The organism is Paenibacillus sp. GM1FR (assembly GCF_002803315.1).
GTDB lineage: Bacteria > Bacillota > Bacilli > Paenibacillales > Paenibacillaceae > Paenibacillus > Paenibacillus amylolyticus.
The window spans coordinates 865,071-980,413 of record NZ_MKZL01000011.1 but is presented as its reverse complement, the minus strand read 5'-3'; the positions used below and the strand labels follow the sequence as shown (position 1 = coordinate 980,413).

The 115,343-nt window shown below is 44.5% G+C and carries 105 protein-coding genes, 1 riboswitch and 1 other annotated feature (2 of these 107 cut by a window edge); of the genes, 23 read left to right on the top strand and 82 right to left on the bottom strand.

Annotated elements, in window-relative coordinates; all coding sequences use genetic code 11:
* Nucleotides 1-718, top strand: partial view of a glucose-1-phosphate adenylyltransferase gene (locus PAEAM_RS10130; RefSeq protein ID WP_100527400.1) — the 3' portion only. The gene continues 509 nt to the left of window position 1, outside the view; 718 of the gene's 1,227 nt are visible here — the last part of the coding sequence; its start codon lies beyond the left edge, outside the window; its stop codon occupies nt 716-718.
* A 130-nt stretch (nt 719-848) separates the two neighbouring features.
* On the opposite strand, the gene PAEAM_RS10125 is transcribed toward PAEAM_RS10130, so the two are convergent.
* The 5 genes from PAEAM_RS10125 to PAEAM_RS10105 all read right to left on the bottom strand — a co-directional run bounded on the left by PAEAM_RS10125 (nt 849) and on the right by PAEAM_RS10105 (nt 6,386).
* The gene (locus PAEAM_RS10125) at nt 849-2,357 is read right to left on the bottom strand and encodes a sensor histidine kinase (RefSeq protein WP_100527399.1); all 1,509 of its coding nucleotides are present in this window, start codon (nt 2,355-2,357) and stop codon (nt 849-851) included.
* Complete coding sequence (locus tag PAEAM_RS10120) at nt 2,354-3,052, bottom strand: response regulator transcription factor (protein ID WP_017688086.1); 699 nt, start codon at nt 3,050-3,052, stop codon at nt 2,354-2,356. Before PAEAM_RS10120 ends, PAEAM_RS10125 begins: the two co-directional genes overlap by 4 nt.
* On the bottom strand, nt 3,045-4,382 hold the full coding sequence (locus PAEAM_RS10115; RefSeq protein ID WP_165789870.1) for a hypothetical protein: 1,338 nt from the start codon (nt 4,380-4,382) through the stop codon (nt 3,045-3,047). Before PAEAM_RS10115 ends, PAEAM_RS10120 begins: the two co-directional genes overlap by 8 nt.
* A gap of 4 nt (nt 4,383-4,386) precedes the next feature.
* Complete coding sequence (locus tag PAEAM_RS10110) at nt 4,387-5,112, bottom strand: phosphonate ABC transporter ATP-binding protein (RefSeq protein WP_036613671.1); 726 nt, start codon at nt 5,110-5,112, stop codon at nt 4,387-4,389.
* An 83-nt stretch (nt 5,113-5,195) separates the two neighbouring features.
* Nucleotides 5,196-6,386 carry an MFS transporter gene (locus tag PAEAM_RS10105; RefSeq protein WP_100527398.1) on the bottom strand — a complete coding sequence of 397 codons (1,191 nt, stop codon included), beginning with the start codon at nt 6,384-6,386 and terminating at the stop codon, nt 5,196-5,198.
* Between the two features lie 380 nt (nt 6,387-6,766).
* Between PAEAM_RS10105 and PAEAM_RS10100 the strand changes: the two genes are divergently transcribed.
* Together PAEAM_RS10100 and PAEAM_RS10095 are read left to right on the top strand one after the other, a co-directional pair.
* Nucleotides 6,767-7,687 carry an ArsR/SmtB family transcription factor gene (locus PAEAM_RS10100; protein ID WP_036613670.1) on the top strand — a complete coding sequence of 307 codons (921 nt, stop codon included), beginning with the start codon at nt 6,767-6,769 and terminating at the stop codon, nt 7,685-7,687.
* 49 nt (nt 7,688-7,736) lie between these two features.
* Nucleotides 7,737-8,501 carry an HAD family hydrolase gene (locus PAEAM_RS10095; RefSeq protein ID WP_036613669.1) on the top strand — a complete coding sequence of 255 codons (765 nt, stop codon included), beginning with the start codon at nt 7,737-7,739 and terminating at the stop codon, nt 8,499-8,501.
* 35 nt (nt 8,502-8,536) lie between these two features.
* Here PAEAM_RS10095 and PAEAM_RS10090 read toward each other — a convergent pair whose 3' ends face one another.
* The 9 genes from PAEAM_RS10090 to pdhA form a co-directional block, all read right to left on the bottom strand.
* Complete coding sequence (locus PAEAM_RS10090) at nt 8,537-10,876, bottom strand: type IA DNA topoisomerase (protein ID WP_100527397.1); 2,340 nt, start codon at nt 10,874-10,876, stop codon at nt 8,537-8,539.
* Nucleotides 10,877-11,001: 125 nt separating this feature from the next.
* Nucleotides 11,002-11,493 (bottom strand): ferric iron uptake transcriptional regulator, encoded by a 492-nt coding sequence (gene fur / locus PAEAM_RS10085; RefSeq protein WP_036613667.1) that lies wholly within the window; start codon nt 11,491-11,493, stop codon nt 11,002-11,004.
* A 231-nt stretch (nt 11,494-11,724) separates the two neighbouring features.
* Nucleotides 11,725-13,212 carry a glutamate synthase subunit beta gene (locus tag PAEAM_RS10080; RefSeq protein ID WP_036673826.1) on the bottom strand — a complete coding sequence of 496 codons (1,488 nt, stop codon included), beginning with the start codon at nt 13,210-13,212 and terminating at the stop codon, nt 11,725-11,727.
* A gap of 616 nt (nt 13,213-13,828) precedes the next feature.
* Nucleotides 13,829-14,317, bottom strand: coding sequence for a dihydrofolate reductase (locus PAEAM_RS10075; RefSeq protein ID WP_100527396.1), 489 nt, complete (start codon nt 14,315-14,317; stop codon nt 13,829-13,831).
* A 50-nt stretch (nt 14,318-14,367) separates the two neighbouring features.
* On the bottom strand, nt 14,368-15,162 hold the full coding sequence (gene thyA / locus PAEAM_RS10070; protein WP_100527395.1) for a thymidylate synthase: 795 nt from the start codon (nt 15,160-15,162) through the stop codon (nt 14,368-14,370).
* A 477-nt stretch (nt 15,163-15,639) separates the two neighbouring features.
* Nucleotides 15,640-17,055 carry a dihydrolipoyl dehydrogenase gene (lpdA, locus tag PAEAM_RS10065; protein ID WP_036613658.1) on the bottom strand — a complete coding sequence of 472 codons (1,416 nt, stop codon included), beginning with the start codon at nt 17,053-17,055 and terminating at the stop codon, nt 15,640-15,642.
* A gap of 3 nt (nt 17,056-17,058) precedes the next feature.
* A complete protein-coding gene (locus PAEAM_RS10060) occupies nt 17,059-18,378 on the bottom strand; it encodes a dihydrolipoamide acetyltransferase family protein (RefSeq protein WP_047843378.1) in 1,320 nt (439 codons plus the stop codon).
* Nucleotides 18,379-18,554: 176 nt separating this feature from the next.
* Nucleotides 18,555-19,532 (bottom strand): alpha-ketoacid dehydrogenase subunit beta, encoded by a 978-nt coding sequence (locus PAEAM_RS10055; protein ID WP_100527394.1) that lies wholly within the window; start codon nt 19,530-19,532, stop codon nt 18,555-18,557.
* Nucleotides 19,533-19,633: 101 nt separating this feature from the next.
* A complete protein-coding gene (gene pdhA / locus PAEAM_RS10050) occupies nt 19,634-20,701 on the bottom strand; it encodes a pyruvate dehydrogenase (acetyl-transferring) E1 component subunit alpha (protein WP_017688072.1) in 1,068 nt (355 codons plus the stop codon).
* Between the two features lie 256 nt (nt 20,702-20,957).
* On the opposite strand from pdhA, the gene PAEAM_RS10045 reads away from it, so the two are divergent.
* The gene (locus PAEAM_RS10045; protein ID WP_100527393.1) at nt 20,958-21,692 is read left to right on the top strand and encodes an alpha/beta hydrolase; all 735 of its coding nucleotides are present in this window, start codon (nt 20,958-20,960) and stop codon (nt 21,690-21,692) included.
* Between the two features lie 165 nt (nt 21,693-21,857).
* On the opposite strand, the gene PAEAM_RS10040 is transcribed toward PAEAM_RS10045, so the two are convergent.
* On the bottom strand, nt 21,858-22,328 hold the full coding sequence (locus PAEAM_RS10040) for a low molecular weight protein-tyrosine-phosphatase (RefSeq protein ID WP_100527392.1): 471 nt from the start codon (nt 22,326-22,328) through the stop codon (nt 21,858-21,860).
* Between the two features lies 1 nt (nt 22,329).
* Complete coding sequence (locus PAEAM_RS10035) at nt 22,330-23,031, bottom strand: trimeric intracellular cation channel family protein (RefSeq protein ID WP_100527391.1); 702 nt, start codon at nt 23,029-23,031, stop codon at nt 22,330-22,332.
* Nucleotides 23,032-23,213: 182 nt separating this feature from the next.
* On the opposite strand from PAEAM_RS10035, the gene PAEAM_RS10030 reads away from it, so the two are divergent.
* Both PAEAM_RS10030 and PAEAM_RS10025 read left to right on the top strand, forming a co-directional pair.
* The gene (locus PAEAM_RS10030) at nt 23,214-23,855 is read left to right on the top strand and encodes a thiamine diphosphokinase (protein WP_100527390.1); all 642 of its coding nucleotides are present in this window, start codon (nt 23,214-23,216) and stop codon (nt 23,853-23,855) included.
* A 296-nt stretch (nt 23,856-24,151) separates the two neighbouring features.
* Nucleotides 24,152-24,652, top strand: coding sequence for a C40 family peptidase (locus PAEAM_RS10025; protein ID WP_091029367.1), 501 nt, complete (start codon nt 24,152-24,154; stop codon nt 24,650-24,652).
* A 110-nt stretch (nt 24,653-24,762) separates the two neighbouring features.
* On the opposite strand, the gene PAEAM_RS10020 is transcribed toward PAEAM_RS10025, so the two are convergent.
* The 26 genes from PAEAM_RS10020 to metH form a co-directional block, all read right to left on the bottom strand.
* Nucleotides 24,763-25,467 (bottom strand): response regulator transcription factor, encoded by a 705-nt coding sequence (locus tag PAEAM_RS10020; RefSeq protein ID WP_051449965.1) that lies wholly within the window; start codon nt 25,465-25,467, stop codon nt 24,763-24,765.
* A gap of 119 nt (nt 25,468-25,586) precedes the next feature.
* Nucleotides 25,587-26,636 (bottom strand): ThiF family adenylyltransferase, encoded by a 1,050-nt coding sequence (locus tag PAEAM_RS10015; protein WP_100527389.1) that lies wholly within the window; start codon nt 26,634-26,636, stop codon nt 25,587-25,589.
* Nucleotides 26,633-27,400, bottom strand: a complete 768-nt coding sequence (locus PAEAM_RS10010; protein ID WP_100527660.1) for a thiazole synthase — start codon at nt 27,398-27,400, stop codon at nt 26,633-26,635. Before PAEAM_RS10010 ends, PAEAM_RS10015 begins: the two co-directional genes overlap by 4 nt.
* A gap of 2 nt (nt 27,401-27,402) precedes the next feature.
* Entirely contained in the window at nt 27,403-27,606 is a 204-nt protein-coding gene (gene thiS / locus PAEAM_RS10005; protein ID WP_036613636.1) for a sulfur carrier protein ThiS, read from the bottom strand.
* Nucleotides 27,603-28,769: a glycine oxidase ThiO gene (gene thiO / locus PAEAM_RS10000; protein WP_165789869.1), complete on the bottom strand. Its 1,167-nt coding sequence runs from the start codon at nt 28,767-28,769 to the stop codon at nt 27,603-27,605. Before thiO ends, thiS begins: the two co-directional genes overlap by 4 nt.
* A gap of 17 nt (nt 28,770-28,786) precedes the next feature.
* Nucleotides 28,787-29,449 carry a thiamine phosphate synthase gene (locus PAEAM_RS09995; protein WP_133120426.1) on the bottom strand — a complete coding sequence of 221 codons (663 nt, stop codon included), beginning with the start codon at nt 29,447-29,449 and terminating at the stop codon, nt 28,787-28,789.
* A 226-nt stretch (nt 29,450-29,675) separates the two neighbouring features.
* Nucleotides 29,676-29,785, bottom strand: a riboswitch (TPP riboswitch).
* A 74-nt stretch (nt 29,786-29,859) separates the two neighbouring features.
* Nucleotides 29,860-31,410 (bottom strand): ABC-F family ATP-binding cassette domain-containing protein, encoded by a 1,551-nt coding sequence (locus PAEAM_RS09990; protein ID WP_100527386.1) that lies wholly within the window; start codon nt 31,408-31,410, stop codon nt 29,860-29,862.
* A 138-nt stretch (nt 31,411-31,548) separates the two neighbouring features.
* Nucleotides 31,549-32,532 carry a hypothetical protein gene (locus PAEAM_RS09985; protein ID WP_100527385.1) on the bottom strand — a complete coding sequence of 328 codons (984 nt, stop codon included), beginning with the start codon at nt 32,530-32,532 and terminating at the stop codon, nt 31,549-31,551.
* Complete coding sequence (locus PAEAM_RS09980) at nt 32,519-33,070, bottom strand: hypothetical protein (protein ID WP_100527384.1); 552 nt, start codon at nt 33,068-33,070, stop codon at nt 32,519-32,521. Before PAEAM_RS09980 ends, PAEAM_RS09985 begins: the two co-directional genes overlap by 14 nt.
* The gene (locus PAEAM_RS09975) at nt 33,067-33,465 is read right to left on the bottom strand and encodes a hypothetical protein (RefSeq protein WP_047843388.1); all 399 of its coding nucleotides are present in this window, start codon (nt 33,463-33,465) and stop codon (nt 33,067-33,069) included. Before PAEAM_RS09975 ends, PAEAM_RS09980 begins: the two co-directional genes overlap by 4 nt.
* A gap of 16 nt (nt 33,466-33,481) precedes the next feature.
* Nucleotides 33,482-33,967 (bottom strand): hypothetical protein, encoded by a 486-nt coding sequence (locus PAEAM_RS09970; RefSeq protein ID WP_036673846.1) that lies wholly within the window; start codon nt 33,965-33,967, stop codon nt 33,482-33,484.
* Nucleotides 33,968-34,029: 62 nt separating this feature from the next.
* Nucleotides 34,030-36,096 (bottom strand): hypothetical protein, encoded by a 2,067-nt coding sequence (locus PAEAM_RS09965; RefSeq protein ID WP_100527383.1) that lies wholly within the window; start codon nt 36,094-36,096, stop codon nt 34,030-34,032.
* On the bottom strand, nt 36,086-37,912 hold the full coding sequence (locus tag PAEAM_RS09960; protein WP_100527382.1) for an ATPase, T2SS/T4P/T4SS family: 1,827 nt from the start codon (nt 37,910-37,912) through the stop codon (nt 36,086-36,088). The genes PAEAM_RS09965 and PAEAM_RS09960 overlap by 11 nt, the downstream gene beginning before the upstream one ends.
* 7 nt (nt 37,913-37,919) lie before the next feature.
* Nucleotides 37,920-38,750: a CpaE/TadZ family protein gene (locus tag PAEAM_RS09955; RefSeq protein ID WP_100527381.1), complete on the bottom strand. Its 831-nt coding sequence runs from the start codon at nt 38,748-38,750 to the stop codon at nt 37,920-37,922.
* Nucleotides 38,747-39,460: a hypothetical protein gene (locus tag PAEAM_RS09950; protein WP_017688052.1), complete on the bottom strand. Its 714-nt coding sequence runs from the start codon at nt 39,458-39,460 to the stop codon at nt 38,747-38,749. The genes PAEAM_RS09955 and PAEAM_RS09950 overlap by 4 nt, the downstream gene beginning before the upstream one ends.
* Before the next feature lie 75 nt (nt 39,461-39,535).
* On the bottom strand, nt 39,536-40,555 hold the full coding sequence (locus tag PAEAM_RS09945; protein ID WP_100527380.1) for an SAF domain-containing protein: 1,020 nt from the start codon (nt 40,553-40,555) through the stop codon (nt 39,536-39,538).
* Between the two features lie 24 nt (nt 40,556-40,579).
* On the bottom strand, nt 40,580-42,058 hold the full coding sequence (locus PAEAM_RS09940; RefSeq protein WP_100527379.1) for a serine/threonine protein kinase: 1,479 nt from the start codon (nt 42,056-42,058) through the stop codon (nt 40,580-40,582).
* A 227-nt stretch (nt 42,059-42,285) separates the two neighbouring features.
* On the bottom strand, nt 42,286-43,335 hold the full coding sequence (locus tag PAEAM_RS09935) for an SAM-dependent methyltransferase (protein WP_100527378.1): 1,050 nt from the start codon (nt 43,333-43,335) through the stop codon (nt 42,286-42,288).
* Between the two features lie 6 nt (nt 43,336-43,341).
* On the bottom strand, nt 43,342-44,121 hold the full coding sequence (locus PAEAM_RS09930; RefSeq protein WP_481856108.1) for an ABC transporter ATP-binding protein: 780 nt from the start codon (nt 44,119-44,121) through the stop codon (nt 43,342-43,344).
* Nucleotides 44,118-44,435, bottom strand: a complete 318-nt coding sequence (locus tag PAEAM_RS09925; protein WP_100527377.1) for a thioredoxin family protein — start codon at nt 44,433-44,435, stop codon at nt 44,118-44,120. Before PAEAM_RS09925 ends, PAEAM_RS09930 begins: the two co-directional genes overlap by 4 nt.
* Nucleotides 44,435-44,773: a cyclic-phosphate processing receiver domain-containing protein gene (locus PAEAM_RS09920; RefSeq protein ID WP_017688046.1), complete on the bottom strand. Its 339-nt coding sequence runs from the start codon at nt 44,771-44,773 to the stop codon at nt 44,435-44,437. Before PAEAM_RS09920 ends, PAEAM_RS09925 begins: the two co-directional genes overlap by 1 nt.
* 19 nt (nt 44,774-44,792) lie before the next feature.
* Nucleotides 44,793-45,641 carry a deoxyribonuclease IV gene (locus PAEAM_RS09915; RefSeq protein WP_100527376.1) on the bottom strand — a complete coding sequence of 283 codons (849 nt, stop codon included), beginning with the start codon at nt 45,639-45,641 and terminating at the stop codon, nt 44,793-44,795.
* A complete protein-coding gene (locus PAEAM_RS09910) occupies nt 45,631-46,452 on the bottom strand; it encodes an Fpg/Nei family DNA glycosylase (protein WP_100527375.1) in 822 nt (273 codons plus the stop codon). The genes PAEAM_RS09915 and PAEAM_RS09910 overlap by 11 nt, the downstream gene beginning before the upstream one ends.
* A gap of 6 nt (nt 46,453-46,458) precedes the next feature.
* Nucleotides 46,459-47,295: a TIGR01457 family HAD-type hydrolase gene (locus PAEAM_RS09905; RefSeq protein ID WP_100527374.1), complete on the bottom strand. Its 837-nt coding sequence runs from the start codon at nt 47,293-47,295 to the stop codon at nt 46,459-46,461.
* 331 nt (nt 47,296-47,626) lie between these two features.
* Nucleotides 47,627-48,565 (bottom strand): ribonuclease Z, encoded by a 939-nt coding sequence (gene rnz, locus PAEAM_RS09900; protein WP_100527373.1) that lies wholly within the window; start codon nt 48,563-48,565, stop codon nt 47,627-47,629.
* Nucleotides 48,566-48,642: 77 nt separating this feature from the next.
* Nucleotides 48,643-52,083, bottom strand: coding sequence for a methionine synthase (gene metH, locus PAEAM_RS09895; RefSeq protein WP_100527372.1), 3,441 nt, complete (start codon nt 52,081-52,083; stop codon nt 48,643-48,645).
* Between the two features lie 179 nt (nt 52,084-52,262).
* Here metH and PAEAM_RS09890 point away from each other — a divergent pair, with 179 nt between their 5' ends.
* Nucleotides 52,263-52,808, top strand: coding sequence for a cupin domain-containing protein (locus PAEAM_RS09890; RefSeq protein WP_047843398.1), 546 nt, complete (start codon nt 52,263-52,265; stop codon nt 52,806-52,808).
* 95 nt (nt 52,809-52,903) lie between these two features.
* Here the strand turns inward: PAEAM_RS09890 and PAEAM_RS09885 are convergent, their stop codons facing one another.
* From PAEAM_RS09885 to PAEAM_RS09850, 8 genes are all read right to left on the bottom strand, one after another.
* Complete coding sequence (locus PAEAM_RS09885) at nt 52,904-53,578, bottom strand: GntR family transcriptional regulator (protein WP_100527371.1); 675 nt, start codon at nt 53,576-53,578, stop codon at nt 52,904-52,906.
* A gap of 102 nt (nt 53,579-53,680) precedes the next feature.
* On the bottom strand, nt 53,681-55,315 hold the full coding sequence (locus tag PAEAM_RS09880; RefSeq protein WP_076328521.1) for an ABC transporter substrate-binding protein: 1,635 nt from the start codon (nt 55,313-55,315) through the stop codon (nt 53,681-53,683).
* A gap of 136 nt (nt 55,316-55,451) precedes the next feature.
* Complete coding sequence (locus PAEAM_RS09875; RefSeq protein WP_036613592.1) at nt 55,452-56,324, bottom strand: carbohydrate ABC transporter permease; 873 nt, start codon at nt 56,322-56,324, stop codon at nt 55,452-55,454.
* 12 nt (nt 56,325-56,336) lie between these two features.
* Entirely contained in the window at nt 56,337-57,266 is a 930-nt protein-coding gene (locus PAEAM_RS09870) for an ABC transporter permease (protein WP_481856110.1), read from the bottom strand.
* A gap of 588 nt (nt 57,267-57,854) precedes the next feature.
* A complete protein-coding gene (locus tag PAEAM_RS09865) occupies nt 57,855-58,646 on the bottom strand; it encodes an HAD family hydrolase (RefSeq protein ID WP_076210090.1) in 792 nt (263 codons plus the stop codon).
* A 28-nt stretch (nt 58,647-58,674) separates the two neighbouring features.
* Nucleotides 58,675-59,184 carry a hypothetical protein gene (locus PAEAM_RS09860; RefSeq protein ID WP_091020707.1) on the bottom strand — a complete coding sequence of 170 codons (510 nt, stop codon included), beginning with the start codon at nt 59,182-59,184 and terminating at the stop codon, nt 58,675-58,677.
* A gap of 125 nt (nt 59,185-59,309) precedes the next feature.
* Complete coding sequence (locus PAEAM_RS09855) at nt 59,310-59,519, bottom strand: DUF896 domain-containing protein (RefSeq protein ID WP_017688036.1); 210 nt, start codon at nt 59,517-59,519, stop codon at nt 59,310-59,312.
* 95 nt (nt 59,520-59,614) lie between these two features.
* Nucleotides 59,615-59,992 carry a LysM peptidoglycan-binding domain-containing protein gene (locus PAEAM_RS09850; RefSeq protein ID WP_076328519.1) on the bottom strand — a complete coding sequence of 126 codons (378 nt, stop codon included), beginning with the start codon at nt 59,990-59,992 and terminating at the stop codon, nt 59,615-59,617.
* A 296-nt stretch (nt 59,993-60,288) separates the two neighbouring features.
* Here PAEAM_RS09850 and lexA point away from each other — a divergent pair, with 296 nt between their 5' ends.
* On the top strand, nt 60,289-60,915 hold the full coding sequence (gene lexA / locus PAEAM_RS09845) for a transcriptional repressor LexA (RefSeq protein WP_017688034.1): 627 nt from the start codon (nt 60,289-60,291) through the stop codon (nt 60,913-60,915).
* A gap of 105 nt (nt 60,916-61,020) precedes the next feature.
* On the opposite strand, the gene PAEAM_RS09840 is transcribed toward lexA, so the two are convergent.
* Nucleotides 61,021-62,322 carry an aldehyde dehydrogenase gene (locus PAEAM_RS09840; protein WP_100527369.1) on the bottom strand — a complete coding sequence of 434 codons (1,302 nt, stop codon included), beginning with the start codon at nt 62,320-62,322 and terminating at the stop codon, nt 61,021-61,023.
* 804 nt (nt 62,323-63,126) lie between these two features.
* On the opposite strand from PAEAM_RS09840, the gene PAEAM_RS09835 reads away from it, so the two are divergent.
* Nucleotides 63,127-63,471, top strand: coding sequence for a hypothetical protein (locus tag PAEAM_RS09835; protein WP_100527368.1), 345 nt, complete (start codon nt 63,127-63,129; stop codon nt 63,469-63,471).
* Nucleotides 63,472-64,572: 1,101 nt separating this feature from the next.
* Entirely contained in the window at nt 64,573-64,725 is a 153-nt protein-coding gene (locus tag PAEAM_RS32605; RefSeq protein WP_347707859.1) for a site-specific integrase, read from the top strand.
* A gap of 1,042 nt (nt 64,726-65,767) precedes the next feature.
* On the opposite strand, the gene PAEAM_RS09825 is transcribed toward PAEAM_RS32605, so the two are convergent.
* The 3 genes from PAEAM_RS09825 to PAEAM_RS32600 form a co-directional block, all read right to left on the bottom strand.
* Entirely contained in the window at nt 65,768-66,001 is a 234-nt protein-coding gene (locus tag PAEAM_RS09825; RefSeq protein WP_165789868.1) for a hypothetical protein, read from the bottom strand.
* Between the two features lie 978 nt (nt 66,002-66,979).
* Complete coding sequence (locus PAEAM_RS09815; protein WP_100527366.1) at nt 66,980-67,999, bottom strand: phosphotransferase enzyme family protein; 1,020 nt, start codon at nt 67,997-67,999, stop codon at nt 66,980-66,982.
* A 306-nt stretch (nt 68,000-68,305) separates the two neighbouring features.
* Nucleotides 68,306-68,428 carry a hypothetical protein gene (locus PAEAM_RS32600; RefSeq protein ID WP_305955652.1) on the bottom strand — a complete coding sequence of 41 codons (123 nt, stop codon included), beginning with the start codon at nt 68,426-68,428 and terminating at the stop codon, nt 68,306-68,308.
* 920 nt (nt 68,429-69,348) lie between these two features.
* On the opposite strand from PAEAM_RS32600, the gene PAEAM_RS09805 reads away from it, so the two are divergent.
* Entirely contained in the window at nt 69,349-70,485 is a 1,137-nt protein-coding gene (locus PAEAM_RS09805) for a site-specific integrase (protein WP_100527365.1), read from the top strand.
* A gap of 105 nt (nt 70,486-70,590) precedes the next feature.
* On the opposite strand, the gene glnA is transcribed toward PAEAM_RS09805, so the two are convergent.
* From glnA to PAEAM_RS09710, 19 genes are all read right to left on the bottom strand, one after another.
* The gene (gene glnA / locus PAEAM_RS09800; protein ID WP_036613569.1) at nt 70,591-71,919 is read right to left on the bottom strand and encodes a type I glutamate--ammonia ligase; all 1,329 of its coding nucleotides are present in this window, start codon (nt 71,917-71,919) and stop codon (nt 70,591-70,593) included.
* A 129-nt stretch (nt 71,920-72,048) separates the two neighbouring features.
* Entirely contained in the window at nt 72,049-72,462 is a 414-nt protein-coding gene (locus PAEAM_RS09795; protein WP_017687924.1) for a MerR family transcriptional regulator, read from the bottom strand.
* 82 nt (nt 72,463-72,544) lie between these two features.
* Nucleotides 72,545-73,798 (bottom strand): methionine gamma-lyase family protein, encoded by a 1,254-nt coding sequence (locus PAEAM_RS09790; RefSeq protein WP_100527364.1) that lies wholly within the window; start codon nt 73,796-73,798, stop codon nt 72,545-72,547.
* A gap of 82 nt (nt 73,799-73,880) precedes the next feature.
* Complete coding sequence (gene hflX / locus PAEAM_RS09785; RefSeq protein WP_076317601.1) at nt 73,881-75,167, bottom strand: GTPase HflX; 1,287 nt, start codon at nt 75,165-75,167, stop codon at nt 73,881-73,883.
* Nucleotides 75,168-75,291: 124 nt separating this feature from the next.
* Entirely contained in the window at nt 75,292-76,263 is a 972-nt protein-coding gene (locus PAEAM_RS09780; RefSeq protein WP_062834999.1) for an AAA family ATPase, read from the bottom strand.
* A gap of 110 nt (nt 76,264-76,373) precedes the next feature.
* On the bottom strand, nt 76,374-76,937 hold the full coding sequence (locus PAEAM_RS09775) for a ribonuclease FAU-1 family protein (protein WP_036672757.1): 564 nt from the start codon (nt 76,935-76,937) through the stop codon (nt 76,374-76,376).
* 301 nt (nt 76,938-77,238) lie between these two features.
* Nucleotides 77,239-79,899 carry a PBP1A family penicillin-binding protein gene (locus PAEAM_RS09770; RefSeq protein WP_100527363.1) on the bottom strand — a complete coding sequence of 887 codons (2,661 nt, stop codon included), beginning with the start codon at nt 79,897-79,899 and terminating at the stop codon, nt 77,239-77,241.
* A 170-nt stretch (nt 79,900-80,069) separates the two neighbouring features.
* Complete coding sequence (gene hfq, locus PAEAM_RS09765; protein ID WP_017687918.1) at nt 80,070-80,312, bottom strand: RNA chaperone Hfq; 243 nt, start codon at nt 80,310-80,312, stop codon at nt 80,070-80,072.
* A gap of 373 nt (nt 80,313-80,685) precedes the next feature.
* A complete protein-coding gene (gene miaA / locus PAEAM_RS09760) occupies nt 80,686-81,642 on the bottom strand; it encodes a tRNA (adenosine(37)-N6)-dimethylallyltransferase MiaA (RefSeq protein WP_243391292.1) in 957 nt (318 codons plus the stop codon).
* Nucleotides 81,623-82,408, bottom strand: coding sequence for a class I SAM-dependent methyltransferase (locus tag PAEAM_RS09755; protein ID WP_100527362.1), 786 nt, complete (start codon nt 82,406-82,408; stop codon nt 81,623-81,625). The genes miaA and PAEAM_RS09755 overlap by 20 nt, the downstream gene beginning before the upstream one ends.
* Nucleotides 82,409-82,425: 17 nt before the next feature.
* The gene (gene mutL / locus PAEAM_RS09750; protein ID WP_100527361.1) at nt 82,426-84,654 is read right to left on the bottom strand and encodes a DNA mismatch repair endonuclease MutL; all 2,229 of its coding nucleotides are present in this window, start codon (nt 84,652-84,654) and stop codon (nt 82,426-82,428) included.
* Between the two features lie 21 nt (nt 84,655-84,675).
* The gene (gene mutS / locus PAEAM_RS09745; RefSeq protein ID WP_100527360.1) at nt 84,676-87,477 is read right to left on the bottom strand and encodes a DNA mismatch repair protein MutS; all 2,802 of its coding nucleotides are present in this window, start codon (nt 87,475-87,477) and stop codon (nt 84,676-84,678) included.
* Between the two features lie 207 nt (nt 87,478-87,684).
* Complete coding sequence (locus tag PAEAM_RS09740; protein ID WP_243391291.1) at nt 87,685-88,935, bottom strand: putative amidoligase domain-containing protein; 1,251 nt, start codon at nt 88,933-88,935, stop codon at nt 87,685-87,687.
* 202 nt (nt 88,936-89,137) lie between these two features.
* A complete protein-coding gene (locus tag PAEAM_RS09735) occupies nt 89,138-89,698 on the bottom strand; it encodes an outer spore coat protein CotE (RefSeq protein WP_017687912.1) in 561 nt (186 codons plus the stop codon).
* 75 nt (nt 89,699-89,773) lie between these two features.
* Complete coding sequence (locus tag PAEAM_RS09730) at nt 89,774-90,751, bottom strand: aromatic acid exporter family protein (RefSeq protein ID WP_036613548.1); 978 nt, start codon at nt 90,749-90,751, stop codon at nt 89,774-89,776.
* A gap of 348 nt (nt 90,752-91,099) precedes the next feature.
* A complete protein-coding gene (locus PAEAM_RS09725; protein ID WP_370511416.1) occupies nt 91,100-91,891 on the bottom strand; it encodes an ABC transporter permease in 792 nt (263 codons plus the stop codon).
* A 38-nt stretch (nt 91,892-91,929) separates the two neighbouring features.
* Nucleotides 91,930-92,724 (bottom strand): ABC transporter ATP-binding protein, encoded by a 795-nt coding sequence (locus PAEAM_RS09720; RefSeq protein ID WP_100527359.1) that lies wholly within the window; start codon nt 92,722-92,724, stop codon nt 91,930-91,932.
* A 29-nt stretch (nt 92,725-92,753) separates the two neighbouring features.
* On the bottom strand, nt 92,754-93,758 hold the full coding sequence (locus PAEAM_RS09715) for an ABC transporter substrate-binding protein (RefSeq protein ID WP_100527358.1): 1,005 nt from the start codon (nt 93,756-93,758) through the stop codon (nt 92,754-92,756).
* Between the two features lie 159 nt (nt 93,759-93,917).
* Nucleotides 93,918-95,432 (bottom strand): carboxypeptidase M32, encoded by a 1,515-nt coding sequence (locus tag PAEAM_RS09710; RefSeq protein WP_100527357.1) that lies wholly within the window; start codon nt 95,430-95,432, stop codon nt 93,918-93,920.
* Nucleotides 95,433-95,782: 350 nt separating this feature from the next.
* Between PAEAM_RS09710 and PAEAM_RS09705 the strand changes: the two genes are divergently transcribed.
* The 4 genes from PAEAM_RS09705 (at nt 95,783) to PAEAM_RS09690 (ending at nt 97,978) form a co-directional block, all read left to right on the top strand.
* The gene (locus PAEAM_RS09705) at nt 95,783-96,358 is read left to right on the top strand and encodes a beta-class carbonic anhydrase (RefSeq protein WP_100527356.1); all 576 of its coding nucleotides are present in this window, start codon (nt 95,783-95,785) and stop codon (nt 96,356-96,358) included.
* Between the two features lie 173 nt (nt 96,359-96,531).
* Nucleotides 96,532-97,098, top strand: a complete 567-nt coding sequence (locus PAEAM_RS09700) for a PadR family transcriptional regulator (protein WP_036613540.1) — start codon at nt 96,532-96,534, stop codon at nt 97,096-97,098.
* Nucleotides 97,099-97,196: 98 nt separating this feature from the next.
* Nucleotides 97,197-97,694: a hypothetical protein gene (locus PAEAM_RS09695; RefSeq protein WP_036613538.1), complete on the top strand. Its 498-nt coding sequence runs from the start codon at nt 97,197-97,199 to the stop codon at nt 97,692-97,694.
* A gap of 5 nt (nt 97,695-97,699) precedes the next feature.
* On the top strand, nt 97,700-97,978 hold the full coding sequence (locus tag PAEAM_RS09690) for a YxcD family protein (protein ID WP_017687903.1): 279 nt from the start codon (nt 97,700-97,702) through the stop codon (nt 97,976-97,978).
* 154 nt (nt 97,979-98,132) lie between these two features.
* On the opposite strand, the gene tyrS is transcribed toward PAEAM_RS09690, so the two are convergent.
* From tyrS to PAEAM_RS09650, 8 genes are all read right to left on the bottom strand, one after another.
* A complete protein-coding gene (gene tyrS, locus PAEAM_RS09685) occupies nt 98,133-99,395 on the bottom strand; it encodes a tyrosine--tRNA ligase (RefSeq protein ID WP_100527656.1) in 1,263 nt (420 codons plus the stop codon).
* Nucleotides 99,396-99,514: 119 nt separating this feature from the next.
* Nucleotides 99,515-99,742: a binding site (T-box leader), on the bottom strand.
* Nucleotides 99,743-99,840: 98 nt separating this feature from the next.
* Nucleotides 99,841-100,290 carry a DMP19 family protein gene (locus PAEAM_RS09680; protein ID WP_100527355.1) on the bottom strand — a complete coding sequence of 150 codons (450 nt, stop codon included), beginning with the start codon at nt 100,288-100,290 and terminating at the stop codon, nt 99,841-99,843.
* Between the two features lie 20 nt (nt 100,291-100,310).
* A complete protein-coding gene (locus PAEAM_RS09675) occupies nt 100,311-100,754 on the bottom strand; it encodes an Imm63 family immunity protein (protein WP_100527354.1) in 444 nt (147 codons plus the stop codon).
* 95 nt (nt 100,755-100,849) lie between these two features.
* Entirely contained in the window at nt 100,850-102,319 is a 1,470-nt protein-coding gene (locus PAEAM_RS09670; protein WP_100527353.1) for a protein adenylyltransferase SelO, read from the bottom strand.
* A gap of 317 nt (nt 102,320-102,636) precedes the next feature.
* Entirely contained in the window at nt 102,637-103,953 is a 1,317-nt protein-coding gene (locus PAEAM_RS09665) for a nucleobase:cation symporter-2 family protein (protein WP_100527352.1), read from the bottom strand.
* Nucleotides 103,954-104,266: 313 nt separating this feature from the next.
* A complete protein-coding gene (locus tag PAEAM_RS09660) occupies nt 104,267-105,046 on the bottom strand; it encodes an NRDE family protein (RefSeq protein ID WP_100527351.1) in 780 nt (259 codons plus the stop codon).
* Between the two features lie 46 nt (nt 105,047-105,092).
* A complete protein-coding gene (locus PAEAM_RS09655) occupies nt 105,093-105,392 on the bottom strand; it encodes a Dabb family protein (protein ID WP_036672774.1) in 300 nt (99 codons plus the stop codon).
* Nucleotides 105,393-105,445: 53 nt separating this feature from the next.
* Nucleotides 105,446-106,027: a TetR/AcrR family transcriptional regulator gene (locus tag PAEAM_RS09650; RefSeq protein ID WP_036613529.1), complete on the bottom strand. Its 582-nt coding sequence runs from the start codon at nt 106,025-106,027 to the stop codon at nt 105,446-105,448.
* Between the two features lie 223 nt (nt 106,028-106,250).
* Between PAEAM_RS09650 and PAEAM_RS09645 the strand changes: the two genes are divergently transcribed.
* From PAEAM_RS09645 to PAEAM_RS09635, 3 genes are all read left to right on the top strand, one after another.
* Nucleotides 106,251-107,366, top strand: coding sequence for an NADH:flavin oxidoreductase (locus PAEAM_RS09645; RefSeq protein WP_100527350.1), 1,116 nt, complete (start codon nt 106,251-106,253; stop codon nt 107,364-107,366).
* A 226-nt stretch (nt 107,367-107,592) separates the two neighbouring features.
* Entirely contained in the window at nt 107,593-108,444 is an 852-nt protein-coding gene (locus tag PAEAM_RS09640) for an AraC family ligand binding domain-containing protein (RefSeq protein WP_100527349.1), read from the top strand.
* A complete protein-coding gene (locus PAEAM_RS09635) occupies nt 108,441-109,379 on the top strand; it encodes a DMT family transporter (protein WP_100527348.1) in 939 nt (312 codons plus the stop codon). The genes PAEAM_RS09640 and PAEAM_RS09635 overlap by 4 nt, the downstream gene beginning before the upstream one ends.
* A 71-nt stretch (nt 109,380-109,450) precedes the next feature.
* On the opposite strand, the gene PAEAM_RS09630 is transcribed toward PAEAM_RS09635, so the two are convergent.
* Entirely contained in the window at nt 109,451-110,152 is a 702-nt protein-coding gene (locus PAEAM_RS09630; RefSeq protein ID WP_100527347.1) for a pseudouridine synthase, read from the bottom strand.
* A gap of 204 nt (nt 110,153-110,356) precedes the next feature.
* Here PAEAM_RS09630 and PAEAM_RS09625 point away from each other — a divergent pair, with 204 nt between their 5' ends.
* The 5 genes from PAEAM_RS09625 to PAEAM_RS09605 all read left to right on the top strand — a co-directional run.
* Nucleotides 110,357-110,989: a DUF1963 domain-containing protein gene (locus PAEAM_RS09625; RefSeq protein ID WP_100527346.1), complete on the top strand. Its 633-nt coding sequence runs from the start codon at nt 110,357-110,359 to the stop codon at nt 110,987-110,989.
* A 343-nt stretch (nt 110,990-111,332) separates the two neighbouring features.
* On the top strand, nt 111,333-112,541 hold the full coding sequence (locus PAEAM_RS09620) for an MFS transporter (RefSeq protein ID WP_100527345.1): 1,209 nt from the start codon (nt 111,333-111,335) through the stop codon (nt 112,539-112,541).
* Between the two features lie 90 nt (nt 112,542-112,631).
* Entirely contained in the window at nt 112,632-113,870 is a 1,239-nt protein-coding gene (locus PAEAM_RS09615; protein ID WP_100527344.1) for an aspartate aminotransferase family protein, read from the top strand.
* A gap of 274 nt (nt 113,871-114,144) precedes the next feature.
* Nucleotides 114,145-115,194: a zinc-dependent alcohol dehydrogenase gene (locus tag PAEAM_RS09610; RefSeq protein WP_100527343.1), complete on the top strand. Its 1,050-nt coding sequence runs from the start codon at nt 114,145-114,147 to the stop codon at nt 115,192-115,194.
* Nucleotides 115,195-115,265: 71 nt separating this feature from the next.
* On the top strand, nt 115,266-115,343 hold the 5' end (the start) of the coding sequence (locus tag PAEAM_RS09605) for an HAD family hydrolase (protein WP_100527342.1). 660 nt of this gene lie beyond the right edge of the window; the window shows 78 of its 738 coding nt (coding positions 1-78); the start codon lies at nt 115,266-115,268; its stop codon lies beyond the right edge, outside the window.

Genomic DNA, 115,343 nt, shown 5'->3' with positions numbered 1-115,343 from the left:
TGATTTGCGTGTAACCGAGTTTGCCGAGAAACCGGCTGAACCAAAAAGTAATCTGGCTTCAATGGGCATTTACATGTTCAAATGGGATTATCTGAAACGCCATCTCTTGCAAGATGCCGCTAACCCTGAATCCAGCCATGACTTCGGTAAAGATGTTATTCCTCAAATGTTGAACGAAAATAATCCCCTCTTTGTCTATAATTTTAATGGTTATTGGAAAGACGTAGGTACGGTTAAGAGCCTTTGGGATGCACATATGGATCTGTTACACAACGAGGAAGACTGGAGTCTGCAAAAAGAAAACTGGCCGATGTTTACTCGCGACTGGCGCTCCAAGCCAAGTGCTTACAAAGCAAGACATACAAAGATCGAACATGTTACTTCCATGATTCACGACTCTTGTGCAATCGAAGGTCGTTCAGAACGTTCCGTTATCTTCTGCGGTGCAGAAGTGGGTAAAGGCTCTGAGGTTAAAGACAGTGTTGTTATGCCTAACGCACGCATAGGCCGTGGGGTTCACATCGAACGCGCCATCATCGGTGAAGGTGCAATAATCAAGGACGGTGCAATCGTTAAAGGTACGGCGGATGAAATTGTGGTCGTTGGACCTAACGAGATCGTCTCTGCCAAACCGGCTGTCCGTACGCAACCTGTTCGTATGTTGAAAGAAGTATATGAAAAAAGTGGGCGCCTGCGCACTGGCGAACTTTCTTCATAATGAAGTAAACATAATATGTAAAAGGCGAGCCTCAGATGGCTCGCCTTTTTTTGGTGTTGATGTTGATATGGATATTATAAAGCGTACATGCTCGATCATCAGGTAGAAAAATCGCTTATCTTTTAAAACCTTAAGACTTTTCTAGATCTGATTTTGTATCGCTTGCATCACTAGCTGTTCGCTCATCTGTGACTTCAGCATCACCAGACGCGGTTACAGACTCTTCTGGACCCATCTCCTCAGCCACAGCCGGTAATGTAACCGTAACGGTTGTACCCGATCCGAGTTCACTTTGCATCGTGATCGTTCCCTCATGCAGTTCTACCAATTCTTGCGTAATCGCAAGACCTAGTCCCGTTCCCCCATTTTGATGATTCACTTGGAAGAAACGGTCCCGTACTTTAATTAAATGTTCTTCACTAATTCCGATACCGGTGTCCTGAACAGCTGCAATGATCTGACCATTCTCCTCTTTGACCGACAAGAAGATCCAGGAATTCTCATGTGAAAATTTGATCGCATTATCCACAACATTCAGGAAGACTTGTTTCAGTCTGTTACCGTCTCCATGGACATTATAAGCACGAGTCTCGTCCGTTTCCAACTTGAGATGGACCTGTTTTTGTTCCGCTTTGGCCCAGACATTCAACATCGTTTCCTGTACAATTTCACGAATGTTGACGGTTCCTTTGACCAGCTTCATCTGATTCTGCTGCAATTTGGAGAAATCCAGCATCTCTTCAACAAGTCCAATCAGTCGTTCGGTTTCCTTGGAGATAATACCCATACCGATACGGGTTTCTTCCGGATCATAACCGCCTGAATCCAGTGTCTCGCTCCAGCCTTTGATACTGGTCAGAGGTGTTCTTAATTCATGTGAGATCGAAGAGATAAAATCATCTTTGATCTGATTACTGCGCACGATTTCATGTGCCATGAAGTTAAGTGTTGATGCCAATTCGCCCAGTTCGTGCTTATAATTCCCCTTAACCCTGACATCCAGCCGTCCTCTAGCCATTTGGGCAGATACTGCGGTGATGTTATTAATTGGACGTACAATGGAATTTGCCATACCAATGCTGATGATCAATACAAGAGAAAGCACAGCAACACCTACAGCAGCTGCAAGCAATCCCATCACTAGTAATTTTGAATTAACTAGGTCAAGAGATGTCAAGTACCTGACAACGTAAGTATTCTCGCCTCCAAGGTCAAGTTTATGAGATACTGCCATCACTTGTTCTCCTGTAATTGGCTGTCTCCCGACCCAACGACCCACATTCCCGTTCATCGCCTGAGAGATGTCACTGGTCTGAAGAACAGCATGTTCTGACTCAAATGCCGTAGAACTGGCCAATACTCTTCCGTTCAAATCGAGAATTTGTAATTCAGTATTATCAAGTTGAAGATTCACAAGCAGATACGATAGATTATTACCATCTTCTGCACCATTCACTAGAGACAAAGGTTCTTTAAAATCATTTGTCATCGTAATCCGCTGGTTTATAGTATTATAGATACTCTCATAATAGTATCTTTGCACTGCAAGCATAAATATGAATTCAACTAACAACAGAGCAAGAAAAACTACGATGAAGTAATGTAATACGATCTGTCGCGTAATGCCTTTTTTAATCATTGCTCCCGGCCCTTCCATTTGTAGCCGTGACCCCATACAGTCTGGAGGTATTCGGGCTCGGAAGGATTGTTCTCAATTTTCTGACGCAGACGACGAATGTTGACATCCACAATTTTGGGATCACCCATGTACTCTTTGCCCCATACATGATCTAACAACACATCGCGGCTGAGCGGTGTATTTTCTTTTTCCAGGAAAAACTGAATTAAGGAAAACTCCGTTGGAGTCAATTCAATGGCTTCATTCTGTTTCTTGAATTGCTTCGAGATCAAGTCCAGTGAAAATGGTCCAGACTGGAACGTAACCTTCGCCGCAGTTTCCCGGTGCACGTTCACACGGCGTAATAAAGACTGAATACGCGCAATCAACTCTGTTGGGCTGAAAGGCTTACTTACATGATCATCTGCACCAACAGAGAGTGCGTATACTTTATCTTGTTCCTGAACTTTGGCGGTTAAGAAAATGATACCCAGACGTTCATTGGTCTCACGGATCCTGCGACACACCTCGAAACCATCTATACCAGGTACCATAACATCCAGTAGAGCCAGATCAATGTCAGGTACTGTTTGCAGTATGCGAAGCGCTTCATGCCCGTCTCCAGCTTCAAGTACTTCGAATCCGTTTCTCTTCAAATTGATTACAATAAAACTGCGGATGGATTCCTCATCCTCAAGAATAAGTACTTTACTCATTAAGTTCTTCCTTTCTATTTGTCTGCGATAAATTTTCTAAGAGTCCAGGGTTCCCATCAAGTTGAGAACCACGTGAAGCAATAATATGTTCATTGTTCCGTGTAATTTCTTTCCAACTCTTTCCCTTCTCCTGTTCCCACTGCGAAAGTGTGAAGTATTTAATTTCACCAACAGTTTCATCAGTGTCAATCATTTTAAAGCGAATATACTTGTTTTTTTCCGATTTAGTATCAATAGTTATTTTCCCATACCAATCCGATTTGAGATTTAAATGGAATGAATTTGCATCGTCTCGATACTGAAAAGAGACAAATTTCTTCCCATCTTTTCCATCCCATTGGTAAAAAGTATAGAACCACATTCGCTCATCAAAAACATAATGCTCCCAACCCTTTGGTGTTTCTTTTAATCCAAACTCAATAATATCATCATTATTGACATCACTACTTAAAATTTTGTCATCTCTATAAGTTTGATCGGGTGATTTGAAAGCATTTATCAATTTATCGTCTTTTACATATATGATCTGTGAAAAAGTACTTCGATCATCTAACTCAGCATCCAAAACAATACCCATTTTGTTCTCAGCAATCTGTCCGCCGAGTGCGCTATATATTTCTTTAACAGTATAGTCAGTCTGCATGCGATCAACTTCTTTAAAACTACCCTCATTAAATTGATATAAGGCAATTGTGGCAAAACCACTCGTATTTAATGTCACTATCACAAAATCACTTTCGTTGTCCCCATTTAAATCCAGCGCGTTTCCTTGAATATCGTCAATAATAAATTGATTGTAGGGCACACCACCCATTACCTGTTCAAGGGCACCTCCTTTGTAGGAGTAGGCCATTAAGGCTTTCTGGGCTTCAACACTTACCCCGAGAACAATGTCTGGATTTCCGTCATCTGTAATATCCAATAATTTAAATGATTGCAAGCTATTCCCCGGAACGTCAAATGTAAGTTTTTTCACCCATGTATCACCCTGTTCCTCTAAGAGCATTCCATGAATCCGCACATTCTCATTAGGGGTTTCGTAGAAAACAATAGCCTCACGAGTACCATCACCATTCAGATCAGCAACACGAATCATGCTTGTATTATTCAGATCTTTGGGCCGGATTAACTTACTCTCCGATGGTTGTTCCTTCTGTACAATCGTATATAATTTCTCCTTGTCCATGGACATCATAGGTTGCTTCATCAGAAGCTTGGGATCACTTATGACTGTACATCCGCTTAGAACAGAACCAAGCATAATTGCCATAGTTCCTGCTGCTACAAAGCGTCCCCACCGTGAATTAAACAATCTCATCACTCTTTTCAATAGTTTAAATCTGGTTTTTTTCTTGCTGTGTCAGTCTTCGTCCACGAATATCAAAAGCAATCTTGCCTTCTGCCAATCCCCAGATCCGTGTGGCATGTTTCTCAGCAAGTTCAATAGGCAGTACTGCAATGACTGTTGCACGTTCTTCTTCACATAATTTGCGCAGCGTTTCCAGCACCGAATCTGCTGTGTGAGGGTCAAGACCAATCACTGGTTCATCGGCCAAAACCACTTTGGCACCATGAGCAAGTGCTCTTGCAATAGCAACACGCTGCTTCTCGCCACCACTGAGCTTCTCTGCTATTTGATGTGCTTTATCAAGTAATCCCAATCCTTCGAGATAATCCATAGCACCCATATAATCATCGGAACGTACCATACCGGTTACCATTCTCCATACAGGAGTCTGACCCGATCGTCCGATTAATACATTTTTAAGGGCCGTACGTCTAGGAAATAATTCTGGATTTTGTTCCAAGTATGCCCATTCCCGTTTGATTTTCCGTTTTCCAGACCAGCCTTCTTTCAAAATCTCGGCGCCATCCACCGTAAACCGGCCGGAATCCCATTTTTCCATCATGGCCAAACATTTAAGCAACATGCTTTTACCGCTACCGCTTGAGCCAACTACAGCTATCATTTCACCCTGTTGCATATCAAATCGAATATCCCGTAGAACGGGAACGCGGTCCACGCCAACGGATTTACTCAAGTTCTCTACTCTGATCATCGCGATGTCTCCTCTTGTCCATGTTTTTCCCTACCACTAGTGTACTCGGAAATGGACATCAATTTCCATGCGAACACCAGCTTCTATTTTAACACAGATTCGAGCTCAGGTTTACGACGAAATAATATACCTGCCAAGCCGAAAAGAAGGTACAGGATTCCGAGCAAGGTGAACATGCTTCCGGGTGAAACCCAGTTGATCATCTGACCACCCAGATTCGGTCCAATAATACTTCCAATCGTGAAATGAAAGGAAGCAACGACGTTGGCTGCAGGCAGCAACACCTTAGGCAAAATGTCTGCGGCATAGGCCAGGCCCAGTGAGAAAAAGGAGCCGACCAGGCCGCCTGCGATTGTTAACAATACAAGCGTCCACCAGAAATGCGTACCTGCGACTGGAACCAGCATGAAGATGATTCCCCCGCTGATGCCCGCAAACATCAATATCTTCTTCCGCCCATATCGGTCACTCAACATTCCGAGAGGTAATTGAAGGAACAAACCTCCAATCCCGATAAAAGGAAGCAACGACGAAATCTGATTGGTATCGAATCCAATACGTAGCCCATAAACGGGGAAGTTACTATTCATACCCGCTTCCATATATCCGTATAAGAGTGCTGGTAAAAGTGCATACCAGGCCCATGCCAGACTACGACGGAAGCGACGTTCAGGCAGTTGGCCATGCTCTGCTTTTTCCGGTTTTGTATCCGGAAGCTTCATTAATACCAGTATAAGTACTGCTACTATACAGATGAACAAGACCCAGAAAGGGACAGCATCACCGAAGCCAAGCAGCTTAATTCCCAGCGGACCAATACTGAATCCCAACCCGTAGGACATGCCATATAGTGATATGTAGCGTCCACGCTTTTCAGGAGCGGTAACAAGTAGCACCCAGAGCTGAGCCGCATAATGAAGTGCGCTATCTCCTATTCCAACGATCAGACGCAATATGAACCATATTTTAATATCTGGTAAATACGGAAATAGTATTAAAGGGACCATGACTAATATCAGGCCACCTACAATCAACTTTTTGAAACCGAATGCACCCAGTAGTCTCTCCGCAACGAGAGTCATGGCAAAAGAGCCAATGTACAACGCGGCGGCGTTTAATCCGTTTAAACCTGGTGAAACCCCTTTTTGCTCCAAAAAAATCGAAAGCACAGGTAGCAAAAGCCCCTGACTTATTCCCGCCACCACAATAACCGTAATCAAAATGAGATAGTTGGCTGTCGAGTGTGATAGTTTGGGACGAGTAATCGATGACACGAATTCATTCCTCCTGCGAGCACACAAAGAAAAATCGCCATCGCTGACGACTTTTGTATGTTATACATATGGTTTTAAACTGCTATTCAAAGATCAGGGCTTTGCCCCGGACTTGAACATTATAGTGGACAACGCCCTGCAAAACAAGCCATAATAGAGGTTGTTCAAAAAGTTCACTTTTGATTACGAATCATGCCTAGTGGCATCATCAGCTTCGAAGATGAATTTCAGCCGAAATGTCCGTTGCTCACGTAGTTTTCCTACGCTCCGCTACTCCATTTCCATCTTCTTGGTACTGAAAACCAGACTTTTTGAACACGCACTAATCGTACTTAAGTCGCTGCGTACATTTAGATGTGACGGGAGGATTCTGCAACAATATGGCTTATCATGTGAAAATTGATGTTTCACCGATATATGAAATGCTCAACAGCTTTCTGGTTTATGTCACGAAAAAATGGATTCAGCATCTGGATATTGGTCCTGAATGGATTCTGGAAGTGGAAGGCAAACTAAGTTCCAATGTACGGGCTGCGCTCGCACCTGCTGCCACTTGGCCTTTTGATGATTTTGATGTTTTGTTTGCATGGGCAGCCTATCAAAATGATACATCGGAGAATCGTGATTTCCTGGACATGCTTGCCGGAATGACAGCGGAAGACCTGTTTGCACGTGTGTCTCCTCTTCTGCCGGCTCTTACTATAGAAGAATCTACTCGCATTCGGAACAGTTATGTCCCATTATTGCGACTATGGGATGAACACTACTGTCAGAATATGAGCGAAGATCAGCGTGTGTGGCTGGAAGAAGATGCCGAAGAAAAACGCATTTTGCTTGATAAAATGGGCTCTGAACTGCTTATTGAATATGCTACAGCGGGCGTTCTTGTTGAACCGATGCCGGGACTGAACGAAGTCATCCTGTTTCCAACGGTGCACAATCGTCCTATTAATATGTACTGTTTCTATGAGGGTATGATGATCATGCAGTATCCCGTAGATGCACCTGAAGAGAACGAAGACCAGCCACCAACATGTCTTTTACGTTTTACCCATGCGCTGGCTGATCCCGAAAGACTTCGCCTGCTTCGTTACGTATCGGATGAACCCAAATCCCTCGCTGAGATGTGCGAAGAACTGGGTAAAGACGAAGACACGGTCAAAGACCAGGTGATGGCGCTACGCATCGCAGGTCTGCTACGGACCCATCTGCTCGGAAGTAACCGTAAAGAGAAATACAGTATTCGGCCGGATGGCGTATCTGAATTAAATATGTTCCTGGAATCCTATATTCGCATTTAATTTAGTTGAATCATTGTGGATTTACTGGCTACAAGGAGTGAGTTAGATCATGAAAATAATGAAACAACATATTTTGTTTGACCTTGATGATACACTCGTATATTGCAACAAGTACTTCAACCTGATTTTGGGAGAATTCTTTGAGAATATGCAAGAGTGGTTTGATGGACATTCTCTGACAACACAAGAGATTCGGGAAAAACAGCTGGAGATCGATGTAACCGGAGTGAACAAGCTTGGTTTTGCGAGTCATCATTTCCCGCAATCCCTGATTGATACCTATCGTTATTTCTCCGGCAAGTTTGCCAGATTAACCTCTCCCAGAGAAGAATCTTATCTGAGCAAGTTGGGTATGAGTGTGTACGATCAGGAGGTTGAACCCTACCCTCATATGGTTGAAACGCTTGAGAACCTCAAGGGTGCTGGACACTCCCTCTACTTATATACGGGCGGCGAAACCGTGATCCAACAGCGCAAGATTGATCAGATGAAACTCTCGGCTTATTTTGATGATCGGATCTATATCCGACAACACAAAAACGTCGAGGCACTGGAAGGCATTCTGTCTAACGGTCCGTTTGATCGTCGTGCAACATGGATGATTGGCAACTCACTACGCACAGATATTATGCCTGCGGTAAAAGCCGGAATTCACAGCATTTATATCAAACAACCGAATGAATGGCAATACAACATCGTAGAACTTCAGCCTAATCCGGAAACGTCGATGTATACCATCACTGCACTGGAAGAAGTCCCTAAAGTCATACACGAAAATATACAACAGCAGCAACAGAAAAGGACCCTTGGTTAAGGGTCCTTTTGCTGTATGTTAACTGTTAACTAAGATCAAGCATCCTGCTTCTCACCAGATAATTTGCCTGTTACTACGTCCTGCAAAATAATACGTGCTTTCACCATACTCCCGTCTTTTCGTTTAAACGACAGTACTTGTGTACTCCCCTTCTCAATCAGCGATTTTAACATCGTACTGGTAATTTTTTTGCCCGCATACTCTTTCCAGACCACAAATGAACAGCCTTCCTTGAAACGTGAGCATCCATAACCCTTCTTGCCCTCTATAATCTGACCCGTGCAGCCAGGAGAGGGGCAAGGTGCCAGTAACTCTCTCACTCCCGATGGGCTCGCACTTGAGGACGGCGCCTTGGTGGTCGCATTTTTCCCACTGCCGGCTCTCGATGAAGATGCCGAAGTCTGACGGGACGTTTTTACAGTTGAACCGCCACTAGCCGTCTTGGCTGATGTCCTTGTATTGCCTGCCTGGGTTCTGGCTCCCTTGCCTTTCCCCCTGCCTGCCCGTGAATCTTCTCCAAAAGCATCTGCTGGAGCAGGAGCTTGTACACGCACTTTCTCAATGATGGACAAGGTGAATTTCTTGACGTTCTCCATGAACTTGTCCTGACCTGCCTCACCTTTGGAAATCTGATATAACCTTCTTTCCCATTGCCCGGTCATCTCAGGTGAAGTTAACAGATCCACACCCGCGCGACGAATCAACTCAATAGCTGTTCTGCCTTTGAGCGTTAACTGCATTTTCTTCCCTTGCAGCGTAATGTAACCTACGTTTTTGAGGCGTTCAATTGTAGCCGCACGTGTAGCCGGAGTACCCAGGCCACTATCTTTCATCGCGTCTCGCAGCTCTTCATTCTCGATCTGCTTGCCTGCACTCTCCATCGCTTTCAGCAATGTTCCCTCGGTATAACTCTTGGGAGGCTGGGTCGCCTTCTCCTTGAACTCACTCTTCGTGCATTGAACAGGCAATTCAGGTTGCACACTAAAAGCCTTGTCCGTCCACTCTTCAGCTTCCTCTTCCTCATTGCCGTTTTTCTTGGTCTTCTTCTTGCCTGCACCGCCCTGTTCCTGATCTCCAGAACCGAGAACCACTTTCCATCCGAGGGACAACAGCTCTTTGACAGATGTCTTAAACTGATGTTTCTCCACTTCGGTGAGCACGGTATGTTGCTTATACTCTGCCGGAGGATAAAAGTGAGACAAGAAACGTCTGACAATCAAATCATAGATGTTCTGCTCATCCTTGGATAAGGTACCTGGTCGCTTCAAAGTAGGTAGGATCGCATGGTGATCCTCAACCCTGCTCGGATTACATACCCCTTTATTATTCTTATGAACAAGCTCTGGCTTGGCCCCTTGTGCAAGCTCACTATAGGTACCATTTTTAAGCAGGTTTAGTGTTTTGTGCATACCTTCAATATTCTGTTCTGTAACATAGTTGGAGTTTGTCCGCGGATACGAAATTACCTTGTGTTTTTCATACAAGGCCTGTGCGATATCCAGTGTTTTTTTGGCTCCATATCCAAACTTGGCATTGGCTTCACGCTGTAAAAGGGTCAGGTCATACAAACGATACGGATACTCCTTCGTCTGCTTCGCTTCGTATTTGGTAATCTGCCCTGTCTTGCCCTTCACACTGGCTGCAATGGCCTCTGCTGCCTCCGCATCGGTCAACTTATCTCCCTGACGCAGTCCCCGGTACTCAACACCTTCCTGCCGAAACCAGGCGGCTACTTCATAAAAGGTCTGTGACTGGAACGCTTCAATCTCGATTTCACGATCGTAGATTAGCGCGAGTACCGGCGTCTGCACACGACCTACAGACAACAATGCATTATGGCGGGTTGTAAACGCCCGTGAGGCATTCATCCCGATCAGCCAATCGGCTTCACTTCTGGCGCGAGCAGCATGGGTCAGATTTTCAAATTCAGAGGCATCCTTCAGACCATCAAAACCACGTCTAATGCTCTCTGCCGTCAAATCCGATATCCATAAACGCTTTACAGGCTGACGCAGCTTCAATTGCTGTTGTATGAGGGCGAAGATGTACTGACCTTCTCTCCCTGCATCGCAAGCATTAACGATCGCTGAAGCCCGTTTTGCCAGTTCTCCAATCATTTTAAGCTGATCTTTAGTCCTCGGATTGGGTACAATCTTGAACTGATCGGGTATGATCGGCAGGTCCGCTATATTCCAGCGTTTGTACTTTGTATCATAGGCATCCGGTTCAGCCAGTCCAAGCAAATGCCCTATCGCCCAAGTGATGATGTAATGTTCACCCTCCAGATACGTGCGATTGTTCTTGGCCTTTGGTTCTATGACGGCGGCAATGGTTCGACCCATGTCGGGTTTTTCCGCTATAACCAGTGTCTTCATCCGTCCATCTCTCCTCCTTCACCGTCCGCATGACGGCAAAAAGGGGCATTCCGCCGACGGAAGCCCCTTGCTTCTGAAACTCATTATATCAGATTTTGGATTCGGGAGCACCTTCCCGAAATGAATTATCCTGCTGCCTGCTCCTTTAATACATGCTTTTGTCTGCACTCTTTGCACACACCCTGGAAATCCAGACGATGATCCGTAACAGCAAAGCCATACTGACGCTCGATTTGTTGTTCCAAACGAAGCAGACCATCTTCCATAATCTCTTCCACTTTACCACATTCTGTACAGATCAAATGATGGTGATGATGGGAACCGTCTGTACTTCGCAGATCAAAGCGCGCAGCGCCGTCACCAAAGTTAATCTTTTCAACGACCTGAAGGTCACTCAGCAGTTCGAGAGTGCGGTATACGGTAGCCAATCCAATCTCAGGGAACTGCTCCTTAACCAGCAGAAATACTTCCTCTGCGCTAAAATGATCCTTTTCATGTTCAAGCAATACACGTACAGTAACTTCCCGTTGTTGTGTTAACTTATACCCCTTTTCAACCAATTGATTTTTAATGTGAAAGATCTGTTCTGAAATGGACTTGTCCCGGTTACTTGCCATAGCAGGTCGCACCTCCGATTTATATTCATTGAAATTTACTTTTATCGTACGGATTCATGGTTTCAGTTAACCCTTATTTATAATCATTATAATATAATAATAAATCTTTATCACTTAAAAAGCAATGATATTGCTCACACTTACATGAAATATGTAGTCAAATTGGTTAAAATAACAGCAAACAACCCTCGCTGATCGCGAAGGTTGTCATTGATATCTTGTTCTATACTTTTACACCAGAACCGAAGCACCCATCAAGTATTTGTCCACTTCACGAGCAGCCTCACGGCCTTCATTAATCGCCCATACAACCAAGCTTTGACCACGACGCATGTCACCTGCTGCAAATACTTTATCCACATTGGTGTTGTATTTGCCGTAACGTGCCTTAACGTTTGTGCGACGATCTGTTGCAAGTCCCAGTTGCTCGACCAACGTTTGTTCCGGTCCATCAAAACCAATGGCAATCATGGCCATCTGAGCCGGGAATACACGCTCTGTACCTGGAATCGGCTGATAAATCTTGCGACCAGTCTCATCCACAATACGCTCGATCTGTACTGTATGCAATTCTTTGAGGTTCCCCTCATCGTCTCCGACAAATTTCGTTGTCATGATGGAGAACTCACGCGGATCTTGACCAAACAACGCTTTGGCTTCCTCTTGCGCATAATCAAGTGTGTATACGTTCGGGAATTGCGGCCAAGGGTTGTTAATTCGATCACGCTCCATAGGCGCTTGTGTATGCGTACCGAATTGAGTGATCGTACGACAACCATGGCGCAGCGATGTAGCCACACAGTCAGATCCTGTATCACCGCCACCAATGACGATAATATCTTTATCTTTAGCGGACAGATATTGACCATCTTCCAGATTGGAGTCCAGATAACTCTTAATGCTGCCATTCAGGAAATCCATTGCGTAATGAACGCCTTTCAAGTCGCTGCCTTCAATATTGAATTCACGCGGCTTCGTTGCACCACCGCACAATACAACAGCGTCATATTCATCCACCAGTTGTTGTGCTGCAATATCTTTACCAATCTCGGTGTTCGTAATGAATTGAATGCCTTCTGCTTCGAGCAGATCAACACGACGTTGAACTACGTTTTTATCCAATTTCATCGTTGGGATACCGTACATCAGCAATCCGCCGACACGGTCCGAACGCTCATATACGGTTACCGAGTGTCCTGCTTTATTCAACTGAGCGGCAGTAGCTAATCCCGCTGGACCTGAACCTACCACAGCTACACGTTTACCCGTGCGTTTTTCAGGAGGTTGGGGAACCACCCATCCTTCTTCGAAACCTTTTTCAATAATTGCTTCTTCAATCGTTTTGATGGTTACAGGCTGACCAATTAGGCCAACTGTACATGATCCTTCACAAGGAGCTGGACAGACGCGACCTGTAAACTCTGGGAAATTATTCGTTTTGTGAAGGCGCTCAAGTGCTTCTCTCCACAGTCCGCGATATACAAGATTATTCCATTCTGGAATCAGGTTATGCACGGGGCAACCTGATGTGCCGCCAATCATATCTATACCTGTATGGCAATACGGGGTACCACAATCCATGCATCGTGCACCTTGTGTTCTGAGCTCTTCTTCAGCCATGTGTTTATGAAACTCTTCCCAATCCTTAATCCGCTCCGCTGGCTCACGATCTGTTGGCAGTTGACGTTTGTATTCCATAAATCCAGTAGGTGTAGACATCTTACGTTTTCCCCCATCCGTTCTTGTCTTAATCCCTTCATGTGCATGGTTCTATATGAAATGGATTACTCATTACTTGAGTTTTTGTATATTGTATCACAAAATCTTCTCGAAGATATTTCAATTATAGTAGCATTTACTGTGCTGAATATTAAATGGATTATCCGCATAATTATTTGTATTTTATACATCATATCTTTCAAGTCTACCCATGGTCAATACCCTTATTTTGGTGTTAAATGTGGTTTTGAACTGCGAAATCTGGTGTGTGTTACAGAAATAAAAGGTCGAAACGTTAAGTGAATGTTAGATAATTTGTCATCAAATCCAACATGTTTTGCTATAAATCGTTCTCAATTCCGAATATCAGACCTGTTTTAGGGCTTCACGACGTTAAACCCCCAAAACTTTTACACTTTTTTACTGTTTAATGCTTGGCCGTATGTATATTATACATAAATTCCAATTACTTATGTTATATTAATGTTATATGTATTCTAGTTTAAACAAGTGACTCATTTTTTTATAAAGAAAAGACGCTGTTCACGAATATTTCGTAATCAGCGCCCTCTCATCATACAAATACGACCGAAGTCAGGAATTTCCTATACCATATTTACCGTTTACGTTCGTAAAATTCGAATGTATACTCATGAACATTTTTTTCATCCTGTTCGCCTTCAATCTGTTCAATCAGTTCCCATTCGGACCAATCCACTTCAGGGAAAAACGTATCTCCCTCAAAATTCTCATGAATTTTGGTCACCACAAGACGATCTGCAAGTGGCAGGAACTCACGATACACTTGGGAACCCCCAATTACGCACAGTTCCTCACCTTTGGTTACACTCAGACCCTCCTCAATCGTATGTACGACTTCAGCCTGTTCCACCTTGTAGTTCAGATCTCTTGTCACTACGATATTACGACGCTGAGGAAGCGGCTTACCGCCAAAAGATTCCCACGTATTACGTCCCATGATAATGGTTTTGTTCAGCGTACGTTGTTTGAAAAAGGCCATATCCTTGGGTAAACGCCATGGAATCGAATTATTTAATCCGATCACACCGTTCTCCCCCATTGCCCATACCAATTCAATACTCAAGGGTAATACACTCCTTCAATCCAAGTCTCTTGTCGAGATTGAACACATAATTAGACTGCAATTGGAGCTTTAATGCCCGGATGATGCTGATAGTTCTCAAACTCGAAATCTTCAAACTTATAATCAAAAATAGAATCCGGTTTACGTTTGATTACCAGCTTAGGTAAAGCATAAGGTTCACGCTCCAGCTGCGTTTTAACCTGATCAACATGGTTAGAGTAGATGTGAACATCCCCTCCAGACCAGATGAACTCACCTACCTCAAGATCACATTGCTGGGCGATCATATGAGTCAAGAGCGCATAACTCGCGATGTTAAACGGCAATCCGAGGAACGTATCCACGGAACGCATCGTAAGCATACAAGATAATTTACCCTCTGCAACGTAAAACTGAAACGCAAAATGACAAGGTGGAAGCTTCATATTATTGATCTCAGCCACATTCCATGCGCTGACAAGGTGACGCCGTGAATCCGGATTATTTTTGATCGAATCAATGACTGCGGCGATCTGATCAATTTTTTCTCCGTTTGGTGCTTCCCATGTGCGCCACTGCGAGCCGTATACCGGACCGAGATCCCCATTTTCGTCCGCCCAATCGTCCCAGATCTTCACACCGTTTTCTTTCAAATAAGATATATTGGTATCGCCACTCAAAAACCATAACAGTTCATGAATAACCGATTTGAGATGAATTCGTTTGGTTGTTACCAGCGGAAATCCTTTGGAGAGATCATAACGGAGTTGTCTGCCAAATACAGATTGTGTTCCTGTTCCTGTACGGTCTCCTTTATGCACGCCGTTGTTCAGAATATCCTGCAATAAATCGAGATAGTTTTTCATGTTGTTATCCCCTCACTAAAGAATATTTACACTTACCACTCCGATGACAGAACAACCTTCCGATCGCTGTTATCCCCAGATTTTTTTAATCTCCTTTTCCAAAGGTAAAATCCGGGGATAAAGTCAAAGCGTATGCTTCCGATGCAGCTTTCCTTCAGAAAGCTTTTAGCTCCGCTTCTTCAGGTTTTTTCTGTCCTCTACGTTCTCGTGTAAAAGGTTAGTTTAACTAAATATATAGACCGTGATTGGCTTGGAGCCACATCATGACTGATCATTACTACAGTGTACCACAATTGAGTTGTTGGATAAAATCAATTCACTGAAACTTATGAGCGTGTAAATTTTCATCATATTACATACACGAGTATCTTAAATTTCTTGGCTCTTGCTCAGAAAAAAGAGACGAATAACGCGTTAACGTCATTCGTCTCTTCTGATATACGTATAATGCCGGACGGATCCGAAGCTTAGATGATCTTAACGGGAGATGATGTGGATCGGGTGACCCATAACCAATTCCGCAGCTTCCATCACGATTTCGCCCAAAGTTGGGTGAGCGTGAATTGTGAGAGCCAGATCTTCCAAAGTTGCGCCCATCTCAATTGCCAAACCAAGCTCAGCAATCAAGTTGGAAGCTTCCAGACCTACGATTTGGCAACCCAATACAAGGCCGCTTTCTTCGTCAGCTACGATTTTCACGAAGCCTTCAGCGTGGTTCAAAGATACAGCACGGCCGTTACCCGCATAAGGGAACTTGCCAGCTTTTACTTTGTAACCTTTTTCTTTAGCTTCTTTCTCAGTGTAACCTACGCTGGAACACTCTGGATCTGTGAACACAACAGCTGGCATACATTTGTAGTCAACTACAGATGGTTGTCCTGCGATTGCTTCAGCAGCCACTTTACCTTCATAAGAAGCTTTGTGTGCCAGAGCCAAGCCAGATACGATATCACCGATTGCGAAGATGTGAGGAATGCTGGTACGACCTTGGTGGTCAACTTTGACAAATCCACGCTCGTCAACGTCAACACCAATCATGTCAAGACCCAGTTCTCCATCTGTGTTTGGACGACGTCCAACAGTTACTAGCAGGTAATCTGCAGTTACTTCTTTGGACTCACCATTTACAGAGTACTTAACAGTTACATCTTTATCCGTTTGCTCAGCACTTTCAGCTTTTGCACCCGTTACGATTTCGATGCCTGTTTTCTTCATGTTTTTAGCCACGAGGCTAGTCATGTCTTTATCGAAACCTGGCAGTACTGTATCCAAACCTTCGATGATTGTTACTTTCGCACCAAATTTGGAGTACATTTGACCAAGCTCAGCACCGATATATCCGCCACCGATAACGATCATGCTTTTTGGTACTTCAGGCAAATTCAGAGCTTCTGTCGAAGACAGAATGCGTCCGCCAAACGGGAAAGGTTTCAGTTCGATTGGACGGGAACCTGTTGCAATAATTGCATTTTTAAACTTGTAACGTGGAGACTCGTGGTCATTGAATACACGAGCTTCGTTTTCGTTGATGAACATGCACTCACCGTTGAAAACTTCAACTTTGTTGCCTTTGAGCAAACCAGCTACGCCGCCAGTCATTTTCTTAACAACGCCGTTTTTGAACTCTTGAGTTTTGCTGAAGTCCACTTTTACGTTCTCAGCAGAGATACCAAAAGCTTCACCGTGAAGTGCAGACTCATATTGGTGTGCAGCAGAGATCAGGGCTTTGGATGGAATACATCCACGGTTCAAACAAACACCGCCCAGTTCGGATTTGTCTACGATCAATACGCTTTGGCCCAGTTGAGCAGCGCGGATGGCAGCTACATAGCCGCCAGGACCCGCACCAATTACTAATGTGTCGATATTGAGAGAAGCGTCGCCTACTACCATATCTTACACCTCCATAACAAGCAGCTCAGGGTTAGCGAGCAGCTGTTTAATGTAATTCATAAAGTTTTGTGCTGTTGCGCCATCGATGATACGGTGGTCAAAGCTCAGGGAAAGAGCCATTACAGGTGCTGCAACTACTTCGCCGTTTTTGATCACTGCTTTTTCGCTGATGCGTCCTGTTCCGAGAATAGCAACTTCAGGGAAGTTGATGATTGGAGTGAAGAACATACCGCCAGCAGAACCGATGTTACTGATGGAGATTGTGCTTCCTCTCATTTCATTCGCGCTCAATTTGCCCTCACGACCACGAGCAGCCAGATCACGGATAGAATCAGCAATCATCCAGATGGATTTACGATCAGCATCTTTGATAACAGGAACGATCAAGCCGTTGTCTGTATCTGTAGCGATACCGATGTTGTAGTATTTTTTGTAAACAATTTCGTTAGCTTCTTCATCAATCATAGCGTTCAGAGCCGGGAATTGGCGGGAAGCCGCAACCAGTGCTTTAACGATGAATGGCAGATAAGTAACTTTTGTTCCTTTTTTCTCTGCAATTGGTTTCATGCGAGTACGGAAAGCAACCAATTCAGTTACGTCCACTTCGTCCATGATTGTAACGTGAGGTGCTGTGTAAGCCGATTTAACCATTGCATTAGAGATCGCTTTACGGATACCTTTGAATGGTACGCGCTCTTCTTCAACGTGTTGATCAGCTGCAGCTGCTGGTGCTGCGGATTTTTTCTCTTCTTGAGCCGGAGCTTCGGATGATGCCGCTGCGGAAGAACCGCCACCGTTTTTGAAGGATTCAACATCTTCTTTGGTTACTTTACCGTTGTTGCCAGTGCCGTTAACCTGAGCGATGTCTACACCTTGTTCGCGAGCAAATTTACGCACGCTTGGTGTTGCCAGAACGTCTTTGGCAGGTACTGCCGGAACGCTATTGTTGCCGCCTTCTTTAGCTGCATCCGAGCTGGAAGCTGCTGCAGAAGAACCGCTTGTGTCAGCTCCGCCTTGAGCTGCATCTTTCTCTTGCTCGCCTTGATCGCCAGCAGGAGCGTCGTCTTGCTCAGGAAGTTCGCCTTCTGCATCGATGATCGCTACAACTTCACCAACGTGGCAGACTTGACCGTCTTTAGCGAATACTTCTGTAACTGTTCCGTTAACCGGACAAGGTACTTCTACAACCGCTTTGTCGTTCTGTACTTCCATGATGATGTCGTCGTCAGTTACTTTGTCACCGACTTTGATGTGCATCTTGATGATTTCGCCTTCGTGCAGGCCTTCGCCCAATTCAGGGAATTTATATTCAAATTTAGCCAACTGAAAAACCTCCTTGATTATGTGCTCAATCCTGAAAACAACCCTTAACTCCAAGAAACAACTGTTACTGCTAATGCAAATAACTGTTACTCAAGGGGCTAATGGCTGTTTACAGTGCAGCTTGCGCTGCGGTGTGAATCACCATACTGCGCCTTGCGGCATGTCAGATGATTAAATTAGAAATTTACGACTTTGTTAACCGCAGCAATGATACGCGCCGGGTTAGGCAGCCATGTATCTTCGATTTGTGCAAATGGATATACAGTGTCCGGACCAGCTACACGCAGAACCGGCGCTTCCAAGTGCAGGATTGCTTTTTCATTGATTTGGGCAATGACTTCAGCTGCAACACCTGCGCTCTTTTGAGCTTCCTGTACAACAATTGCACGGTTTGTTTTCTTAACGGAAGCAACGATAGTATCGATGTCGATCGGGCTAACCGTACGAAGGTCGATAACTTCAACTTTGATTCCTTGTTTTTCGAGTTCATCTGCTGCTTTCACAGAAGTGTGAACCATCATACCGTAAGTAATGATCGTTACATCAGAACCTTCACGAACAACGTTCGCTTTACCCAACTCAACAACGTAATCTTCTTCAGGCACTTCTGCACGGAAAGCATGGTACAAGTTCAAGTGCTCCATGAAGAATACAGGATCGTTATCGCGAATAGAAGCGATCATCAGACCTTTTGCATCGTAAGGGTTAGAAGGAACAACGACTTTGATACCTGGTGTTTGCGTGAGCAGACCTTCCAAGGAATCTGTATGCAATTCTGCCGCTTTTACGCCGCCACCGAATGGTGTACGGAATACGATTGGAGAATTGTATTTTCCACCGGAGCGGAAACGCATACGAGCAGCTTGCACTACCATTTGGTCAAGGGCTTCGAAGATAAAACCAACGAATTGGATCTCAGCAACCGGACGGAAGCCTTGTACACCCAGACCTACAGCCAGACCACCAATAGCGGACTCAGCCAGTGGTGTATCAAATACACGCTCTTCGCCAAACTCTTTTTGCAGACCTTCCGTTACGCGGAAAACGCCGCCTACATTACCTACGTCTTCACCGAAAAGCAGAACGTTAGGATCACGTTTCAACTCCACGCGAAGCGCATCACGGATTGCTTCTTTCATGTTCATTTGTGCCATTTGCTTCATTTCCTCCTTAAACATTGACAGTTCACATTTGAATTCGTACATGTATACCGGGACATTAAAGTCGCGGATGTTTATGCTTTATCGGAAAAAACTTATTGGAAATCAGCTTTTTGCTCTTCCAAGTGCTTAGGCGTTTGTTCGAACATGCTGTCGATCAAGCCTGAAATCGTCATTTTCTCGGTTTTTTCCGCTTTTTTGATCTCTTCATTTACTTTAGCTTTTGCTTCTTCTTTCACACGTGCTGTATCTTCTTCAGTCCAAAGACCTTTTTTCTCCAGATATTTAGCGAAACGTGCGATAGGATCTTTAGCAGACCATTCTGCCTCTTCTTCTTTTGTACGATACTTGGAAGCATCATCAGAAAGGGAGTGAGGACGGAAACGGTAAGTTACTGCTTCGATCAATGTTGCGCCTTCTCCGTTACGTCCACGCTCAGCAGCTTCCTGAACAGCTTTGATAACAGCGAAGATGTCCATACCGTCAACTTTAACACCTTTGATACCTGCTGCTACCGCTTTGTGAGCGATGGAAAGAGCTGCAGTTTGTTTAGCAAAAGGAGTAGTGATGGCATAACCATTGTTTTGTACAAAGAAGATAACAGGCAGTTTGTATACACCAGCGTAGTTCAGACCTTCATAGAAGTCACCTTCAGAAGAACCGCCATCACCTGTGTACGTGATAACAACTTGTTTTTGTTTCTTCAATTTGTAACCCATAGCGATACCCATTGCATGCAGAATTTGTGCACCAATGATGATTTGTGGCATCAATACATTAACGCCATCTGGAATTTGTCCACCATGTTGGTGTCCACGGGAGTACAAGAATGCTTGATAAAGAGGAAGTCCATGCCATACGAGTTGCGGAATGTCACGATAGCCAGGACATACAAAGTCTTCTTTTTCAATTGCAAATTCACTACCAACCATTGTCGCTTCTTGACCAGATACTGGAGCATAGAAACCAAGACGACCTTGACGGCCCAGGTTTACTGCACGGTCATCCCAAGTACGGGTAAATACCATGCGGTACATAATTTCTTTTAATTGATCATCGGAAAGTGTAGGCATCATGTCTTTGTTAACAATTTCGCCGTCAGGAGACAGCACGGACAGAGCTTCTACATCCTCTGTATACACTTCATAAGGAACCTTGCTCATTTTTTTCTTCACCTCAACAAAAAATTTGAATATCAAGTTCCGCTGTTATAATATTATTATACACCTGTTTCACTCCATACGTCAAAGAAATCCGTAATTTTTTTATGTTTCCTGCCGGATTGTATGTATAACAGGGGATTAATATTGGTATAACAGCATAATACATGACTGCGTGTTTGACCTAACCCCGCACAAGGGTAATCTTACCGTATTGCGCGGTCGAATGCAAAAAATTAACCGAGAAAGGTGACGTTTTATGACGGATTCCCGCTATTTGAAACGCACGATTGTGAAGGAAGAGATTGAAAGTCGCTATCTCGGAGAGAAGCGAACGCTCCGTATTTACCTTCCTCCGGGCTATAACGAATTGCTTAGCTACCCTGTCGTATATTGTCAGGATGGCGAAGAATTTTTTAATTTCGGACGAATTGCTACAACAGCTAACCAAATTATTCTGGACGAAGGAGCCGAACCTTTCATTATTGTAGGGGTTCAGGTCGATGTGTCCGTGAGAACGAAGGAATATGCTCCATTTGGAGATCGGTTCAAGGCATATACCGCTTGCTTCGCTGAAGAGATTATTCCCTATATAGAAGAGAAATATCCTGTGCGCCGTTCTCCGCAGGAACGCATTCTTGCCGGAGACTCGCTCGGTGGTAGTGTTTCGCTTCATCTTGCTCTGTTATATCCGGATCTGTTCACACGTGTGATCAGCCTGTCTGGCGCCTTCTACTCTGCTTCTCAGGAAATCTATGCCGCAGCTGAAGATCTTTCTTGGCTCTCGATCTGGATGATTGTTGGTTTGCAGGAGACTGATTTCGAAGCAGACACAGGTACGTATGATTTCGTTCAATTAAACCGGGATACTCGAGAATTGCTGGAAAAACGTGGTGCCCTCGTCTCCTACCAGGAGAAAGACGGAAAACACCAATGGGGTTTTTGGCAGAAGGAATTGCCCGAAGCATTACTTTATTTTCTTCAGGAAAGATAAAAGGACCACTTTAACAGGCGGCTGAAATGCCGCTATTGTTTTTTATTTTAATGATACCGCTTACAATTGTAACCTGAAAAAGAAGCAGGATATCCTGCTTGCTTTAAGTGCTCTACTCCTGCTTCTTTGTCGAATTACAAATTAAGCATGAATTTCGTTTACTTTTTAGGCTAAGGAATGTTCCGATTCAATCTTACTCAACAGAACATCGCAGCCTGCGTTAACCAGCTCGTACACCTCTTCAAAATTGCCCGTATAATATGGGTCAGGTACTTCTCTGAGTTTTTCCTCGGGAAGCATGTCCATGAACTTGATGATGTCCGCCTCAGCTCCGCCTGGAACGTTGCGCACATTATCTGCATTGGAATTGTCCATACACACAATGTAATCAAATTGAGTAAAGTCTTCGCTGGCGAACTGTCTTGCTGCCATGTTGGCATAAGAAATCTGGTACGAATCCAGCAATTTTCGAGTCCCTTCATGCGGAGGTTTACCAACATGCCAGTCCCCTGTACCCGCTGAGTCCACACGAATCTGGTGTTCAAACCCCTTCTCAAGGACTTTGTGACGCAAAACGGCTTCAGCCATTGGTGATCTACATATATTACCCAGACATACAAACAACACATTAATCATATTAATCCCCCTTGCTTAACGTACCTTGAAGTACCGACGATGATGGCTGTGTCACAATGCTCTCTGGCTGAGGACTGACGTTTCCGGTCTCAGATGGTACGAGCGAACGACGTGGCAGTTTCCATTTATAATGTACAGAACACATCCGGAAGAACACAACGGCCGCGAAACAAAATAATAATCCAGCATTCGTTGTTAACCAACCCATACCTATAACAAAACCGGCTGTCATTGCCCATACAGCATAGATTTCGTCACGCAATACAAGCGGTTTACGTCCAGCAAGCACATCACGAATAACGCCTCCACCAATACCGGTCATCACTGCTGCAACGATAACTGCGCTAATGGGATGTCCCATGTTCGCCGCGTACAGCGCCCCTTGAATTGCAAATGCTGCGAGTCCGATTGCATCAAACAACGCCTCTGTTCGCTTCCAGTGACTAATCCACTTGAGAGGTAATATAAACGCAATCGCTACAGATACTAAGGCTAACATAATAAGTGATCCCTGACTCCATAGTGTCGTTACAGGTATACCTATAAGTACATTCCGGATAATCCCGCCTCCGAATGCCGTGACAAGTCCAAGCACTAGTACACCCAGAATGTCATACTCCTCTTCCATTGCCACGAAAGCGCCGGACATTGCAAATGCGATAGTGCCTATAATGCTGAATACTTCAAAAATGTGTAAGTCCAACCTGTTCAAACCTCACTTTTCAAGTCATCTCCATGTCGCTCTACCCATTGTATCCGCGAGCACTTAAATTGTGCAACCACATTTTGTGGATTATACTGGTTTGGTGAATATATTTGTACAGGTTCCAACATTATATTTGGACTATGAACTATTTTTCTCTGAATTAGGAAGGATGAAATAAAATGACGGCGAAACGGATTATTATTTTTACAGGCGGAAACTTATCTGTAGAATTACTTCAGGAAATACGAGAAGATGATATGATCATCGCGGCCGATCGCGGTGCATTATTTTTAATTGAACACGGCATTCAGCCACACATTTCAGTTGGTGACTTCGACTCCATTAATGAAGAGGAACGTATTATTGTAAGTAACAATAGCATTCGATTCATTACATGTGACCCTGTTCATAAAGATCTCACTGATACAGAAATGGCTTTTGAGACAGCGCTAGATTACGAACCTTCTCACATCTTAATGTTAGGTGCTACAGGTACACGTATGGATCACACACTCGCCAATGTACATATCATGGTTCGCGCGATGCAGCATCATATCTCCTGTGCCATTCAGGACAAGCACAACTACATGACACTGACCACATCCAAAGCTGAAGTTGAGCACCGGGACTATAAATATGTTTCTCTGCTCCCCTTGACTCATGAAGTTACAGGAATAACTCTAGATGGTTTTATGTATCCACTAGATCAAGCCACCATACGCATGGGACAATCCTTGGGTGTAAGCAACCAGCTTTTAGGCTCCTCCGGTACAGTCACTATCGATAGCGGCTTATTACTGATTATTCAGAGCAAAGATTGAATCTACTCGTATGCTTTATAGTTATTTATTACGTTTTTGTAACCAGTGATTCAATGAAGAAAATAGGTTCACACATAACAAAGACCCTTGATATTCAAGGGTCTTTGTTGTTTCATCATTATTCTTCATTCGTCAATGATTAATTTTTTGACATTTTTAATCATATTTTAATAAACATACCCAAACCATTGTGGCGCAAGGGATTACACTCCCCTATCCAATTTCTAGGCTGTTACAAAGCTGTTATACTCGCTCTAGCAACTTAACGAAAACGAATTTTGGAGGTACTAACTAACATGAAAACAAACATCTTTGTCCAAAAGGCCGTAACCGTCGGGTTGTGCGCTACACTAGGTTTTGGAGCTGTATTAATGACTAACGCACCTGTTGCACAGGCAGCAACTGCTTCTGTATCCACAGGTCAACAGATTGTTAACTATGGTAAACAATTCACTGGAACTCCATATAAATTTGGTGCTTCAACCTCAACAACCAAAGTTTTTGATTGCTCTTCTTTTATGAAATATATTTTCAAAAAGTATGGTGTAGATTTGCCGCGCACTTCCGTGAAACAATCCAAAGAAGGTAAAGCTGTGTCTAAAGCTAATCTGCGTGTCGGCGATCTGGTATTTTTCTCCAGTGGTAGCCGTTCTACCGGTTCCAATGTAACTCACGTAGGCGTTTATGCTGGAAATGGTAAGATTCTGCATACGTACGGATCTCCAGGCGTAACCCTCTCTGATCTGGACTCTGGTACTTGGAAGAGAACGTATGTTAAAGCTCGTCGTGTACTTTAGAATCACATCATAGCTAATGAGTAAGGACCGGGGTTTATTATCCGGTCTTTTATTTTTACCCTCTTTTTGCCACACTTTAAACTGGTGATTCATGGAACTAACCTAGTAATCTAATTTTTATCATGCAGCATATAACCGATCCCACGCACAGTATGAATCAGTTTCACACTTCTTCCCTTATCCACCTTAACCCTCAGATGTTTGATATACACATCCACAACGTTGGTATCCATCGCATACTCATATCCCCATACTTCCCGCAAAATATCACTCCGAGTACATGCTTCATTCACATGCAGGGCCAGAAATTCCAGCAATTCGTACTCTTTTGGTGTTAATGTCAGGTATTCACCCGCACGATTTACCCGTCTTGAACGCAAATTCACTTTAAGATCATGAACTACAATTACTTCTTCGCCCTCTGGTGTTGCATTCGCAAAAACACGCAATAAGTTTCGTATTCTGGCAAGCATTACGGTCATGTGGATAGGTTCCTCCATCACGTCATTAGCTCCATAATCCAGCCATTCCACGATGAACTGAGGAGATGCAATTGAAGTAATAACCAGTAGAGGTATAACCTGACCTTTATCTAACCATCGTTTTAATTCTAATTTCTGATCCTGGCCACAATGTTTCGTCCCCTCTTCCCGGTCTACCAGGATGATCAGGTTAATATGCAACAACGAAGGCTCGACGGATTGGTTTAGTTCGGACCACTCCATTCGTTGCACCTCATACCCTTCGCTACATAAAACATCCTGAATAAGGCTGACCTGCTCTCCTGCTCCAATCAGTAAAATGGCTGTTTTCACTCTTTTTCACCCGGCCTGTCTCTATCCCCACTGCTCGCAGCAATGGTTGGTACAGATAGCATGCCGTAAAATGAAAAAGTCCATTCCCTCAAGGGAACAGACTTTGCTTCTTTCTTGCTTTAACCAAAGTAACGATGGACGAGCGTACGTGCTTCAGCTGTGTCTTTTGTTCCGTGTACGAGGACACGTCCATCTTGAAAAATGACCATTCTATGGACTCCTGTTGTAAAAGAAACCAGAAACGGATTGGATTCCACTTTTCCTTCTTGAAGCCTGTTCAGGCGATCTGCTGTATGTTGAAGATCCAGATTCATGCGCCGTGCAGGTCGGATCTGAACGGTGTCCCTGCCACACAACACATCGGTTTTCTCCAGATTGGACGCAGAAAGATATGGATACGTTGCCGAATCTCCGCAGGAAGGACAGTCTTTCTTTTTCGCACCATCCACATTGATGGATATGTATTCGTTCCTCCACACGTCAAATGACAATAACTTACGTCTCAATGCATTTGCATTGCCACTAAGTAACTTCATCGCTTCTGCGGTCTGATTCGCCGTTACCATCTGTACGGCTTGAGGTATGATGCCAGACGTATCACAAGTATCTCCACCCAGAGGGACTTCACCCAGCAAACAATTTAAACATGGCGTATCTCCAGGCATAAATGTATAGGTAATACCGTAACTACCTACGCATCCACCATAAATCCAGGGAATACGGTGCTTCTGTGCCATATCATTAATGAGTAGCCGAGTATCAAAATTATCCGTTGCATCCATGATCAAGTCTGTATGCTGAACGAGTTCTTCCAACTCATCTACTCTGACGTCCAACACTTTCCCTTCCACATGAACCGTGGAATTAATGGCAGATAAACGTTTTTCCGCCGCCATTGCCTTCGGTATCCGCTCCATCGCGTCCTGTTCTACATATAATTGCTGCCGCTGCAGGTTACTCCACTCCACATAATCACGATCCACAATCGTTAAGTGTCCGACTCCTGAACGAACTAACGTTTCTGCAATTCCTGTTCCGAGTGCGCCAGCGCCTACAATTAAAACTCTGCTGCCCTTTAATCTGGCCTGGCCTTCCTTGCCAAGTGGCGCGTACCGTTCCTGTCTGGAATAACGATCGGCCTGCTCGGAAGATGTTAATTGATCTGTCATGTATGAACCATTCCTTCCACCGGACTACTGGCTGCTGCATAACGCTTTACGGGAATCATGCCTGCCTCATATGCCAATCTACCCGCTTCTACCCCCAATCGCATCGCTTTAGCCATGCTCACTGGATCCCCTGATCCGGATACGGCTGTATTTAACAATACGCCATCGGCACCAAGTTCCATCGCATAAGCAACATCTTTTGGGGAGCGCAATCCTGCATCCACAATTACAGGTACAACGGCCTGCTCAATGATGATCTCAAGGTTATAGGGATTGATGATACCTCTACCAGCTCCGATGGGAGAAGCGCCAGGCATTACAGCATGTACGCCAAGCAATTGCAGCCTTTTGGCCAGAATGACATCATCTGAAATATAAGGCAATACCGTGAAGCCCTTTTCCAGCAAAATTTCGCAAGCCTTGTACGTTTCAATCGGATCTGGGAGTAACGTCATTCCATCTCCGATGACTTCGACTTTTATCATATCACAAAGTCCTGAAGCCCGCGCAAGCTCAGCAATCCGCACCGCCTCTTCCGCATTGGAAGCCCCCGCCGTATTCGGAAGAAGTGTGTATTTGTTCAAATCCAACGTATCCAGGAAATGCTTCTGATTACGTTCCTCCAGATTCAGACGACGAACAGCAAAGGTTAAAACTTCCGTTTCAGATGCTTCCACAGCCTGACTTTGCACTTCCAGATCGGAAAACTTGCCTGTTCCGAGCAACAATCTGGACTCAAACGTATATTTACCAATGTTCAACATCATCAACCGCCTCCTACAAAATGTACAATCTCAATTCGATCGCCTTCTCTTAATGCCGTCGTTTCATGGTACTCGCGGGTTAAAATATGCTTATTCAGCTCTACAACTACAGTCTTGACTTGCAGATCAAAAGATTGAAGCAGTTTATCCACACGATTCAATCTGTCTTCAATCTCCATCCGTTGACCATTAACGATGATATTCACTGCACCACTCCCTTTCTGTTCAATCGCTCAGGGCTCAGCGCCTCAATTCCGAGCTCTTCTGAGCTTTTGCCCGCGAGCAATTCAGCGATTAGTCTGCCTGTTATCGCACTGAGCAAAATACCGTTACGGTAATGTCCAAAGGCGGCAAACAGCCCGGGAACACTTTCGCAAGCACCTATATAAGGCAGTCCATCGGGAGTTGCCGGTCTTACGCCTGCCCACGCTCGTATAAATTGCGCTTCTTTCATCCCAGGCACCCAGTGGGTAGCCGCTGTGATCAGCTTCTGAACACCCTGTACAGAAACGTTCAGATCCGTTCTGCCTGGTAGACTGGTTGCCCCGAGCCAAACTTCGCCATTGGCTTTGGGAACAATATAGATATCCTCTGCATACACCGTTCTGTCAGGTCTGTACCCTGCATGTTCATCTGCGAACTGAACGGCGGCTATTTCACCTTTTACCGACCACACAGGCAAGCTCAGATTCACATGTCTCATCAACTCTTCACTCTGTAATCCAGCCGCTATAATGACATGTTTGCATCTCATCTCGCCGATCGATGTGTTGATCCCCTGCACGCCGTGTTCGTTTGCTTGCACACGTATATCCTGTATGTCCTCCATAACCTGTGCTCCCAATACTTGAGCGGATTCAGCATATGCCTTTGTTAGATGGACTGGAAGAATCTCACTCTCGTAAGGTCTGTAGTAGGCTCCATACGTATCTCTGTTAAGCCATGGTGCCTCCTGTTGCACAACGGAACGATCCCACCACACCTCATCAGCAGACAACGCAGACTTCCGATTATTCTTATAGCTGCTTAATTCACTGTATGAACGAAAAGGAGTTAGGAATCCATGGCGTTGCAGACCAACCTCTACATCACTGAGGGTAGCCATTAGTACCTTTTGCTCATGAAGTAACTGCCTGCTCTGCCTGGCAAGCTTAGCCATCAAAGGATGAGCAAAATCCTCACTGTCTGCCGCCAGCATTCCAGCAGCTGCGCAAGAAGTGCCTCCTGCAATCGCCGAACGATCTACCAGCAGTACATCCTGTCCACGGGAAGCAAGCTCATACGCAATGGCACATCCAACAACGCCTCCACCTACAATAATCGTTTCTGCATGAATCTTATCCGGTCTATCAGTAATGATCTTTTTCATCCTCTCATCTCCTTGATTCAGCGGCTCAGACTTTCTGTAGCAACGATAGCCTGCCTTAATAATGCAGCCGCCCGATCCGGGGAATCGCTCGCCCATACATTCGAAATCACAGCGACTCCCTGTGCGCCTGCAGAGCGAATAGCGTGAATGTTTCCCGGTTCGATGCCCCCAATCGCCATGACAGGAATGGAGACACCAGAGCACACTTCAGCCAGAGCATATAATCCTCTTGGTTCAAGATCAGGCTTACTGTTGGTTGAGTAGACATGCCCGAAGAAAAGGTAATCGGCTCCCCGTTCTTCAGCGATTTTTGCCTCATCGATTGAATGAACAGATACACCCAGACGAAGTCGCTGCACATTGCTTATAACAGCAGGGTTATAGTTACGTATCGCATCTTGCCCCCAATGTACACCGCCATAGATGTCATTCTGTGAAGGCAGCTCTGAACCATTGATAACGATGCGACAAGATGGAACGCCAACACCGCGCAGACTTTCAGCCCAACCGATCTTTTGTTGCCACGGGAGTTGTTTCTCTCGTATATGGATGTAGTCCACCCATGGCCAAACGTCCTTTGCAGCTTTTACAAAAGATGCTTGATTCCCTACACCCGTAGATACAACATGCAGTTCAAATGATCCGTGTACACGTACATGAGAAATTACCGTACTTTTCATCTCCTTCCATGCGTGAATGCTATGAAAACACAAAAAAGCCACTCCCGTAGGGGAGTGGCTGCGTATTAATTATAGGACCAGATGACTGACTGATACATACAGTTCATTTCGTGCAATAAAGCTATAGACCTTATAGCCATAACGTTATACACGCAACTGCATGTTTCAATTTACTAAGCAGACGGTTGAGATCCTTTTGAGTTGCCGTTTGCTCACGTCATTCACTGAAACGCGCTCGCCACTTCCCTACGCTGGTATGATCCAGATCAGGTGCAAAGGGTCCGGAATCGCATTCTTCCATCTCAGCCACATCGTGCGGCCCCCCTAGTGTTCATATGAAGTTGTAGCCTATGTTACCATAGAAGGATTTTTTTGTCACCGTTCATTTCTATTAGCGTTGCTTGAATTGTCTAATTTTTCTCAGACCATTCTTCAACATTCCATGTTTTGGTAACCCAACCCTCGTAGAAATCAGGTTCATGAGATACCAGCAACACCGTTCCCTTGAATTCTTGCAAGGCACGCTGTAACTCAGCTTTAGCTGTGACATCCAAATGGTTCGTCGGCTCATCGAATAGAATCCAGTTGCTTTCACGCATCAAGAGTTTGCATAAACGAACCTTGGCTTGCTCTCCACCACTCAGCATGTTAAGCGGACGGGTAATGTGCTCATTTTTCAACCCACAGCGAGCGAGATGACCCCTGACTTCATTCTGGGTCAAATGTGAAAACTCATTCCAGACATCCTCAATCGGCGTGATATTCCCAGCACGAACTTCCTGCTCAAAATATGCCGTTTCGAGATAATCTCCCAAAAAGGTTTTTCCACTGAGTGGAGATATTCTTCCCAAGATCGTCTTCAGCAGTGTCGATTTACCCACACCATTACAGCCTACGATGGCAATTTTCTCACCACGTTCAATCGTCATTGTCATTTTAGGTAGCAAAGGATACGTATATCCAATTTCAAAATCAATACCCTCAAAGACCGTTTTGCTGCTCGCGCGGGCATCCTTGAATTTGAACGTTGGTTTGGCCGCTTCATCTGGACGATCAATTCGATCAATCTTGTCCAGCTGCTTCTCCCGGCTCTTCGCTCGACCTGAAGTGGAAGCACGTGCCTTGTTACGCTGAATGAAATCTTCCTGCTTCTTGATGTACTCTTGCTGCTTCTCGTACGCATCAATATGCTGAGCTTTATTCATATCGGCCATCTCCAGGAACTTGTTATAGTTCGCTGCATATCGCGTTAATTTGGCAAACTCCAAATGATAAATGACATTTACGACTTCATTCATGAATTCCGTATCATGGGAGATTAGAAGAAATGCGTGCGGGTAGTCCTTCAGGTAACGTGACAACCATTCAATGTGCTCTACATCCAGATAGTTGGTCGGCTCATCCAGCAAAAGAGCTGTAGGTTTCTCGAGCAGAAGCTTGGCAAGAAGCACCTTGGTACGTTGTCCACCACTTAGAGCTGCGACATCCCGATCAAGACCAATTGCGGACAAACCAAGACCATTGGCCATCTCTTCTACTTTTACGTCAATCAGATAGAAGTCGCCCTGCTCCAGTTGTTCCTGAATATCGCCCATCTCTTCCAGCAACTGTTCCAGCTTATCTGGATCTGCATCTGCCATCTGGTCCGTAATATTCATCATTTCTTTTTCTAATTCAAGCAACGGAAGGAATGCATCCTTAAGAACGTCACGAATAGTTTTGCCTGGGGTAAGCTTCGTGTGCTGATCCAGATATCCATAACGGACCTTAGGTGTCCATTCCACTTTTCCACTATCTTTAAGCAATTTACCGGTAAGGATGTTCATTAATGTGGATTTACCCACACCATTGGCACCAACAAGTCCTACGCGCTCTCCGGCAAGTAAACGAAACGATACATTTTTAAATAACGTGCGATCTCCAAAATTGTGACTTACGTTCTCTACTGACAATAAACTCATAAGATGAGGTTGCTCCTATCTATTAGACATTACTTTTGTTATTGTTCCGAAACCCTATTCTAGCACAGGTTCCGTCTTTTCTGAAAGTAATGTAAACAGTTCACGAACCTCTTACATGATTTTGTCATACAGGCTACCCTAACGATTAGAGCATTTATATTCGAAATAGCCTTGTGCAGCTGCTTGTTTTGCGTCTGTAAACACCTCTTCAGCACGGTAACCATTACCACATGTGGAGGGATAGTAGTACTTGATACCCGTTAAAGGATCTACCCCACCTACGATGGCCGTTTTCTTCACAAGTCTGCCTCCACCGATCGCATAATTGTTGATCTTTTGGTCACCCACACCTATACCTTGGATAAAGGCCATAATCCCTGTATCGTTAATGGAGTTGTACCAATCTTCCTGCGCAATCAGGGGCATCGTAAACGTATAGGAAATACCGTTCTTTCTGGCAAACTCATTATGGCGGTTAATCACATCAGCCAGATCATCCTGCACAGTAGTCACAATCCGGCTTTGTCTAACTTGCTCAAATACGCTGGTATTCTGAAGTAAAGGAATCTGTGTGGTTGAAGCCAGTTCTTTTTGAAATCCCTCAATCCATTTCCCTGCACTTGCGTCGTAGGCATATACGTAGTCGTCCAGTGTAAAGTTAATACTGTTACCATTAGAATCTGAATATGTATAAGGTTTCTTGGGGCTCCATACTCGCCTGAAAGAATCTTCAAGGTTACCTGTCAACTCTGTTTCTGTGGACAACATATAATAGCCGTCATAATCCAGAATAAGTACGGCAGGAATGTAATTAAACATGTTTCGAATAGCTGCGGGATCATCCTGAATCCCCATATTCAAAGCCATCGTCTGCGTAAATGTCAACAAGGCAAGCTCCTTATCGGCTTTAACAAACTTGGTTGAATCATAACCTGCTTCATCATTTTGCTTCTCATTCTGATGCATCACTGCACCTGCATCCATGACTGCAGTTTGAAGTGCAGATCTGTATCGATGACCAAGATATTGAGCCTCTTCGGCATCTTGGGTATGGAGTGAGATGATCCAGAAGAGCGGGAAGAAGATCAGCACAAATACAATGGATAGCTCAGTAATCTTCATTGAGGACCATACCTCCGTATGTTACAAATACTGCTGAAGCCTGAGCCGTACCACTCAACCATTCACGAATGAGCATGGAAGGTGTACGATTTGTATTTTGGAGCGTCACGGTGAAAAAATCCCCTGTCGTCAACGTATATCTTCGGCCAGGATCATCAACCGGTATCACACCTGAGGATGAGAATAGTCTCTCTCGAATCTGAGCTGCATAATATCCATCCTGCACTACTTCATAGGTCCCGTTAAAACTGTTATTGTCCATCGGGTCTATATAGTGAGGTACATATTTCTTATGTAAATGTTCCATCGACACCTCATACACATTGCCCGTCTGGGCCAGTTGCTCCTCAAACTCAGCCAACATTCGAGGTGAAATATACCCTTTTGTTCGGACAGCATCAACAAAACGTGTTACATTCTGAACAGCCGTCATACGTGCTATATCATCCTGCCGATCGGCTGTTTCAGCAGCTGGGTACACATAGAGCAGAAGGACTGCGAGCAATACGGCAAGCAGCTTGGATGCGGCATTAATCAATTCACACTCGCCTCCTTCCAAAAAACAATCTTGAGCAGTTCTCCAGTTTCATTTCTTATAAACTCTGGTCTGTAGGTGGCATCGAGCTGGACAGGAATCGTCGCTGTTTTGCTGACAAGTGGATCGATCACATACGAAGTTCCATCTACCTCCACAGTAATGCCTGTGCCTGTCATCTGTCTCACGGTATGCAACACTTCCGCACCACTATACTGATACGGATTGGTGGTATGCAGTGTTGTTGTCAGCCGACCTTCCATGCCTGCTGTTGTCTGTACTCTGTCGTTCAAGGCCGCTGATAAAATCTTAACATTCTGTTGCCCGTACAGGCAGGCTGTCACAAACAGGACAACCGCCGTACAAAACAACATGAGATGCTGTGTATTCCGGGACATGTTAAACCAACTCCTGTCAGGATTGCTGGAAGATCAGCCCTCTTACCACGTTCGAACGGTCTTTTACGATAATGGCTTTGAATTTACCACTTGGATTGACATATTGATTTTCTTTTTCACTCATGGTCTGGTTAATAATCCCCACTTTATCGTCGGGTGCAATAACCGAGCCGTAGTCCGCATTATTGAGATCCTGTGAAATGTTTAATTGATTGCCGTACCATTGACCCGCTTTATTTTTACCTGTAATAACTTGAATACCGAACTGATCCTTGTCCGCATATTTACGCAGCGCATTCGTTACCTGTGATCCACTGATGGTTGTTCCGTCATATACCGTAAATGCAGCCTGGGACAACTCGGTTTGGATATCAGCAAAATTGTTCTGGGCCGTCTTGGTTGCCTCCTGAGCCGAAATAAACAACAGAACTACAATTGTGATCAAAGCGATTGTTAAGAATATCCCTGCTGCCACCTTTAAAGCGCTTGATGCATTGTTCATGATAAATCCTCCCAAGTTATAAGTTATTAAAATATTTCAGACTGTCACACAGATGAATTGTGCTACAGTTTCTGAATTTGCTCATAATAAATGCTCATCTGTAAGAAGCTCATACCGACTAATGGAATAACCAGATACAAAAAGATAAGGGCGTACATAGGTGTAAATCCGATGGTTCTGCCCCATGATGCTTTGACATCTATCATTTTGCTGTATTCCTGCTTGCGTTGTTCAAAATAAAATGCCATCATGCTCTCGAGATCATCGAAGGCTTCACGTATTGAGATTTTGCCAAGGGCAAGCTGTAATTTATCAACCAGTCGCTGGAACTCGGGCAAGCCCGCCTCTTCCTTTAATTGTTCAAGTGCAAGCTCTGGTCCATGTTCAAAATGCAACAAACATTTTTGCAGCGGGCGCTTGAAAATGACGGCAAATCGATTTAGCCACTCCAATATCTCCTCGACTGACATCCGGTCCATCTCACGCAAAATGGAAATCACTGTCTGGAATTGATAGATTTCATGTCGCATATCCAACCTTCGCATTTTCCGCTGAAATAACATGAGCCATACGGGCATGTAGTACCCCGCTGCACCCATGAGAATGGCTATAATCATTTCCCACCAGCGTACATATTGTTTGTTATATACCTCAAGTTTCTGCATAATGCGCGTGATGGTCTCATTCTGGGTATCATGGTCTAACTGAACTGGAGATAACTGCTGTAACGCTTTGGAGACTTCTTCGTATGTAGCTCCTCGGTTCATTTCTACACTTTCCAGCACGGATTGATCCAACGCTGTTTTTTCCTCAGCTTTCCTGAGATCCGCTTCAGCCATTGCACCAAACATTCGATCATCGCGGATTGGATCATACAAGATGTGGTTACGTTCAACCTGGTGCAACAGCAAGATGCAACCCATTGTAAGGACCAAACAACCTGCGAATAACAACACTCGTCGAATGGCAAGCCATTCGTATTTCAACTCTGAACTGCTCTCCCTCATGAGCCGTATCGTTTGACTGTACTGTGTACTGCCAGGTTTCGCCGCAAACAACATCGCCAATTTCCGTATGAAGATTTGCTTGTACAGAAACTGATCCAACCATGAATGCTTATGCCCTGACCGATAACGGGTCTCATCGTATTGCTGGAGTCTTTGCAGAAGCAAATAAGCAAGGATGATGATCACATAGATCGATATTTTGGTAACAAAACCGATTTTGCTGCGATAAAATTCATCCATCGTTGGGAAACTGACTCTAGCCCAGCGTTCGATCGGAGCGGTGAATAATACCGGAGCGAGCGCGATGATATTAAGTCCTTTGAGCAGGTAATCCAATTTATCACGCCGCAAAATCTCCAGATGAATCTCCTGAGTCAGATTACCAAGTCCCTTGAGATAGATAGACCCTTGTGCTCTGTCCTTATCCCCGAACTCCATGACCATATAGGAAACGCCTGCGAATCCTTTGAGAAAACGGTTGGGAGCCACTTCATAATAACGCTCAAGTGCTTCATTTGGATCTGGAGAAGTCAGAGCTTCGTAGATCAGTCTTACTTGTTCTGCTGCTTCTCCTGTACCTGCTTCAGCGGCTTCATAGAGCGCTTCCTCAACCATGCCATGCTGATGATACCGATGCCTTACATCTGCAAAGAGATCCAACATCTGCACCAGCAACCTTTTCTCCATACGACTAAGGCACATATCCAATACCAGGCTGTTTAGTACCACAGCACAGAGCACGGACAGTATTACAAAAGCGATACCCGGCTGCAGAAGAAACAGAATGACACTTATGCCGCCATAACCTCCAAGAATAATTAGAACCACTGTCATCGTCAGCCTGCGAAGTGAGGGCTCATCCCCAACATGGCGGAATGAAATACGTTTCTGCACCTGTAGAATATAAGCTGATAGCAATGGCACTTTCATTCCAAGACGGTAGGACTGCAACAAGATTGATCCCAGTCCTTTGAATCCCTTCCCGCTAGGAACAAAAATCACGCCGGATTGACTTGTTGAACCACCTCCTCTGTGACGTAACATACTTAAAACCAGAAGTGTAATCAGCAAACCCCCTGCACAAATACTTAATACGAGGAGCAAAATCCATTTAATTGTCATGCTGATCACCCCAGTGTTGCTTCATAAACTGTTCGAACTTCTCAGCATCCTGTAATGTCATTTGTTCTCGCATATCCACCATGCATCCAGAGGAGATTGGAGCTGTTGCAACATACGCTCCATCTCTGTACTCCACAACATTATGAAATGTAAAACCTGCCCTCTCTTCCACACTATCACCTTGATTCGCACGAGGAAGACATTCCGTAATTCGTTCGATATATCTTCGTCCCTCAGCATCTTTCTTCATATGAACATCGAAATTGATGACACTCACAACCTGCTCCTCAGCAATATGCTCATGCTGGAACATACCTGTCTTGAGCAAGGAATTACGGAGGGAGAAGACCAGATCACGAAACGTTTTGGCATGGTGGGTAAACAGGGTGAACAGACTGGCAACCTGAGACATTTGAATCATCCATGCGGCCACCTCATCACTCGCCACCTCACCGAGAATATTAACGGTACCATCCGTTTTTTTCTGCAAATCAAGTCCTTGTTGACCTGAAATGTGTTCGGTTTCTCGGAAACTCAAAATATTACGTCGGCTATAGATCCGTCTTAATTGAAGTTCAAACGCCATCTCCTGCACCCGAAGGGTGTACGATGCATAGATGTGTTTGACCATAGCCATAAGCAACGTTGTTTTACCAGAACCTTGGGCCCCGGTTACAGCTGTGATCCGGCTTCCTTTCATCAGGTATTGAAGCAATGTAATTGGCAGATCTGCGTTGTTACCCGTAATTAACTGTTCAAGTGAAGCATTCGGAATATCGAACTTCCGGACGAAGAACGCCCACGATTCTGCAAAAGGAGGTCTAACAACAACGACACGGGAGCCGTCTTTCATCTCGTTCACCTTGTAGCCTCTTGCTTCCGACAACTGTCCGGGATAATTGTATTTGTATATATTCTGGCATACCCTTTTCAGTTCACGGATGCTTCCGAATGACAGAAAGGATAGATGAATGGACTTACCTTTATAGAAAATCCAGACACTTTCCATGCCGCTAAGCGGTTCTTCAACTCCATCATCCTCCAGTCCCTGATCCAGCAAATCATTCCATGATGCCGGTTTTCGAAGTCCCATATTATGAACAGCATCAAGCATACCGCTAACACCACCACTAACACCGTCAATACGTTGGTCCCTTATCTCATCAACAACCGAGAATCCTTTATAATGTTGGTAGATACGTTGCACGATGATATCCGTCTTTTCTCTGAATCCAAGCTCTCGATATTCGCACTCGAAAACATACTGAATATCCTCCTCAGAGATATAATAACTTCCTCCATCGTCCGTACCTTCCTCCATTCTCAGTCTGCCAAGATCGTAGGTATCAATCATTCGGGAGAGTGCATCCACACCGAATTGCTGTCGGTACAGATAAAACACAATTTCGAATTGGTCCTGGATCGTCAACAAATCTGGTTCTGCAAACAAAATAACTTCATCTACATTTGATTTGTTCAGCCCTATGCTTCGGGTCAGAAGATCCCCTATCAGATTTTTGACATACGTTTTGTCGCTGATACTGCCTGAGACACAGCCCTTCAGTGCTTTTCTCATCTCGGCACGCTGATTAATTCTTCGACGATATTCTTCTTCATGCAGACCCGCATCCGCGAGCTGACTATGACTAAGCTCATGAAGTGAGTTCTTCACCTTCTCAATCAACATGTCAATCGTGAATGATTCCTGTTCAGGAACACGAGCACTCTTTGCACGAAGAAACGTTCTATACTTGAACCAGATATAAGTCAGGCACAGAATCAAAATCAAACTTATCCATATGGTATTCCAGAGCATCGGAGGTTCAGGCTCCCCTTTCCAGCCTCTTCAGAACTGTGCGCATACCTGCACCGTCCATAATCAGGCGAGCGAGTTCGCTCATGCTTGCAGCAAAACTCCCTTTACGAATATCCTTATCCTCAGTCAAACTTTCCAACTGCAAGTATCTAGCGACATCTCGCCGATTCATTGCATCCAGGTATCCGGTTGTGTACGGTATCGCAGATATCGTGCCTTTATATCTGAACTGGCGCCGAATATTGGAAAGCGTTGCACGGGAATGCAAATCGTATTTGTTAATGACGACATGTATATTCTTATTGTTCATTCGTTCTGGCAGGATCTCTTCAAAGAACAACTCCAGATTTCGCATATTTTGATCGAGATTAATTACAACATAGTCCGCCTGTTGCAGCTTGAGCTGTGAATCAACACCAGCATGATCCGCATCCAGAAGAACCAGATCATAATACTCGTTAGCTACATTTAGCAGCTTTTTCACTGTCTCACCATGTTCCTGCGGGGAACGTTCCATCTCATCAATTCTTCCGGTTAGGAAATCAAGTCTTTCCTTCAGAAGTGGCTTGGTATAATCCCTGAGATTATGCTTATTCAGACTGCCACTCGAATGCAGCCGTTCAATCGCATCCCAGCCGCCCTCTTCAAAGGAGAACATAAAATCTGCTGAATCCGTATCTTTGGATGGTAGAGCAGCTTCTGTGCCAGTTCCTGCAAAGCCTGCATTAACAAGTAACACTCTTGTCCTGTAGTGAAGTGCCATCGCATAAGCACTAATTAATGTGCTTGAAGTGCAACCTGTTCCTGCAAAAGGGCTCCAAAAGGTAATGGTGCTCATGCTCTCATCCTCTCTGCTTCTTTCATCGCACGGCGACTGCGAACACTTTCCCAACCTGTTAACTGCTCTACCACGCGACACAACGATTTTTTGTAATTTCGTGACAGAGGTCCAAGATGAACTCGGCGATGATGCTCATTCTCAAGCTTAACCGCAGCTGTTAACTCATCCCACGGAAGCACTAAGGATTCTCCTGTCCACACAAATGGACTGCCTTCCAGATACGCCCACAGATAACGAGCTTCAAGCTTGCAGTCAACCCCGTTAATTAAGAGCCGCTGAAATGACAGCTCACCAGGTAATGACTGTTCTTCAAGCAACCGCTTCAACCAGCCCTTGCCACGTTCCAGATTGTAACGCTCATAATCACTCACCCAGACTCTTACATCAGCGGTTAGCCAGAGATTACGTGAAGCAAAATGTGAGGTCTCCATGTCATATAACACATAGTCATAACTATCCAATCGCTCTCCATTTACTTCAAGATGATTCTCTACAGCTGCTGAAGTAACAAAATGACAAGCGATATCAAATCCTTCAAATTCCGTAATTCGCAAAGACTGCTGACTGTCACCTACACCGTACCCATACTTCTGCTGTAAGGTTCCATCTACGAGCAAGACCTTGTTGCCTGTAGAAGCCAGTATCTTGCAAAGATACAGCATCAGATCATTCTTCTCACATAAACCCGCAAAGATCCATGTATGCATAGATGTTACAACTCCTTTCTTTTTCTAAAACTCCCTGTTATCTGAATTATTTTAAAGAGAACCTCGGATTTCGCTCTATTCTCCACCCGTTAGCAAGCTCTGCTGTTCTGTTTGTAAAGCATCAGCAGGATCATTTACGCTTCCAGAATTAGCTCCTGCTCCGTTTCCTGAACCATCATTCCACATCACTCCATCCGACGTTGCCGGATTATTGGCTGATGGACGACTGTTATATGTAACTGAGGATTGTGCCACATCCTGTTCAACCCCTTTTGATGGTGCTGTCATGGAAGCGGCCAGTGAACTTTCAAGCGAACTTCGCACCTGTCTGGATAATTCCTGTTCGGCTCGTCGAACAATATTCGGATCACTCTCCAGCAGTTTTAACACTTCTGAATTGGCAGGATACGTCGCGATTGCAGGTGTCTGAAACTGTGGTTCTACATAGGTTAAGGCATAGATTGAAGCTTTATGTAAATAGGCATCTACAATTGCACTTGAGAGTGACAGAATCTCTTCCTCCGTCATCGTAATCCATAAGGTAGCTGCATTGAGTCGTTCCACTTTCTTCTTCGATAAGAGAACATAGTCTTGTCCCGTAGGGAATTGGATACGAACATCAATAATATCTCCCTTAACAAGTGAGGACGGCAGTAATACAACTTGCAACTCTCGATTTCTTAAATCAGGCGGAGCCGGTACATCCTCATACACCATCTCGGTGGTAATGGCTGTTCCTTTTTTTAACTCTATTTTGGCCACTTGGCCTTCCATCTGCTTGGTACTGGACCAGAGGTTTCGCGGTGCTTGTGCATCCGGAACAGCAATGAGCTTCAGATCCTCCGGTAATATCGGTTCACCTGCTTCAATATCCCGAATCGTAACCCATCCTTGTGCTCCCGAATCCCATTGTTGCTTTAATTCAGCTTCCTTTTCCTCATATGCCGATAAATAACGGGCTTCTACAGCTGACCTGACCTCCCCCATCGTTTTGACATTGTAAATAACATATCCTCCGAACACCAACCCTACAGCTCCTGCTCCGATAAGTCCGGCATAGATCAGTTGACGGCTTTGTTTTCTTAATTTAGACAAAAGAGGCTCTCCTTTCGTAATCTTCTAATCATGTACTTTCCTTCTTGAAAAGAATGAACGTTTCTTGGGCTGCTGTGCCATCATATGCATTAAAATATGTGAAAACACTTTATCCATCTGTGCGTCCTTGTCAAAAGGATCAATATGTAACGGCAGACCATATACACTCGATGTATCCAGAGCTTTACGAATGCGCTGAACAGCTTCACTTGCTGCCAGGGGCAGACAGTAGATCCATTTCTCTCTTGGATACCGATGATGTGATCGAACAAAAGCGCCAATCTCCGCCTGTCTCCATTCGGCACCTGAGCCTATAACAATAGGCAGATCTGCACGCAGGAATTCTTCCAGCCGGTTCTGGTCCTGACCACTACCGAGATCCATCACGATGAACTGATAACTCCCCCCAAGCAAAGACAAAATATCCGCTCGCCCGGATTGTTTCCAATAATGCACACCATCCACTGCAAACTGTCTGCCTGCTGGCACCGGTTTACCCGCTTGAGCGATTTGTTGAATCCTTGCAAAGGATTGAGAGCGAGGTGACATTTCAATCACAGCTACTTTGAAGTTTTGCCTTTCGAGATAATGACTGATAGCTATAGCCGTGTGGGTAACCCCTACACCAGATGAAGCACCAGTCAGGGCAATAACTCTTGTTCCCCCATTCAAGGTCATCGTTGTATCTCCACCGGGCATTGTTCCGCCGGGTATTCGGAGCAGTTCCTTCCTTACCTCATCGGCAGATTGGAATCGCTCTTCGGCATTATACCTTAACAGTCTTCTCGCCACAGGGATGTATGTCCGCGGAACATCACTCCGGATAGAGCTTTCCACACCCTGAATCCATTCCGTATACGCACCACTTGTCATAAGATACAGCAGCAATGCTCCGAGTCCATAAAGATCTGAACGCGCATCGGTCTGACCCAAGCCATATTGTTCTGGAGCGGCGAAACCAGCGGTTCCCAACTTAACGGTATCTTCAGCACTTTGCGGTTTGTAACTTCTGGCGATGCCAAAATCAATTAATCTTACTTCATGTTCCGGCGTGATCATAATGTTTGATGGTTTCAGATCCCTATAGATCACAGGTGGATTCAGATTATGCAAATAACTCAACACATCCAGCAATTGAAGTACAAGCTCCGTCAACTGCTCCATCGGGATCTTCCCACGACACTGCTTGAAATACTCACTGAGCGTTAACCCGTCGATGTATTCCATCACCAAGTATGTGTACCCGTCTTCATCCGGGACAAAAAAATCAACAATTTGCGGCAATCTTGGATGACGAAGTGATGTCAGAAGAGCGGCTTCCGTCTCCATACTGCCTTCATATGGCATAATCGTTACGCTTTCTTTAATTGCCCATATCTTGCCCGGCAACTTCAGATCTTCCGCCTCGTATACATGGCTCATTCCGCCTGCTCCCAGAATGGATACGATACGATATCTACCTCCCAGCAGGCTTCCGCGTTCCAGCCTGGCCGGATGTCTCATACCAATTCCTCCTTCAATACACAACAAAAAAGGGAAAGCTTCACCGAAGAAGAACAGACCGGATATCCGGTTTCGTTCACTTCGGGATGCTTTCCCTCAGGTTTGTTATGGTTAATATTGGTATCATTATAGTACAGGCAGGAATAGATTGTAAAGCACAAAATAAAATGAGCTTAATCGTATCAATTTCATAATGCCTTTAGCTACTTTAATTAAAGCTAGATCTCTTAATATTTGACCATATAAAGTGTAATCTCTTCCCGGTTATGGAACAACTGCTTGGACCGTTGAATCTGCATCCGCGAACGCTCAAACGTATCAATTACATCTTTAATGAGTGCGAGCGGTTTTTTATGCAATAATTTCACGGTAACAATTGCTGTTCCCCCAGGCTGAAGGCTATATAGAAGATCCGATACAAGTCGGCTCATCAGCTTCGGACTCCAACTCATATCACATACGAGCAGATCGAATTCTCCTTCGCGGAAGCGTACATCCCCTGCATTTTTCTTCAAGAAAGTCAGTTTTGGTGATGCCAGCAGCGTTGCATCCATCTTCGCCGGATCTACCGCCGTTACTTCAAGCCCACGTTCAAGCAGGAAGGAGGTCCATCCACCTGGTGCTGCCCCGATATCAAGTGCTTTATGAAATGAAGTAAAGTCAATGCCAAACGTTAGCTCGGCTTCAAGCAATTTGAATTTGGCCCGCGAGATCTGCCCATCTTCTTTTTGAAAACGTACGGCTCCCCCGCTCCAGTCTGACAGATTCTGTTCAGGTCTGGATATGCCAGCATACAACATATCATTCGTTGCAAATACAGAAATGACATATTCAGCATCACGTACAACCCATTCACAGCCTAACTCATCCAGCTTTTCAGTTAGCAGTTGCTTCAATGAGACTGCATTTTCTTGCCAAAAGGCCCCTTCTGTCTTCCGTACCTGTAGCACGACAGAGGCACCGTTCAATTCCTTATGATTCAACACAAATGCAATCAATTTCTCAATAGACTGCTCCGAATCTTCTGTATTCTCCTGAAACTGAACAGGTTGAATATGACGTAAAAACGTTGGATACTCTGCCCACAACTTATCTGCAACTTCTTCCTCCGCTACAGGCAGACCCGCAAGCAATATTTCTCCTGGTACGAGTACCGTGCTCTTCACCGCACCAAACGTACGGCGCAACTCTTCCTGAGCATAAGGGGCAAAGCCATGATTGGCCGTGCAGATAAAACGGGAGAAGTTGCCTTCTTCCCAAGACGATTGTGTACTCAAATTGTGTTACCCTCCAGAACGTACGCGTATCCACGGACGACCATTATCCCACTGGATATCGACCGGAACATCGTACGTATGCTTAATTGTATCTTGTGTCAAAACTTCATGTTTGGGGCCGGCTGCCGCAATACGTCCATCGCGGATCAAGGCCACATGTGTAAATAAAGGTACGATCTCTTCAACATGATGTGTTACATACACAACTGTAATGTTACGCTGGCGCAGACGATCAATCTCAGCCAGCATTTTCTCACGTTCATATAAATCTAGGCCGGCACAAGGCTCGTCCATAATCAGCAATTTTGGCTCGGCCATTAATGAACGAGCGAGCATGACTTTTTTGCGCTCCCCTTGGGATAACGTTCCAAGCGGGTTGTTAGCCAGGTTGGCAAAATCCATGTCATCCAGCAAACTCATTGCCTTTGCTTTTACTTCATCCGGAATTGTCTGATAAAAACGCAAAAAAGCATAAGCTCCTGTAGCGACGACCTCCCATACCGGATCTCTTGGTGTGAGTTTCTCAATCAACGTTTGGCTGATATAACCGATTTCCTTACGAACTTCCCTGACGTCACATTGTCCATACAGATTACCGAGTACTTCAATACGTCCCTGGCTTGGAAACATATATCCGTTCATCATTTCCAATAACGTTGTTTTGCCAGAACCATTCCGACCCAGAATAACCCAATGTTCTCCTTGTTCGATGCGCAAATGTACGTCATCCAAAATCTGACTCTCTTCTCGTCTAAGTGAGACATGTTCCATCGAGATTATACTCATTTCAGCACCGCCTTCCGGATCTCCGAGAGCAAATGCTCCACAGAGCTCATCCGATAAACCATTTTTGGAACATCTAACTGGCCGTCAAAAAGCATCACTGCTGGAACGCTTGAAATTTTAAATTGTTGTACAAGTTCAGGAATGTCATGGATGTTCATTTCGGATAAAATACCTTCTGGCAGCATATGCTCTACTACCTCCAACATACGACGGGCTGCCGCACATGTCCCACATAAAGGGGTATATATAAATACAGCCTGTGGCATGCCTTCCCATACACTGCGCATTAACATTTTTGATGTAATTGGCTTCATTAACTTTCTTCTCCCGCGGCAACACGCAGCATGACCTCACCCGTCATTGGTCCATTATGAATGGTTACCGAATCCGGTTTATTGCTATATAACATCTCGTACATCTGGCGTTTCCCAAACATACTGGACGTATGCAAATAGATCTCGCGCGGAAATAAACCTTCTCGTACAATAGATGCCGCGACCTCACCGCCATTGGGCGAATCTGGACCAAGCTCATAATCCAGAGACAAAATGTCCACGTCACCTTCTCTTAGCAGCATCAGGCACTCTTCTGCATTCGTTGCCAGAACAAATCCTTTCGGACATGCCCGATAGTCATCCAAAAAAACATGCATACAATCGCTCCTCTCCCCATTATAACCAGGAACGCATGAGCGCTATATCATCACGGTGCGTTCCATCTTCGCCCGTTTCTGTCTCGAGCACAACAACCGCATTTCGGAACTCAGGCGCCTTTAACAATGCTTTCATTGATTCATTGCCGATATATCCCTGTCCGATCCTCGCATGTCTATCCTTACACAAACCAGACGCATATTTGGAATCATTAAAATGGACAGCAGCAACATTATCCCAGTATCCGAGCATCCTGCCCTTTTCGAGCATCGCCGCTTCGTTGCCTGACGACCACAAACCTGAAGCAAAAGCATGGCATGTGTCAAAACAAAATGCAATATGCTCCGGATATCGGCTCAATTTGCGAATCTGTATCATTTCTTCCATTGTCGTGCCCATCGGGCCATGATCACCTGCCTGATTCTCAATCAGCACCTTTGAATGTCCATTCCAATTCTCCAAGGCGGTATCCAGACAATGAATGAGGTTCTGATAACCCTCCAGCGGATCGTTTGTTTTGATATGTCCAAAATGGACCACCGTCCCAACAGAACCGCAAGCATTCGAAATTTCAAGATCATTGCGAATAGAAGCTATTGTAGCATGAAACCCCGCCTCTCCACGGGTCATGCCCAACGCCGGATTCGTGGGATAGGGTGAATGTGCAATCGAAGCAAGTCCCTGCTGTTCACACCAATCCCTGCACTGCTCAGCATCCTTGAGATCCAGACTTTTCAGACCAAGACTACGCGGGTTCTTCGGAAAATACTGAAACGCCGTTGCCCCCATCACATGTGCTCTCTTGGCTGCCTGAAGAAATCCGCCTCTGGTGCTGACATGTGCCCCGATTCCGGTTTTAGGCTTCATGCTGGCATTTCGGACAGAAGAATGCCTTCTTGCCCGTAATTTCCACTCGTTCAATCGTTCCCCCGCAGCGCGGACAAGTCTCGCCTTCCCGATCGTATACGCGACATTGCTCGTCAAAACTTCCTGTCTTCGTATCCCCTTGCATCAGCGGCATTTCCATATAACCGCCCTCAGAAGCTGCTTCACGCAACACGGACTGCATTGAATGGAACAAACGCTCCGTCAACTCTGGTGAAGTCGCGATGTTCTGCGTTTTGGAGCTTGGTCTCAGACCGGCAGCAAAAGCAATCTCATCCGAATAACAATTGCCAATCCCCGCAATAATATGTTGGTTTACCAACGTTGTCTTAAGCGTACCCCGGCGACCTTTCAACAGAGAAGCAAAACGTTCCACATTCATCCGTCGATCTAAAGGTTCAGGTCCAAGATCAGACATCGCCTCTTCGGTTTCTTTCGAAGTAAGCAGATGTAAATAACCCAAGCGCAGTCCAATGAAGAATAAAATGTGATCGCCAAACTGAATTTCCACTTGCGTGGAACGATCAGGACGTTCTTGTTCCGTGCCCCAGAAAATCATACCGCCCAACATGAGGTGCAGCACCAGGCGTTTGCCATTAGCCAAGTGGAAAATCAGATGCTTCGCTCGGCGCTCAACAAATATGATGCGATTACCTGTAAGTTCATTGATAAACAGATCAGGCTCCGTATTTATCGTTTTATCGCGATTAATTACAACACCTGTAATTAGTAGATCAAGTATTTTCTCGGACAGCAAGGTCCGGTAATTTTCCATTTCCGGTAGTTCCGGCATCGTACATTACCCCTTTTTGGAAGCTTGGTCTGCCTCTTGCGACAGCCACTCCATCAATTTATGCAAATCTTCAAACACATGATCAGGTCGAGCCTTCGCTGCTTGAATGTGTCCATCCATATTATCCCGTGTTGTCACACCGGTAAGTACCAACAGCGTCTCACACCCTGCTGCCACTCCAGCAGCAATATCGGTTCGCATATTATCTCCGATTACTGCCACTTCATGAGACGCCAGGTTTAGCCGGCTAATGGCTGACTTCATTATAACACTCGATGGCTTGCCAATAACGGTAGGATGAACTCCGGTTGCTGCTTCAATTGCTGCTCCAATAGTTCCCGCCCCAGGTGTCAGTCCATCATCGGAAGGAAGCTGCAGATCCGGGTTGGTCATGATGAATTTTGATCCCGCATTAATCCACCTTAGCGCCTTGGTCAGTTTATGATAGGAAAATTCACGATCAATCCCCTGTATCACGTAATCTGGTACATCTTCCGTTAGCTGTAGTCCTGCTTTTTCTATGGCTTCCAGCAGTCCTGCTTCTCCAATACATGCCACTTTTGCACCCCGGGACTCTTCAGCAACATATTCAGCAGCCGCCACAGCAGAAGTACATACCTGAGACGCGTCCGCAGGTATACCCATCCCGTTCAGATGATCTGCCACACCTTGTGGTGTACGGGAAGAATTATTTGTTACGAATAAATACGGCTTTCCTAGCTCTTGCAGTGTTCGAATAAGCTGATCGGCTCCTTCGATACGATGTCTGCCATGATAGAGCGTACCATCCAAGTCAATCAGATAGGCTTTAATCACACACAGCACTTCCTTTCTTAATTCCATTAACGTTTCATGTCCTTAATCAATTTACCTCGAACTTGACCGCGAATCTATGTATTCAGGCAAAAAATAATGGCTTGCTGACATATGTACGCAACAAGTCGAACCGGATCGAACACCGACGGTTTAACCCGCGCGTCTTCTGTACAAGCTTGTCATTTCCTGCGCTTTCCCGGAAAATAATTTGAATCATTTCCCTCTTCATATTGCCCATCCTACACGCTTTCTGACCAGATTGCAAAAGGGACCGCGGGAGTTCCTCTCCCTCAGTCCCGTGCAATTACCCGGATTTTTATATGACGTGTTTAAGCCGTGCGCTGGTTCGGAATCAGGGTTAAGATTCTTGCTTGCGATGCACGACAGGAATAAGCTGGTGTTCGTTTGCAAGTCTGGTATTAGGGAATACGGACTGCGCCTCTTCCAAAAGTGGCTGAAGTTGATCCTCATCCTTATAGCGTGAACTGAAGTGAGTCATGATTAGTTGCCCTACATTGGCTGCTCTAGCCGCTTCTGCCGCTTGTTTAGAAGTACTATGATAGTACTCATGCGCTGTATGGGCCAGATCATGCATGAATGTAGCTTCATGTACAAGTACATCTGCATTGATGGAAAGTGGCTGTACGTTGTCACATGGACGTGTATCACCCAATATGGTGATCACCATGCCTCGTTTTGGCGCTCCCAATACATCTTCTGGACGAAGCGAATCACCGTTATCCAGCGTAATGGTTTCTCCACGTTTCAGTCGGCCGAACAATGGGCCTGGTTTCAAACCGTATTCCGCCAGTTTGGCTGGGTCCAGGCTTCCTGGACGATCTTTTTCTGTGATCCGGTATCCATAACTGTCAATCCGATGCTCAAGCAAAGCAGCTTCAACGATAAAACTATCATCCTCGAACAGGACCCCGCCTGTATGTTCCACGATATTCAGATCATAGTTAACCCGGGATTGGCTCAGCTCCATTGTTGTACTGATCATTCGTTCCGTGCCTGGCGGACCATATACGGTTAAAGGTGTGGTGCCACCTTGATAGGCTCTGCTCGAAAGCAGTCCTGGAAGTCCAAATACATGATCACCATGCAGGTGAGTAATGAATATTTTCTCCAATTTGCTCAGTTTAAGCGGAGAACTTAAAATCTGGTGCTGCGTTCCTTCCCCGCAGTCAAACAACCACAAGGCTCTGCGCTCATCCAACATGCGTAGCCCAATGGAAGTTACATTCCGTTGAAGCGTAGGTACACCAGCATTAGTTCCCAGGAAATATAGTTCCATTCTGGATCGCACCTCTTTCTGTTGCCAGCAAAAAACCTCCGACAATGCGGAGGGCTTTGCCTGACATTCTACTGAATTTATGCCTTCTCTACATTAAAATACTTAGCTTGCGGGTGGCTGAATACCATCGCTGATACGGAAGCTTCAGGTTCCATCATGAAACCTTCCGTCAATTCCACACCGATATCCTCAGGCTGCAGCAACTTGAATAGCGGCCCTTGGTCTTCCAGATCCGGACAAGCCGGATATCCAAAAGATACCCTGATGCCTTGATAGCGTGCACCATGACGTTGCTTCATGGTCATCTGGGCAGAATCCGGGAATCCCCATATATCTCTCATCATATGATGCACACGCTCAGCTAATCCCTCTGCTACTTCGAGCGCTACGGATTGCAGAGCATGCGAGCGAAGATAATCCCCTTGATCTTTCCACGCCGTGGATAGTTCACGCACACCGTGTCCGGCAGTAACTACCATGAAACCAACGTAATCCATCTGACCGGATTCAACAGGTTTCAGGAAGTCGGACAGGCATAGGAACGGCTCGACTTTTTGACGTGGGAACGTAAATGTATGCAAAATATTACTGGTGTCCTTTGGATCATAGATAATGACGCTGTTACCACTGGACTGAGCCGGGAAGAAACGATACATTGCATGCGCCTGAATAATCCCGTCACGAACAGCCTCTTGCATAATATCATCCACGACTGCTTTCAGGTCGGTAGCCTTCTTATCACCTGAAGCAAGCAGTTGTTCTACTGAACCGCGCAACCCCAGATGATGTCCAAGCAACATCTGCATGTTCACGTATGGCAGGATATGTGATAAAGGATAGTTACGCATCGTATGCCGCTCCAGATCAGGCGGTACAAGAACCGGATGATCTACAGCAATATCCGAACGTTCTACCCGGGTAAGCTCTGGAAGAGCCTGAACAGCTACAGCACTTGAAGCATCAGCTTCTTTCTCAGCTTCCATCTCCAGTTGCATCACTTCACGTGAAACGGGATTCATCAATTTGTTCGCCAGATCCAGACCGTCCATCGCATCTTTCGCATATACAACCATTCCGTTATATTCAGGACGAATACGATTTTTGGTGAATTTACGTGTTAGCGCCGCTCCGCCAACCATAATAGGCACATCAATACCTGCTGTTCGCAAATCCTGAGCGGTAAGAATCATCTGTTGCGCTGATTTTACCAATAGACCCGAGAGACCGATTGCATCGACTTTTTCTTCTCGGTATGCCTCAATGATACGTTCTGGTGGTACTTTTATACCCAAATTAATGATCCGGTAACCGTTATTGGACAGGATGATCTCAACCAGATTCTTCCCGATGTCATGCACATCGCCCTTGACCGTGGCGAGAATGATCTTACCTTTAACCGAAGTCTCGTTCTTCTCCATGAATTGCTCCAGATATGCTACAGAAGCCTTCATAACCTCCGCACTCTGCAACACCTCAGCTACAATCAACTCATTGTTGTTAAAGAGACGACCTACTTCCTCCATCCCCCGCATCAGTGGACCGTTAATCACTTGAAGTGCTGTGTATTTGGCAAGTGCCTGCTCCAGATCCGGCAGCAATCCTTCTTTGCTTCCTTCCACAACATATGAAGCTAGACGCTCTTCTAATGAAAGGTTTGAGATTTTTTCCTTCTTCTCAACCTTCTTGTTACGGAACGCCGCTACGAACGCCGCCAGAGTTTCATCATTCGTGTTATATAAAAGCTCTTCGGAGAGTCTGCGTTCTTCTTCAGGAATGGAGGCATAACGCTCCAGTTTCTCTGTGTTCACGATCGCATAGTCAAGACCTGCTTTGGTACATTCATATAAGAATACTGAGTTCAGCACCTCACGGCCCGCTTCAGGCAGTCCGAATGAAATGTTACTGATCCCGAGGATCGTATGACATTCTGGCATCGCTTCCTTAATCACTCTTATACCTTCAATGGTTTCTTTGGCTGAACCGATGTACTGTTCATCTCCCGTACCTACCGGGAACACCAACGTATCGAAAATGAGGTCTTCTGGTTTGAGACCATATTTGTTCACCAGCAGATCGTAAGAGCGCTTGGCTACGTCAAGCTTGTCTTCCCGACTAATCGCCTGACCCCGTTCGTCAATCGTTCCGACAACTACTGCACCACCATATTTATGAAGCAACGGTGTAATCAGCTCAAATTTCTCTTCGCCATCCTCAAGGTTAATGGAGTTAATTATCGCTTTACCTTGCGAGTACTGGAGGGCCAGATCAATTACTGAAGCATCTGTTGTATCAATCATGAGAGGAACCTTTACTTTTTTTACAACCAATTCAAGGAACTTCACCATGTCTTCAGACTCTTCGCGGTCCGGATCTTGTACACACACGTCAACAATGTGCGCTCCATTTTTCACTTGAGCACGAGCAATTTCCGAGGCTTCTTCATATTTACCTTCTACAATGAGTCGTTTGAATTTCCGTGATCCCAGCACATTCGTACGCTCTCCGACCATATATGGGCGATTGTCCTGTTCGATGTAGATCGGTTCTATACCAGACAATGCCGGTGGATGTGTTCCGTTCATTTCTCTTGGGGGGTACTGGGCAAGTGTATCGCGCATCGCCCGAATATGTGCAGGGGTTGTCCCGCAACATCCACCAGCGATATTCAACCAGCCCTGTTCGGCAAAAGCACCGATCTTCTGAGCAAGCGAGTCTGGTGACTCATGGTAATTACCATTCTCATCCGGAAGACCCGCGTTCGGGTAACAACTAACGGCAACCGATGCCATTCCGGAAAGTGAGCGAATGTGATCACGCATGAACTCCGGACCCGTAGCACAGTTTAGTCCTACCGAAATTGGGTTAAGGTGTTCTAGGGATATATAAAAGGATTCGATGTTCTGACCTGCAAGGGTCGTTCCCATCGGTTCTATCGTTCCTGATATCATCAGGGGCAGTGTAACACCACTCTGTTCGAAGGCCTGCTGAATTCCAATGCTGCCTGCTTTTACATTGAGGGTGTCCTGTGAGGTTTCGAGTAGTAGCGCATCAACGCCTCCCTCTATTAAAGCAAGCGCTTGCTCCAAATAACTGTCGATAAGTTCCTGGAACGTTACGCCCCCAGTTACAGACAGTGTTTTGGTTGTTGGTCCCATCGCACCTACCACATAACGTGGAGATTCAGGTGTAGAGAAACGATCAACCGCAGCTCTCGCAATTCTGGCTGCTTCCAGGTTGATCTCGCGTGCCCGATCCTGAATATCGTACTCAGCAAGCACAACGGATGTGGCACCAAATGTATTGGTTTCAATTAAATCGGCGCCCGCCTCCAGATATTCTTCATGAATGCGCTGGATCAGTTCTGGACGAGTAAGCACTAACATTTCATTACATCCATCCAGATCTTCGCCGCCAAAATCTTCGCCAGTCAGATCAACTTGTTGAATCATGGTCCCCATTGCACCGTCGAGGATTAATATTCGTTGTTTTAATGCATCGTGTAGACTAATCTTATCCAATATCTTCACCCCCGCAAAACGTTAGATCTTAGTTTAACAGAAACTAACTTAATGTGAAAGATCGGGTTTGGTCCCGAACGATGGCGGGTTTGCACGAATATGAACGGAATTTGAGAATCGACAAAAACAAAGCAATCCGATATAATTCAATTAAACCAAGTGGAAAAGAGGGAAAGAACATGGCTGAAATTGTTATCCGAAATACGAACGAACGCATCACTGGTGACGAAAATGTTCGAAATTTCTTGAACAAATACGAAGTATTATATGAGAAGTGGGACGCTTCCAAACTGAACACTGATCTGCAAAATAACTTTGGATTAACTGATGAACAGAAAACCGAGGTTTTGGAAACTTACGATTATGAAATCAGAGATTTGGCTGCACGTCGCGGATACCAGATCTGGGATGTCATCACGCTGTCCGAACAAACACCAGATATCGAAGAAAAGCTCGCCAAGTTCGAAGAAATTCACACCCACGCTGAAGATGAGATCCGTGCAATTGTCGCTGGTAAAGGAATCTTTGTTATCAAAGCTACAGATGATGTGGGCTACTTTAATGTAGAACTGTCTCCTGGAGACGTCATCTCTGTTCCTGAGAATACACCGCACTTCTTCACTTTAATGGAGAACAAACAAATTATTGCTGTACGTCTGTTCATCGAAAAAGATGGCTGGATTGCAGATCCATACCCTGATCCTACATTTATCAAACAAGCCTAAAACTCTCGTGTTACAACTTGCTTAACCAAAACCCCTGTTCAATTGAACAGGGGTTTTGGTTAAGCATATGGAGAGTAGTATACAACATCGGTGCATTATACAAAATAATGCGGGTATTTCGCCCTTATCGATTCCTGTTCAATAACAACGAGTCTAAGATGAGCTTCCATCACCTGAACAGCTTGCTCGGTCTGACGCTCTGTGATAAGACGATAAATCTCTTTGTGCTGGGAGATAATGACCTCCAGGTTGGAGTCCTCAGCTAGACGTAATAAACGCAACCGATTAAACGGAATATTCAGTTGTTGCAACATTCTCCATGTTCTTAGTTTACCCGTGCCCTGGAACAAAATCTGATGAAACTCTTCATCCAGTTCAAAAAGCCGATAGAAATTGTTTTTCCCTATACAGACTTCCTGCATTGCAATGTTGGTCTCAAGTCGAAATCTGAATTCTTCAGGAAAAGAAACACAAGCCAAAGTCACGATTTCCTTCTCCATCTTCTCCCGCATAAACCTGCCTTCTTCCACATGCTCCAGATTAATATGAGAGACGATCGTTCCACTCTGGGGAATAATGTCCAGCAGTTCTTCTTCAGCAAGCTTCATGAATGCTTCTCTAACGGGTGTTCTGCTCACCTGCAGTTCATCTGCAATCTCTTTCTCTGAAATCTTGGTACCCGGCTTAAGTTCCAGGTGAAGAATTCGTTCTTTTAACAGGTTATATGAATATGCCCGGGTCGAGCCTCTAATTTTTTGATTAAGTGACATGCCTAGACCTCTTTCTATCAGCCGTATTCATTCATCTTAGCACAAATTACCGTTCCACTTATATATCGGTGTGAAACGGTAATCTGGCCAGCATCAACTATATTATTGCTTGTTTTCTTTGTAGGCTTTGTACGTGTCATTTGCCAGCTTCAGATAATTAGATAATCCTTGGCTATCCAGCTCTTTGGCAAACGTATCGAATTCAGACAAGTCCCGTTCACCCAAGATAAATTTAAGTGTATTTTGATCCGAATAATCTTTCAGTGGTGTACTCAGAAGTGTCACCCGTTCACGGTCCTCTGAAGAGTAAGGAATTGGTGGTTCTGCCGGGATCACTTCCTTGGTATCCTTCATGTCTTGCTGGAATTTCAACTCTTCTTCACTAAACATCGATTGCAGCAGATCTGTCGTACCACCGTAGGCAAATACTCCACCAGAGAAACCAAAGTCAATACGCAGATCCTTCGTGCCTTTAGGATTCAAGCCATTGTAGTTCACATCTTCTACCAATTCACGTTTTCCGCCCTCTTTGGTAAATGTCTCGCCTTCAACGCCCCATTTGGCAAACTCTTGACCCTCATCACTGTAGTATAACCAATCCACAAATTGCATAATGGCTTTGAAGTTTTCGCTTTTTTGAATTTTCCCGGATATCATGACACCGTTTTCAAGTCTTGAGCCAGACATTAATTGCCCTTTTGGCCCACCAGGAACTGTAATCTTCGCAACAGAGTATTTACCTTCTCCCAGCGTTTTGTTCATATCATTTCGGTGCAGCACTACCGTTTGGGAATTACCATTAATCATGAATGATTTGCCGGATACAAATTTCTGTACAGCCTGATCATCATCCTGTGTGAAACTTTCTTTGTCCAGCAATCCTTCGGATACCAACTTGTTAAAGTACGTTAGCATTTCCTTATACTCCGGCGTAGTAGCCGTGTACACAAATTCATCCTGATCTTCCTTATACGTCAATCCGTTACCAAAACCCCATCCAGCCTTGGTACCAAAGCCGGTAGCCGCAATACCTAATGTGCTATTAAATTTGAAACGGTCCGAGAACGGAACGGAATCCGGGTACAGCTCTTTGAGTTTCTTTGCAGCGTCATACAGTTCATCCCATGTGGTTGGGATCGCAATGTTATTTTCTTCAAAAACATCTGTTCTTACGATTAATGTATAATCTGGCCATACTTCTTCATGCAGACCCGGGAGTACATAATACTTGCCATCTTCCTGTCGAAGTCCTTCGATTTCTTCTTCCAATCCCCATTTTTCAACTTTATCCTTGAAGTTGGGCATCAAATCAATATAATCACTAACGGGCAGAATCGCACCGGAAGATACAAAAGCAGATTCTTCACCAGGATAGGTCTTTGGAATAACCAGCGGTGCATCACCAGAACTGATTAGAAGAGATCTCTTCTGAGAATAGTCACTCATAGGAACAATCGTTGGCTCAAGTGTAACACCAGTCATTTCAGTCATCTTTTCGAAAAGCAACCAGTCTTTTTTGTACGGATAGGTAGGTTGATCACTATACAGTATCGATAGATTAAACGGCTCAGTCGCCTTGAATGTATCCCCTACATTGTACGTCTCCATCGCTGCCTTGGTTTGAACTTCTGTGACGTCACCTCCAGCTCCATTACCGCTACTACATGCTGCCAGAACAACGGTCATCATTGATGCCAACACCATTTTACCAACAAACTTACGTGGCTTTTGATTCATTTAGGTTATCCCCCTGAATTTGGTTTAGGTTGACCTTACCTTAAAACTTTTTAATCAATAAAAAGCGAAGCGCGCCTTTATCACCGGAGTGTTTCGTGTAAATCATCTTTAGTTCAATTTATATAGCTGCTGCGTATTACTGTTTAACAGACCCTAACATGATCCCGGTTACAAAGTATCTTTGGACAAATGGATAGATGGTGAGTATCGGCAAGATGGTTAATACCATCGTTACTGACTTAATATTGGCAGCAATCTGTGTCAGGTTATCAGCTGAGGTTGCACCGGCAGATGCCCCACTTGTCGCTCCTGCAATCATATTGCGCAAATAAATGGTGACCGGGAACAGTTCTTTTTTGTCCAGATACAGAAAGGCTGGGAACCAGGAATTCCAATGACCTACTGCGTAGAACAGCACCATGGTTGCCATAACGGCTTTACTAAGCGGCAAGATAATGCGTAACAAGATCCCGTAGGTGTTCAAACCGTCAATGGAGGCAGCTTCCTCCAGTTCTTCAGGCATATTTTCAAAAAATGACTTCATGATCAGCATGTTGTATATGCTAATTGCGCCAGGAACAACAAGTGCCCACATAGTGTTATTGAACCCAAGAGAATTAATCAACACATAGTTTGGAATCAATCCACCACTGAAGAACATCGTGAATACGGCGAACATCGTCAGAAACTTGCGACCCATCAATCTCTTTTTGGACAGGGCATATGCGAAAATAGTCGTCATAAACATGGAGATTAACGTACCTACTACAGTGTAGATAATCGTATTTTTATAATTCGTCCAGAACATGCTGTCACGTGAGATGGTCTTGTATGTCTCCACATTGAATCCTCTTGGGAACAAACTAACCTTACCCGAATTAATATAGGACTCACTACTGAAGGATTGTGCCACGACATTTAAGAATGGATAGAGCGTAATAAATACCACGAACAGCAGAAAGATGACATTGAATACTTTAAATACCTTGTAAGATCTGGATTCCTGCATGGTGCTCCTCCTTTACCATAAGCTTCTTTGTGTCAGCCTGCGTGAAATGGCATTTACGGAGAACACCAGAATCAGACCGATCAGCGATTCGAACAAGCCAATTGCGGTAGCATAACTGAAGTTACTGGATTCCAGTCCCACCCGATACAGGTAAGTGGAGATCACATCAGATGTCTCGTAGATCAGCGGATTGTACAAGAGTAAGATTTTTTCAAATCCAACAGCCAGGAAATTACCCATGTTCAAAATCAATAACGTCACAATCGTTGGTAAGATCCCTGGTAACGTTACATGAATCGTTTGCTTCCACCGATTGGCACCATCAATACGCGCAGCTTCATACAAAGAATCATCAATGGTTGTCAGTGCAGCCAGATACAGAATCGCTCCCCAACCCATACCCTGCCATACCTCAGAAGTGATATAGATTGTTCTGAACCATTCAGCCCGCTGCATAAAAGGAATATTGTCTCCGGTGAAGAAAGCCACCAGTCCATTAATGGAACCATTCACTGCTGTCAGCTGCAGGATCATACCCGTAACGATAACGATGGACAGAAAATGAGGCAGATAAGACGCGGTCTGTACAAACTTTTTGAATCGTTTACTCTTCACTTCGTTAAGCATCAAGGCAAAAATGATTGGAACCGGGAATGTAAAGAGTAACGCAAGTCCGCCTAACATCAGCGTATTACCGAATACTCTCCAGAAGGTAGGGTCCTCAATGAACATTTTGAAGTACCTTAAACCAACCCACGTTTCTCCAAATATACTTCCCCCGGGAACAAAACGTCTGAACGCAATCACATTACCAATCATCGGTCCATATTTGAAAATAAGGAGATAAATGATGGGAAGGATTAATAGTGAATACAGCTGCCAGTCTTTGCGGAACAAAGTTGCTGCCGTTCGTAATCTGCTCTCTTTACGTAAAGATGTCATGGTTAACGTTGTTTTAGCGGTTTCCGACTCCATGTGTTTTCACTCCGATCCAGGACTTGATAAGTAAGAGTAATTCATGTACAGTTCCCATCGTTTCTCCTCTAGTAGAAGACAACAACTCCTTTAACTTCACCCCCACTACCAAATAGATAATTGCTAAATGTAAGCGATATCAATTTGATGTATTATGTAGAATCACACAATCCAAGGTGCTTCACATCATTCATTAGCACTTACTAAGTGGTGTGATCTCCAAATCGGAAGAAGATACTCTAAAATATTAAGCGCTTACAATCAATCGAAAATAATAAGCAATAACTCCCTGCTTCCATTTAATGAAGTAAGTCAAAAAGAAATTGCTTTATGACAATATAAATACTAGTCATACTAGTATGTTAGTTATATTCTAATTCAGCTTCCCCCTAATTTCAATAACTTTTAGCAAAAAAAATGGAGATCTCTTTTAACAAGGTAATTTAGTCAACAAACTCAAATAAAAAAACATTGGTAACTTCAAGAACGACATCATCGTTCATTGAAGCTTCCAATGTTTCAGGGTGCTGAGGAAAGATGTTATAGCTGATCTGCTTAGAAATTAGCAATAAGCTGATTTAATTCCGATAAATGTGTTATTTCATGGTCTGGCGCATACGTTTCATTGTTGGTCTTATGCTCACGGTTAATCCATACGGATTGGATGCCAGATGATAAAGCACCACGAATATCAGTCGTTAACTTGTCTCCAACCATCATGCTCTCTTCGGGTTTAACACCCAGTTTACTCAAAGCATGTTCAAATATCGACGGATCTGGTTTTCCTTTTCCGAAGTTACCCGAGATAATAATCTCATCAAAGAAAGGAGTTAATTCAGGTACACCATCCAACTTCTCTTGTTGCAAAGCAGGACAACCGTTTGTTAACAGCAACAGTTTGTACTTTCCTTGTAACTGACGCAAGGTATCCATCGTTTCTTCGTATACATGAGGTCTGGATCTCCGTTCTACTCCAAACTGCGCGGCAAGTTGTTCAGCAAGATCTTCCCGATCTATACCCAACTTCAACAAGCCACGACGCCAGGATTCTTTACGGTAAACTGGAGCAAGCTGTTCCAACTGACGGAACTCAGGTTGATCCCCACCAGTAAAGTTAGCCCATAGGCCTTCAAACGGATTGATTCCAATCATTTTGGTAAAAGGAAAGGTTTCATATGATTCATACAGTCCACGTGCCTCATTACGAACAGCTTCTTCAAGTTCTTCTGGTTTGACCCCAGTCTCTTGCGCTGCGATTAGACAAGTCTCATGAAAAGCTTCTCGAACACTACGCTCATCCCATAATAAAGTATCATCTAGGTCGAACAAAATCGCTTTTAACGCCATTCCGATCATCTACCCCTTTATGCAATAATTACTTTTCGACGGTTTCCACGGTGATCTGGTGTGCTTTTGCAAATTTCAGCAAACGTTCTGCAATCGCATCTGTATCGTAACGGTTCAATAACTTGGTAAACACCCATCTTTTCCCGCGACTGTTATGTTCGATAACAACTGTACCTGGTTCAATTCTGAATTTGACGATATCTTCAACCCCAATTGAACGTTCACGATTACCCTTCGTCGTTATAATCCGATTACTGCTAATCTTGATGTACGGACGACGAAGCATGAAGATGACTGCCAAAAATACGTAAAGCAGCATGGTCACCCAGTCCCAAGTTGTCATTGGAGCTTGCACAAGGAATGTGCTCATAAACAGATACAAAAAGGCGAGACCAATCAAAAATATAGGGAACAAAAGGCTGCGTCCCTTAAAGACTTCTTCACCTGGTGTACCTGTGATTGGTTGACCACTTTTTTTGCGTTGCTGATTTAACTGCTTGGAATTTTTCTTAACCGTTCTCTCGAACGAACGCGACATGAGAATCCCCCTTATGTGTCTTTGTATCGGCTTACATAACTGTAAACCAACATTTCCCCCTATAAATTGCACACTCAAAATAACAGGAAGAAACCTAAATATCATAATGATATCATTAGGTTTCGTTAGTGTTTGAGTTTGCCTTGGTGGCCTTTGTCATTCTCATCATCAACAATCTCAATGGTATCCAGTTGTTGTCTGAAATTGCTGCGAATATTACTCAAATAAATCTCTCTTAGCTCGGCACGTTCAGCAAGCTCTTCCTCCGACAATCCAGTGGACTTTTGCTTACGAGCCAATTCGTTAATGCGTGCTACCAGACTATCTATATCCAAGCTTGTCCCCTCCAAAAATACAAAGTCATATTAACTTTGCCATTATAAAGGCTGCTTGTCAAGCTGACACGCGCTAACACTCATTGATGTGCATTTTATTCTGCAAATTGCGGTAGAGCTAGTACTTGTCCCACTTGGATGGAAGTTGTATGAAGTTGATTCACTTTCTTAATTGCTTCTATATATATACGTGTATCCATATTCGTCGGTTTATGTTCCAAAGAAATACTCCATAATGTTTCCCCTTGTGAAACAGCTATCTTTCCTCCAGGCAGAACAGCATTCTCATTGCCGGCAAATACAGTTAAAACGGTGCTGCATCCAATAAATATAATCATAGAGGTAATGACTACCTTTAACATCCATGAAGAAATCTTGAAACGCGCTAAAACCTTCTTGTAGTTCCCTATGTTAGACTTCACCAGTTCCGAATTCATTGGTTCATAAATGCTTTGATAAGTAGAATATCTCATTAAATACCCGCCTCCAAACGTTTGTTCCTATCTGTTGGAATCAATATAACACGAACACTTGTTTTGTTCAATAGATTTTTAGAACAATTGTTCGCTTCTTTTTTGAAGGAGAAATATCTTATTTCAAGTCCTTTTACAAAACATTTGCAGTATTATGCTCTGACTTTTGGACAATTTCTGTTCTATAAGCTAAAAAACACCGATTTAATGCTATTTTATTTAGAACTTATGTTTGTACGAACGGAGGTTCTATGTTATAATTTTCCCAAACGTTACTAAAATGGGGTTGATACGGTATGTCGAAGATATCCAGCAGGCAGCAGGCTATTCTGGAGTTTATACGAAATGAAGTCCGGTTGAAGGGGTATCCTCCTTCCGTACGGGAAATTGGTGAAGCGGTTGGACTGGCTTCCAGCTCAACAGTACATGGACATTTGGATCGTTTGGAGAAAAAAGGTTTGATCCGACGCGACCCTACCAAGCCAAGAGCCATTGAGCTTTTGAGCCAAGAAGAATCTGAGCATTCTCATCAATTTGCTCATAGCGTTGCACGTATTCCTGTTGTTGGTAAGGTTACAGCCGGGGTTCCAATCACTGCAACCGAGAACATTGAAGACTACTTCCCTCTTCCTACACATTATGTAGGCGAACAGAAAGTGTTTATGCTTTCGGTAGTCGGAGATAGCATGGTGGAAGCTGGAATCGTTAACGGAGATTACGTTATTGTCCGTCAACAGCAAACTGCTGATAACGGTGATATCGTCGTTGCAATGACTGAAGACGATGAAGCTACAGTGAAAACGTTCTATAAAGAGAAAGATCATATTCGCCTTCAACCGGAGAATGCGACCTTCGAACCTTTACGTTTGAAACATGTTAGTATTCTGGGTAAAGTCATTGGCCTTTTCCGAGATATTCATTAATATTTAACTTGAGTAACAAAACTAGATGTAATGAAATACGAAAGAGGTTATCCTGATCAACAGGACAACCTCTTTTTTTCATGTTTATGTTATTTTAGCGGCTAATTATTCACTGCGTTTCAGAACACTCTTGTGATGCGAGAACACATCAAAGCTCTGTTGTCCGTGATATGAGCCCATACCGCTCTCTCCTACACCACCAAACGGGAGGTAGTGTGAAGTCATATGAGAAAGTGTGTCATTAATACATCCCCCACCGAAGGATACTTGATTCAGAACCTGATCCTGCAGCTGCTCATCCTGTGTGAAGAGATATAGCGCCAATGGTTTTGGCCGGCGAACAATCTCATCTAGCATAGGATTCAGGTCACTGTACGTAAATACAGGAAGAATCGGACCAAAGATCTCTTCTTGCATGACAGCTGATTCCCAGTTCACATCTCCAAGTACAGTCGGCTCAATGAGCAACTGCTCTCGTACAGAACGTCCACCAATCAGCGTTTTGCCATCTGTTAGGAATTTCGACAACCGATCAAAGTTACGCGAGTTAACAATATGCGGGAAATCAGCGTTCTGTAACACATCGTCCCCAAATTTATCTTTGATCTCTGCGCCAATCAGATTGATCAATTCGTCATGAACTTGTTCATGTACAAGCAAATAATCCGGAGCAACGCAAGTTTGGCCTGCATTCAGGAACTTACCACGAACAATACGCTGGGCCACCAGCTTCAGTTCTGCATCGTTATGGACAATAGCAGGACTCTTGCCCCCTAGCTCCAGGGTTACAGGAGTCAAATGCTCCGCAGCTGCCTTCATAACAATGCGACCAACACCTGTGCTTCCTGTGAAGAAAATATAATCAAACTTCTCTTTCAACAATGCTGTACTGGCTTCAACTTCCCCTTCCATAACGGCGATATACTCCTGAGGGAAGATCTCCTGAATCAGATCATATGTCAGACGAGATACCGCTGGTGTTAATTCAGAAGGCTTGATAACTGCACAGTTACCGGCTGCAATTGCTCCAATCAGTGGACCAAAGGCCAGTTGGAAAGGATAGTTCCAAGGTGCAATAATAAGAGCCACTCCGTATGGTTCAGGGTAAATGGTGCTCACCCCATCCGGCATAGCCGAATTGGTTGGGACTTGTTTTGGTACAGCCCATTCCTGCAGGTGTTCTAATGCAAAATCCAGTTCACCCAGAACAATGCGAATCTCGGAACCGTAAGCTTCCGCCTCTGATTTGTTCAAATCTGCCCGAAGTGCATCTTGAATCCGTTGCTGATACTTTTCAATTCCTTTTCTAAGCTGCTGAAGCGCATTAATCCGATACTCGATATTTTTAGTTTGTCCTGTATAAAAAAATGTACGTTGTTCTGTCACAAGTTGTTTTGCCTGATCCATATTAACATCTCCAATTAATTATTTAAAATTAAATTGCTCAAAATTTAATTAAAGTATACCTCTTCTATATGAAACTTTCAACATACAAATGAAACATTGATTTGAAAGTTAGTGGAGTTAGATATCACATTTTGTTTCATGGCTTTCAGATAACTAATGAAGAGGAATATTACGATTATTACAGATAAAACATAGATATATTATATGGACTAATAAAGAATGATCTGGGACATTTAAAGATTTAGGCAATTACTTTATTTTTGATTTTATCTGCTTTTACGCACAAAAAGCCCCTTAGGGCTAGGGCGCCAAGAAATTGAGCTATAAGTACAACCTGATATATCGATCGCGTTCCCTATGGAGGACGATTCATTTCCTAGCAAAAACAAAAAAGAACAATGAGGCTATTTAGTTTTAGACCTCGCTGCTCTATTTTGTGTTTTGAGATCATCCCTTTAGAGAAAAAGAATCCCTTAGGACACCGATTGTAAAAATCAGTGTCCCATATAGAATCCCATAATCATCAAATTAATTTATACAATAACGCAGTAACTAATAGTATCCAAGCATACTCCATAAAACTTCTCTTTGTGCGATGAGATGTGTTCGTCGAGTTTTTCTAAATAGGTAAGTTGGGAAATTGTCTAGAAAATTCTTGTAGAGTGAGGGGGAAAATATTTTTTAAAACTAGTCAGGGAAACGTCTTTTATTTTATAATTATCGCTTTATAAGTAAAAAATTAGTTGTTTACCAAACTTTTTCCATGATATACTAACCTCATACTAATTCTTAGGAGGTATGTTTATGAAAAATGTAAGAAATTTCTTGATTTTATTAACACTTTCACTCTCGATTTTTTCTATTCCTTCACTATCTTCACAGGCCTTTGCTAAAGAAGTAACAACTAATTCTTCAGTTGTACTTCAAGGGGAACTTATCGCAACTGTTAATTTCAACATGCTCAGGAATTCAAATGTAAAATTATTCGCTACCAATCAAAATGTTCAAATCCAGTCTGGCGCACACCTTATTTCAATAAGCAATGGGGGAGTGGTTTCATCTAATAGTTCCCTTGGAACGGCTGTTGTATATTCTTTTAATCCTAATGGTGATTACGTAAAATACCTCATAACTGTAAATGCAAGCTAATGAGCTTAATAACAAAAATCTCAAAGTTGCTCAGAAATAAATTTACTTAAGCAAAGTCATTTGAAACTGCCTGTTAAATTTTATCTACCAATTTAGCCATCAGTCATCCAGAAACCGCCATGCTTTTGATGCGGTTTCTTACTGTTTTATTTTTAGTTAAGCATGAGAAGATGGCACCATCTACCATCCAAACGCTGGAACGTAACTGGGTAATTCTCTAAGCTTAAATACTCATGTCGAATTGACCAGGGTACGCTTGCTGCGCTTCATCTCGGCAAAAGCTTGACCAAAACTTCCTCACACTGGGCAACGACATCCTCGGTAGCCCGTTTCTCCACATCTTCCATATCTAGTGCATACCTGCCTCCTCGATATGCTTGGTCATGGCTTGGGCAATCTCTTCATTTTCCGCAATGAGATGTTGATGATGACAAAGCTCTTGCCGTTCCATATGCCATAAGAAGTCCAAACTTCGGTGAGCAACCCGGAGTTTCAAAGTACGTTATATTTGTCTTCATCAAATTCTTCTAATATTTGTGATCGATTTTGAGAATCCTCATTTACCTCAGAAACTCAGAGTCCAATTGAATTTAGAATCTGAGTAAATTTCTGACTGTTCTTCACCAATGGAGGAATTCAACAATCTTCCGATCCATGGCGACAAGCAACATTCTTCCACTATTGGATTCAAGATACAGGGCCAATGCAGTGCACAAATTTCGCATGTCTCAACGGTCAGGTTAGCCGTTATATCAGTTTGTATAATACCGACGACTACGCGGTACCAGCTGCTGATAGATGTCTGATCTGCTTTTTCTGTAGCTGTTTTTAATCCAGTGGATTTCTCAAACTTCTCAGAGGCTTAGGCTTAAGCAGAGAACTACTGAGATCATTAACTCAACCGTCTATTCGGCAATAGAACATGCAGTAATTCAAGGAAAGTTAGAGTGGAATCCATTGCAAGGGGTCTATCATTAAAGGAGACTGAGAAAGAAATCAGTTAATTTCATTGAGTCTAAAGTTATAGCTGATTGACTTCAAGCTGCGAGGGGTTAGGGATATGTTTACTGGATATTCTTCAAAATTCTTCTAGAAACTCGTATGAGAAAAGATGAAGCTGCATCTTTAAAATGGTATGACATTAACTTTAAAGAAAAGAGGATCATTATTGATGATAGACTTAATTTCCAAGCAGAAAATGAAGAACTATTTGGAAACACAAAAACATTCAGATCGGCGTGCAGAATTGAGTGATTATCTACGCATCCATTCTCTTCCACACACCTATGCTGTACCCATGCTTAGGCCGTTGCAAGCATAAACTTTGTTCAAGAACAGCTTGGTCATGGAAGTGTGCAGATCACCTCTGATATATATGCTCACATCTACAAAAGTTAGAGCAACGCAATATTGATTGTTATGAACAGTATACCGCCAACATTGTTGGATCAGAAAATCAAAAACCGGGGGACGTTTGGGGGACGCAACCTCAATAGAAGTGCAATTCCCTCAAAACGTCCCCCGGTTCATTCCTTCAAAACCCCGTAGTTACAAGGTTTTTTCGATTAGTACAACGTAATATATTGATCGCGTTCCCATTGGTGGACTTGTGTGCGGTTTATGTACGTTAACTTCATATGATTGTATATCTCAATGAAAACGGGCTTTATAGGAATAAATACAGAAACACACGGTCAAAATTGATCATAAGTTTTCATAAGTTGGGGGACGTCCCCCTAATCCTATATGAATCAAGCATACGGCTTTATTCAAAATAGAAATTGCTTATTTGGAACATATATGTAGAAGAAAAAACTGAGTCCCTGGGATAATCGCTTGGGCTCGATCAATTATAAACTTGCCTAAGCGATCTCTTCAAGCTTGATCCAACTATAATCCTCTTCACCTCTGACAAGCTTAATCCTTCTATTTAGCCTATCAATAGGAACTATGCGAATAGGTACTCACATAGTCTAGGCTAGAATAAAAGGCTGGGCAAGATCCAGCTCCTCCTCAACAAACCGTATGTTAGATTTTCCCTTTACGGGTTTCCGATGTTCGTCATTCATGCGCATGCAGATTACAGTAACGTTTTTAATCCATATTGCCTGGCAATATACTTCACCTCGACCTGTGATCGCATCCAGCTTCTGGGTTGTCTATTCTTTATATATACAAACCGATTTAATCGTTGCAGAATTTACCAGTACAGTCTAGCTAACTTCTACTGACTGAAGTTTATATATTAATAGTTTCTCCTTCCCTGAATCTTTGGATCGAGCCACGCTACATGTTCCTAAAATGTTCTTACCCGCATATCCGCCGGTTTGGAAATAGTGCCACCGTACAGGCTGCGGATGGTGGTTACATTTCTTTCAACTCTCGCTCGAAGTCCTTGAGGAAGTTCCGTTCTCCTTGTTCCCCAATCTCTGTCAGCGGTCACTGTATCCACGACTTCTGCCACCCTATACGCTTTCACTCGTTTACACGCCTCGTACAGCACACCCCCGTGGAAGAATTTATCATACATGACATGCCATTTGTGCTTGTTGTTCTCCTTTGCCGCATGAACTAGCTTTTCAAGTTGTTTAATCATTTTCTTGGTTGTTATGAGCACCTCGGACTCCCTACCTCAGACGTTTCAATTCGTCTTTTTGGAATTATAGATTGTCTCTTTACGGATTCCTAAAAAAACTGTGTGAAGGAGGGTCTGCCATGATCACTGCAGGATTTTTCATTCCATTCTGTTCCCCATTACGCCGAATTGTTATCCACTGCTGCTCCAAGTTCTGCATAGCTTTCTTAGCCTTCGTCCAGTTTCACAATACTCGTCAGCCTCTTTCCTCCCTTGCGAGGCCTTTTGGATAACGTGGCAGGATTTCTTCATGTTGCGGCCTGAATTGTTGCTCGTCCTGTCTCTGACGGGTACTATTGTCGATGTGCTCTTACACACAGACTTCGCCATATGCAAGCATCCTGGCTACCATTGCTCCTTGGTCGGACTTTCACCAACAAGATCATACGTGTATCTGGGCACACTAAAACAAAAAAAGCCGCTATAATAGCGACTTTAATGGGATATTTTCTATCCGACATAAATAGATTTAATATTCGTTCACTGGCCCACAACCAAAAGGTTGGCAAGTCTGGATTGTCGAAGCGGTATCAATAAAACCGGTATAATCATGATATTTGTAATAATGATGGCTCAATGCCAGTTTAAAAAATCACGAAACGACCCAAACAGCTCCGTCAAAATACACCCCGAAAATGAAGGGGAACTAGAGAAGCTGAAGAACAACTGGATCGGACAAACTTCATGAATAAGCATAAATCTTCATAATAAACAGAAAAGTTTCAGCGCTAAGTACACAAGTAGATCTTATATAAACTCGAAGTCATAGCTCACGTTTTTAAAACTTGATGATACGAACAAACACTCTAAACAGCGACCTATTGTAAATCATCACCATAAGATATCATTATTTTAGCCCGGTATCGGTTAGTATTAATCCACATTTACAGGCTCGATCACTTCGAATAAAAATGGATTACCATTTAAATATTCTCTTATGTATGCTTGGGCATACTTTTGTTCATCGATTAAACTGGTTGTTTCTCTTGGATCAGAGGAGTGATGGCAGGAGTTCTCGATCATGAACATGACAAAAAAACATTCCAGATCCCGAATATAGTCCGTTTCCAACTTCCTAATACTCTCATAACCTTGGATAAGCATCCATCGATGCTTTGGCCAAAGCTCCAATATGGTGCCTGCCATATCGTAGAGATAATATCCGTACCCACATCTTCCAAAATCAATCGGATAGGGTTGATTATCCTCAAATACCATATTACCGGTATGTAAATCAGCATGAATGAGCCCATAGTTATGTTCACTTGGATGCATCGTGGTAAGTTGGGATACAACCTTCTCAGCTGCATCTTGATACAGCTTCCATCCCTCTTCGGATAAAAAACGCTCATAGTAACGTTCCAACTTAGCCATTTCACGTTTAAAACTTTCTACTCCCCAAGTAGGTCTTACAAAATCAGAAGGTGGATTGAAATCCTTTGCTGCTTCATGGAGCCTGCTCATCAATACACCCATATTATATGCTTGACTATCTGTAAATTCACCTGCTGCTTTTTCACCCTCTATCCATCGCATCATCGTTATATAAGGGCGCCTATATCCTGTCTCTGTTTCGATGTCCAATACATAAATACCATCACAATTTGCCATCCCTTCTGGTACTTTTAGATCTTTCGATTTGTTCAGTGCTTGTAACAGTAGGAGTTCCGAACGAATTTCCTCTCTGCTTAATCGGTCCGAATGAATGCGAAGTAAATAATTGTTATCTGTACTGGTTTCAATTTTATACGTGATCGTATCGGATAGTTGAATAAACTGGATGTTATCCCATTCTAAGTCATACTTTCGAATTGCAGATAAAGCGACTTTCCTTGCTCTGATTAATAACGCCTGCCGTTCTTCATCAGTATCAAATCTAAAAAAATCATTCATTTGTTATTCCCCTGCAGTTTTTATGAAGTAAATCAACTACTTCTCTTATATGTTATTATAACGATAGTAAAAGCTTGAAAATATGTAATAAACAATTTAAACTATACTATACACAAAAAAGTCACATTAGAATTTCTTCCAATGCGACTTTTGTTAAAACTATTATTTTGTATAAACGATCTTTTTAATAGTATCGCTTGAAAGGCAAAATCGATCTGAAAGTTTCTCGATAGTGTCACCATCGAGAAACTTTCGCCGGATTATTTCATCATTTCTAAGATTAAAATTTTCCTACTGCCTGAATTTTCACCCCAATTTTTTACGCAAACCTTTTGATTTAGGGACGTAAACCAATCCACCGTTCATATACTTTTGTATTTCATTTAATAATTCTTCCGGAAAGATGATGTCGGCATTTACATATCTCATGATAGCCGCTCCTTAAAATAGTTGAATATTAAGGTAGCAAAGTCTACACTATAACAATTATCACTATCCGGATTTAAGCGGTTACTTATATTATTAGCTCTATACAAACAACCGCCGTTGTTCATAAAATAGACTTTGCATAGAACATATCTCGAACATTGTCATAGTGTCTCTCCTTCATAAATAACATTCAAACTATCTTCATCAGAAATAGAATGCTATCTCAATAGTAACATATTACTCCAAGTGGGCGAAGTGTCAACACTATACAATTAAGTCGTTTGAGCTAAACTGTCACATCTCATCTATTCCTTACGGACCATCAATATTAGACACTCCACATGTATCGAGTACGTGAATACTTTAAGCTCCTTCCTGCAAACTCAGCATTGCCGATGCGATATCCAGTTCAATTCTCTGCTTTATCACTAGCGATGATATGGTTCACCTCAGTTAATCATAAACTAAACTGCCCGCTAGCTTAATGAATTAGAGCAGTGCAAGTAGTTAAATACTTATCTAATCGGTAATCAGATCATTTCCTTTTCGGCAATCGGTACAAGTTCCGGTCTCGAACCAAGGACAAGAACTTTAAAGCTAAAGTATGATCAAATCCTGTGAAATAGGGTAGAATTGTTTTAGTTACTTTTCCGCAAGAAACCTCTGCACTAATTTAAACATAGTTATTGGAGCCAAATATGACTCCTGCACAAACGAGCCTTAGTTACCGAAGGCTCGTTTTTTGATGATTTTTTTAAAATATCTTTTCCGACTTTAATTCGAAGCTCTTTCTCCTTTTTCATCTTTAACCCAGAATATTTCACTACTCTGCTCAAAATTGATTAACTTACGCTTATATCGCTGTGAGGCGGTTTAACACACATAAAAAAAGAACATACGTTTTGATAGAGGTGATTTTTATGGCAAGCTTCAAGAAACACGCCACTGGCTGGGAGTATCGTCTAAGGTACAAAGATCCACTCACACAAACTTTTCGTGAAAAGTCTCAGCGGGGCTTTGAATCCAAAAAGGAAGCTCAATTAGCTGCTGCAGAGTTCGAAAGGAGTCTCTCCGCTGGCTACGAGCAAAGTGATTTGAGTTTAAAAGATTATCTGAATTTTTGGATTGATCAATACAAAAAAGGGAGTGTTCGAAAAAACACATTACTTCTACATCAAAACAACATCAAGAATCACATCTTGCCTTATTTCAGAAACATACTACTTCGAGATGTTAAACCAATTATGTATCAGAATTTCATTAATTCGATTTCAGAAAAAGGTCCCAGCCGCAGAACAGTTGAGTTAATACACGCTACTATGCACAACGCGCTACAAAAAGCAGTTATTATCGGTAAGATTGAAAAAAATCCATGTATAGGCGTTGAAATAAAAATTAAAAGGAAAAAGAGAGAGGTTCACTTTATTGATTCCTCAGACATCTCAAGGTTCTTACAAAACGCTTACGAATACGGCTACATTTATTGGATCTTTTTCAAAGTCTTAATTGAAACAGGAATGAGAAAAGGTGAAGCTGCCGCCTTGAAATGGCCTGATATTGATCTAGAAAATCAGTTTATAACAATTGATGAAACTTTAGATTTTACCGCTAAAGATAAGGAGGGATTATTCGGAGATACCAAGACCATCAAATCAGAGAGAACGATTAAAATATCCCAATCATTAGCTAATGATTTAAAGTATCACCAAGAGTGGCAAAAGCAGAATAAAGGAGTTTTAGGGGAACGATATCATCTGGACCTTGATCTATTGCTATGCAGAGAAGACGGTAACTATATGCCGAAGTCATCCTTGTTCAATGCTTTCTCTCGGATACTAGACCGAAGCGACCTCCCCTCCCTCCCCATTCACTCACTCCGACATACCTGTGCTGTATTGTTGCTTGAAGCTGGAGCAGATATGAAATTCGTACAAGAGCAATTGGGCCACGGCAGCATTCAAATTACGTCGGATGTCTATGCCCACATTTCTTCTAAAATCCAGAAAAACAACATGAATAAGTTCGAAGTATTTACTAAAGGTATTCTTCAAGATTAAATTTTTGTGGGCATTTTGTGGGCACTTTCGTTTTATTTGAATTCATAATGTTTTGCCCACAAAAAGAAAAACCCCTAGGCGCTAGAGCGCCAAGGGATTCAGCTATTAGTACAATGTGATATATTGATCGCGTTCCCATTGGTGGACTTGTGTTCTATACATATCCCACTCAATTTCTTTCAGCTCATAGAAGTGAGCCAAGGCGTGGTCGCCGAGAGCATCACAGATGACTTCGCTACGGATCAATTCATTCAATGCTTCTTTCAGGTCAGCTGGCAAGCTTGGAATGCCTTCTTCCACACGCTCTTCTTCTGACATGATGTAGATGTTACGGTCAATTGGAGTTGGTAAGGAAAGCTCACGTTTGATTCCGTCCAGACCTGCTTTTAACAGAACAGACAAAGCCAGGTAAGGGTTAGCAGCCGGATCCGGGTTACGAACCTCAACACGTGTACTCAGACCACGGGAAGCTGGAATACGAATCATTGGGCTACGGTTACTAGCAGACCATGCTACATAACAAGGTGCTTCATAACCTGGTACAAGACGTTTGTATGAGTTCACAGTTGGGTTAGTAATTGCTGCAAACGCACGTGCGTGCTTCAGAGTTCCAGCCATGAAGTGACGAGCAGTTTTGCTCAGACCCAACTCGTCCGACTCATCAACAAATGCGTTCTCATTACCTTTGAACAAGGATTGGTTACAGTGCATACCGGATCCGTTCATACCAAACAGTGGTTTCGGCATGAATGTAGCATGTAAACCATGCTGACGTGCAATCGTTTTAACAACGAGTTTGAACGTTTGGATCTGGTCAGCAGCTTTCAGAGCATCAGCATATTTAAAGTCGATCTCATGCTGACCTGGAGCTACCTCATGGTGGGAAGCTTCGATCTCAAAGCCCATTTCTTCAAGTGTGATAACGATGTCACGACGACAGTTTTCACCAAGATCCGTAGGCGCAAGGTCGAAATAACCACCTTGGTCATTCAGTTCGTTAGTTGGGTTTCCTTTTTCGTCGGTTTTGAACAAGAAGAACTCGGGTTCAGGACCAACGTTAAAGGAAGTGAATCCCATATCTTGGGCTTCCTTCAGGTTTCGTTTCAAGATGCCACGTGGATCTCCTGGGAACGGATTACCATCCGGAAGATATACGTCGCAAATCAGGCGTGCAACACGGTTCTCTGCAACCCATGGGAAAATAAGCCAAGAATCTAGATCTGGATAGAGGTACATGTCGGACTCTTCAATACGTACATAACCTTCAATGGAAGATCCATCGAACATCATTTTGTTATCCAGAGCCTTAGTCAACTGACTCACAGGAATCTCAACGTTTTTGATAGCTCCAAGCAAATCAGTAAATTGCAATCGAATGAATCGTACGTTTTCTTCTTTCGAAATGCGGAGAATGTCTTCTTTTGTATAACTCACTATAACCTCTCCCTTTCTTATCTGCGTATTTGGCTTGCCTGTTATATTTGTACATTAGAAAGTTCCACGGGTCAAGGAGTCTCACACCAAAAGTGCATGTTTTCCCCTCACTCGCCAAGTTATGCGAATTTAATTTTTATTAAAGAATCGGGAAAGTTCTCCCTGAATGAGAGATACTTGTCCTGGTCTCTTACCTGATACAAGCTGCTGCTTCAGCAAGCGGTGCAACTGCGTATCGGACAGCTCTCTGCGTTTAACTTCAGTATCTGGCGTGATAACTGTAGCTTCCTCGGATTCTTTTGAAACAGGATTCATCACTTGTTTGATGCCCGCGATGTTAACTCCTTTTTCAATCAAAGCCTTGATCTCTAGCAATCTCTCTACGTCATTAAAAGAGAATAACCGTTGATTACCTGACGTTCTCGCAGGAACGATCAAGCTGTGCTGCTCATAGTAACGAATCTGACGTGCAGACAGATCCGTAAGTTTCATTACAATACCAATTGGGAATAAGGCCATATTTCTGCGGATTTCATCACCCATGTTCATCAACCTTCCAGTCATCTATTCTTCACCCTATTGTACATTTAGTTATTACCAAGTGTCAATGACGTGTTAGATAAACTCACAATAATTTACGATCTTTCATAGTCTGTAACGCCATTAAAACGCCATATTTGACATGAGAGTACGTTAATCCGCCTTGCATATACCCGATATACGGCTCCCGAATAGGCGCGTCGGCTGATAATTCCAGACTTCCACCCTGAATGAACGTACCTGCCGCCATAATGACAGGGTGCTCATAACCAGGCATATCCCACGGTTCAGGAACCACATGGCTATCCACAGCTGCTGCACGCTGAATCCCCTGCACGAAGGCGATCAGATGCTCGGCAGAGCTAAACTTAACAGCCTGGATCAGATCTGTGCGAGCTTCATTCCAGGCGGGTTTGGTTACAAATCCGGATTCAGCAAACATCGCAGCAGCAAACGTACTTCCTTTGATAGCTTGTCCTACAATTGTCGGTGCCATGTAAAGTCCTTGGTAGATGCCACGTGTTGTCCCCAGCATTGCTCCCACCTCTCCCCCAATTCCAGGGGCTGTCAGACGATAAGCTGCCAACTGTACGTATTGTTCCTTCCCACATATGTATCCACCGGTTTCCGCAATGCCTCCACCAGGATTCTTGATCAGTGATCCGGCCATCAGATCAACTCCGACTTCTGTCGGTTCACGTTCCTCCGTGAATTCACCGTAACAATTGTCTACGAATACGATGACATCTTCCTTAAGCTCTTTAACACGCGTAACCATGTCAGCAATCTCAGCAACACAGAAGGATGAGCGCCAGTCATAACCACGTGAACGTTGAATCCCAATGACTTTTGTAGCCGGTGTAATGCTTTTTTCAACTGCTGCCCAGTCCACTCCACCTTCATCAGTTAATGCCGTCTCACGGTAACCGATGCCAAAATCGCGTAATGAACCTGTACCATCACCGGGTTTGCCAATAACTTTATGCAATGTGTCGTAAGGCTTACCCGTGATGTACAATAATTCGTCACCTGGACGCAAAACTCCAAAGAGAGCTGTACTAATCGTATGAGTGCCTGAAGCAAAATGAGGACGCACCAACGCGGCTTCCGCGCCGAAAACATCAGCATATACTTCATCAAGCACTTCACGGCCACGATCGTTATAGGCATAACCTGTTGAACCTGCAAAGTGAAAATCACTTACTTTTCGCTGTTGGAACGCATGAATCACCTTCCATTGATTGTGATCTGTGATCCGATCAATCTGTTGCAGTTGTCCTTCAATCTGACGCTCCACTTGACGTTGAAGTTCAGATATTTCTGAATCAAAGCTTACCATCTTACTTCATTCCCTTCATAGCACGAATCTGACGTCGAATATCCATTATCGTGTAACTTATCACATCAATATGTCATGAATATTACAATTCAATGAATTCTTCAAGCATATAACCAAATTTCTCATATTCACCTTTTTGCAATTCAACTTCATAAATCACATCATTCTCTTCAAAGCTGGTATCCACTACATCACCAATTTTATAGAGTACCGACGTAAGATCACCACGTTCTGCCGGAATACGGAAGCGCTTCGTATCACCTGTCAGCTCTGTCTGAATGAATTCACGGATTTTAAGCAGATCCTCCGAGTCTAATGCGCTTACTTTAATATGGTCTTTATCCAATGGAAGCATCTCAAGCTGCTCTGGTGTGCACGCATCTTTTTTGTTATATAGGACTAACTGCGGCTTGTCCCCTGAACCAAGTTCTTGCAGAATTGTATTAACCGTCCGCATCTGATCTTCACGCATAGCTGATGAGGCGTCCACAACATGCAGGATCAGGTCTGCTTCATTCACTTCCTCCAGCGTTGCACGGAATGCTGCAATCAGATCATGCGGTAGATTTTGAATAAATCCAACCGTGTCGGTAAGTACGATTTCTTTTCCACTCGGAAGTTCCATCGTACGTGATGTAGGGTCCAATGTAGCGAATAGCTGATCTTGAATATACACATCTGCAGCCGTCAACTGCTTAAGCAAGGTTGATTTACCAGCATTGGTATAACCAACAAGGGCTACCTGGACAATACCTGTTTTTTTACGGCGTTCACGATGCAATTTGCGATGACGAGTCAATTCTTCCAGATGACGCTTCAGATCATCGATGCGACCACGAATGTGACGGCGGTCTGTCTCCAGCTTGCTTTCACCTGGGCCTCTTGTTCCGATTCCGCCCCCGAGTCTGGACAGGTTCTTGCCATGACCCGACAAACGTGGCAGCAAGTAACTATGTTGAGCCAATTCCACTTGAATAATACCTTCTCTAGTGTTGGCACGTTGTGCAAAGATGTCCAAAATCAGTTGGGTACGGTCAATAATTTTGAGATCGAGGGTTTCTTCCAGATTACGAACCTGTGCACCTGACAATTCCTGATCAAAAATAGCCGTAGTTGCTCCGAGCTCCTCCGCGATTGCACGGAGTTCTTCCACCTTACCTTTACCAATGAACCATTTGGTATCACGTTTTTCCCTGTTCTGAGAAAGTACACTTAGCACTTCCACTCCAGCTGTCTCGGCAAGTTTCACCAGTTCCTCTAAAGAGTACTCAGGGTTGATACCTGTACGTTTTACATCATCCGTAACAAGACTCACCAAGACGGCGCGATCTTTTTTGACCATATCTGTATCATGCGTGCCATTTGTCATGTATATGTTCACTCCCTCTAATTACTAAATTAATCCGTTGATATACATTGCCACAAATATGCCATGGCATGCCTTAAGCCGAACCGGTTGGCCCGGCCGGCTGGTGTAAAAACTATATTATCGCTTACTTTCGCTCAAAGTTCAAATCCTCTGTACGGATTGTCATCAGCTCCAGTTTTCCTGGACTGCCTTCCGAGTATTGTTCCAACAAACGAACCGCCTGATGCCTGATCGAACGCTCAATGGCATTACGAACGTATCTGGCGTTACTGAACGCATGCAGCGAATCATTTTTTTCCTGAAGCAAATGTTGCTTTAGCTTGAGTATGGTCTGAGGCATTAGAATATAATCACGCTCTTTGGCCATAATCTCAGAGATTTGAATCAACTGATCAATGCTATAGTCTGGAAACTCCACTTGAATGGGAAAGCGGGAAGGTAATCCGGGATTGGTCTGGAGAAAAAAATCAATTTCTTCCGAATACCCGGCAAGAATCAGTATAAACTGATTTTTGTTATCTTCCATGGACTTAACAAGCGTATCAATAGCTTCCTTGCCAAAATCCTTCTCTCCCCCACGGGCCAAACTGTAAGCTTCGTCAATGAACAATATCCCACCGAGAGCCTTCTTAACCAGATCTCTTGTTTTCTGAGCCGTGTGACCGATATATTCTCCAACCAGATCCGCACGCTCTACTTCAATAAGATGACCTTTACTTAACACCCCCATCTTCTGAAAGAGTTTGGCAACGATCCTCGCTACAGTGGTCTTACCGGTACCCGGATTGCCTTTGAAGATCATATGATACACGTGCGCACCACTAAGTAAGCCTGCTTCGGTACGCATCTGAGCAATCTGTAGGAAAGCATAGATCTCAAACACCAAGTCTTTGATATTTTCAAGTCCAACCAGTTGCTCCAATTCACCCTGTATCTCCTGGAAGTGCGCATGTTTGGTTATACTCTTGGCTGCCTGTACTGCCGCTGCTTCATCTTTGACCAACATCTGAGGTTCCTGGTTACGCAACACAATATTAATTTGTCTGGATGGTCTGCCTCCTGGTTGCTCTCCTGCAGCCATGACCCGTCCGTTCATTCGCCATCACCTCTATTTTATCGGGCTGAACTCTCCTGATTATTAATGTATTCTATCAGGTGCTCCAATATTAGAAGGATCATGAAGAATTCTACGGATAAGTAGATGACTCAAATCTGAATGTTTTTTCGAAACTCTCCGTTCTCAAACAAACTCGGCCTATGTTTCAGTGATAACTGAAAGTATGGGAATACATGTGCATCAATGGCATGCAGCAGTTCCTTTGCCGTCTTGTTAGCCAAGTCATAATCACCCGTTGTAATATGTTTTCGTGACAGTGCATCTTCAAGCTCATCTTCATCCAGCAAAAATACTTCCCCATCTTTCAGTACAACGACATCCAGATACAGGTCATCAAACCAAGGAACACCCTGATCGGTTATCCCCTGACTACGACATGTATCAATGTACCACTCTACAATCCGTTCCTGATCGTCAAACATCGCTGTAACTACAAAGTGTTCTCCCTTCGGATAGTATTGCAGCCAGGAATAACCTTTATCTGCGATACAGAAGGTACTGCCTCCATAAGTTTTCCACAGAGGTTCTTTCAAATCCTGTATGGTGTACAACGTAATATAACCTGTGAAAATTTTGGATTGAACGAACCGGCATGTGAATTGTCGGTTCGTAATCCGGCGCCAGTTCGCGCGATCCCCGAATTTCCGTTTCATACGAACCCCTCTTTGCCGACTACAGGTCCGTGACCTGCTCTGATGTTATTGGTGAACAATGTAATAACGTCCGCCTGATGGATTCCAGCGCTCTGGGCCCGCCCTTGCACAACGTATTACGAATAGTTACAGCTTACCATATTTAAGGTTTACACTCAAAATCAAGCTTTGTCACACCTATTCATCAAATCGGCTTCCATTACAGTTGGTTCTGTATAACACAAAAAAACTGCTTCACCGGTTTCCCGGGAAGCAGTTTTTTCAATGTAGCTATAATGTAGCTATTTAGTGATTCATTGGCTTAGCCGCCGGTTCCAGCTTGGGAATCTGCAGGTGCATCTGTCCCTCCAGTATCCCCACTTGTTCCGCTGTCCGGAGTTACAACTTCGCCTGGCGTTGTTACGCCCCCATCATCGGAACCTTCACCATTTCCGCCAGGATCTGTTGTGCCCTGACCAGGTGGGGTCGTATTTCCTTCCCCAGGTTGACCGTTTCCGCCGTTATTACCACCGTTGCCATTGTTTCCGTTATTACCATTACCATTTCCGTTGTTGCCATTTTCATTTCCATTACCGTTATTACCGTTCGAGTTGCCATTATCCGGTGTACCATTGTCCGGATTCTCCGTACCCGGCTGCTCAGGATCTATCTCTGTTCCAGGATCTATACCAGGATCAGGTTCTTCCGGCGGCACTTCCTGCGCTTCAATCATCAAGGAGATGGTGTTGGAAGGATCCGTCTCAAGTCCTGATGCCAAGTCGTAAGCTGTCACATAGTACTCATAGGTTAGACCAGGCAACGCACTTAAATCTTGTGCATTGGTCGCTCCTATTGCATCAATGAGATGAGTGAACTGGGCTTCAGATGTTTCTTTCCGATAAATTCGATATTGCGTACTCGCGTCACCCGTTCCAGTCCAACTCAGGGAGACGGTTTGTGCATTTGGATCGTATGATCCACTCAGCCCACTAACGGACAGAGCCGGCTTTTCTGGTACTTCTACTGGCGGAGGTGCCTGCCCTCCAGCTGGTGCTTTGAATTGCTTCACTGGAACGCCTTTTAAAGCATCTCCCATGACTTTGGCAAAGAAAGCTGCCGACAGCTTACTGCTGTTCTTAAGCATATGATTGGCATCCGGATTGTCATAGCCCATCCAGACTGCGGCAGTCCATTCCGGGGTGTATCCAACAAACCATACATCACGGTTGGCACTGTTGCCAGAGATACCACTTTGAACTGTTCCTGTTTTACCCGCTACCGGACGATCCAGACGTGCTGAACGTCCCGTACCGTCATTAACGACGTTCTGCAGCATCTGTGTAAGCTGATACGCATTTTGCTCACTCATGACACGCGTTGTGTCCGAGTTATCATGTTTATAAGTGGTTTTGCCTGCGCTATCCTTGATTTCTTTAATCGCATAGGCTTGTCGGTATTCTCCGAGGTTGGCAAATGCACTATAGGCTTGCGCCATTTCCAGTGTATTTGTACCTTTACTTAGACCACCGAGGGCAATCGCCAAGTTTTTGTCTTCATCTGTCAGCTGTATGCCTACACTCTTGGCAAAATTAATGCCTGTGTTAACACCTATTTTATCAAGCAGCCAAACCGCAGGGATATTTTCCGACTTCGTAATTGCATCCGTCATACTGATCGTTGAAGAATATCCATGCAAGTTACCAGGACAGTAGTTACCAAAGCATTGCTTCGCATTACTCAGCGACGAGTTGGCACTGTAATTTCCTGATTCAAGCGCCGGTGCATAAGACACAATCGGTTTAAAAGCTGAACCTGGTTGTCTTCGACTCTGCGTTACACGGCTATAACCTTTAGTCTGATAATCCCGTCCACCCAAGAGGGCAACGAGACTGCCATTCTCATGGTTCATAATAACCATGGAGCCTTGAACCTGTTGATCGTCTTTACTTGCCTCGAACAGATTATCATCTGTGAAGGCAGTTTCCATGGCTGTTTGAGCCTGAGCATCCATAGTTGTATAGATTTTGTACCCGCCGATATTCAGATCATCTTCCGTTTTACCTGTTACTCGTTCAGCTTCACGGAGCACATAATCGATAAAACCTTGATACTTCTTGTCTTTCTCTGGTCGCTTGTAGTTATAATCTACCTCTTTAGCTTTATCCATCTCTTCCTTCGTGATGTAGCCTTGTTCATACATTAGCTGGAGAACAACACCACGACGTGCCTTGGAATCATTCGGATTGCTCACCGGATTGTAGGCAGAAGGCCCCTTGGGCATCGCGGCGAGTGTGGCAATTTCCCACAAATCCAGATCATTCAGATTTTTTTTGCCAAAATAAAATTCAGATGCTGCTTTAATCCCGTAACGCTGATGACCGAAGAAAATCCGGTTCAGATACATCGTCAGGATTTCGTCTTTTGTGTACTTGCGCTCTAATGCCATGGCAATCGATACTTCCGTTGCTTTACGGAAGAACGTCTTGTCACGGGACAAGAACATGTTCTTGGCAAGCTGTTGGGTTAGTGTACTACCACCTTCCACCATGGAACGAGCCATGACATCCTTAACCGCCGCACGCCCAATGGACCAAATATCCACGCCCTGATGATCGTAGAATCGCTTATCCTCCGTTGCAACAAAGGCTTGCTTCACAAGCTCAGGAATATCATCTTCTTTGACAGGTTCCAGCTTCTGAATGGATAGTTCCCCCATTAATTGGCCATTGCGATCATATACTTTTGAAGTTTCATTAATTGTGGTTTTGTCTTTGTTAGCTTTGAGCAGATTTTCGCCACTCACCATAATAAATAAATATCCGCCAAGTGCACAGAATATGGCGATTGCCATTGTGAAAAACAGTGTCCATCCAACGCGTTTACCCGTAATTTTTTTCTTTTTAGAGGTCTTTGGCTTCGCTTTTTTGGGTGACTTGTTATTGTTGTTGCGATTGTTAGACCTCGACAACGGATCGTTTGGCATGTTACCTCCTGACTCCCTTTCGGTTGCATAATTTCTAATCGTCTGTAGGCTCAGGCATATATTAAACATATTTTGCCCGGAATGAAAAGAACAACCCTTTATTCAGGTTGCTCTGTTTCAATACCTATACTTGTAGACGAAATGGTTGGTGAAAAGGTTTCGTAATTTTTTTAAGCTTCGCCGCTGTTATCTTGCTGCATCAGCGATACGCTGCGTTGCGGCGTGAACGTGGAGATGGCATGCTTGTAGACCATTTGCTGGCGTCCGTCGCTGTCAATGACGATCGTAAAATTGTCAAATGCCTTGATCGTCCCGCGGATTTGGAAGCCGTTGGTCAGATAGACCGTAGCAGGAATATTTTCTTTCCGCAGTTGGTTCAAGAACGTATCTTGGATGTTGATGGACTTGTTCATTAGCCGTACCCCCATTGGTTCATTTGAATTCGTGTTCAAGTAATATTCAATATCGCTGAGTAGCTTTCGTGCTATTATATCATGAACAGTTTCATATAATCCACAAAAACCCCTTGTCTGCTATTTTACCCCCATTCTTAGCGAGGTGAACAAATAGAAGACTTATCCATTATACACCGCTTGTCTGTTTTGCAAAAGAGGGACAAAATCTTCATTTTAAGGCACATTTATTCGTTGTTTAGCGAATGTTTAATCTCTACCATCTTTTCTAGTGATAAATAAAAACCTCTATCCTTTTGATGACCAGAAGGTAGAGGTTTACATATCTTGATCTAATCGATGCCTGTCAGAAGAATACTAACAATCGCTTAAATCAATCAAATTTTTGTGTAATCAATTCACTTATCTGCTTGTATTTCCCTTCAAAATCCTGGGTATCCGTCATGTCCACCCATTCAATATCCTTCATATGGCGGAACCAAGAAAGCTGCCGTTTGGCAAACCGACGCGTATCCCTCTTCAACCACTCAACCGCAGCTTCCCAACTCACTTCCCCTTGCAGAAACGCTGCAATCTCCTTATATCCCAACCCTTGCATGGAAATATGACCTCTGGCCACTCCACGTCCCAACAGGGACTTCACTTCATCCACCAGACCTTGTTCGATCATCAGATCAATCCGCTCTTCTACCCGGGCGTACAACTTCTGCCGATCCATTGTCAAACCAACAATAAGAAGGTCATAAGGCGATTCTTTCTTCTGTACTGCCAGCTGATCAGACCACTTCTCGCCTGTGAGGTGATGGATCTCAAGCGCACGTACAATTCGCCGCTGGTCATTCGGATGCAAACGATCCGCACTAACGGGGTCAACTTCCCTCAATCGATCATGAAGGGCCTGTGCTCCATTTAGCTCAGCATAGCTGAATTGTTCCTCTCTGAATGCTTCATCTGAACCGCTATCCGAGAATTGGAAGCCGTAACATACCGATTCCACATACAGACCGGTGCCACCAACAATAAAAGGCATTTTACCGCGTTCATGGATTTCACTAATCAATCGTGTACAACTCTCCTGAAACTCGGCCACAGAATACGGATATTCCGGTTCATGGATATCAATGAGATGATGGGGTACACCCTTCATTTCTTCAGAGGTAATCTTGGCAGTTCCGATATCCATTTCTCGATATACCTGCATCGAATCTCCTGAGATAATCTCACAATTGAAAGCTTGGGCAAGCTCGATGCTCATTCTTGTTTTGCCTACTGCTGTTGGTCCAACCAACACAAGCAGTTTAGGTTTTGGTTTAACTTCCACTTTCAACATTAATCACTCCGTACAGGGTTTTTGCATTCGCCCGATCAAGTATTTCGAATCCGAGCCTGTCAAACTCCGCGCTGCCGCGCTTTTCTTTCATGACTACCCGTTTACGGGCAACCCGTTTTGCTTCCATAATGCTCTGTTCATCCAGCGCGTGAGCATTTGCATAATCTCGCAAGGGCTGTATAGCACTTGAATCCATCATTGGCTCACGAAACATGGGGTCAAAATATACGGTGTCACAGCTTTGATCTGGCAACGATCGAAGCAAATCGAGATGATTCGCATGATGCAGCTCAATACGCCGGAAAGCTTCATTTACCGCTGGCTTGATCGTCTCATATTGAGACATCCCCTCCACTAATAGTGTATATAGCGGAAGAGAGCTCTCACATGCAATCACCCGTCCACTTTTGCCCACTGCAACCGAGAACACCAGTGCATCCGTGCCCAGTCCGGCTGTACAATCGATGATGGTATCCCCTTCATTCACCGCCCCCGCCTCCAGCAGTGGATCAGGTTCTCCTCGCAATATACGTTTGGCACGAACAAATCCCATGCTGGGGTGGAACTCCAGCAACGGTGAATCCTTCCGAAATAGACGCGCTTTACCCTGGAGTACAACCAGAACCTCCTCCGCCTCATAGTGTTCAATCATCATCGGCAGAGACATTTTATTACGGCGCACGTAAGTACCCCCTGTTGTTTCAGCAAGGTTTCGGGCCCGCTCCACAAGTAAAGCCGCTTCCTTTTCACCGGTTGTAATATACATAGATTCCTCCTAAATAGCTACATAACACGTTTGAACAATTTTTCCAGATCATATGTTGAAAATGAAACCACAATCGGCCGCCCATGTGGACAAGTGTAGGGCTGACGACATGAACCCAGACGCTGAATTAGCATCTCTGCTTCCTGATCGGTCAACTTTTGGTTTGCTTTGATGGACGCCTTGCAGGAGCACATAATGGATGCAGCTTCTCGCATCTTGGCTACATCTATGCTGCGTTCACTAAGAACCCATTCGGACATTTCTTCGATAATGTCTTTCTCGTCCCCTTTGGGGAACCAGAACGGGTGGGAGCGCACACGGAACGTCTGTCCACCGAAATGCTCCAAATATACCCCCGCCTGTTCGAACCAGGCCAGCCTTGTTTTCAGCTTTTCCGTCTCCGAAGGTGTAAATTCGAGCGTAATAGGCAGCAGTAACTCTTGTGAGGCCTGGGCAGGGTTACCAAATTTCTCGTAATAGTACTCATAATTCACGCGTTCATGAGCGGCATGCTGATCAATCAAATATAAACCTTGGTCATTTTGCGCAATCAAATACGTACCATGATGCTGTCCGATCAGACTCAGCTCCGGAAATTCAGGCATGGATGCATCTGATTTAATGGCAGCAGCAAGTTTAGTGGCATCAGGCAGACCTGAGTTTTTCCACGTCCGTTCCCCTCTTGCAATCGAAGACGGGTTGTAGGTTGACCGAGCTTCCCTAACCGGTGAATTTACGGATTCGGAGCGATACGTAGCTGGTTTACCTTCAGCCAAAGGTTTTTCTGTTGCTCCACGATCCCCACCATCTTGAGAAGAGAGGTCAGATTTGGGAACAGTTTCGGTAGAACTTGTATTTGAACTTGTACTTACATCCTTAGTGCCTTCTTGCACGTTAGCGGATGTCTGCCCCTCGCCATGACTAGCAATCTTCTGCAAAATATCCCCGTTCCAACTTTCTAACTGCTCCGGGGGCTGTGTAACCTCAGGTGGAGCTTCGGGCAACGGCACTGAGTGACCCTGTTCAGATACCAACTGTGCTGTAGACACATCCGCCGGAGCATCCAAATCCAGATCATCATCTTCTGCAGTTAACTTCAGAGGTGCAACAGTAGGTTTCCCAAGTGGCCCTTGTTGCCCATATCCTTCTGCATCAGATGCATCTTTCAGCGGACCACGTGGAAAGAGGAATTGTTCCTGGATAAAGGAACTATCGTCCCCACGTCGAATCTGCTGTTTTTTGACCTGTGGAATCAGTACCTCCTGCCTGAGTATACCCCGCAACGTCGTCTCTATGAATTCATACAGTTCTGGTTCCTTGCTAAAGCGAACCTCCAACTTGGCCGGATGCACATTCACATCCACAAGAGAGGGGTGCATCTCCAACTGCACCACGACAAGTGGGAAGCGATTGATGGGCAGCAAGGTATGGTAGGCTTTGAGAATCGCCTGATTGAGACCGTAATTGCGAACAAATCTCCCATTAACAATCGTTGACATACCATTACGATTCGCTCGTGTCCATTCTGGCAGGCTGATCAGCCCGCTCACCCGGTAATCCAGACTTTCACCCTGGATGGGAAGCATCGCTTTCGCTGCACTTGTCCCATAGATCGCTGCAACCACTTGCAGCAGATCGCCGTTGCCCAACGTCTGAAGCAACACATTCTCATTATGGCGCAGTCGGAACGAAATGTTTGGATGAGACATCGCCATCCGGTATAGGACATCTGATATATGTCCCAGTTCCGTCTGGATCGTTTTCATATATTTGAGTCTGGCTGGTGTATTGTAAAATAGTTCTCTCACTGCAAAATCTGTACCTTGGGGTGAGGTTGCATCTTCATGAGAGACAAGGTTACCGCCTTCAATCACGATGCGGCGTCCTCGCCCGTCATTATCACTTGCGGATAATACCTCTACCTTGGACACGGCGGCAATACTCGCCAAGGCTTCTCCGCGGAATCCAAGACTTGTGATCTGGAACAGATCTCGGCCATGGGCTATTTTACTGGTCGCATGACGATAAAAGGCGGTTTCCATGTCCTCTGGCTCAATACCTGTACCATTGTCTTTGACACGAATACTGAGGAGTCCGCCCTCTTCCACCGTCACTTCAATCTTGGTGGCGCCTGCATCCACCGAGTTTTCGAGCAACTCTTTGACAACTGAAGCAGGCCGTTCGACCACTTCACCCGCCGCGATCTGGTTGGCAATATGTTCATCAAGCACATGTATTTTCGCCACAGGTTTTCCCCTCCCTTATACTCAGGATAATTGCTGTGCCTTCAATTTGAGATCATTCAATATCTGCATCGCCTGAAGAGGCGTCATATTCATGACATCGATATCTTTCATCGTACGGATGAATTCTCGCGCTGGTTTATCCACCGCAACTACATCCGGTTTCGTTGCCACATTCGGCTCATCATCTCCAAAGATGGACAGTTGAACCACATCCGAATGGTTTGCGCTGGACTGTCCTTTGCTGTTTGAGTTCTTAGCATGTTGCTTCCCAACCGAATCTTCAATAGAAGGTGTGTACTCTGCACTCTCCACAATCTCGTGTTCCCGGATCAATGGTGCTGAATCCGTGTGCTGGAATTCTCCACCTTTTAATTTCAAGCCTTCTTCCTGCTTCTCGTTTCCGATATATTCACTGCCCACAGCTACTTGCGCGGCCGCATGTTCGAACCCATGCAATAGTCCATTCGCCCGCTCAATAATGCTATCAGGCAGACCTGCAAGGCGTGCACAATAGATACCATAACTGCTGCTGGCTGCCCCGGCAATCAATTTGCGCAGGAAATTAACTTTGTCACCACTCTCCTGTACCGCCATCGAGTAGTTGGCCAGCTTGTCCAGACTCTCCTCCAGATGAGCAAGTTCATGGAAATGAGTTGATACAAGAGCTTTACAGCCGATAATATCATGTACATATTCAATAACAGACTGAGCAATCGCCATACCTTCGCTGGTCGATGTCCCACGTCCCAATTCATCGATAATAATCAGACTGCGTGGTGTGGCTTTGTCCGTCATGACCTGAATGTCGGCCATCTCCACCATGAATGTGCTTTGTCCACCAATGAGATCATCCGCGGCACCAATCCGTGTGAAAATACGATCCATGATCGGCACTTCCGCCTGACCCGCAGGTACAAAACAACCTACTTGCGCCAAAATGGAGATTAAAGCGACCTGTCGCATATACGTACTCTTACCAGCCATATTTGGTCCAGTAATCAGCAGAATACGTGCCTCTTCCTTGGTCATTGCGGTGTGATTGGCAATAAATGCGCCATCTCGCATGACCGCCTCAACGACCGGATGGCGTCCTTCTTCCACAACCAGATCATAACCGTCGGTCAGCGTAGGCCGTACAAAGTTACGCTCAGCGCTAATCACCGCAAAAGATTGATACACATCAATTTCGGCTACCTGTTCGGCCAGCTTCTGCAATCTTGCGATCTCTTTGTTCAGCCGCTCGCGTAGCTCTGCGAACAGTCCATACTCAATATCAACCATTTTGTCCTGAGCTTCGAGAATCAACGTCTCTTTTTCCTTCAACTCCGGCGTAATATATCGTTCTGCATTGGCAAGTGTCTGTTTACGTTCATAACGTCCCTCTGGCAACGCGGACAGATTGGACTTGGTGATCTCGATATAATAACCAAACACTTTGTTATATCCAATCTTCAGCGATCGAATGCCTGTCGCCTCACGCTCTCGCGCTTCCAGCTCCGCAATCCACTGTTTCCCGTTAACTGAAGCCTCACGCAATTCATCCAGACGTTCATGGTACCCTTCACGAATCAGACCTCCGTCCCTTACCGATACCGGCGGCTCGTCCACAATGGCATGCCCGATGGCTTCACGCAGATCATTGCAATCATCCATCGTTTCGGCAATATGCTGCAATGTTGCGGAAGATGATCCTGCGCAATGTTGACGAAGTCCTGGAATTTTCTCCAGCGATGACTTGAGCGCATTCAGGTCACGACCATTGGCATTACCAAACGCGATCCGACCTACCAGACGCTCCAGATCGTAGATGTCTTTGAGTTCTGCCCGCAGGTCTTCACGCAATATAAACTGGTTGTATAGCGTATCCACAGCTTCCAGACGCTCATTGATCTTCCCTTTTTGCAACAATGGCTTATCGACCCAACGACGCAGCATTCTCGCACCCATGGACGTCTCGGTCCGATCAAGCAACCAGAGTAATGAACCTTTTTTGGAGCGTTCACGCACAGTTTCCACCAATTCCAGGTTCCGGCGGGTAAACGGGTCCAAGATCATGTAATGATCGGGCTCATACGTTGAGATTTGAGTTAACTGCCCCAGAGAACGTTTCTGTGTCTCACTCAGATAGGAGAAAAGACGTGCAATGCACGCTTGACGTTCAGGCTCTAATCTTGCCCAGACAGCCTCGCCAAACTGCTGACGGACCAGATCTTCCTTATTTTTTGTCCACGACGTGTAGACCACCGGGCGACCGATTGGAGACGCCTCGGCTTCTACCATTTCAAGCAGCGCTACATCCCCCACCAGCTCCGATGGTTCGTAGATGCCGATTTCATCCTTGAGCCATTCCTTGGAATAGGGTACGGATGTCACATACAACTCACCCGTTGACAGATCACAGGCCGCGAGCGCCAGCGTATTTTGATTACCTGTAAGACACACCATGTAGTTGTTGGACTTGTCACCGAGTGTCTTGCCTTCCATTACCGTTCCCGGTGTAACCACACGTACAATTTCACGTCGTACCATGCCTTTGGTTACACTTGCATCTTCCATCTGCTCACAAATTGCAACTTTATATCCTTTTTCAATCAGACGCTGTATGTAATTGTCAGCCGAATGATAAGGTACACCGCACATCGGAATTTTGTCATCCGTGCCTCCGTTGCGTGCGGTCAGCGTGATCTCAAGTTCACGGGAAGCATTAATCGCATCCTCGAAGAACAATTCATAGAAGTCACCCAGTCTAAAAAATAGAAAAGCATCTTGTGCTTCGGCCTTCACTTGCAAATATTGTTGAATCATTGGCGTATACTGAGCCATGATGAATATCCTCCATCCCGTTCCTATAATGTCAGGAAGAAACGCGTCCTGGAAGGACAATAAGACGGTCAGGCACTGTGTTTGCGCCTCCGCCTTATGTGTTGGCTAATCGCCACTTCCTTCAAGGGTTGCTGCTCCATATCTTCCGTAGTAGCTTATTACTCATAAAAGACTTGTTTCTTATTATATCAAAAAAACGTCCGTACTTCATGAACCTGCCCGAATATTCCAGAGTTTGCGAATATCGCGGCTCTCATCCCAAGTTCTTCCCAGTTTTAATTGAAGGATTAACGGAGACGCATATCTTTCATAACGTGCATATCCATCCAACCTCTTCAGATCATCTACGAGTGCTGGGATGTGTTCCTTAATCACTTCGCGCTTTCCCTCATAAAAAGCGGCATGAACCTCAGCTTTCACCAACGGACGCTGCCGTAATTGAGTATACCCGCTCGCGATCAAACCTGCCAAGGCCACAACACCTTTTGCAACAAGGGGCGACACAAGAAAGCTGGGTAACGTACGATACTCAAACCCACCATAGGATTTCAGACGAAAATCACCAAGTGCTCCATAACGGGGTCGTCTTCCCGATCCACGGGGGTCTTGCAGAAATGCCAGTGGCAATGCCAGATAATTGTCCAGTGCACGAAGCAGTTCCCCGGTAAGATTCACCCCGCTAAAATGAATATGACCACCCAAAGGTAACCCCCGTTGTGGCATCCCTCCTGCCTGCCAGATGAGCGAGTGATCACTAATGCTGCGGGAAGCAGCTGCGAATGCCCTCATCAGATGAGCCAGCAGTTCTCGTGGTTCGGAGCTGGGAGCAGGCCGCAATTCGGCAACCGGATATATGCGCCGTCCACCAATCGTCACGGAATCACAGCCTGCCATTCCTGTACGTTCAAGAAATCTGGAGGCGGGTACGATTTTGGATTCCGGCATCTGCACCAGAAGAAACTCCGGGTCCATGCCGAGTATTGGAATGGGTCTGTGACTCAGTTCCTCATCCAGCAGTTCCTGATGCTGCTTCCAGCTTTCCCTATAGGTAGCAGCAAGGTTGGTCACCCCTTTCCAGGGACACGGGTCGATCGAAATCACTGCACAGCCGCCATTCCCTGAGGATTCCATTCGAACAGCTCCATGATCCAGCCCTAGCGTATACAGCGTTTTGATCGCAAGTCGTTCTATGCGCTTGAACAAGGTTGAACTCGCTTCACGCTCCAACAGAGTTTCCTGTGCCCCTCCCATGCCACTAGTATCCTTGCGTTTGATCCGGATCGCCTGCAGACAGCTTATCTCTACGTCATAGCGTACACGCAAGCCTGGTTCACGTTTGCGCCGATCGTGCAGTGACAATACTTCAATGCCTGCCTGTTTCAACCGTTCTGCACGTTCTCCAGATGTCATCCTTTCATATCGGCGCAGCGCTTCCTCCGCTTGTTCCATCACATTCATTACGTCCCCCCTCCCGGATCATGCAACCAAAAATAAAAATAACCCCGCAATGCGGAGCCTTCCCGTGAAAGGTATTCCAGGCACATTGCGAGGCTCGTTACCACCCATTTTTCAATATTTAAGAAGAAAGAGGGCTTACGCCCTCTTCACCGCGCCTTCTGGCGCATATGATACCTTAGGTTATCAAATACAGGCGTCAAACTCACAGCTCATCGTCGAGCAGATCGGGATCGAGATCGTCATAATCTCCATCGGCACTGCCAAAGTCATAGTCCTTGTCTTCGTAATCACCGCAACCATCTGTGCAGACCTTCACACAAACTTTAGTCTCGGCAACGAGTTCCACAGCGAATTCCCGTTCTACTCGGATAATTACACTGCTTCCACCTGCTGATACTGTGGCTTCCACACAGCTAGGTTCCTGCGTTGCATCCGCAGATACCTCTACTGTGGAAGTCCGGTGTTTCGGGTCCAGATAGGACAAAGGCACATGTTCTACATACGACACCGTTTCTTTGGCTACATCCGTCTGCGAATTCTTGTCATAGGAATACCAAATGTTGATATCGTAAGTACCAATAACTTCAATTCCGTCACCCGCTGATACGGCTTCATATTGGTGGTTGATAATCCAAGCCCCCAAAATACTTGTCGGACCATTTGGCGGAGTCACGGTATGTGTTACGGTAGAGAACTTACGACCTTTGCCGCAGATCGCCTTCGTGATAATCTCTCTACATTGATGTTTATGACTCAATGACATCTTTAAACCTCCTCCATACAATCATTCACTACAAGTGTATGCAGGGCATTCGTCTAGGGTGACAACTATTTTCTATTATTCGTTTGTAGATTGGGACCGGTCCGAGATTGGGGACGGCGCTTTGTCCTTCTTCGCGACTTTCAGATACAGCGCGAGTTCACGGCACAGCTGGAGAATTGCAGAACGAATCTCGAATTCTTCCCTTGTATCCGGCAGCTCCATACGTTTGAATTCTTCTTGCACATCCGCAAGAAGTTTTTCAGTTCGTCCGGTGTAAGATTCAGTAAGTACATCCTGACTAAGCTGATCGAACAGCTCCGATACCATTTCCGCATGTGGCATCTTCTGATAGATCTGGGACACCAGATGCATCATGTGTTGGATGGAATCCAGCTGCGTTTTGCGCATATAGAAGTAGACACTCCATTCCTCATTCGGATGAATTACCTGATTCTCCAAAGAACGCTTGGCAGCATCAATACCGCCCAGAATCGCTTTATCTGCTTCAATCAGCTCTCTCCCCGCCCACGCTTCATTGGGATTACGCAGCGTGGCTGCAAATTCCTTAAAAATCTTCGAGAAGAGTTCATCGATTCGTTTGCGAATGCGCAGCATCTGTGGATCTGCTGCCGGCATATAGGCCAGGTTAACCGCCATTGCGGAACCAAGACCAATTAACAGCAAAGCAATTTGTACGAGGACGACATGCACGTCCATCTCCCCGCCGCCGAACACCCGAAACACCACAACAGAACCTGTAACAATACCTTCTTTGAAGCCTACCCGGACAATAGCCGGGAATGCGATCAATATGTATACTGCCAGCACCCAATAATGGAAGCCTAGAAAGTGAAAAAGTACACTTGCAAATAAAAGTCCAACTACGGAAGCAAAGAACCGCGCTGATATGGTGCGAATACTTCGTTTTCTCGTTACATCCACGCCAAGAATGGCAAGCAATCCCGCTGATGTTGGTCCCGGCAAGCGACACCAGTCTGCAATCAATACAGCCATTAATGCGGCGATTGCAGTTTTAATTACCCTAAAACCCATTTAACATTCCATCTCCTCTAAGCTGCAAAAAAATTCTTAGCCAGCTCGTCGCCTCATTCATTTATCATGACTAGTATGTCTCTTCCAAATGTAAACTAGACGACATCAACCGACATGCGCATGCATGCCGGTCACAGCAACACGCCCCGAATGAGGGACGCTGGCAAGTTAGATCGTTGCGACAGAACCTCAAGGCCCTCTTCTCCAATCATCGCATTCATTCCGGATCTGCGCGGAATAATCATACTAAATATGGTACTTGATTTTACGGTATCGGGCAACGTGACACCCCTTGTGAAATTGTATACATATCATACCTGGTCATATTACGAGTAAATCACTTCCGAATCACCTGCGGCCAGCCAGCATTTTGCGTTCTGCATAGACAACAAGTTGGTACATGGCTGTTGCAACTGCAGCAATAATTAACAGACTTGATAATACAAGTGTGAAGTTGAATACCTGGAATCCGTAGATAATGAGATAACCGAGCCCTTGTTTGGCGACAAGAAACTCACCCACAATTACACCCACCCAAGCCATGCCAACGTTCACTTTCAAGGTGGATACAATCGCTGGAAAAGAAGCAGGTAATACAACTTTTGTAAAAATCTCGGAACGGTCTCCACCAAACGTACGAATGACTTTAATATAATTGGGATCGACTTCATTGAAGCTGTTATACACGACCAGTGTCGTGATAATGACCGTGATGGACAATGTGGTCATAACAATCGCTGTAAAACCCGCGCCGAACATCACAATAAAGATCGGGCCAAGTGCTACCTTTGGCATACTGTTGAATACAACCATATAGGGGTCCAGCACTTTGGACAAAAAAGGAGACCACCAAATTAAAACCGCAAGTAAGGTTCCCACCAGTGTTCCCAGTAAAAAACCAACTGCCGTTTCCCCTACGGTTACCCCAACATGTGCCCACAACTCGCCACTAGCGATGTCCTTGCCAATCTGGGCAAAAACCTTACTCGGATAACTGAATAACAGTACATCAATCCAGCGAAGTCTGCCTGCCACTTCCCATAGCAAAAACATACATACTAGCATAGATAACTGTACAGCAAGCACTTGGTGTCGCCATCTGGCCACCTGCTGAATATGATTCCGATGCAGCTGCCCCATCCATTCGTCACGCTTTTCCTGCTTCGGATTCATTGGATTCACGCGTCTTCCTCACCTCCCCCGGACTGATCCAGTTCACTCCACAACGCCTGAAACAACGCATTGAATCCTTCTTGCTCCCTGGCATGAAACGGCTGAGATTTACGAATTCCATCGGGAATGATAAATTCACGACGGATGCGCCCAGGATTGCGATCCAGTACAATGACGCGGTCACTGACCGCAATGGCTTCAGACAAATCATGGGTGACGAGGACGGATGTTTTGCCAAACTGTTTTAACGTGTCCGAGACCAGATCCTCCAATTGCAGCTTGGTTTGATAATCAAGTGCTGAGAATGGTTCATCCAACAATAAAATCCCCGGGTCGGTTGCTAGCGTGCGCACCAGGGCTACTCGCTGTCTCATGCCTCCTGAAAGCTCTGAAGGGTACTGATTCTCCGTTCCGGCCAACCCCATACTTACCAGCAGTTCCCGTACACGCTCACGGCTCCGTTCATCCAGTCTGCCTGTCAGTTCAAGACCAATCAATGCATTATCCAGAATGTTCCGCCATGGAAACAGATAGTCCTGTTGAAGCATATAACCAATCTGTGCTGAGGGGCCGCCAACGAGTTTGCCTTTAACCTTAACCTCTCCTCGGGTGGGTGTGAGCAGCCCGGCGATGATCGACAACAATGTCGTTTTACCGCATCCACTCGGTCCAACCAGACTGACGAACTCTCCTTTTTGGATCTCCAGACTCAAGTCTTCAATCACCAAGGAAGCTTCCCGCTCGCTGACGTATACTTGAGAGATCCCCTCCAGTCGGATCACACTTTCGGATTCAGGCATTCTGCTCACTTCCTTTCCTGAATACCCCATTACTTTGATTTCGTAACCTCTTCCGCATAGGCATTATCCACAATGGCATTCAAATCCACACGTTCTTTCAACTCTCCGGCGGCACTCATGACATCAAGCAGATTGTTCCACTCTTCCTCATCAATGATCGGATCCGTTGCATAGCTGCCCTGTTCCTTATAACGGTTCACACTGCTTACCAAAATGGCTGGATCGATGTCTTTGAAAAAAGGAGAAATAACTTCGGCAATCTCTTCAGCCGTATGGGAATCTACCCATGCCTGCGCTTTGTGTAGGCCATTCGTAAACTTCTGTACGATATCCTTATTGTCGTTAAGATAACTCTGCTTCGTCATGAAGACGGTGTAAGGCAGAAGACCACCTTCTGTGCCAAACGATGCAACAACCTTACCCCGATCTTCTTGTTCAAAGATGGATGCTTGGGGTTCAAACAGTTGAACATAATCTCCCGTGCCTGAGGCGAAAGCAGACGCAATGTTGGCAAAGTCCACATTTTGAATCAGCTCCAGATCACTTTGAGGATCAATGCCATGTTTGCTCAGTGCGAACTCCCCTGCCATTTGCGGCATGCCGCCTTTGCGTTGACCGAGAAATGTGGAATCCCTCAGTTGCTCCCAATCGAAGCTACCTTCTGTGTTACGAGCGAACAGAAATGTACCATCCGTCTGGGTGAGCTGGGCAAAGTTAATGACCGGATCTTCCGCTCCCTGCTGATAGACATATATGGACGTCTCCGCCCCTACCAGTGCGATATCCACTGAACCTGCGAGTAATGCCGCCATCGTTTTGTCACCACCAGCAGTCGTTTGAATATCCACCTCAAGTCCCTGCTCTTCAAAAAAACCTTGAGCCACAGCCACATACTCCGGTGCGTAAAATACCGAACGAGTCACTTCGCCAATCGTAATCTTGGCTTCATTCTCTTCCTTATTACAGCTGGTGAGCGCCACAATGATAATCAGCAGAATAACGATGCCCCGGACGAACCATGGCGTGTATTTCATGTTGTTTCCCTCCTTCACTGGTTTCAGCAGTTTCTCTCTATTATGGATATGCCGATGCCCAACAAAAGGTTAAGAACTTAAATGCAAAAAAGAGCCGGGCAATGATGCCCGACTCTTCAGCTCTTCGAAATGTTATTTAATATGTTATATATGGGATATCTACAGCTTGTAAATCTCGGCATATTTGGCTTCCAGATAATCGGCCAGATAATCCGGATTCAATTCTTCACCCGTTACGGCAACAATCAATTCGGAAGGTGTGCGACTTCTACCATACTGGTAGATCTTGTCTGTAAGCCATTCCTTAATTGGAATCAGATTTCCTTCGGCAATGAGGGTATCAAATTCCGGCATTTCCTTGCGCAATGTATGTAGAATTTGAGCTGCATACATATTACCCAGAGAATACGAAGCAAAGTAACCAAAGTCACCACCGGACCAGTGAACATCCTGAAGAACGCCGTCTCCATCATTCGTTGGCATAATACCGAGGTATTCCTTGTATTTTGCATTCCAGGTCTCCGGCAGGTCCTTCACTTCCAGACCATCGTTGAATAACATTTTCTCGATCTCATACCGGATAATAATATGCAGGTTATAGGTCAGTTCATCCGCTTCAATCCGAATGAGTGAACTCTCCACCCGGTTGATTGCACGATAGAAATCTTCCAGTTCAACCTCGCTCAGTTGCGGGAAATGCTGCTGCAAATCTTTGTAATAACGTGTCCAGAATGGCAGGCTGCGACCAATCATGTTTTCCCAAAGACGGGACTGGGACTCATGAATCCCCATGGACGTTCCTTCGGCAAGAAGGGTACCCGCCAGACTGTCATCAATATTTTGCTCGTACAGGGCATGTCCGCCCTCATGCAGTGAACTGAAGACTGCGCTTGCTACATCATCTTGCAGATAATGTGTTGTGATACGCACATCACCCGGGTTAAGACCCGTTGCAAAAGGATGAACACTCTCGTCCAATCGTCCAGCTTCAAAGTCATAGCCCATTTGTTCCAGGATGAACAGACTGAATTTTTCCTGCTGTTTGGTGTCAAACAACTGATTCAGGAACTCTGTATTTGGCTTGTTTTCTGAAGCATTAATCTTCTCTTGTAGAGGCACCAAACGTGCTTTGAGGCGGGTGAACACAGCGTCCACTTTCTCAACCGTCAGATCCGGTTCATACATATCAAGCAGCGTATCATAACGTGTATCCTTCACACCCCAATAATCAATAAACTCCTGTTTGAGCTTAACGATATCTGTGAGATAAGGTGAGAATCCTGCAAAATCACTGTTATGCTTGGCATCTTCCCATGCCGTTTCCGACTTGGCTGTTAGCACGGTATAAGCTTGTACTTTCTCAGGTGGTACGGATTGACTGCGATCATATTCTTTCTTGCAATCTTCAACCAGACGACGATCTATATCTTCGAGCTGTTCCAATACTGCTGGAGTCGTTAATGCATCCAGGTAAGTCTTCATCTCAGCCGAGGTTTGCAGCTTGAATGCTTCGGTGGACAACATACCCAGCGTCTCCGAACGAGTCGGAACACCTTTTTTCGGCGCACCTGTGCGCAGATCCCAGTGAAGCAAACCAATGGCTTCATGATAGCTCTTAATTTTACGAGCCAGATTACGGAAGGATTCCAAATGTTCCTGTGTTTGTTTATCCATTGTTATCGTTCACCTCTTCAAAAAAAATGTTATACCCTATTGATGATACTTTTTGCATTGCGTATAATCAACTTTTAACAGATGAAAATTGCATTGTTCTCCTAAAGATACGTGTTCAAAAAGTCTGGTTTTCATTACCGAGAAGATAGAAATGGCGTTCAACTTCGATGCTGATGATGCCCTCAGGCATGATTTGTAATCAAAAGTGGACTTTTTGAACAACCTCTAAAGGGTTGGAGTAATGCCATCTGCTGACCGTGAAATACTATTTAAAGCAAAGGCGCGTAGGACAAGCTGCATCATATGCAAGTGGCCGTGCTCGTCGTATTGGATAACAGGAGGCAATGGACATGAACAACATTCAAGAGATTTTGGCTTACAACAAATCATTTGTCGAGACCAAAGAATACGAAAAGTATACGGCTGGCAAGTTTCCAACCAGAAAGATGGTTATCATCACTTGTATGGATACACGTCTGGTGGAATTGCTGCCCAAGGCCATGAACCTGAAAAACGGTGATGTGAAAATCATCAAAAACGCAGGCGCAATTATCTCTCAGCCTTTCGGGAGTGTAATGCGTAGTGTACTTGTCGCCATCTATGAACTGGGTGCAGATGAAGTCCTGGTAGTGGGGCATACGGAATGTGGTATGGCTTCCCTTCACGCTGAGACCATGATTGGACATATGGTTGAGCGTGGCGTATCGGAAGAAGTCATGACTACTCTGGAGAACTCTGGCATCCGTTTGCAAAAATGGTTGCGCGGGTTTGACAGCGTCGAAGAAGGGGTAAAACATACTGTGGAAGTGATCAAGAAGCATCCTTTACTTCCTCCCAATGTACCCGTCCACGGCATGGTTATCGATTCTGCTACAGGTGAACTTGATCTTGTCGCTGAGGGGTATGGACAACAGGCATCTCTCTAAATGGTTTGGAGTGCGGACCTTATGGTTCGCACTTTTTTTGTCTAAATTAAGGCAGTTGCTCTGTCAGGTTGTCAAACCATACAGTTTCAGTGTACACTTTTTATGAAAGCGGTCAAAGAAAGTAAAAACGATTGTTCTCTCTGACCTAGCCCTAATATTAAGGAGACATGTGCATGAACATACTTTCCTACGGATTACTCGGGCTGCTTACCCGCGAGGAGTCATCGGGCTATGATCTGATGCTGAAAATCCAGCCTCATTGGCAGGCGAAACACAGCCAGATCTATCCACTCCTGTCCAAGATGGAAAACGATGAGTTATTGGCCTCCCGCTGGGTACAACAGTCTGACAAACCGGACAAGAAAATGTACGCAGTTACGGAAAAAGGCATTGAAAAGCTCTTGGAATGGATGATTACTCCTGTTACCGCACCGGTTACACGCGATGAATTTAATTTGCGTATTTTGTGTGTTGGCATAGCGGAAGACGGAAGCATGAGACGCATTCTTAACGAGCGTAAAAGCTGGTTTATGGAACGCATACGTTATTTCGAGGATCTGAAGTCACGTATACCTCAGGATAATCTTCGTGTAGGCAACCGAGATTTTGGAAGCTACATCCTGGTACAAAAAGGGTTAATGCACGCACAAACAGGCCTGGAATGGTGTCATTGGGTTACCCAATTGCTTGATGGCCAAGCTGCAATTCAAGACCCAAGTCCAAGCGTTTCAGAAATTTAATAAAATTTGAAACGTTCCTGCAAGTTGACCGTATTACATGAGTAAGGCCCATTTTTGGGCGATTCAAACAAATTAATCGGGGGGTTACGATCTTTACAATGAAGAAAAAATTCGGAGTTAAACATCTAATGATGGTATTTATGGCCTTTACATTATTGTTCGCAACAGTGGGAGTAACGAATCCGGATTCTGCAGATGCAAGACGTGGTGGCGGATTCAAATCCGGTACGAAAAGTTATAGCAATACACCTAAGAAATCCGACAGCAATGTAAGCAAATCGAATACGAATAACAATTCCAGCAATGGAGCAGCTACAACGAACCGTGGCGGATTCTTCGGCGGTGGCGGCGGATTCATGAAAGGCATGATGCTTGGTGGTCTTGCTGGTATGATGTTTGGCGGATTGTTCGGTGGCATGGGCGCTCTGGGTAACATCCTTGGATTGCTCGTGAACGTTGCAGCAATTATGTTGATTGTTATGCTGGCTATGGCACTCTTCAGAGCCATCTCCAATCGTCGCAAACCTGCAGCGGATGGTCGTTATGACCGTCGCAATGATCGTGATGATGACCGTAACAGAAACGGACGGTACTAATCTCTATGGTTCTGAGCATGGATGAAATTGTGAATGCAATCTGTATTCATATGGCAGAACGTAAGGGTGTACGTCCAACCGATGTGAATGTAGAACTGAGTTGGGAAGAAGATACAGGTTATTCCGCTGAAGTTTGGATTCAAGGCCGTAGTCAATATCTGGTGGAGTCCAATATGATTGAAGCGATTCTTCGTTACCTGCACAGTGAATATAACATCCGGGCGTACCGTGAGAATGTGCGACTTGATCTGGATGAAGAAATCACAGCGATCGTTAATCAATAAGATAGGTCACTCACTGGACTGATATACGAAAGACCGCCTCCCCTCTGTCCTGACAGAGATGGAAGGCGGTCTTTTTGTTTCTGTATTTGTAGCTTTATTTGTGTGTCTATTATAGTCTCTATACGTCTCTGTGTTACGTTCTAATTCTTGGAAACTACGATTGTAGTTTAACCAGGCTGTAGTTCTTCTTACCTTTACGGATAATGATGAATTTACCGCCAATGGCATGCTCTGCCGACACTGTGAATTCAAGCTCCGTGATTTTCTCACCGTTCATGGAGATAGCGCCTTTAGTGACATCCTCACGGGCCTGGCGTTTGGATGGCTCCAACCCCAGATCTACGAGCCAGTCGACGATATTTTTCGCTTCGCCGTCCGTTTCGAATGTTGGCATTTCCTTGAAACCCTGCTCGATTTCATCTGCTGTCAGGGAACGGATATCACCACTAAACAGCGCCGCTGTAATACGTTTAGCCTGTTCGAGCATATCTTCGCCGTGAACGAATTTTGTCATTTCTTCCGCGAGTGATTTCTGTGCTTCACGTCTGTGCGGCTCTGTCTCTACCTTTTCAGCCAAAGCTTCGATTTGTTCTTTGCTGAGGAAAGTAAAGTATTTCAAGTATTTAATGACATCACGGTCATCTGTATTCGCCCAGAACTGGTAGAACTCAAATGGTGTCGTTTTGTTCGGGTCAAGCCAGATTGCGCCGCCAGCCGTTTTACCAAATTTCGTACCGTCTGATTTGAGCATGAGTGGAATGGTCAGACCGTACGCCTTCGCTTCAGATCCTTCTTTTTTACGAATCAGATCGAGACCACTTGTGATGTTACCCCATTGATCCGAACCACCGATTTGAAGCTGTACATCTTCTTTCTGGAACAGGTGCAGGTAGTCGAGTGATTGAAGGATCTGGTAGGAAAACTCGGTGAACGAGATTCCGCCTTCCAGTCTGCTCGCAACTACATCCTTAGCCAACATTGTATTGAGATTAAAGTTTTTGCCGTAGTCACGCAAGAATTCAATCACATTGATTTTGTGTGTCCAATCGTAGTTGTTCACCATGCGAACCTGATTATCGCCATCTGTTACGAACAATTTCTTCATCTGCGCTGTCAGTGCATCCACATTCTCCTGCACTTGCTCCATCGTTTGCAAAGAACGTTCTGCCTGCCGACCACTTGGATCACCAATCGTTCCTGTAGCTCCACCTATCAAAATAACCGGACGGTGTCCTGCCAGTTGAAAACGTTTCAGCATCATGAATGGAATGAGATGTCCGATATGCATGCTGTCCCCCGTAGGGTCAACGCCGCAGTACAATGAGATTGATTTGGTTTCAGTCAACTCACGCAGTCCCTCTGCATCTGTCTGCTGGTTAATGGCGTCACGCCACTGTAGTTCATCAATAATATTCATCATGTGTATAACCCCTTTTCTATCCTCAAGATTCAGTCATGATCAACGTTAAATTACGAAATTACACGCTGGAACGGCTTTTTTGGACACAAAAAAATCGCCTCCTTGTCTTCATTAGACACAGGGACGATTATCATAACCGTGGTACCACCCAAATTGCATGGACAACACGTGACCTTAACACGTTATCCATACCACTTTTGGCAATATATCGTTTGCCCATCCGCTTGGCATTACCCAAGTACTCCAGAGTGTAATTCGCAGCCCTTGTATGTATCAGGTTCCATCAACCCCTGACTTTCTGTAACAGGGACAAAGCCGCTACTGCGCTCTATCAACGTGATTCATGTATTCAATTTATAGCAAGTATAGCCGAACGTTTCAGTCATTGCAAGACCAAGTATTAATCTTTGAACAGAGCAACGGATGCATAGTTGAAACCAGATTATATAATCATCATGTTCAATTTTCCGTGATAATAACCATAAGCTTTCTCCGCGATCTGATCCTCATTGTTCCAAAACTGCTGATCCAGCGCATCTAACTGCTGCTCTTGTTCCTTTGTCAGGAATTTAGGAATATCCCACAGTTCGGTAAGCCTTTCATCCTCTTTCAAGTGCTCAATGCAGCCGTATGCTGACGTTATAATCTCCACGACTTGAGTCGCATCAATGATATGTAATGCCCGCAACGCGTAACGGTATACCTCTTCCCACCAATTGCAGAAAAACTGTATAAAACCGCCATTAAAGACATCCGCCTCTAACAGCCATAAAGCAGCAATGTCCTGCTCGTTCGAAGTCAGCGATGCCCAGCCCTGTTCAGATTCATTCTTTTTTTCGACAAATAACACAGCATAGTCATACCATACATCATTAATATCTTGATCGCTCATGTAACACACCTCACTTTTCTTTATGCCATGCCCTCTAACTCCTGACGTTTACCCGTCTGATACCAATGTAAATACGGATCACCGATCTGCTGGAAGGCTTCCTGAACACCCCTGTTCAGGTCCTTCATCACTTCATTTGTATAGTTCAAATGCGTTTCTTTATTATCCACGCCATGTCTTTCCAACAACCCTACATGCGTCGCGGTGAAAATAATATCTTCCAGCAACCAATAGATGACTTCATCCGGCTGTTTCACCCGTTTCTCCAACGAGACGAGACCACGTTCGTAAATTCGAACGATATACGCATCTTCTCTACTCTCTACATAGGGCACCCCATCCCATTTAAAGGTCTCAAACAAGCGGTTAACATAGTTCTGCATCTGTTCCCTAGGGAAAGATGTACGCTCTAAAAGCTGTAAAAGGATGTCTGCCAATTGTTGTTTGCTTAACATGTTGGACATGAATGCACCTGCCTCTATAAAGTAACGTCGATGACAGAATGAAAAATGAAAAAGCTGCCCAAGGCAGCCTCTTCATATTTATTCCTACTGTTCAATCAGGTCCCACAAAAAGTCTGATACGAAGTATTACATTGTGCAGGTAGTTCGGCATATTCAGCCTGTTCAGGTGAGTGTGCAAACGGATCTGAAAGAACTGCCAAAAGCTTCTCCATCACGCTAAGATCTCCATGATTCTCTGCTCGCTCAAGCGCTTCTTCAACCCGATGATTGCGAGGAATGACAGCTGGATTGTTTGTTCGCATCAACTGCCCAGAGACTTCCTTCTCCCCTTGCTGTCTATCCAATCTTGCTTGCCAACGTTCATACCATTCAGCAAATTCTGTCGTGCCAAACAAAGCTGTGCCTTCCAATGTATCAAAGGTCAAAGCCAGGAACGTATTGGTGTAATCTGCACTACGCTTCTCCATAAGTTCAAGAAGATCCTTAATCAACGCTTCATCTTCGGCCTCTTCATCCAACAAGCCCAGTTTGGCACGCATTCCCTTGAGCCAATCATGATGGTACAATTCAGAAAATTGTGCGATAGCATCCTGAGCGAGTTGCACGGCCTGTTCTTCATCTTCATGCAACAACGGCAGAAGCGTCTCGGCAAAGCGAGCCAAATTCCACCCGGCAATATACGGTTGATTACCATAAGCATAGCGACCTTGTCTGTCAATGGAGCTGAATACGGTTGAAGGATTGTAAGCATCCATAAAGGCACACGGACCATAATCGATGGTCTCACCACTGATTGCCATGTTATCCGTGTTCATCACGCCATGAATGAAACCAACACGCTGCCATTGGGCAATGAGTGCCGCCTGCCGTTTAATAACTTCCTGAAGGAGCAAAAGATAACGATTCTCAGCTTGAGCAACATCAGGAAAATGTCGATGCAACGTATAATCAGCCAATGCCCGAAGATCTTCAATAGACCCCCATCTTGCTGCGTACTGAAAGGTTGCTACCCGGATATGACTGGAAGCCACCCGGGTTAAAATGGCACCCGACCGCTCCGTTTCGCGGATAATGTTTTCTCCAGTTGATACCACAGCCAGACTACGTGTTGTTGGGATCCCCAGTGCATACATCGCTTCACTAATAATATACTCTCGCAACATGGGCCCAACAGCAGCACGTCCATCTCCTCCACGAGAGTACGGTGTTCTTCCTGATCCTTTGAGCTGGATATCCACTCGCTCGCCCTGTGGCGTAATCTGTTCACCCAGCAGCAAAGCACGTCCATCTCCAAGCATGTTAAAATTGCCAAATTGATGCCCTGCATAGGCCTGAGCCAAAGGCTCGGCTCCTTCAGGGATCGAATTACCTGCAAAAATTTGCGCTCCTTCATCACTGTCAAGAGACTCCACATCCAGTCCCAAGCTGGATGCAAGCAATCTATTGAAAATGATCAGCTTTGGTGATTCAACAGGCACTGCGCCCTGACTTGTAAAAAAGGGTTGCGGTAACTTCGCATAACTATTCTCCAAGTTCCACCCTTTGTTCAACGTTTCTTGTTGCATGGTGATCACAACTCCTTTTCTGCACCAGGGATATCCCTTGGTTATATTGTAGCCTTGTGAACCAATGCTCATTTATGTAGTCGCATGGAAATTCAATTCAAGAGGTTGTTGACTTAAACGAACATCTAAAATGTTCTTGATGAAACTTTAGCATATTTGCATGTCTTTTGCATTCCTCATGAATCGTAAGCACCAAAAAATCCAAGAAGTTTCTTGGCCAAGTGGAATCATTGACTTGCATTCCACTTCCCAGAAAACCTTCTTGGATCTATTCCGCTTACTTACTACTATAGATGACACGTCTGTTATTACAAGGATTACGTGTGTGCTTCCTGAGCCTGTACAGGCTGTACTGGCAAGCTCTCTTTTTTCAGAGCAAGGTTAAAGAAGACATTAAGCAGGATCGCTGACAGGCTTCCCGTAATGATACCATCGCTAACAATAATCCGAATACTTTGAGGAAGCTGGGCAAACAGATCGGGTACAGCAGTAACACCGAGCCCAAGTGAAACGGAGCAAGCCACGATCAATAGATTGGATTGTTTGCCAAAATCGACGTTTTGCAGCATTTTGATCCCGGATGAGACGACCATTCCAAACAAGACAACAGTCGCTCCTCCGAGGACAGCACTTGGAATAATGGTTGCAAAAGCAGCTACTTTCGGAATGAGTCCCAGAAAGACCAGAATACCTCCGGCTGCAACAACAACATTGGTCGTTTTCACTTTGGAGAGCTGAACCAAACCAACATTCTGTGCAAATGTATTGTATGGAAAAGCATTAAAGATGCCGCCCAGGACAAACGCGAGACCTTCTGCACGATATCCCCGTGCCAGATCGTTTTCGTTGATCGGTTGATCACAGATTTTGCTCAAAGCCATAAATACACCTGTTGATTCGATGATAACCACCGTACCTACAATAATCATTGTAATGATTGGGCCAATTTCAAAGGTAGGCCATCCAAAGTAAAAGGGTTGAGGTAAATGGAACCAAGAGGCTTCCTGTACAGAGGCAAAATTCACTTTTCCCATGATGGCTGCGATGAGGGTTCCCACAATAATACCAAGGAGAACAGCCAGGGATTTTACAAAACCGCGAGCATATCGATTCAGGATTAGAATGAACAGTAATACACCAAATGAAAGCGCCAAATTGTCCAAACTTCCGAAATTCTCACTGTTTGCTCCACCCGCCATGTTTTTAATTCCCGTTGGAATCAGCGCAAGACCGATGATGGTTACCACTGTACCGATCACAACTGGCGGAAACAATTTGACGATTTTGCTGAAAAATACGGCAAAGATGACGATAAATAACCCGGCTGCGATGATCGACCCATATATGGCAGGAATTCCGTATTGCGATCCAATCGCAATCATCGGTGTCACCGCTACAAAAGAACTTCCGAGCACCGCTGGCAAACCAATACCCAAGTACTTCCCTTTCCGAGCCTGAAGCCATGTTGCAATCCCACACGTTAACAGGTCAATGGATACCAGATACGCCAACTGTTCTGCAGTCAGATTTAGTGCTCTGCCCACAAGCAAAGGCACCAGAATTGCTCCCGCATACATCGCGAGTACGTGCTGAATCCCCAGTGAAAAAACTCTCATCTTTTTGGTTTCTTTCATCCCACGTTGCCCCCCTGAAATTAGAATCAACCAAACCGCTGCAAAATCATGTTATGTTGATTCACATTATATAAACTATTCAGGGAAGTTCCATGATTCATAACATAGAATTGTGATAAGAGATAAAGAGCCCAACTAAAATTGGGCGTGTTATACAAAAAGGACTCTCAAACCGTTTGTTTAGTGTTATATTAGTTGACGCAGAAAAACGAAAGTACTCTTTACACTCAGAAGCAATGAAACATGAACTTTGGATTTAACTTCAGTGATTCATGTAAATGCATAATGTCAGAACATCACTTCTTTCATATTCTCAGCTTGTCGAGTTAAGAGGTTTGATGTTAAAACGTTGCTCCATTACCTCTCCGTTCTGGTGAACCCGCTCCGTAAAAAACACTTCTTCTCTGTTCATCAGAACAGCAGATGAAGCTCTGGTCCCATAGTCGAATTTTTCACTTTTTACGAAAATGGGAGAAAGCAAACGTTCCCACTCCAATGGAACACCTGTATGAGGCAGAAGTTCATCCACTGAAGGGTCTGCCATTTGCAGCAAACCTAATATTTGTTCTGTCAGGGTAGCTTTGTCCTCCCCTTGGATGATTTTCTCCAGCCCTTCTTTTCCACGTTTCACCTTGGGCCAATCTGTATTAATCAAGTGATTACTAATCCCGTATATTCCAGGTTTCAACTTCATCACAACATTACCCACATTAGAATAATAATAGAGGTCGTCAGGATCACCCACTAACAAATTGTAGCCAGGATAATCATTTTGGCTTTGCTCCGCATGTTGCATATATTGCTTGGGTGTGGACGTTCCCTTTAAAAAATCAGCAACCAGATCTCCTCTTGAGCCTTTGGCATGTACATCTTCATTCGGATCACGATAATTTGTGACAGCAGCCAGACGCCCACCTTTGGTTACGCCCATCCAGGTTCCCATTTTCGACAAATCCCGCCCAGCCAATATATGAGGATGATCTTCCCAATAGTGTGCTTGAGCCGTAGGTCTGTGATAGAATTCATCCCTATTTGATCCCAATATAAGCGGATACTTTGGATGCATGTTGTAAGCAAATAAAATTAAACACATGGGAATCTTCAACTCCTATATTGGTTAAACCTCTGATTTCGCGCCTTTAAATAGCATAGTCAACTACAATTACATCTTCCACCCAACCATCGAGGGAAGCTACAAATGCCTGATGAGCAGGATGTGGACCATAGGCGCGCAATGCCTCCTGATCTTCAAACGTCACTCTCAATCCAATCGTGTAACCTTGGATACGATCCGTTTCTTCCGTTGCATTGATCCCTGCGGTCAGCCCGACAATCCCCGGTATTTGTTCCTGTAACGCGAGCAATTGATCCACCCATTCCTGCTGTTTAGCTAGTGTGGTTTTATCGTTAAATTTAAAAACAACCAAATGTTCAAACATCTTGTTATTCCTCCATATCCATCCGAATATTAATGCAATTTCGTTAAATAAAGTTAATTCAACAATTCCAATCCACCCATCATATAAGGGACCACTCTGTTGGCTAATTCAGCCGGAGATTCCTGCCCGCCTTCAATATTCCATCGATACGTCATTCCATAGATCGACCAACTTAGCGTGGTTGCCGTAATTTTCAGCGTTTTGGGATCTACATCACCCGCTACTTTGCTCAATAATTCAAGAAGGAATTGCTCCAGTTGAGTCTTGATGTTCTCTTCAATAATTGGTGCAACTGTCTCATATTTTTTGATGCAACCATTACTTGAGACGTGATAATCACATAATGAAAATATAAGCTGCTGTATGGTTTCGGCTGATAACCGGGCATCCGGGTTCACTCTTTTCGTCACATATTCCATAAAAGCATCCGCTAAAAAGGCTTCAAGCAGTGCATATTTATCCTGAAAATGGGCGTAGAATGTAGCCCTGTTAATTGTGGCTTGTTCCGTAATGTTTTGAATCGTAATGCTGTTGAAATTTTTAATATTCAATTGGTTTAAAAACGCATCAAGAATTAATTGACGCGTGCGGATTACACGCGGATCATTCGAGTTTGGAGACAATACACCAGACATGTCCCAATCCTCCTTTGTACACAAAATATTTGGTTAGACTCCTTCATTATAGATAAGTGTTAATTGTTCAACAAGTGAAAGTAAGTGCAAAGACACCATACAATAATCCGTGTCTTTCGCTTAAGCAACAAAATGCTTCGATTGTTGGTTGAGCATGCCTATACACCTTGTTAAGATTGCACTTGTACCCGCTTGAAGGTGCATAATAATGGAGGTGCTTAGTTTGAGTAATCAACAACATAACGTTATTTCTACGGAGCTTCTGTTCCAACCATACACTGTTCAAAAGTTAACCCTATCCTCGCGCATCGTCATGTCCCCCATGGCTCGTGCCTTCTCCCCGGATGGTGTGCCAGGTCCCGATGTAGCTGCATATTATCGCCGACGTGCCGAGCATGGTGTTGGACTCATTATTACAGAGGGTGCAACTATTGAGCATCTGTCTGCATCAAGTGAGCCTAGGCTCCCTCATATGTATGGAGAAGCAGCTCTTCACGGCTGGGCTGAAGTAGTCAAACAAGTCCATGAAGCTGGCGGCAAGATTTTCCCGCAAATTCTGCACTTGGGTATTACCCGCCCTTCTGGATCTCAACCTCACCCAGAAGCTGAATCTCTTAGTCCATCGGGAGTTGATATGGAAGGTACTCAAGTAGGTGCGCCCATGACGGAGGCAGAGATCGCAACTGTGATTCAAGCTTATGCAGATGCAGCAGCCAATGCACAAAGCATTGGTTTTGACGGAATTGAGCTTCACGGTGCACACGGTTTTCTGATCGATCAATTTTTCTGGAAAACAACGAATAGGAGAACAGACCGCTATGGCGGTGACCTACAGAAACGAACTCAATTCGCGGTTGAAGTTGTAATGGCAGTTCGTGCTGCGGTAGGTCCTGATTTCCCTATCGCGATGCGGATTTCCCAATGGAAGATGAATGATTATCAAGCCAGACTGTTCGACACCCCCGAACAACTGGAACAATTCCTTCATTTGCTGGTTGACGCAGGTGTAGATATCTTCCACTGCTCGACACGACGCTTCTGGGAGCCCGAGTTTGAAGGATCTGAGCTTGGATTTGCAGGCTGGGTGCGAAAACTAAGTGGTCAAACCACCATTACCGTCGGTTCTGTGGGTATGCCAGATGAGCCTGAAGCAGGAGCAGATAAAGCAACACATCCAGGTATGAGCGAGCTTATGAAGCGTTTCGATCAACAGGAATTTGATCTGGTGGCTGTGGGACGTGCGCTTCTTGGTGACCCGGCATGGGCAGTTAAAATACAGGAAGGCCGCGCATCTGAAATTCACCCTTTTACACCTGAAGCACTGGCTACGTTAAACTAAGAACAATACCTTATTGTTCCAGACATTTTTTTGTCTCATATATATAGGTTTGAACTCATGAATCAACTATACTAAGCAAAGGGCTCGCTTTCCCTCCGGGATTGCGGGTATTTTGTTTTTATAGATATCTGTCCGATCAAACACTTCGAGCAATAGCAATATCGTTCAAGAAAATTCCTTCTTTGCAACCTATAATGACGTTAACATACCAGAAAGAAGGTGCATCATGACTCGGGAAGTCCGGACTGTCGTATTTGATACCCATCTACAGCTAGAAGCTTATCAATTTGAAGGCATTATGCAGAAGTTTCCCAATCATTTTCATGACTATTACGTCATTGGATTCATTGAACAAGGCAAGCGACACCTCGTCTGTAACAACGAAGAATACATGCTGAATAGCGGAGATATGATTGTCTTTAATCCACATGATCCTCATGCCTGCGAACAGGTCGATGGAAGAACCCTCGATTATCGCTGTATCAATGTCCAGCCTGAGGTTATGCGAGAGTATGCGAGAGAGATTACTGGACAAGCTTACTTGCCACGGTTTACATCCCCCGTTCTCTACCAAAGTGAACTTGTAGGTTCCCTGCACGAGCTGCATCAGATGATTCTGGAAGAGCAATCCGATTTTTGCAAAGAAGAATTGTTACTCTTACTACTGGATCAATTGCTGCGAGATTATTCGGATGCTGAACCACCTGTTTCCACACAGGATGTGACCACAGAGATCAGACGCATATGTGATTACATAGAAGCTCATTACATGGAGAGCATCTCACTGAACGAGTTAGCCGATTTGACAGAGATGAGCAAGTACCACCTGCTGCGTTTATTCACGCGCCAGAAAGGGATATCACCTTACCGTTACCTGGAAACGATTCGCATTAATCAAGCCAAACGTCTGCTGGAACAAGGTCTGCTTCCGATTGAAGTAGCCGCACAGACAGGATTCAGTGACCAGAGCCATTTCACGAATTTTTTCAAAAAACTGATTGGCCTGACACCCAAGCAATATAGACGTATCTTCAATCATGATTCAGAGTTGAAACGAACCACCACTAACATCGTATGACAAGTCATCTTGATCATCAAAACACTAGAGCCTCTACCGGACATTTACTCGCTTTGTTTACTATACTGATCTGGGGAACTACCTTTGTCTCGACCAAAGTTCTGCTGATTGACTTTACTCCAGTGGAGATTCTATTTTTCCGCTTCCTGATCGGGTATTTGATACTGTTATTGATCTATCCACGTTCACTGCGGATCGTCTCATTCAGAGAAGAATGGTTATTTATTGGAGCAGGACTATGTGGGGTGACGTTATATTTTCTTATTGAAAATATTGCTCTGGTGTACACAACAGCTTCCAACGTGGGTGTTATTGTCTCCATTGCCCCGTTCTTCACTGCCGTGCTCGCACACTTCTTCTTAGATGGTGAGAAGTTAACTCGCCGCTTCATTATCGGATTCGGGATTGCCTTGAGCGGCATCCTACTCATCGCACTGAACGGCAGTTTCATTCTGCAACTGAATCCGATTGGTGATCTGCTTGCTTTCATAGCACCTGCGGTATGGGCGATCCACTCTGTGTTAATGCGGAAAATTGGCCAGCTTCGTTATCACACCATTGGCGCGACCCGCAAAGTATTCTTCTATGGCCTGATCTTTATGCTGCCAGCTCTTTTCCTGTTTGAATTCCATTGGGAACTCGGGCGCTTCACGAGCGTGACCAATCTTTCCAATTTTCTATACCTCGGTCTAGGTGCCTCCGCGCTGTGTTTCGTGACCTGGAACCGGGCCGTGAATCTTCTCGGAGCTATCCAAACGAGCGTATATATCTATCTGGTGCCTATCATTACTGTTGTGTCATCTGCACTGATTCTTCAAGAGCAGATAACCTGGGTGATTGTACTCGGTGCGTTCTTAACCCTATTTGGCTCTTACATTTCAGAACAAAAAGGACACAAGCTTAACAACAAAAACACTAATCCACATAGGGGTTAGTGTTTGCTTCATTTTTTACTGATATAACTGGACATCATGGTTGACCACCGTTGACATGCAGCAGAAGTCATTCATTTTATCTCATTTAATTGAGACAGCAGAATCTCCAGTTCCTCTTGCTCCAGATGACGCCATTGCCCCCGCTCCAGTTGATCCAGCGTAATATTCATAATTCGTACACGCTCCAGCTTGAGGACTCGGTACCCCAAGGCTTTGCACATTCTGCGGATCTGCAGGTTGAGACCCTGTGTCAGAATAATACGAAATACATTGTCACTTTGCCTATACACTTCGCAGGGCTTGGTCACCACGTCCAGAATTTCAACGCCATCAGACATGGACTTTACGAATTCGTCAGTTATGGGTTTGTCTACAGTCACTATATATTCTTTATCATGATTATGCTCCGAACGCATCATCTTGTTCACAATACCTCCGTCATTCGTAAGCAAAATTAACCCCTCAGATGCCTTATCCAGCCTGCCTATCGCAAATATGCGAGAAGGATAATTCATATATTGAATGATGTTCCCCTTCACATGTTCTGCTGCTGTGCAGACAATACCGATGGGTTTGTTCAGAGCAATGTAGACAGGTTCGCTGTCATTACGAGGAATCTTCTTCCCATCAATAAGTACCACATCGTGAGGTTCAACTTCCGCCCCTTTTTCACATACCCTCCCATTGATCGTTATTCGTCCAGCCGCAATTAAACGGTTCGTTTCCCTGCGGGAGCAGAATCCCGTTTCACTTATGTATTTGTTAATTAACATGTGTCACCACTTCTCATCTATAGTATTGCCACTGGTGCTTAGAGTGCTGGTATGTTCATTCGCATCGTGCAATGAGTTAGTACCTTGTACTGATTTTCATTCCACATCATCTCATTTATACTGAAACGAAGCAATAAATTGTTATATAAAAACACATACAACGCTATATATGAATGCCAAAATACACTCTGAAAGGAGCCTCTCATGTACAAAGTTACTCGATTTACAGTTGACCCCAATGATCCAAACCAAGACTCTGGCATGTGGATTGGTGGAGAAACTGCATACGTTTCCGACTGGCCGCTCAACCCTGAGGGTCAGCCTTTATTACATCTGTTCTCCATCAATTGCAATACACTTTCACAGCAGGTCCATATCCCTTCCTTACCAAAAGATAAATATATCTCGGTCTTCTCGACCTACTCCGCCTCCGAATACTTTCTGGATCTGGTAACCTATACGGGAGATGAACTGGAATGGAACGAGAATATTCTTGCCGGGTGCACTTATGTCACAGTATCTTCGCATCCACTCACTTCCGTATGTCCCGTTCCACCCATTCCGCTAAGCGGCGTACGTTTGATTGAAACGGAGTTAGACGAACGGGAGTTCCCTGCATTTTCATTTTTCTCTCCCACTGTACCAAACGGTGTGAAAGGAATTGACCATTTGCTAGAGGAACATCAACTGGTGTGTCAAATATATTCCGGAGATTTTCCTGAGCCTTATCGGGATATATTGGGTCTTCCCGATGCAAATGGTTATTTATTTTTGCGAAAGGGTCCCGCGTCTGCTCACGCACCATTCGATGGAATTTTCTTTGTACAGACTGCTTAAGAGCGATACGTGGAAGTCAGGTATCATCATATAAAACGATTAATCAGAACGTTTCCCGTCTACCTAGACAGGGAACGTTTTTTTATATATGCACGTTTTACTATTCTCGATCAATACAGATGCCAAACCCTGTTAAAAGGTCATATGGATTGAATCATATCTACCCTTTCGACACGAAATCGTTTTAGAAAAAACTTAGCACGAGAAATATTTCTTTTCATCAAAATTTAACATTATTTTACAACAAAAAGCATGTACATTTGGACAATTATGGTATAAGTTATATATAAATTAAACATTAATTACATAATATAAAATTTTTACCCAACTAGGAGGCGGGCTTTTGAAAAGAATATTCGCTCTAAGCTGCGGTTTTTATCTGTTAATCGGCATAACCAGCGTTGTGCTCGGTGCACTTCTCCCTGTTTTATTGTCACATTATGAGCGCGGTTACAGTGATGGCGGATTTTTGTTATTTCTGCAGTTTCTTGGATTTCTTGTCGGTGTAATTGTAGCTCCTGCCCTGACGGCCCGTATCGGAAGAAAAGCGATGCTGACCCTTGCCCTAATCTGTATTGTAGTTGCTTATATATTACTCGGTTTTTTGCCATCCTGGTCTGTAGTTCTTCTTCTCACGATTATCGTAGGTTTCGGTTCAGGTATCATCGAACCCTCTGTAGGTGCATTCACGATCGAATTCACTGAGAATCAAAAGGCGGTCGCCATGTCCAAGCTGGATGTCTTCTTTGCTCTTGGAGCACTTCTCATCCCGGCTGTCGCTGCTTTATTCATCTGGATAGATCTGTGGCATCTTACTTTTTATACAGTGGCCGTGTTGTCACTAGTTCTCATGCTACTGTGGATCACTATGCCCCGGCCAGCCGCACTGTATCTGGAACAGGCTGGCGAGAATACAGTGGCACATGCAGCAGGTAAAGCCCAATATTCGAGAAAACATCTGGGTCTGCTCACAATCTTCGTCATCTTCTTTTTCATCTACATGGGATTGGAACTGGGATTGATGAACTTCCTGCCCTCCATTCTCGTAGAACGATTGCACCTTCAGGAATCTGTCGCATCGCTGAGTGTCTCCATCCTGTGGATTGCGATGATCATCGGTCGTCTTTTCTCCGGGAAAATAGCGGAAGCCGTCAACTATATGCCATTCCTGATCTGGAGCACGGTTGGCACGCTTTTGTTTACTGTCGCTATGGTATTTGTAACTGGACAGTGGGCAACGTATGTGCTGATCTTCGGAACCGGTCTGTTCATGTCAGGGCTGTTCTGTATCGCACTGGTCTACGCAAATGTTCTGATTCCCGGTATGACCGAGCGGACAACCAGTATCCTGATCGCATCGGGTGGTATTGGAGGTGCCATCTTGCAGTATGTGACTGGATGGAGTATGAGTACAGGGCCTGTCGTTAATACAATCTGGATTTTGGCCGGATTCTGTCTGATTCTGCTGCTCACATTGATGGTCTCTCATCTATGGACTGTAAAAAATAATGCAGTACGTGCTGCTCTCGCACAACATAGCAAGGAAATGTAAACATCGTTTCTTAAGGGAGGTGATGCCCGCATCATCCGGGATTGTTGAGCTTCGTTCGAGCTAGTACACCATTATATTGGAGGAAATCGTATGCAAACTTTAACCAACAACCGCTTCATAGCCGGAAAAGGGATTAAGTTGATTGACGATTCAGGTGTTGAATACCTGGATGGCGTGTCGGGAACATTCAATCTGTCACTGGGCTATAATCACCCACATGTAGTCAGCAAAATTCAGGAACAAGTCGGCAATCTGACGCATATGTCTTCCTCCTTCACCGAACCGTACGTAAATGAAGTACTTGATCACTTAATCGAATATGCTCCAAACGACATTAATGCCGGATGGATGCGGGATATCACTGGTTCAACTGCCAACGAATGTGCAACCAAAATTGCACAGAAGTATACCGAATCAACAGACATCATCAGCCTGTATCTATCCCATCATGGGCAGACCCAATTTGCCACCGGAATTTCGGGAAATGCCTTCCGGCGGAAACGGTTCCCCAATTCGGCTGTGGCTAACGCTGTCCATGTACCTGCCCCATACTGTTATCGCTGCCCCTTCAAATCTTCAAGCGGAGACTGCGCCTATCAATGTGTTGAAGCCATCTCTGATGCCATAGAATATGCCAGTTCCGGCTCAGTCGCCTGCATGATTATTGAACCTATTCTCGGGAATGGCGGCAATATCATTCCTCCTGCCGGATATTTCAAACGACTGCGTAAACTGTGTGATGAGTACAATATTATTCTTATTGCCGACGAAGTACAGACAGGCATCGGTCGTACCGGAACCATGTTCGCCAGCGAACTGTTTGATATCCAGCCTGATATGATTACCCTTGCAAAAGGTCTTGGCGGGATCGGCGTACCTGTTGCTGCGGTATTAATGCAATCCCGGTTGAATGTGCTCGAAAAGCACGAACACTCCTTCACCTCAGGAAGCAATTTGATCTCCGTAACTGCTGCCAAATCCACCTTGGAAGTGGTATCCGAACCCGGATTCCTGGATGCGGTGAAACGTAAAGGTGAAATTTTGGGTGAATTGCTGCAAGAATTGGCAATGAAATACCCAAGTATCGGTGAAGCTCGTGGTGTCGGGTTAATGTGGGGGCTCGAGATTGTAGGTGACGGTAATGAACCGGATACGCTCAAAACCAATGCCATTGTTGACCGCGCTTTTACAGATGAGCATCTGATCTTGAGAAGTTCAAGATATGGCTTCGGCAACGTTGTTAAGGTCCGGCCTTCCCTTACCACAACCGAAGACGAACTGGTTGAGATTGTAGAGCGGCTGGATTCAGTGCTCGCCAGCGTTAATTAAAACATTTCAATGCAACTGTTCGAAGTGGTCGTTTCGGTTACGAATCGTTCTTATGATCGCTGTTATCCACGGATTTTCTTGATTTCCCTTTCCCAAGGGAAAAATCCATTGATAGCATATGCTTCCGAAGCAGCTTTCTTTCAGAAAGCTTTGAGGCGAACACTTCGCTTCTCCAGAATCGATTTCGTCCCTTCACTACTTTCGTATCTTGAAAAAACTATTTTAAGATGAATCGCTATTTTTATATTTTATATAATTATAAGGAGGTTATATCATGCTTGCATTGGTATACAAATCGGCTTGGGATGTGGCGCTTGAGGACCGGCCTGTTCCGGAAATTACAAGAGATAATCAGGTGTTGGTTCGTATTCGGGCGACAGGTGTATGTGGTACCGATCTCGGTATTGTAAGCGGCAAATATCATGCAGTTCCTTCTGTCATTCTCGGTCATGAGTCTGCCGGGGAAGTCATTGATGTTGGCTCTGCGGTAACGACATTACAGCCGGGCGACCGTGTTGTGATCGATCCTACCTACTATTGCGGACAGTGTGACATGTGCAGAACAGGCAGACAAAATCATTGCACACACAAGTCTGTTACCGAGACAGGTGTGAGTGCTGACGGAACATTTACAGATTATTATGTGACCGAGGATCGTTTTTTGTACAAATTGAAGGATCATGTGAGCTATGAAGAAGCAACTTTGACGGAACCACTCAGCTGTATGCTGACGGGGATTAATCAGATTCATCTACTGCCGAATTTCAGAACAATTATCCTAGGCGCAGGCCCGATTGGCATTCTGTACAGCTACGCGCTCGCTTCCAAAGGGGTTACCGGCTGTCTGGTCGACATCTCTGAGGAACGCTTAGCCATTGCCGGTTCCATTGCACCTGATCGTTGGGAAGTTCATTCATCCTTTGAAAATGCAATAGAATCGCTGTCACCCGCAACCCATCAGGTCGATATGATCGTGGATACAACAGGTGTTGTGGGCACACAAGTGCTTTCCCAGCTCGCCAGTGGCGGTTACCTGATGCTGGTTGGTCTGAGAGATGGAAACACATCATTCAATCCCAAGGAAGTTGTGGACCGCAGTCTGAAAATTATTGGTTCCATCGATTCTCTGGGGACATTTGCTACCGCACATTATATGATTGAACAAGGGATTATTCCGGCAAAAAAAATCATCACCCACTCCTTCCCGTTGGAGGATTACGAAGAGGCATTCCGCACACTTGGCTGCGATATTCAGGGACGCACACTTCAAGCCTCTTCACATGCCATTAAAGTTGTGCTGCAATCCAGCGGTTCCAGTTTCTAAAGTGGAAAGTTAACCATGAAAGGACTACATTAGAGATATATGTATACACAATCCTGGAGGAGGAATACAACATGGCAGCAAACAAAGAATCTAACGGACTGGGAGCACCCAATGATGACATCATTCAAGCGGTCATTTTTGATATGGAT

Excerpts from the sequence above, each read along its gene's own strand:
- PAEAM_RS10125 (WP_100527399.1), bottom strand. The coding sequence starts at position 2,357 with ATGATTAAAAAAGGCATTACGCGACAGATCGTATTACATTACTTCATC.
- PAEAM_RS10120 (WP_017688086.1), bottom strand. The coding sequence starts at position 3,052 with ATGAGTAAAGTACTTATTCTTGAGGATGAGGAATCCATCCGCAGTTTT.
- PAEAM_RS10110 (WP_036613671.1), bottom strand. The coding sequence starts at position 5,112 with ATGATCAGAGTAGAGAACTTGAGTAAATCCGTTGGCGTGGACCGCGTT.
- PAEAM_RS10100 (WP_036613670.1), top strand. The coding sequence starts at position 6,767 with ATGGCTTATCATGTGAAAATTGATGTTTCACCGATATATGAAATGCTC.
- PAEAM_RS10095 (WP_036613669.1), top strand. The coding sequence starts at position 7,737 with ATGAAAATAATGAAACAACATATTTTGTTTGACCTTGATGATACACTC.
- PAEAM_RS10090 (WP_100527397.1), bottom strand. The coding sequence starts at position 10,876 with ATGAAGACACTGGTTATAGCGGAAAAACCCGACATGGGTCGAACCATT.
- fur (WP_036613667.1), bottom strand. The coding sequence starts at position 11,493 with ATGGCAAGTAACCGGGACAAGTCCATTTCAGAACAGATCTTTCACATT.
- PAEAM_RS10080 (WP_036673826.1), bottom strand. The coding sequence starts at position 13,212 with ATGTCTACACCTACTGGATTTATGGAATACAAACGTCAACTGCCAACA.
- thyA (WP_100527395.1), bottom strand. The coding sequence starts at position 15,162 with ATGAAAAACTATCTCGATTTATTGCAGGATATTCTGAACAACGGCGTG.
- lpdA (WP_036613658.1), bottom strand. The coding sequence starts at position 17,055 with ATGGTAGTAGGCGACGCTTCTCTCAATATCGACACATTAGTAATTGGT.
- PAEAM_RS10055 (WP_100527394.1), bottom strand. The coding sequence starts at position 19,532 with ATGGCACAAATGAACATGAAAGAAGCAATCCGTGATGCGCTTCGCGTG.
- pdhA (WP_017688072.1), bottom strand. The coding sequence starts at position 20,701 with ATGAGCAAGGTTCCTTATGAAGTGTATACAGAGGATGTAGAAGCTCTG.
- PAEAM_RS10045 (WP_100527393.1), top strand. The coding sequence starts at position 20,958 with ATGACGGATTCCCGCTATTTGAAACGCACGATTGTGAAGGAAGAGATT.
- PAEAM_RS10040 (WP_100527392.1), bottom strand. The coding sequence starts at position 22,328 with ATGATTAATGTGTTGTTTGTATGTCTGGGTAATATATGTAGATCACCA.
- PAEAM_RS10030 (WP_100527390.1), top strand. The coding sequence starts at position 23,214 with ATGACGGCGAAACGGATTATTATTTTTACAGGCGGAAACTTATCTGTA.
- PAEAM_RS10025 (WP_091029367.1), top strand. The coding sequence starts at position 24,152 with ATGAAAACAAACATCTTTGTCCAAAAGGCCGTAACCGTCGGGTTGTGC.
- PAEAM_RS10015 (WP_100527389.1), bottom strand. The coding sequence starts at position 26,636 with ATGACAGATCAATTAACATCTTCCGAGCAGGCCGATCGTTATTCCAGA.
- PAEAM_RS10010 (WP_100527660.1), bottom strand. The coding sequence starts at position 27,400 with ATGTTGAACATTGGTAAATATACGTTTGAGTCCAGATTGTTGCTCGGA.
- thiO (WP_165789869.1), bottom strand. The coding sequence starts at position 28,769 with ATGAAAAAGATCATTACTGATAGACCGGATAAGATTCATGCAGAAACG.
- PAEAM_RS09995 (WP_133120426.1), bottom strand. The coding sequence starts at position 29,449 with ATGAAAAGTACGGTAATTTCTCATGTACGTGTACACGGATCATTTGAA.
- PAEAM_RS09990 (WP_100527386.1), bottom strand. The coding sequence starts at position 31,410 with ATGAGTTTATTGTCAGTAGAGAACGTAAGTCACAATTTTGGAGATCGC.
- PAEAM_RS09985 (WP_100527385.1), bottom strand. The coding sequence starts at position 32,532 with ATGAAGATTACTGAGCTATCCATTGTATTTGTGCTGATCTTCTTCCCG.
- PAEAM_RS09975 (WP_047843388.1), bottom strand. The coding sequence starts at position 33,465 with ATGTCCCGGAATACACAGCATCTCATGTTGTTTTGTACGGCGGTTGTC.
- PAEAM_RS09970 (WP_036673846.1), bottom strand. The coding sequence starts at position 33,967 with ATGAACAATGCATCAAGCGCTTTAAAGGTGGCAGCAGGGATATTCTTA.
- PAEAM_RS09965 (WP_100527383.1), bottom strand. The coding sequence starts at position 36,096 with ATGACAATTAAATGGATTTTGCTCCTCGTATTAAGTATTTGTGCAGGG.
- PAEAM_RS09960 (WP_100527382.1), bottom strand. The coding sequence starts at position 37,912 with ATGCTCTGGAATACCATATGGATAAGTTTGATTTTGATTCTGTGCCTG.
- PAEAM_RS09955 (WP_100527381.1), bottom strand. The coding sequence starts at position 38,750 with ATGAGCACCATTACCTTTTGGAGCCCTTTTGCAGGAACAGGTTGCACT.
- PAEAM_RS09950 (WP_017688052.1), bottom strand. The coding sequence starts at position 39,460 with ATGCATACATGGATCTTTGCGGGTTTATGTGAGAAGAATGATCTGATG.
- PAEAM_RS09940 (WP_100527379.1), bottom strand. The coding sequence starts at position 42,058 with ATGAGACATCCGGCCAGGCTGGAACGCGGAAGCCTGCTGGGAGGTAGA.
- PAEAM_RS09930 (WP_481856108.1), bottom strand. The coding sequence starts at position 44,121 with ATGAGTATAATCTCGATGGAACATGTCTCACTTAGACGAGAAGAGAGT.
- PAEAM_RS09925 (WP_100527377.1), bottom strand. The coding sequence starts at position 44,435 with ATGAAGCCAATTACATCAAAAATGTTAATGCGCAGTGTATGGGAAGGC.
- PAEAM_RS09920 (WP_017688046.1), bottom strand. The coding sequence starts at position 44,773 with ATGCATGTTTTTTTGGATGACTATCGGGCATGTCCGAAAGGATTTGTT.
- PAEAM_RS09915 (WP_100527376.1), bottom strand. The coding sequence starts at position 45,641 with ATGAAGCCTAAAACCGGAATCGGGGCACATGTCAGCACCAGAGGCGGA.
- PAEAM_RS09910 (WP_100527375.1), bottom strand. The coding sequence starts at position 46,452 with ATGCCGGAACTACCGGAAATGGAAAATTACCGGACCTTGCTGTCCGAG.
- PAEAM_RS09905 (WP_100527374.1), bottom strand. The coding sequence starts at position 47,295 with ATGGAATTAAGAAAGGAAGTGCTGTGTGTGATTAAAGCCTATCTGATT.
- rnz (WP_100527373.1), bottom strand. The coding sequence starts at position 48,565 with ATGGAACTATATTTCCTGGGAACTAATGCTGGTGTACCTACGCTTCAA.
- PAEAM_RS09890 (WP_047843398.1), top strand. The coding sequence starts at position 52,263 with ATGGCTGAAATTGTTATCCGAAATACGAACGAACGCATCACTGGTGAC.
- PAEAM_RS09885 (WP_100527371.1), bottom strand. The coding sequence starts at position 53,578 with ATGTCACTTAATCAAAAAATTAGAGGCTCGACCCGGGCATATTCATAT.
- PAEAM_RS09880 (WP_076328521.1), bottom strand. The coding sequence starts at position 55,315 with ATGAATCAAAAGCCACGTAAGTTTGTTGGTAAAATGGTGTTGGCATCA.
- PAEAM_RS09875 (WP_036613592.1), bottom strand. The coding sequence starts at position 56,324 with ATGCAGGAATCCAGATCTTACAAGGTATTTAAAGTATTCAATGTCATC.
- PAEAM_RS09870 (WP_481856110.1), bottom strand. The coding sequence starts at position 57,266 with ATGACATCTTTACGTAAAGAGAGCAGATTACGAACGGCAGCAACTTTG.
- PAEAM_RS09865 (WP_076210090.1), bottom strand. The coding sequence starts at position 58,646 with ATGGCGTTAAAAGCGATTTTGTTCGACCTAGATGATACTTTATTATGG.
- PAEAM_RS09860 (WP_091020707.1), bottom strand. The coding sequence starts at position 59,184 with ATGTCGCGTTCGTTCGAGAGAACGGTTAAGAAAAATTCCAAGCAGTTA.
- PAEAM_RS09850 (WP_076328519.1), bottom strand. The coding sequence starts at position 59,992 with ATGAGATATTCTACTTATCAAAGCATTTATGAACCAATGAATTCGGAA.
- lexA (WP_017688034.1), top strand. The coding sequence starts at position 60,289 with ATGTCGAAGATATCCAGCAGGCAGCAGGCTATTCTGGAGTTTATACGA.
- PAEAM_RS09840 (WP_100527369.1), bottom strand. The coding sequence starts at position 62,322 with ATGGATCAGGCAAAACAACTTGTGACAGAACAACGTACATTTTTTTAT.
- PAEAM_RS09835 (WP_100527368.1), top strand. The coding sequence starts at position 63,127 with ATGAAAAATGTAAGAAATTTCTTGATTTTATTAACACTTTCACTCTCG.
- PAEAM_RS32605 (WP_347707859.1), top strand. The coding sequence starts at position 64,573 with ATGAGAAAAGATGAAGCTGCATCTTTAAAATGGTATGACATTAACTTT.
- PAEAM_RS09825 (WP_165789868.1), bottom strand. The coding sequence starts at position 66,001 with ATGTATGATAAATTCTTCCACGGGGGTGTGCTGTACGAGGCGTGTAAA.
- PAEAM_RS09815 (WP_100527366.1), bottom strand. The coding sequence starts at position 67,999 with ATGAATGATTTTTTTAGATTTGATACTGATGAAGAACGGCAGGCGTTA.
- PAEAM_RS32600 (WP_305955652.1), bottom strand. The coding sequence starts at position 68,428 with ATGAGATATGTAAATGCCGACATCATCTTTCCGGAAGAATTATTAAAT.
- PAEAM_RS09805 (WP_100527365.1), top strand. The coding sequence starts at position 69,349 with ATGGCAAGCTTCAAGAAACACGCCACTGGCTGGGAGTATCGTCTAAGG.
- PAEAM_RS09795 (WP_017687924.1), bottom strand. The coding sequence starts at position 72,462 with ATGGGTGATGAAATCCGCAGAAATATGGCCTTATTCCCAATTGGTATT.
- PAEAM_RS09790 (WP_100527364.1), bottom strand. The coding sequence starts at position 73,798 with ATGGTAAGCTTTGATTCAGAAATATCTGAACTTCAACGTCAAGTGGAG.
- hflX (WP_076317601.1), bottom strand. The coding sequence starts at position 75,167 with ATGACAAATGGCACGCATGATACAGATATGGTCAAAAAAGATCGCGCC.
- PAEAM_RS09780 (WP_062834999.1), bottom strand. The coding sequence starts at position 76,263 with ATGAACGGACGGGTCATGGCTGCAGGAGAGCAACCAGGAGGCAGACCA.
- PAEAM_RS09775 (WP_036672757.1), bottom strand. The coding sequence starts at position 76,937 with ATGAAACGGAAATTCGGGGATCGCGCGAACTGGCGCCGGATTACGAAC.
- PAEAM_RS09770 (WP_100527363.1), bottom strand. The coding sequence starts at position 79,899 with ATGCCAAACGATCCGTTGTCGAGGTCTAACAATCGCAACAACAATAAC.
- hfq (WP_017687918.1), bottom strand. The coding sequence starts at position 80,312 with ATGAACAAGTCCATCAACATCCAAGATACGTTCTTGAACCAACTGCGG.
- miaA (WP_243391292.1), bottom strand. The coding sequence starts at position 81,642 with ATGTTGAAAGTGGAAGTTAAACCAAAACCTAAACTGCTTGTGTTGGTT.
- PAEAM_RS09755 (WP_100527362.1), bottom strand. The coding sequence starts at position 82,408 with ATGTATATTACAACCGGTGAAAAGGAAGCGGCTTTACTTGTGGAGCGG.
- mutS (WP_100527360.1), bottom strand. The coding sequence starts at position 87,477 with ATGGCTCAGTATACGCCAATGATTCAACAATATTTGCAAGTGAAGGCC.
- PAEAM_RS09740 (WP_243391291.1), bottom strand. The coding sequence starts at position 88,935 with ATGAATGTGATGGAACAAGCGGAGGAAGCGCTGCGCCGATATGAAAGG.
- PAEAM_RS09735 (WP_017687912.1), bottom strand. The coding sequence starts at position 89,698 with ATGTCATTGAGTCATAAACATCAATGTAGAGAGATTATCACGAAGGCG.
- PAEAM_RS09730 (WP_036613548.1), bottom strand. The coding sequence starts at position 90,751 with ATGGGTTTTAGGGTAATTAAAACTGCAATCGCCGCATTAATGGCTGTA.
- PAEAM_RS09725 (WP_370511416.1), bottom strand. The coding sequence starts at position 91,891 with ATGGGGCAGCTGCATCGGAATCATATTCAGCAGGTGGCCAGATGGCGA.
- PAEAM_RS09720 (WP_100527359.1), bottom strand. The coding sequence starts at position 92,724 with ATGCCTGAATCCGAAAGTGTGATCCGACTGGAGGGGATCTCTCAAGTA.
- PAEAM_RS09715 (WP_100527358.1), bottom strand. The coding sequence starts at position 93,758 with ATGAAATACACGCCATGGTTCGTCCGGGGCATCGTTATTCTGCTGATT.
- PAEAM_RS09710 (WP_100527357.1), bottom strand. The coding sequence starts at position 95,432 with ATGGATAAACAAACACAGGAACATTTGGAATCCTTCCGTAATCTGGCT.
- PAEAM_RS09705 (WP_100527356.1), top strand. The coding sequence starts at position 95,783 with ATGAACAACATTCAAGAGATTTTGGCTTACAACAAATCATTTGTCGAG.
- PAEAM_RS09700 (WP_036613540.1), top strand. The coding sequence starts at position 96,532 with ATGAACATACTTTCCTACGGATTACTCGGGCTGCTTACCCGCGAGGAG.
- PAEAM_RS09695 (WP_036613538.1), top strand. The coding sequence starts at position 97,197 with ATGAAGAAAAAATTCGGAGTTAAACATCTAATGATGGTATTTATGGCC.
- PAEAM_RS09690 (WP_017687903.1), top strand. The coding sequence starts at position 97,700 with ATGGTTCTGAGCATGGATGAAATTGTGAATGCAATCTGTATTCATATG.
- tyrS (WP_100527656.1), bottom strand. The coding sequence starts at position 99,395 with ATGAATATTATTGATGAACTACAGTGGCGTGACGCCATTAACCAGCAG.
- PAEAM_RS09680 (WP_100527355.1), bottom strand. The coding sequence starts at position 100,290 with ATGAGCGATCAAGATATTAATGATGTATGGTATGACTATGCTGTGTTA.
- PAEAM_RS09675 (WP_100527354.1), bottom strand. The coding sequence starts at position 100,754 with ATGTCCAACATGTTAAGCAAACAACAATTGGCAGACATCCTTTTACAG.
- PAEAM_RS09670 (WP_100527353.1), bottom strand. The coding sequence starts at position 102,319 with ATGCAACAAGAAACGTTGAACAAAGGGTGGAACTTGGAGAATAGTTAT.
- PAEAM_RS09665 (WP_100527352.1), bottom strand. The coding sequence starts at position 103,953 with ATGAAAGAAACCAAAAAGATGAGAGTTTTTTCACTGGGGATTCAGCAC.
- PAEAM_RS09660 (WP_100527351.1), bottom strand. The coding sequence starts at position 105,046 with ATGTGTTTAATTTTATTTGCTTACAACATGCATCCAAAGTATCCGCTT.
- PAEAM_RS09655 (WP_036672774.1), bottom strand. The coding sequence starts at position 105,392 with ATGTTTGAACATTTGGTTGTTTTTAAATTTAACGATAAAACCACACTA.
- PAEAM_RS09650 (WP_036613529.1), bottom strand. The coding sequence starts at position 106,027 with ATGTCTGGTGTATTGTCTCCAAACTCGAATGATCCGCGTGTAATCCGC.
- PAEAM_RS09640 (WP_100527349.1), top strand. The coding sequence starts at position 107,593 with ATGACTCGGGAAGTCCGGACTGTCGTATTTGATACCCATCTACAGCTA.
- PAEAM_RS09635 (WP_100527348.1), top strand. The coding sequence starts at position 108,441 with ATGACAAGTCATCTTGATCATCAAAACACTAGAGCCTCTACCGGACAT.
- PAEAM_RS09630 (WP_100527347.1), bottom strand. The coding sequence starts at position 110,152 with ATGTTAATTAACAAATACATAAGTGAAACGGGATTCTGCTCCCGCAGG.
- PAEAM_RS09625 (WP_100527346.1), top strand. The coding sequence starts at position 110,357 with ATGTACAAAGTTACTCGATTTACAGTTGACCCCAATGATCCAAACCAA.
- PAEAM_RS09615 (WP_100527344.1), top strand. The coding sequence starts at position 112,632 with ATGCAAACTTTAACCAACAACCGCTTCATAGCCGGAAAAGGGATTAAG.
- PAEAM_RS09610 (WP_100527343.1), top strand. The coding sequence starts at position 114,145 with ATGCTTGCATTGGTATACAAATCGGCTTGGGATGTGGCGCTTGAGGAC.